This is a genomic window from Rouxiella badensis (genome assembly GCF_002093665.1).
In the GTDB taxonomy this organism is placed as follows: domain Bacteria; phylum Pseudomonadota; class Gammaproteobacteria; order Enterobacterales; family Enterobacteriaceae; genus Rouxiella; species Rouxiella badensis.
Genome location: NZ_MRWE01000021.1, coordinates 1 through 84,609 on the forward strand (window position 1 = coordinate 1; position 84,609 = coordinate 84,609).

Sequence of the window (84,609 nt, forward strand, 5' to 3'; positions counted from 1 at the left end):
TTGTTTATTAATTTAAAAATTTAGCTACAGTGTCGTAGGGTTTAGAGGATACTCAGTGAGAAATTTATCGCTGGACTACTTATAAGCAGTCTTGGCTTATAGCAACGTTTTAATTCATCTTGATATATTAGCCGCCCTAGATCCCACAATCGGCTTTGCATTGGTTAAGGGTAGTTTGCAGGTGCCAATTTAAAATGGATTATCATTACGTTGCTGGTGGATATGGAACGTTATGGTATCTAAACTGCTTGGGACGGGTGGGGATTGTTCTTTATTTTATTATAAAGTCATTAATGGCAACGGTTAGCGACTTGCCAATTATTAAACGGCTCTGTTTGTTATTCACCCATTCTTCATGGCAATTTACGAACAACATACTCCACGTGTAGACGAAAATACCTTTGTGCTCGTGCTGTCGAGTATCGCTTCTGTACTGCTGATGTGGGTCCACAAAAAATTAAAATACAGACTTTGAGGAGGGCTTGCCTCAAGCCCTCCTTGGCGGGTCAGAGTCATTGCCCAGCGCGCAAGGCGCATGCCCTTGATCCAGAAATTAAAGAATTAAAAAAGCCGCGCTGCATGGAAACGCAAATGATCTTCCACAAAACTCGCAATCGTATAATAGCTGTGGTCATAGCCGGGCTGAACGCGCAGCTGTAGTGGCCAGCCGCGCTGGCGGGCAAGCTCGGCAAGTTTGGCAGGCTGGAGTTGATCGGCAAGAAACTGATCGCTATCACCCTGATCGACCAGGATCGGGAAGGTCTCTTGCTCTGACGGTAAACTGCTCAGCAGATGACAGCTGTCGTACTGTAGCCACTGGCTTTCATCTGCGCCGAGATAGGCGGTAAAGGCTTTACGTCCCCAGGGGACCTGGCAAGGGTTCACAATCGGTGCGAAGGCTGAGGCAGAACGGAAGCGCTGCGGATTCCTCAGCGCCAGCATCAGTGCGCCGTGGCCGCCCATCGAATGGCCCATAATTGACTGACGATCGCTGATGTTAAAGTGCTCCTGCACCAGCAACGGCAGCTCGTCTATCAGGTAATCGTACATACGGAAGTGCGCCGCCCACGGTGACTGAGTCGCGTTCAGATAAAAACCGGCACCCTGTCCCAGGTCGTAGCCTTCGTCGTTGGCCACGTCATCGCCGCGCGGGCTAGTGTCGGGCATCACCAGTACGATACCCAGTTCGGCCGCAATCCGCTGTGCGCCTGCCTTGGTGGTGAAGTTTTCGTCGTTGCAGGTCAGACCCGACAGCCAGTAAACAACCGGCGGCGGACTGTCATCACGCGGCGGTGGCAGGTATATGCTGAAGGTCATGCTGCATTGCAAACTGCTGGAGAAATGACGGTAACGCTGTTGCCAACCGTCGAACATCCGGTGTTCTTCCAGAAGTTCTATCGAAATGCTCATCTGTTACTCCTTTAGTATTTTTGAAATCAATGCGTGGAAACGGGGGGACTCTGCTGCCCCAAAATCAGTTCTTTCAAGGCCCTTACGTTCGGGCCGAAAGCATCTCGACGCCAGAAAAGCCAGGTGGCCGTCTCAGCAAACTCATCCTCTATCTCATTAACCTGCACGCGCTCTGCGCCAGGCAACTGCGCCAGCAGACTTTGCGGCAGCATAGCAATGCCGGCACCGCTGGCGACACAGGCCATCATTGAGTGATATGACTGGATCTCCATCGTAGTGTTCGCCTGTAGCCCCGAGTGCTTTAACCAGTTCTCCAGCCTTTGACGATAAGAGCAGCTGGGGCGAAACGCAAATACCGTATGTCCCGGCCGGCCGGGCAGGTCGACCATCGGCGCTTCACCCAGAGGGGAAATAATCACCATGCGCTCATGGAAGGCGACGCAGCCGTGCAGGTCATCGTCGCTTATCGGACCGTCGGCCAGCCCCGCCGCCAGTCTCCCCGAACGTACACCTTCAATGGTTTCGCCCGAGGTGGCAGTGGTCAAAGAGAGAGCAACCTGCGGATAACGCTGGTGATAGGCCGCGAGCAGCCCCGGCAGGCGCGTTGCCGCCGAACTCTCCATCCCGCCAAGCGCAAATTGCCCTGCCGGTTCGCCGGTATGAGTCAGTGCCAGCGCCTCGTCGCTCAATGCCAGAATGCGCTGCGCATAGCTTAAAAAATTGTGACCGAGAGCCGACAACCGCAGACGCTGTTTCTCGCGGATAAATAAATCTGTGCCAAGCTCTTGTTCAAGCTGGCGCAGGCGGGTGGTCAGGTTCGAGGGAACGCGGTGCAGCTGTTCTGCCGCACGCGCCACCGAGCCGGTTTCTGCCACGCAGCAAAACATTCGTAGCTGGGTAAGATCCATAGGTTGTTCACTTATCGTCACGAAGTTTGTTTGTATTATTCACTATTCGTGATTCTATCTTTGCGCCATTATGATTAAAAGCTTTTATTAGAAGCATTGAATCAGGGTTCACCTGTCTATAAAAAAATCGCATGAGGTAGGTATGGCATTTCGTGTTGCGTTAACGGGTTTTCTGGCCTTTGTCGTGGCGTTGGGAATAGGGCGTTTTGCCTTTACGCCACAGGTTCCCCTGATGATTGCCGAACATCAGTTTACTCTGACCGGCGCCGGGCTGGTGGCGGCATTCAACTATCTCGGTTACCTGTTTGGTGCCTATGACGCGATGAAATCGACGCGTCACGTGGAGCGCCGCTTGTGGATTGGCGTCTGGGGGGCGGTCGTCCTGACGCTAGTTTCGGCAACGATTACCGGCGAAGTATGGCACTCGGTCGTGCGTTTCGCGATAGGCTGGACCAGCGGTTGGGCGATGGTTCTGGTTGCCGCCTGGTGTAATGAACGTCTTGCGCAGCTGGGCCGCCCGGCGATGAGCGCCGCCGTTTTTGCGGGGCCGGGCGCGGGTATCTTCCTGAGCGGGATTCTGGCCGTCGGCATTCACAGCATGGCGCTGAGTGCGGCCGAAGCCTGGGCGGTTTATGGCGCGTTGGCGCTGATTCTGACGCTGTTAGTGACCCGTAATTTTCCGCGAGCTGGGGAGCTGCACCGTCCCAATAGCACGCTTGCGCCTTTGACGCTGACGCCAGTCCTCAAACGTCTGGTCGTGAGCTACAGCCTCGCGGGCTTTGGCTACATTCTTCCGGCGACCTTTTTCTCGCAGATGGCGAATGCGCGTTTCCCCGACAGTCTGTTCGCCCAGTTTGTCTGGCCGGTGTTTGGCGGTGCCGCGATGGTAGGCATTGCCCTCGGTATCTTGACGCGTCACTGGCTCAAAACCCACCAGCGGTTGGCCGTCGTACTGTGGTTGCAGGGAATAGGCGTGCTGTGCGCCGAGATTGTTCCAGGCGTGAACGGGCTGATTATTGGCGCGGTGCTGACCGGCGGTGGCTTCCTCTGCGTGGTGCAGCTGGCGCTGCAATATAGCCGCGAACTGGCCCCGACGCACAGCCGTTATCTGGCGGGTCTGCTGACGACCGGTTATGCCATCGGACAATTGATGGGACCGCTGCTGTCGGCGGTTTCGACCTCGTTAACGCACCATCTTGACCCCGCGCTTTATGTGGCCATTGCCGGATTCCTGCTCGCTGGCGCGTTGGTTATTAAGCGAGTTTGATAACTTGCGGCTATTTCAGCCATCATGAAGGACAATCACTGGATTCTGTGGACGGAGTCAACTAAAGTAGGCCACCTCACTTTGATGTGATCCACGTCATGGTGATAATAACTGCTGGAGAAAAAGAGAATGGCGACATTGAGTAAAGAAGCTGTATTGGTTCATGAGGCATTGATTGCCCGCGGTCTTGAAACCCCCCTGCGTGAAGAGCCGTCGTTAGACGCCGAGACACGCAAAGCGCGGATCGAGGAGCACATGACCGGTATCATGCAACTGCTTAATCTTGACCTGAACGATGACAGCCTAGCCGAGACGCCGAAGCGTATTGCTAAAATGTACGTCGATGAGATCTTCTCCGGTCTGGACTACGCAAACTTCCCGAAAATCACCGTCATTACCAACAAGATGAAGGTTGACGAGATGATTTCAGTACGTGATATCACCCTGACCAGTACCTGCGAGCATCACTTTGTGACTATCGACGGTAAAGCGACGGTGGCCTATATCCCTAAGGATTCGGTGATTGGTCTGTCCAAAATCAACCGTATCGTACAGTTCTTCTCCCAGCGCCCTCAGGTGCAGGAACGCTTGACTCAGCAAATTCTGGTCGCGTTGCAGACGCTGCTGGGTACCAACAACGTCGCGGTATCGATTGACGCGGTTCACTACTGTGTGAAAGCGCGCGGCATTCGTGACGCGACCAGTGCGACGACCACCACCTCGCTGGGCGGCCTGTTTAAAACCAGCCAAAATACACGTCAGGAATTCCTGCGGACTATTCGTCACAACTAATTACTTCTGTAATTGATTGATAAATAGTTATTTAGCGTCAGCACTTGCGGCACCCTATGGGTGCCGTTAGTCTATGGATCTTTCCCGCAACAGGACGTCATCAATGCGCCCACGTATTGCCACGCTGGATTTTGCCCGTGGTATTGCCATCTTAGGCATTCTTCTGCTCAACATTAGCTCCTTCGGCCTGCCAAAAGCCGCTTATCTGAATCCAGCCTATGCGGGAGAACCTTCAGCGAGCAACGCCTGGACCTGGGCGATACTCGACGTGGTCGCGCAGGGAAAATTCCTGATGATGTTTGCCATGCTGTTTGGTGGCGGCCTTTACCTGCTGTTGCCGCGCGGTAAGGCGTGGATCCAGTCTAGGCTGTCGCTACTGCTGCTCTGCGGGCTGATACATGCGATATTTTTCTGGGATGGCGATATCCTGCTGTCTTATGGGCTGATCGGCCTGGTGTTCTGGCGACTGATTCGTGACGCAAAAAGCAATGCGTCACTTTTTCGCACCGGCGTCGTGTTGTATCTGGCGGGCGTCGGCATACTCGTGCTGCTTGGGCTGATTTCTTCACCCGATCCCGGCGGATACTGGCTGCCGGGCTACGCGGAGCTACAGTATGAACAGTTCTGGCGGCTCAAAGGGGGCATTGAGGCAATCAATAATCGCCTTGATCTCCTCTCTTCCAGCCTGATTTCGGTGGCCGTGCAGTACGGCTGGGAGCTGGGCGGGGCAATGCTAATGGGCGCAAGCCTGATGCGCAGCGGTTGGCTGAAGGGGCAATTTAGCCCCGCTCACTATTTGCAGCTCGCGGCGATACTGTTACCGTTTTCATTGGCCATCCAAATTCCTGCCGTAGTTTTTGCCTGGCATACCGGCTGGTCATACCGCTGGAGCGGTTTTTATCTACAGGCACCGCGTGAAATCGGCGCATTGATGCAGGCAGTGGGCTATCTGGCGCTCTGCTACGGTTTCTGGCCGCAGCTGGTCAAACAGCGTTGGGTCTACCGGATTTCTCAGGTCGGGCGCATGGCACTGACTCACTATCTGCTGCAAACGTTGATTTGCACCTTTTTCTTCAATACTCTCGGTTTTTATGAGCATTTCAACCGCTTACAGCTGGTAGCGTTAGTGCCTGCGGTATGGGCTATCAACCTGGCCGTGACGCGGGTGTGGCTGCGTTATTTCCGTCAGGGGCCGATGGAGTGGCTATGGCGCAAACTGACCGCTCAGGCGGCGGGCGAGTCACATCATGGAACACATTGATAGACTGAATGTGATGCTGCGATAAAAGTTGCAAAATTGTATGTAAACGTTTTCTGAGCTGTGACGTAATTCACGCTGGTTTGTCGTCAAAGCGTTTAGGATAGCGGTCGTGCAGAGCAAGCCGATCGCTACACTAAAACAGGAAAACCGTATGATCACTGTACTTTCTCTTTTGCCAGACTTCTTATCTTCTGCCCGGGGTTCATCTCTTTTTTGCTTCCGTCGGCCTCTGTTAACGACCAGCGGAGCGACCTATGGTTACCATTCGTGATGTGGCCAAATTGGCCGGCGTTTCTGTCGCCACCGTCTCCAGGGTATTGAATAATCCAGCAATTGCCAGCAAAGAGGCGCGCGAGCAGGTGCTCAAAGCGGTCAAGACGTTGGGCTATCGACCGAATGCGAACGCGCAGGCGTTGGCAACCCAAAGCAGCGATACCATCGGCGTAGTGGTCATGGACGTCTCCGATCCCTTCTTCGGCGCGCTGGTTAAGGCCGTCGATACCGTCGCCCAGCAGCACAACAAATACGTTCTGATCGGCAACAGTTATCATCAGGCGGAGAAAGAACGTCATGCCATTGAAGTGCTGATCCGCCAGCGTTGTAACGCACTGATTGTCCATGCAAAAGCGTTAGGTGACGCTGAGTTGGCTCAGTTCATGGAGCAGGTTCCAGGTATGGTGCTGGTTAACCGGGTAGTAAGCGGTTACGAACATCGCTGCGTCTCGCTCAATAATGTGGTTGGCGCAGAGATGGCGACCAAGTTGTTGATCTCTCAAGGGCATCAGCGAATCGGCTATATCGGCTCAAGCCACGGCATTGCCGATGAAGAAGAGCGCTTTCAGGGATACGTCGCCGCAATGCAGCAGGTACGTCATGGCGAAAAGGCCCCGTTTGAAACCTGGCGTGCGTCGGGTTCACCCGATTTACAGGGCGGCGAGGCGGCGATGGTTGAACTGCTTGGGCGCAATCTGCACCTCAGCGCCGTGTTTGCCTACAACGATTCGATGGCCGCCGGAGCGCTTGCCGTATTGAAAGAGAACGGAATTCGCGTTCCTCATGACTTTTCGTTGATCGGTTTCGATGATATTCCGATTGCGCGATATACCAGCCCAAAACTCACCACCGTGCGTTATCCCATTATTTCGATGGCGACGCTGGCGACCGAATTGGCGCTTCAGGGGGCGGCAAATCAGCTCACTGCGGGGGTCTCACACTGCTTTATGCCGACGCTAGTGAGGCGGCATTCTGTGGCGCCGTGGCAAAGTGTGGCACCGGTCACTCCCTGAGAATTTATTAGGATGTAACCGTTTTCAATATGTGAGAACTTTCACAGTTTATTAACATCGCACCTATTATGATTCATTCGTTTTCAAGATGATTCCGTCTGTATCATTTTGAATGAATGACGGTAGCAATGAATATTCTGCCTGTCGATTATGGCAATCAGGCGACAGGCAATGCAGTAGCAAAAAACTAAAACAGTGATGATAAGCAATTCCGGAAGATCTTCGTCAAGGAAGACAGGCATCCAGAGAATCGACTTCTCATAAGAGAGCGGTGGACGCCAAATTCTGTACCCCCTACATAAAAACCGGAGATACCAATGAATAAGAAGGTTTTCACCCTGGCTACACTGGCTGCCTGCATGATGTTTGGCTCTGTTGCCCATGCCGCAGACACCCGTATCGGCGTCACTATTTATAAATACGATGACAACTTTATGTCTGGCCTGCGCAAAGATCTCGAGAAAGATGCAAAAGCGGCTCCGGACGTTCAACTGTTGATGAATGACTCACAGAACGACCAGTCCAAGCAAAACGATCAGGTTGACGTACTGATTGCCAAAGGCGTAAAAGCGCTGGCTATCAACCTGGTTGACCCCGCTGCTGCTCCGGTTGTTATCGAAAAAGCCCGTGCTGCCGGTATTCCTGTGGTGTTCTTCAACAAAGAACCTTCTCGTAAGGCGCTGGACAGCTATGACAAGGTCTATTATGTCGGCACCGACTCCAAAGAATCTGGCGTTATCCAGGGTGAGCTGATTGCCAAACACTGGAAAGCCAACCCGTCATGGGACCTGAATAAAGACGGCGTCATTCAGTATGTGTTGTTAAAAGGCGAACCGGGCCACCCGGATGCCGAAGCGCGCACCACCTACGTTATCAAAACGCTGAACGAGAAAGAGGGCATCAAGACCCAGCAGCTTCAGCTTGATACCGCCATGTGGGACACCGCACAGGCGAAAGACAAGACCGACGCCTGGTTCTCTGGTCCTAACGCCAACAAGATTGAAGTGGTGATCGCCAACAACGATGCGATGGCGATGGGTGCGGTTGAAGCCTTGAAAGCCCACAACAAAACCAATATTCCAGTATTCGGCGTTGACGCCTTACCGGAAGCGTTGGCTCTGGTTAAATCGGGTGCGATGGCCGGTACCGTATTGAACGATGCGGAAAACCAGGCAAAAGCGACCTTTGATCTGGCTAAAAATCTGGCCGAAGGCAAACCTGCGGCAGACGGCACAAAGTGGAAAATTGTTGATAAAGTTGTGCGTGTCGCCTATGTACCGGTTGATAAAGACAATCTCTCTCAGTTTGTGAAGTAATTCGTTCTTCTTGCCGCTCTAGCGCCTTTGCTAAGGCGGCAATAGTCCAGAATTCTTTTTGTTTAGATATTGCAGCCAACACTTTTGACCTGAAGAAACAAAAATAAGTCAAACGGCTAATAAGCTAAAAGCAGTGGCATGTTTTAAGCAAGTTTTACAAAGCAGTTTGAGTAAACCTACTTTGCGTTATGTCGCTTAGGTCAGCCGGTCAGGTTATTTCTGACCGGCAATTTTATCCTTTAGCCAGATTTCATTTACTTAGGTAGCGCTATGGCCAGTCTTAATACGGAACAGCCCCGCGAGTGGCTGCTGGAAATGAGCGGAATTAATAAGTCATTTCCGGGCGTAAAGGCGTTAGACAATGTGAATTTAAAAGTTCGTCCACACTCCATTCATGCATTGATGGGTGAGAACGGCGCGGGTAAATCTACATTATTAAAATGCCTGTTTGGTATTTACAGTAAGGACTCAGGGACCATTCTTTTTCAGGGCAAGGAAGTTAATTTTAAAAGCTCGAAAGAAGCATTAGAGCAGGGCGTTTCGATGGTGCATCAGGAATTAAACCTGGTATTGCAGCGCACCGTTATGGATAACATGTGGCTGGGTCGTTATCCAACGAAAGGCATTTTCGTCGATCAGAACAAAATGTATCATGACACCAAGGCCATCTTTGATGAGCTGGATATTGATATCGATCCACGCGAGAAAGTCGGTAAGTTATCTGTTTCTCAAATGCAGATGATTGAAATAGCGAAAGCATTTTCCTACGATGCAAAAATAGTCATCATGGATGAGCCAACGTCTTCTTTAACCGAAAAAGAAGTTAATCATCTGTTCACGATTATTCGTAAGCTGAAAGATAGAGGCTGCGGCATTGTTTATATTTCTCACAAGATGGAAGAGATCTTCCAGCTGTGTGATGAAATTACCATCCTGCGCGATGGACAATGGATTATTACTCAGCCGCTCGAAGGGCTGGACATGGACAAGATAATCTCGATGATGGTTGGCCGCTCTCTAAGCCAACGCTTCCCCGACCGCCTTAACAAACCGGGTGAGGTTATTCTCGAGGTACGGAATCTGACCTCTTTGCGTCAGCCTTCAATTCGTGACATTTCTTTTGATTTGCATAAGGGTGAAATTCTCGGTATCGCCGGGCTCGTAGGCGCCAAGCGCACCGATATTGTGGAAACATTATTTGGTATTCGTGAAAAGCTAGAGGGAACCATTAAGCTTCACGGTAAAAAAATTAACAATAATAGTGCGAATGAAGCCATTAATCATGGCTTTGCTCTGGTGACGGAAGAGCGTCGTTCAACCGGTATTTATGCTTATCTGGATATTGGTTTTAACTCGCTGATTTCGAATATTCGTAACTATAAGAATAAAATCGGTCTGCTGGATAATAACCGTATGAAAAGCGATACCCAATGGGTTATTGACTCCATGCGTGTTAAAACACCTGGGCATAGAACCAATATTGGTTCGCTTTCAGGCGGTAATCAGCAGAAGGTTATTATTGGTAGGTGGTTATTGACCCAGCCAGAAATACTGATGTTGGATGAACCAACGCGCGGTATCGACGTGGGTGCAAAATTTGAAATCTATCAGTTAATAACAGAGCTGGCAAAGAAAGAGAAAGGCATTATTATTATCTCTTCCGAAATGCCAGAATTGTTGGGTATTACTGACAGAATACTGGTTATGAGCAATGGACAGGTCGCGGGTATTGTTGAAACAAAAAGTACTTCGCAGAATGAAATATTACGCCTTGCATCCTTGCACCTCTAATTTCTAAGGGTTCTTATTATGAATGCGTTAAATAAGAAAAGCATGCTCACTTATCTTAAAGAGGGCGGGATTTACGTTGTACTGTTTGTATTATTGGCCATTATTATTTTTCAGGATCCTACTTTCCTGAGCCTGATTAACCTGAGCAACATTTTGACCCAGTCTTCCGTGCGCGTCATTATCGCACTGGGCGTGGCGGGGCTGATTGTGACCCAGGGTACCGACCTTTCAGCCGGCCGTCAGGTGGGTCTGGCCGCTGTGGTAGCGGCAACTATGCTGCAGGGTATGGACAACGTCAACAAGGTGTTCCCGCATCTTGACGTGGTGCCGATTCCGCTGGTTATTCTTGCCGTCTGCCTGATTGGCGCGGTGATTGGTCTGGTCAACGGCATTATTATCGCCTACCTCAACGTGACGCCGTTTATAACCACTTTGGGTACCATGATTATTGTTTACGGCATTAACTCGCTGTATTACGACTACGTGGGCGCTTCGCCGATTGCGGGTTTTGACTCACACTTCTCGCATTTCGCACAAGGCTTTATTAGCCTCGGCGGCTTGAAGCTGTCCTACATCACCTTCTACGCGATTATTGCTATCGCCTTCGTTTGGGTCTTGTGGAATAAAACGCGCTTTGGCAAAAACATTTTTGCCATTGGCGGTAACCCTGAAGCGGCGAAGGTTTCGGGTGTTAACGTACCGCTTAACCTGATCATGATCTATGCGCTGTCCGGTGTGTTCTATGCCTTCGGCGGTATGCTCGAGGCGGGGCGTATCGGCAGTGCAACCAATAACCTCGGCTTTATGTATGAGCTGGACGCCATCGCGGCCTGCGTGGTCGGCGGCGTGTCGTTTGCGGGCGGGGTCGGTTCTGTGGCTGGCGTGGTGACCGGTGTGCTTATCTTTACCGTCATCAACTATGGCCTGACCTATATCGGCGTGAACCCTTACTGGCAGTACATTATCAAAGGCGGCATCATCATCTTCGCCGTTGCGCTCGACTCATTGAAGTATGCCAAGAAGAAGTAAGCTTTAGCTTACAGTTTTACGCACCCGAAACGGGTACGTTACAGAAGCCCTTTAACGGCAGAACACAGGATTTGTGTTCTGCTTTTTTTTGCCTGCTATTTACCGGCTGCGGCTGGAGGCGCGACGGCGGGGGGCGTTTTTTCTGCTGCTTTCTTCTCGGCCTTTTTCTCGGCGGCTAACTGATGTTGCAATGCGACAACCTGTTCTGGGGTGACGGCAGGATAGCCCTGCGCATCGTCAGGAATATGATGCACGGCTGGGATAGGAATAAGCGGGCCGAGGAAGCGAGGCTGGCGATGCAAAATATACAGATCATTCAGCGCGCCCAGACGGGCAAAGATTTCACGTACGCGCACTGTCAGAATATCTTTAGGTGAAGGCACGGCAAAACATTGCGCCTGAATTCCCATGTGCAGGGCGATAAACAGCGCCCGCTCGCAGTGGAAACGCTGGGTAATAATCAGAAAGTCGTTGGTGTCGAAGACTTTGCGGGTGCGCACAATCGAATCCAGCGTGCGGAATCCTGCGTAGTCGAGCACGATGTCGCTCGAAGGGATCCCCGCGGCCATCAGGTCGCGACGCATGGTCATCGGTTCGTTATAGCTCTGCAGTGCGTTATCGCCGCTGAGCAGCAGATATTTTACCTTGCCGCTGTTGTAAGCGTTAATCGCCCCTTGGATGCGGTAGAGATAATACTGATTGATAACGCCGGTGCGGTAATATTTGGCGGTGCCCAATACGACGCCGACCTGGCGATGCGGCAGTGCCTGCACTTCATCGTAGATATAGTCTTTGGTCTTCCAGCTAATCCATCGGTCCAGCCCAATAGCGACAACCAGCATGAATACTACGATGCTGATAAAGCCTACTATTAGCCGCTTAATCATGGAATTGCCTTTAAGTCTGTGAAGGGAGGCGAAGGGTTTAAGGCTACTTTACCTGCCCGGCCGACGCAATAAGCGAAGGCTTAGAACATGTCACATGCTCCTTTTTTAAACGGGATGCTGGGTATTTGGCGCGGTAGCCGCCTTGGCTTCAGTTAATCACCCGAATCACTGACCTGAGTAAGCTCATCGGGTTTTTTAAATTTACCGCCTTGCTACCGCACCTACGACTCAGCCGTTAATGCGGCAACGAGGTAATCTGCGGCTTAGAACGACGTGCGCTTATAGGTACGGTACTGCGGTATCCAGAAGTTGTGCTCAATGGCTTTGGACAGCGCGTCTTCAGTGGTGACCTGCGCCACGCCTTCTACCTGCGCCGCTTTGCCGACTTCCATTGCGATACATTTTGATACGCCCTGAATGTCGTTCACGTCTGGCAACAGTGAGCCTACGCCATCGGTCGCCAGCGGTGAGCAGTCTGCCAGTGCGCGGCTGGCTGCCATCAGCATGCCGTCTGTTACCTGTTTGGCCCCAGAGGCGATGACCGCAAGCCCAATACCCGGGAAGATATAGGAGTTGTTGCACTGGGCAATAGGGTAGACCTTGTCCTTATAGCTGACAGGCGCGAACGGACTGCCGGTAGCGACCAGCGCGGCCCCGTCGGTCCAGTTGATGATATCGGCCGGATGGGCCTCAACGCGTGACGTTGGATTGGTCAGCGGCATCACGATAGGACGGTCACAGTGGGCGTGCATCTCGCGAATAATTTCTTCAGTGAACAGGCCTGGCTGGCCGGAGACGCCGATGAGCACCGTCGGTTTCGCGTGGCGTACCACCTCAAGCAGGGAGATATTGTCGCTGTCGACGTCCCAGTCCTTAAGATTCTCGCTGTTCTGCACCAGCTGGCTCTGGAAGTCGAGCAGGTTGGTCAGTTTGTCGGTCAGCAGGCCAAAGCGGTCAACCATAAAGATGCGGGCGCGGGCTTCTGCTTCGCTCAGGCCTTCAGATTTCATCTGCGCCACTATCTGTTCGGCGATGCCGCAGCCCGCAGAACCTGCGCCGAGGAAGGTCACGGTCTGGTCACGTAGACGACTGCCCGCCGCGCGACTGGCGGCCAACAGGCTGCCGACGGTGACCGCAGCGGTCCCCTGGATGTCGTCATTAAAACAGCACAGCTCTTCGCGATAACGGTTGAGCAGCGGCATGGCGTTCTTCTGCGCGAAGTCTTCAAACTGCAACAGTACGTTCGGGAAGCGAACTTTCACCGCCTCAATGAACTGATCGACGAACGCATAGTATTCGTCACCGGTGATGCGAGGATGACGCCATCCCATGTACAGCGGGTCATTCAACAGCTGCTGATTGTTGGTGCCTGCGTCAAGCACCACGGGCAGCGTGTACGCCGGGCTAATGCCGCCACAGGCGGTATACAGTGACAGTTTCCCGATAGGGATCCCCATCCCACCGATGCCCTGGTCACCCAGTCCGAGAATACGCTCACCGTCGGTAACCACGATCACCTTGACGTGTTGCTTGGTGGCGTTTTGCAGCATGTCGTCGATGTGTTCACGGTTCGGATAAGAGATGAACAGGCCGCGCGCGCGACGATAAATCTCGGAGAAGTGCTCACAGGCAGCGCCCACGGTCGGAGTATAAATCACCGGCATCATCTCGCTCAGATGCTCGTCGATCAAACGGTAGAACAGGGTTTCGTTGGTGTCCTGAATGTTGCGCAGGTAGATATGCTTATCGATATCGGTTTTGAAGTCCTGAAACTGGCGATAGGCGCGAGCGGCCTGTTCTTCGATACTTTCAACCGTTTCCGGCAGCAGGCCGTGAAGGTTGAAGCTGGCGCGCTCTTCCTGGCTAAAGGCGCTACCTTTGTTTAATAACGGAAACTCAAGCAGGATTGGGCCGGCATGAGGGATATAGAGTGGGCGTTTACTTTCGTATTCAAGTTCCATTGATTTACTCTTCAGGTCTCGGAAAGGCGGGAAAGGCAAAGTTAATAAAGCGCGATGGTCACATCGATTTTTAACAGCGTTGTGTGACTCAAGGACTTTAGCAGAGGTGAAAGGGCCAACTCAATTATTTAGCCCGGAATGGGGGGAAATGTTGAAAATTCGTTAATGAATAGTTGAATCGACAGGGCCATCTGACAATGGCCCTGCATTATGGGGCGTGTTGATTTATAAAGTAAATCAGAGCTGGACGTGCTGCAGTTGATCGCAGCCCAGCGCCTTAAGCGTTGCGCGGGTTGCGTCAAACTGGCTAACGAGCGGATCTTTCTTCTCCACCAGCGCAGCGCGGCGAATCGTCAGGCAGCTCTCGCCCGACAAATTCAGTACCACCAGTGCCGCCTGTAGCGGTGGCAGGCTCGGGTTGAATGCGGCGTTCTCGGCGTAGCGGCCGGTATAAATTTTTCCGCTGGCACTCTCTAATGCCACGCCGCTGTGCGACTGGCTGTAAGGGGCGTGGCTCTGGTTGCAGGCCGACAACGCCTGTTCTACCAGTGCATCGCCTTCGGCATCGTGATAACCGTGGTCGACGCTGTCCATGAGCAGGGTGGCAATCTCAAGGTCGCGCGGGCCGAATGAGTAGGGAAGATAGTCACCCAGCGTAGCCACGGCGCGGTCTGGCAGATGGATGGCCAGTTCGGTACCGCTGTTGAGTTCATTCATAAACTGACGGCAGTGCCCGCAGGGGGTGTAGTTGACCGTAATCGAGGCCAGCTGGGCTTCACCACGCATCCAGGCGTGGGTAACGGCAGACTGCTCTGCGTGCACCGTTTGCTGCATTGATGCGCCACGAAACTCCATGTTGGCACCAAAGTACAGATTGCCGCTCACGCCACGTGCGACTGCGCCGACGTAGAAGTTTGAGATAGGGGCAATCGAGCAGGCTGCGGCCAGAGGAAGCAGGGCAAAGGCCAGCGCGGCGTCGTCCAGTCCAGTTTGTGATTTAAGTTGGTTGACCTGTGCGGCGGTAAACATCGCGGGGAAGTCGTCATGGCGGAGTATCGGCTCAAGGGCAGATTGCAGTGGAGCGGGCAGGCCAGCATAAGCATCGATGAAACGTGTGTGCATGGAGACATCCTTGGTAGCATTTTGGCAGGCTATTCTAAGACGCTTTTAGTGTTTCTTGTGTGACAAGTATCACTATATTTATGAAATTGATGCAATAACTTGGCAAATTGCGAGATGTCTCGCAGGTTTTGGTCATCAAATGGAGGGCGAGTGTCTAATGAAAATCATCGAGAGCGGTGTTCGCGACGTGGCGACGGGAAAAAATGTCACGATTGTTATGCCATCCAATATTTATGGATGCACCCTGGAGGATGATGTCTTCGTCGGCCCGTTTGTCGAAATTCAGAAAGGATGCGTCATCGGTAAAGGAAGCCGTGTGCAGTCGCATACGTTTATCTGTGAAAATGTCATCCTCGGCGAGTACTGCTTTATTGGCCACAACGTGAGCTTTGCCAATGATTTGTTTAAAGGCGGTGCACCCGATCCCGATGCCGGGAATTGGATTAGCATCCTCATTGGAAATAACGTCACTATTGGCAGTGGGGCGACGATCCTCACACCGTCCATTTGCGCGGGCGCAGTGATTGGCGCAGGCAGTGTGGTAGTGAAACCTATAACCGTGAAAGGCACCTATGCAGGAAATCCTGCGCGATTAATAAGGGCACTATAAGAGATAAAAAACCCGAAGATAAAAATATCTTCGGGTTTTTTATGATGCCAGGAAATTCATTCTGGAAGCTTGACTCAGTTTCTTCTTTCGAAAGCCAGCGCGCGGCGTTCTATCAGGCGCATCATCAGCGTCAGCAGACCGTTTACGCAGAGGTAAACCACGCCCGCCGCGCCAAACACCATCACGTCATAGGTACGACCATACATCTGCTGGCTGTGTCCCATGACGTCCATCAGAGTGATGGTGTAGGCGAGTGAGGTACTTTTGAACACCAGCACCACTTCGTTCGAGTAAGACGACAGTGCTCGTTTGAACGCAAACGGCAGCAGAATACGCAGCGACTGCGCCTTTGACATGCCCAGCGCCTGGCAAGATTCCCATTGACCGCCCGGAATTGCCCTGACCGCACCGGCAAAAAGCTGGGTGGTGTAGGCCGCGCTGTTCAGCGCCAGGGCAAACATCGCGCAAAGCCATGGCTGGGAGAGCATTTCCCACAACCACGGAATGTTGCGAATAGACGGAAACTGCCCCGGACCGTAGTAAATCAGGAAGATCTGCACCAGCAACGGCGTACCGGTGAACAGCGTGATATAGCCGCGTACCAGAGGATTCAGTACCGGTACCTTAAGCGTCAAGATAACCGTAAACAGCAACGACAGCAGCAGCGCGACAATCAATGCCGCCACGGTCAGCGTCAGGCTGGTATGCAGGCCTTTCAATACTTCAGGCAAATAGTCCCACATCAGGAAGCACTCCGTTCAAAGCGGGTGGTACGGAGTTCGATGCGTTTAATGACGAACTGACTGAACAGGGTAACGACCAGATAGATAGCCGCCGCCGTCACATACCAGGTGAAGGGCTGCTGGGTGCGCGTCGCGATGCTCTTAGTTTGCAGCATCAGATCGTTGACGCTGATGAGCGACACCAGCGCGGTATCCTTGAGCAAGACCAGCCATTGGTTGCCGAGGCCGGGCAGGGCGTGGCGCCACATCTGCGGCATAATCAGCCGGAAGAAGATAGCCGTCTTACGCATGCCGAGCGCCTGACCCGACTCCCATTGTCCCTGAGGAACCGCTTTCAGCGCGCCGCGTAGCGTCTGTGACGCATAGGCGGAATACAGCAACGACAGTGCAATCACACCGCAGACAAAGGGGCTGACCTCGAAATTATCGAGTGGCAGTTTAACCGGGATCTGGAACAGATAAAGATTGAGGTCAAAACCGTCGGACAGCGTCAGCAGCAGCTGCGAAGAGCCGAAATAAATAAAAAGTACCACCAGAATTTCCGGCAGGCCGCGCAAAATCGTCACCCAGGCGGTGCCCAGCCAGCTCAGCGGTTTCCAGGGAGAAGACTCCCAGACGGCAAACAGCATCGCCAGGAACAGGCCCAGGATCAGTGCACAAATGGCAAGGCCGACGGTCATCCCGGCGGCGCTTAGCAGAGGTTGGAGTTCAATCATCGATAGTGAGATTATTGCGTGAACCATTTGGTGTACAACGCTTTGTAAGTCCCGTCTTGTCTGACTTTCGCAAGTGCGTCGTTCATTTTACCCAGCAGCTCGGTGTTGTTCTTACGTACCGCGATACCCACACCGTTGCCGAAGTAGGTCTTGTCGGTAACAGGCTCGCCCAAGGTGCTGAGCGTTGGGTTCTTGGTGATGAATTCATGCACTACGGCAGTGTCCCCGAATACGGCATCGATACGGCCATTTTTCAGGTCGAGCACGGCATTCTGATAGCTGTCGTAAGGCACCGCGGTGATCTCAGGATGTTTGTCCTGAAGGAAACGCTGGTGCGTGGTGCCGTTTTGAATACCTACACGCTTGCCTTTCAGCGCAGCCAGGTCGGCAAATTTGCCTTTCTGTGCGAAGAAGGTCGCGGTGTTGTCATAGTAGGCGTTGGTGAAGGAAACCTGTTTCTGACGCTCGGCGGTGATGTCCATACCCGAGATAACCGCGTCGATACGGCGGAATTTCAGGCTAGGGATCAGGCTGTCGAACGACTGATTAGTAAAGGTACAGGTCGCCTGCATTTGTTTACACATGGCGTTGGCCAGATCGATATCGAAGCCTTGGATCTTGTTGTTTGAATCAACGAATTCAAACGGAGCATAACCCGCTTCGGTGCCGAAATTAATGGTCTCTGCCGCGCTAGCAGACAGGCTGACACCGGCTAAAACAGCCGCAATAATGAGCTTTTTCATTGCAAACTACTCCATATGTAATCTAAAAGGGGCAAATCAGTGTGATAAATAGCTGGCAAACTCGCGGGTCTGCGGCTGCGCGAAGCAGTTGCCATCACCCTGTTCGATGATGCGGCCATTTTCCATATACACCACGCGTGTTGCCGTTTTACGGGCGACCTCTACTTCGTGGGTCACAATAACCTGCGTAATGCCGGTATCGGCCAGCTCACGAATAATGCTGACGATTTGTGCGGTAATTTCAGGGTCAAGCGCGGCCGTCGGTTCATCAAACAGCAGGACCTGAGGTTCCATCATCAGCGCACGGGCAATCGCCACACGCTGTTGCTGCCCACCGGACAGATGTAATGGATAACGCTGGGCGAAATCTTTCAGGCGCAGGCGGGTCAAGAGCTTTTCGGCGCGCGCCATCGCGGCCTCTTTGCTTAAACCGAGTACGCGACACGGTGCCTCGAGCAGGTTATCCAGCACTGTGCGATGTGGCCACAGATTGTATTGCTGGAATACCATACCGACGTTCTGACGCAGTTCACGGATAGCCTTTTCGTCCGGCTTCTTTTGGAAGTCGAATTGATTGCCCGCAATTTGCAGGTTGCCTGAGCGCGGCATTTCCAACAGGTTCAGAACCCGCAGAAGTGAGCTTTTACCCGCGCCGCTTGGCCCCAGAAGCACCAAGGTTTCGCCCGCAGGACAGTCAAGCGTAATGTCAAAGAGTGCCTGGTGGACTCCGTAGAAGCAGTTAATACTGTTTAGTTGAATACTCATGCGCAAATACTGAATAGCCATTAATGCCGCAGAGGGTACCCTCTGTAGCATAGTTATGCAACAAAGGAGGGTTAAAATTTATTTGTGTGCAACCTGAATCATAAACTTAGCATAAGATATCGTTAACGAGGTGTTACAGCTGGTTATTTTTGTATACACCTCAGACGCATTACACTGCAAATGCAAACCAAAATATAAACCGGGAAAGGATGGAAATGAGGCGTTTTTCAATACGTTGGCGTGAGGCCATCATTCTTGGCAGCCTGATGCTGCTGGCGGGATGCCAGTCATCCTCTTCCGTAACGCCGCATCGCGACTATGTGCTGGAAAAATCACGTCAAGCGCAGGGCGCGGACCAGCGTATTCGTTTTCTGGTGATTCATTATACCGCCGAAGATTTTCATACCGCGTTGAATACGCTGACCGACGAGCACGTGAGCGCCCACTATCTTATTCCTGCGCAACCGCCGATCGTTAACGGCCAGCCCGTTGCCTGGCAGCTGGTGCCTGAGTCGATGCGTGCCTGGCACGCGGGCGAGAGCGGCTGGCGCGGCAGAACCAATATTAACGATACCTCGATAGGCATCGAGCTTGAGAATAAAGGCTTTACCCAGCGCCTGCTCGAGCGTCAGTTCTATCCTTACCCTGCGTTACAGGTGGCACTGGTCACCTCGCTGAGCCGGGACATCGTCAGACGCTATCAGATACAGCCGCAGGACGTGGTTGCTCATAGCGATATTGCGCCACAGCGCAAAGAAGATCCCGGTCCGCTGTTCCCGTGGCAGCAGCTGGCGGAGAAGGGCGTCGGTGCCTGGCCGCAGGCGTGGCGCGTGAAGGCATTTTTGCACGGACGTGACCCGCAGCAGTCGGTGCCGATGGCGGGATTACTGGATAAACTGGCGCGCTATGGGTATCCAGTGACGCAAGATATGACGCCGCGTCAGCAGCGTCGGGTGGTAGCGGCGTTTCAGATGCACTTCAGGCAGCGTGACTATCGCGGAAATCCGGATGCGGAGAGTGAAGCCATAGCGGACGCCCTGTTACAACAGTATCCGTCGGCGGCAAATTAATTCGGGTGACTGATAATACCCTGCTTCTGTTGCAGTTTTCCGTGGTCTCTGAGCCACAGCGCGGTGCGCTGGATGCCTTCGTCGAGTGAGACAATCGGGTGATAGCCTAACTCGGTCTCGGCACGTTGGGTGTCCAGAGTGACGTCGAAGTTGAGTTTGGCGACGCTGTAGTGGGTCAGCATCGGCTCGCGGTGCTGCTTGCGTCCCAGTTTCTCCATCCCGCGCGCCATCATGTCCAGCAACGGATAAGGCACGGTGCGGATGCGATATTTCACGTCTAGCCCGGCCATCAACTGCTCGATAATCGTCTTTAGCGGACGCGGCTGCATGTTGGTGATGTTGTAGGCGCGGCCTGACTCATGATTCTGACTCTCGGTCGCCAGCCACATCGCGTGCGCCACATTCTCGACGTAGGTCATGTCCACCAGCGCCTCTCCGCCGCGCGGCAGCATCAGGGTGCCATATTTAATCATTTGCAGCAGGCGCGGCAGCAGCACGTTGTCATGCGGGCCGAAAATCCCCTGCGGGCGCAGGATAGTGAAATGCGTCTGCGGATTCGACAGCGCCAGCGTGGTGATCACCTGTTCGGCAGCCGCCTTGCTGCGGGCAAACTGATTGGCAAACCGCGCAGGGCGGAAGTCTTCTTTAATATTGCGATGATGGTGAAAGTCGAAATAAATCGCCGGCGAGGAGAGATGGATAAAATTCTCTACGCCATAGGCGGCGGCCCATTCGCCGAGGCGACGCGTCGCACGGACGTTCGCCAGTTCGAAAGCCTGCTCGCTCCCCCACGGCGCGCTCAGCCCCGAGCAGTGCCATAGCGTATCGACGTCTGCCAGCAGCACTTTTGCCTCTGAGGAAACCAGATTGGTCAAATCGGCATGAATAAATTCCGCACCCAGTTTTTCCAGTAATGGACCCATTGCCGCATTGCGGCCGGTTGCCCTGACTTTAATGCCTTTTCTCCGCAGATATTCTACTGCGTTGCGGCCTGGACCACTGGTTGCACCGGTAACCAATACCTTCATAAATATCCGAATTCCGTGAAAATGTCGTTGCAGTCGGTCTCTAAACAGACCCCTGGCAAATAGGCGGCCATTCTTTCTCGAATTTCAACGCTATGCAATGAGAAACAGGATAACTTGTGACGCTGGCCGGTGCGTTTGCCTGCAAAATAGACCGGCCGCTTTTTCAGTGACCGCGCCGGTCTTTTTGCCGCGCCAGACTGGCTATTCTTTTCGCCATGCCGCGAAAAAGGAAAAGGTGCGCAGGCATCATTGCATACCAGTAGCACAGACCGCGCGCGCCGGCCGGATGCCACCAGGCGCTAATGTCGAGACTGCGTCTTTCGCCGTGGTCTTTCAGCGTAAACGTCAGCCTGCCCAGCCCCGGAGCCTTCATGCCGAACAATAGGGTCAGTGATTTTTCTGATACCTTGCTGATAACCTTCCAGCCATCCACGTTGTCCCCGACCGAAAGTGTAGCCTTCGCGGGCCGACCCGGTGGTATTTTGTTGCCTAACAGCCGATCGATTCTTTGATGGAAACGCCACAGCCCTGGAGCAAAGAAGAACCCTTCCTCACCGCCCAGCTGTTGAATAACCCACCACAGACCGTTGAGTGACGCCGAGGTCTCGAGACGGAATCCCACCTGTTTGGCATAGAAACCGTAACCCTTGCGCCAGCGGCGGTGTGCGTCCGGATCATTGCCCCACTCAGGGGTGTTCAAAACGCTTTCCTCCTCTTGCGCCAGCGCCAGATTAATCGCCTCGTCAATTGAGGTCAGCGGCTGAGGTAGAAGCTGGCGCAGGGCATCGCTGTCGGAGGGCAGGTCCTGCTTCAGGCCTTGAATCAGCGCCCGAACCAGCGGCGTTGGCACCGACGTCAACAGGCCGAGAAACGCCAGCGTCAGCAGCTGCGTGGGCAGAGGGATCGGCACCAGCCAGCGGCGTTTGCCGCTCAGCGCGATAAAACGCTCCATCAGCTGACGATAGCTCATGTATTCCGGTCCGGCGGCGTCAAAAATACGATGCGCGACGCACGGATGCTCGATAAGCCCGTTGAGGTAGTAGAGCAGGTCGTTGAGGCCTATCGGGGACGAGTGTTTTCTTACCCATCTTGGCGGAGTCAGGACCGGCAGGTTGTAAATCATGTCGCGCATCACCTCAAATGCCGCAGCGCCCGGGCCAATGACGATGCCCGCCCGCAGCTCGGTGACCGGAATAGGGCCCAGACGGAACAGGTCACCGGTCAACTTGCGTGCCTGCAAATGCGGTGAAAAGGGCTTCTCCGGCTGCATTGAACCCAGGTAGATAACGTGTTTTATCGAGGAGTCTTTGAGTGCCAGCAGGGTGTTCTGCGCCGCTTGACGCTCTTTCTCGAACAGATCCTCGTCATCACTCATGGCGTGTACCAGATAAATCAGCACGTCAGCGCCTGCGAACGCATCGCGCAGGCTGGCATTGTGGTATACGTCGGCAAAGCAGCAGCGCACGCCCGGCCATTTTTGCGCGACTAACCAGTCTCGGCGTCTTGCGGCAGCGGTAACCTTATAACCCTGCTGAGTCAAATAGGGGACAAGGTGTTGGCCGATGTAGCCGCTGGCGCCGAGAACGACGACGCGGGTCTCTGCGTTGAGTGTTGGCATCTTCCATTTTGCTCTTTCAGTGTGAAGAAAAGCGCCCGCAGACGGAGAGCGACGTCCCTGCTTCCATTCGGTCTGCGGGCAGCGTATTACGCCTGATTAGTCAGAAAACGTTGCCATAAATCGACAACCTTCTGTAAATCCTGACGGCTGATATTGATGTGAGTGATGATACGGGTCAGCGGACCTGACGAGATTATCACGCCGTGTTCGCGCATCCATGGGCCCAGCTTCGCCGCCTGTTCCGCTGACTGACGCACATAGAGAATATTGGTCTGCGCTCCGGGGACGGCGATCTCCAGCCCAATGCCGCGCAGCTGCTGCTCGAGCCATTTGGCATTATCGTGGTCTTCTTTCAGGCGCTGGACGTTATTTTCCAACGCATAGATTCCCGCCGCCGCCAGAATCCCCGACTGACGCATGCCGCCGCCGGTCATTTTTCGCCAGCGATTGGCGCGATGAATGTACTCTTTACTGCCCACCAGCAAGGAGCCTACGGGCGCACCGAGCCCTTTCGACAGGCAGAGGGTCAGGGTGTCGCAATAGCGGGTAATCTCACTCAGCGGCACGTCGAGTGCGACGGCGGCATTCATGATGCGCGCGCCATCGATATGTAACGCCAGCCCTTTTTCACGCGTGAATTCAAAGGCCTTTTTCAGATACTCCAGCGGCAATACCTTGCCACTGTGGGTGTTTTCTAGGCTTAGCAGGCGGGTACGTGCGAAGTGAATGTCGTCAATTTTGATAGCTGCTGCGACTTTGTCGAGGGGAAGGGATCCGTCGTCGGCCATGTCCAGCGGCTGTGGCTGAATGCTGCCGAGTACCGCTGCGCCTCCGGCCTCATACATATAGTTGTGTGCTTTTTGGCCAACGATGTATTCATCACCGCGCTGGCAGTGGGTCAGCAGGGCCACCAGGTTGGCCTGAGTGCCGGTGGGGAGAAACAGGGCGGCCTCTTTGCCTGTCAACTCACAGATCAGTGCCTGAAGGGCGTTGACGGTCGGGTCATCGCCATACACATCATCGCCTACCTCGGCCTGGTACATGGCCTGACGCATAGCCTCATTTGGGCGCGTAACGGTGTCACTGCGTAAATCGATCAACGTTGCTTCCTCTCACTCATGGCCTGAACTTTGGGGGGTGAAAAGGGGCGATATACGCCCCTCGGTGGAATATTCTTTCCACTATATACCTATAAATATGCGCAATGCGGAAGGGTTTTCTTCAGCGTAACCAGTTGGTTTTAGCCAATTCAACCACTTCATCGCCGCGACCATTAATAATCGCGCGCAGCATGTAGAGGCTAAAGCCCTTGGCCTGCTCCATTTTGATCTGCGGCGGCATCGCCAGCTCTTCCTTGGCGGTGATGACATCAATCAGCACTGGACCCTCGTGCGCGAAGGCCTCTTGCAGCGCGGCATTAAGCTGCGAAGCCTTTTCGACACGAATACCTTTAATACCGGAGGCCTCGGCAATAGCAGCGAAATTCGGGTTCTCCAGCTCGGTGCCGTCGGTCAGATAACCGCCGGACTTCATCTCCATTGCCACGAATCCCAGCGAGCTGTTGTTGAAAATGACCAGCTTGACCGGCAGTTTGTGCTGGGCGATGGAGAGGAAGTCTCCCATCAGCATGGCGAATCCGCCGTCGCCGCACATCGCCACCACCTGTCGATTTCTGTCGATAGCCTGCGCGCCGATAGCCTGTGGCATGGCGTTGGCCATTGATCCGTGATTGAAGGAGCCCAGCAGGCGGCGTCTGCCGTTCATTTTAAGATAGCGGCAGGCCCAGACGGTTGGCGTGCCAACGTCGCAGGTAAATATCGCGTCATCGGCGGCATACTCGCTAATCTGTTTAGCCAGGTACTGTGGGTGAATCGGCTGCTTGTCGTTGAGGGTCGCCAGGTCGTCAAGCCCTTTGCGCGCTTCTTGATAGTGTTTTAGCGCCTTATCCAGAAAACTGGCGTCGGTTTTAGCCACCAGGCCGGGCAGCAGGGCGGCGAGCGTAGATTTCACGTCTCCCACCAGGGCGACATCAACGTGGCAGTGTGAGCCGATGCTGCCCGGATTGATATCAATCTGAATGATTTTGGCATCGGTCGGGTAGAAGGCGCGATACGGGAACTGAGTGCCGAGCAGGACCAGCGTGTCGGCGTTCATCATGGCGTGATAACCGGAAGAGAAACCGATGAGACCGGTCATGCCGACGTCATAAGGGTTGTCCCATTCGACGTATTCCTTCCCGCGTAAGGCATGCACCACCGGCGCTTTCAGCGTTTCGGCAAGCTTGACTACCTCCTGATGGGCACCCGCACAGCCGCTGCCGCACATGAGCGTAATATTGGAGGAGCCGTTTAGCAGTTCGGCGAGCTTTGCAATCTCTGAACCCTGCGGTTGGACTACCGGCGGCAGCGGTTGATACCACTGCGTGCTGGCCTCTTCAGGCGCGGGCTTGAGGGCGACGTCGCCCGGCAGCACGATAACCGAGACGCCCTTGCCGAGAATCGCTTTACGCATCGCGATGGCGAGCACCTGAGGCAACTGCTCCGGGTTACTTATTAGCTCACAGTAATGGCTGCATTCGCGAAAGATATCGGTTGGGTGTGTTTCCTGAAAATATCCACTGCCTATCTCGCTGGAGGGAATATGCGCAGCGATGGCAACCACCGGCACGCGGTTGCGATGACAGTCGTAAAGCCCGTTAATCAGATGCAGATTGCCCGGTCCGCACGAACCGGCGCAGACCGCAAGCTTGCCGGTAATCTGCGCCTCGGCACCGGCGGCGAAGGCCGCGACCTCTTCGTGGCGGGTGCCAATCCACTCGATAGTGCCCATACGGTTAAGGCTGTCGCTCAGGCCGTTAAGCGAGTCGCCGGTCACGCCCCAAATTCTTTTTACGCCAGCTTCTTCGAGCGTTTTCGCGATAAATGCCGCTACGGTTTGTTTCATGAATCCCTCCGGTATTTTTAGATTTTTCAAGCCGCTGAGAAATTTTCTGCGGTATCAATAAATTTAAAACTTCTGGAGGTAAGCATAGACGATAAGATTTTATCGGCGTTTCAGGATGAAAATACCGCCATCAGGACGGGGGCGACCAGGCTGAGCACAAACCCATGCACCACGGCGGCGGGAACCATGTCCAGCCCGCCGCTGCGCTGAAGCACTGGCAGGGTGAAATCCATCGAGGTCGCACCGCACAGGCCCAAAGCCGAGGAGCGGCTGCTGCGCACCAGCGTGGGGATGAGCATAATCGCGCACAGCTCGCGCGCCAGGTCGTTAAAGAAGGCCGCGCTGCCAATCACCGGTCCGAAAGCATCGGTCAATACAATGCCGGAGAGCGAATACCAGCCGTAGCCGGAGGCCATCGCCAGCCCGGTTTTCAGCGGTAATCCCAACAGCAGTGCAGCGAGCAGTCCGCCGCCGAGCGACGTTGCGCCGACCACGGTTGCCACCATCATTCCGCGGCGATTAAGGATTATCTGACGCAGCGTCAGGCTGCTATTGCCCAGCTGGATGCCGACAATCACCAGCAGAAAGATCAGCGCCGCCTCGCTGGCTTCGCTGGCATAGGTGAGCCAGTGCCACTGCGTTAGACCCAGCAGAAAGCCGCCGACCACGACGCCACACAGGCGCAGTGAGTCGAGCGCCATGCCGAGCCGAGAGGGCAGTTTTTCCTGACGAAACTGGGTTTTCCACGGCTTACGACGTTCGAGCAGCCACAGGGCAATCAAATTGACGGCAAAAATACAGACGAAAAAAACCGCCGTGTATTTGAAAATCATCAGTAAATTGGCGCTTAGGTTATCGAGAAATGCCAGGCTGACGCCCATGATAAAAAGGATCACATACACCATGGCGCTCAGCAGCCTGTCGACCGTGTGCAGCAGGCGGCGGTTTTTAACCGGAATGAGGTAACCGAGGATTAGCGGGACTAGAATAATTAACAAGCCAGAGTACATTTTTAACAGAGTCCATTCGTTATTGTGATAATTCGAAGTATTGTAATAATGGTAAGCATTGTAACAGCGCCCTTTTTTATAGCCATGCTCAACGCGGGAACCGGACCAGAAAATAGTCGCACGGGAGGTGCCAATGTATCTTGAGCATATCGATATTGTCGGTTTTCGGGGGATTAACCGTCTCTCGCTGACCTTGACCCAGCCAGACCGGCGTGGGGTGGCGCTGGACTCGCTCCATGAAGAGCGTGGACAGGCCAATTTGGGCACTATTAACACTAACACCGTTCTGTTGGGGGAAAATGCGTGGGGTAAATCGAGCCTGCTTGATGCCCTGACGCTGTTGTTATCGCCAGAGCCGGAGCTTTACTGTTTTCAGGAACAGGATTTTCATTTCCCGGCCGGTGAACAGCAGGAAAAACAGCGTTATCTTCACGTCGTCTTCACCTTCTGTGAGAACCAGCCAGGCAATCACATGTCCCCGCGATTCAACCCACTGTCACCGCTCTGGGTGCGCTGCGAAGATCGTCTTAATCGCATCTATTATCGGCTTGAAGGTGAGATGGACAACGACGGCAGTGTGGCGACGTGGCGATCGTTTCTGGCCGCCAACGGGGAACCGCTGGCGCTCAGTACCATTGATCCTCTGGCCAAAGTGTTGATCAAACTCCATCCTGTTTTACGCCTTCGCGATGCGCGTTTTGTTCGACGGATCCGTAAGGAAGATCTTGCGCCGCAGTTGCAGCAGGATGCCGGTAAAATGGCCAAGCAACTCGACGAACTGACGCGCAGCCTGATCCATAATCCGCAGGCGTTGACCAATGCCGAACTGCGGCAAGGTCTGGCGGCGATGCAACAGCTGCTCGAGCACTACTTTGGGATGAACAGCATTACGCAGGGCGGAAATTCTGCCGTCGACGAGCGTAATCGAAGCCGTCAGTCCTGGCAGCAAAAGCGCCACGGCAGGGCGGAGAGCCGTCAGGCATGGCGATCGCTGAATAACATTAACCAGATGATTGCTGAACCTAACAGTCGCAGTATGCGCGTGATGCTGCTGGCGATGTTTTCGACGCTGCTCCAGGCCAAGGGGTCGGTTGCGCTGCATCCCGATGCGCGCCCACTGCTGCTGATTGAGGACCCGGAAACGCGCCTGCATCCGATCATGCTTTCTGTGGCGTGGGGGCTGCTCGAACAGCTTCCCCTACAGCGCATCACTACCACCAACTCGGGCGACCTGCTGTCGCTGGTACCGGTCGAGCAGATATGCAGATTGGTGAGGGAGTCGGGCAAGGTCGCGGCATACAGCATTGGGCCACAGGGCATGAGCTCTGAAGACAGTCGCCGCATCGCGTTTCATATCCGCTATAGCCGTCCTTCGTCGCTGTTTGCACGCTGCTGGCTGCTGGTGGAGGGGGAAACCGAGGTCTGGCTGTTGAACCAGTTGGCACGCCAGTGTGGCTATAATTTTGAGTCGGAAGGCATCAAGGTGATCGAGTTTGCACAAAGCGGGCTTAAGCCGCTGCTGCGTTTTGCTCGTCAGATGGGGATTGAGTGGCACGTGCTGGTGGACGGCGACGAAGCGGGCAGAAAATACGCCGCAACGGTGGCCAGTCTGGTAGAGAATCACGACGATATTCTGCGCGACCGCTTGACGGCATTGCCAGCGCTGGACATTGAAAACTATCTCTATCGCAATGGTTTTGAAGACGTCTATCGTCGCGCGGCGGGAACGCCGGAGCACGCTCCCATTTCCGCACGTCATATCATCGAAAAGGCGGTGCACCGCAGCTCGAAACCGGATTTAGCCATCGAGGTAGCGATGTCGGCGTCGGGGCGGGGTAACAGTGCGGTACCGTCGGTGTTAAAGCAGATGTTTTCGCGAGTGGCATGGCTCGCCCGTGGGCGTGCCGACTAATAGCCTTCGTCCTTGGCGCTGCCACGGCGTTGGCTGCGCGCGCTTACCCCAGTTACTGACTTGTGTCAGCTCCTGGGGATGCGCTTACTTGCCGCCTTGTTGCAGCCCCAATGACTTGGCTATGGCCTTCTTGCCTGGCGCTGCCACGGCGTTGGCTGCGCGCGCTTACCCCAGTTACTGACTTGTGTCAGCTCCTGGGGATGCGCTTACTTGCCGCCTTGTTGCAGCCCCAATGACTTGGCTATGGCCTTCTTGCCTGGCGCTGCCACGGCGTTGGCTGCGCGCGCTTACCCCAGTTACTGACTTGTGTCAGCTCCTGGGGATGCGCTTACTTGCCGCCTTGTTGCAGCACCAATGACTTGGCTATGGCCTTCTTGCCTGGCGCTGCCACGGCGTTGGCTGCGCGCTTACCCCAGTTACTGACTTGTGTCAGCTCCTGAGGATGCGCTTATTACGCGAATTTACCGCGGATTTGGGTCTCCATTTCGTCGAGCAACTGGTAGCGGCGTCGATATTCGGCGCGCTTTTTGCTAGCGATTTCGTCCAGCGATTTATGGCTCACCTGCGGTGGGAAATGGAAATAACCCTCGGGATGACGATGTGCGCCTAGCGTCTCCCAGAAGGCGTCATAATCGGCAAAGACAAACTGTTTACGTTTGTTATAGCGCGGGCTTTCGTAGATATGAGTTTGATTCCCCACGGCAAGCACCTGCGACATATTTAGTTTCTCGGCAATAAGCAGCACGGCTTCCATTAATATCCGTTTTGGAAACAGGCCATGGCAGGCTTTGGTCGCAGTTTGAATTTGCTGATGTTCGACCTGTTGGCCGGGTCCCTGCAATGCCCCGATAAATAACGTTGACTGTTTCTTATAATCAATCAGTGCAAAGGTAATATTCGCCAGCGGGATACCCATTTCATTATTAAACATAAGGGTAACTTCCCCTTCTTTGTCTAAATGATGATTAGCATTCATGCTGATAGAATAAGCATTGTCGTCTTTGCCAATTATCGTTGCCAGCGTCAGAGAATCTTTACCCAGATGCCCAATCTGCATCGTAATCGGCATGCGATCGCGCATATAGCGGTAGTGATCGCGCAAACCTTTGACGTGCTGTTCCCGCGTCATATTCACCGCCAGATAAGGGCGATGGACCTTGCAGGGCAGAGTAGGCTGTGCCATCAAGATCTCGTCTTTAAGCGGATGAGATGCGATGTCATTCATTAATTTAAGGGTCGAACGTGGATAAACCAGGCAGCGCGCCAGAAACTTTATGCGATAGAAAGGTTTGCTCCACATCTTACCCGGAATAAATTGCCCGGTAATTAATGAGGATATTAGTGCGACGCCAGACTGTGCTCTAACGCGAGAAGCCGGAAAGCTTAAGATTGACATGTTCGGTAACCAATAAATGATATTGGAACCATTTGAACAGCTAGATTTTAAACCAGATAACAACGGCACTATGGGCTAAAATATATCTTAGCGGATTGTTTATAGATGGTTTACGTTGAAACGGATTAGTCTGAATGACGAGAATATTAAACAAAAAATAAATTTTTTTGATGGCAAAGCTTGAACCTGCGAATGTTATCCCCCATAAATAAAATACCAGCCAATGAGTGACTGGTATTTTATAAAGTTTGCAGGATTGTCTTCGGTTATCACCCGGGGTTGAGTGGGGTCGTCAGGCGACCACTTCAGTTTCCAATGGAATGATAATGCTTGCATGGTTTCCTTTGGGGCCTTCATGAACGTCGAAACTGACCTGCTGTCCAGCTTTGAGTGTTCGGTAACCCTCCATTTTAATCGTGGAGTAGTGCGCGAAGATATCTTCACCTCCGCCCAAAGGACAAATGAAACCAAAGCCCTTGGCATTATTGAACCATTTAACAGTACCCGTCTCCATGCTCTCACATCCCTCTCATGACTATGGTCGAAGTAATAGTTAAAGAGATAAAGCCTGAATTTACGCGTGATGATGCTGAAAAATACGCGAAAAAGGGGATGAATAACAGCTCATCCGGCTTATAAATTTACACTCTAGTGTATTACTCTTGGACGTCAAGAGATGGCTATTTGTCTAACGCTAGCAGTTCATCAAAGTTTGAAGCAGGTAACGATATTGAGATTTTTTAGGCAAATTTTGCGTCGATCGGGCAGAAAAAATTCCTATTTTATGTCCTTCGGCAAGGATGACTAAAAAATGATAAAATGGTTGGAGTAATCTAGTGACCATGATGAGAGGCGAGGTTAACCCTTTCGGCATGTGTCGAATCAACCTTATCCAACAGATATCAAATGTAAAGGTAGTGGACAGGCGATGGGCGACAATCAAAGTTGGCAAAATTTCGAACATTTGGCGGCAGACAAACAAAAGGATGAGCTAAAACCGCCATCTATGTATAAAGTTATATTAAACAACGACGATTACACACCAATGGAATTTGTGATTGACGTACTGCAAAAGTTCTTTTCTTATGATATTGAACGTGCAACGCAACTGATGCTTACTGTGCACTATAAGGGCAAAGCCGTATGCGGCGTTTACACCGCAGAAGTGGCCGAAACCAAAGTTGCACATGTGAATAGCTACGCTAAGGAGAACGAGCATCCGTTGCTGTGTACGCTGGAAAAAGCCTGATTAAGGCAATCTATTTGGGAGGTGCCTATGCTCAATCAAGAACTTGAACTCAGTCTCAATATGGCTTTCGCAAGAGCCCGCGAGCACCGGCATGAGTTTATGACCGTCGAGCACCTGCTGTTGGCGTTGCTTAGCAACCCTGCAGCTCGTGAAGCGCTTGAGGCCTGTACGGTCGATTTAGTGGCCTTACGTCAGGAATTGGAAGCCTTCATCGAACAGACCACACCCACTTTACCCGCCAGTGAAGAAGAGCGTGATACCCAGCCTACGTTGAGTTTCCAACGTGTGCTACAGCGCGCCGTTTTCCATGTGCAGTCTTCAGGCCGAAGTGAAGTTTCCGGCGCTAACGTGCTGGTTGCCATCTTTAGTGAACAGGAATCTCAGGCTGCTTATCTGCTGCGTAAGCACGATGTCAGCCGCCTTGACGTGGTGAATTTTATCTCCCACGGTACGCGTAAAGACGAAGCGAGCCAGGCTCCGAACAATGCGGAGAACCCGGTTAACGAAGAGCAGTCGGCAGGGGAAGATCGTATGGAGAACTTCACCACAAATCTTAACCAGTTGGCGCGCGTTGGTGGAATCGACCCGCTGATTGGCCGTGATAAAGAACTGGAACGCGCTATTCAGGTGCTGTGCCGTCGCCGCAAAAACAACCCGCTGCTGGTGGGGGAATCCGGCGTAGGTAAAACGGCAATTGCCGAAGGCCTTGCATGGCGTATCGAACAGGGTGACGTGCCGGAAGTCATGGCTGACTGTACGCTCTACTCTTTGGATATCGGTTCACTGCTCGCAGGAACCAAATACCGTGGCGATTTCGAAAAACGCTTCAAATCGTTGCTGAAACAGCTTGAACAGGACAAGAACAGCATTCTGTTCATCGATGAGATCCACACGATCATCGGTGCGGGCGCTGCGTCCGGTGGGCAGGTTGATGCGGCTAACTTGATCAAACCGCTGCTTTCCAGCGGTAAGATCCGCGTAATTGGTTCAACGACTTATCAGGAGTTCAGCAGTATCTTTGAGAAGGATCGCGCGCTGGCACGCCGTTTCCAGAAAATCGATATTACCGAACCTTCACCTGAAGAGACGATTCAGATAATCAACGGTCTGAAAACCAAATACGAAGCGCATCACGACGTACGTTATACCGCTAAAGCGGTGCGTGCTGCGGTTGAGCTGTCGGTTAAATACATCAACGATCGTCATCTGCCTGACAAGGCGATTGACGTGATTGACGAAGCTGGCGCGCGTGCCCGACTGATGCCGGTGAGCAAGCGCAAGAAAACCGTCAACGTCAGCGATATTGAAAGCGTGGTTGCCCGTATTGCCCGTATTCCAGAGAAAACCGTGTCAGCTACCGACCGTGACGTGCTGAAAAACCTCGGCGATCGCCTGAAAATGCTGGTATTCGGACAGGATACTGCGGTTGAAGTGCTGACCGAAGCTATCAAGATGAGCCGTGCGGGTCTGAGCCAGGACCGCAAGCCTGTCGGGTCCTTCCTGTTCGCGGGGCCAACCGGCGTCGGGAAAACCGAGGTTACGGTGCAGCTGGCGAAAGCGCTGGATATCGAGCTGCTGCGTTTCGATATGTCGGAATACATGGAGCGTCACACCGTGAGTCGTCTGATCGGTGCACCTCCAGGATACGTTGGTTTCGATCAGGGCGGTCTGTTGACCGATGCGGTTATTAAGCATCCTCACGCCGTCGTGCTGCTCGATGAAATCGAGAAAGCGCACCCCGATGTCTTTAACCTGCTGTTGCAGGTCATGGATAACGGGACACTGACCGACAACAACGGCCGTAAAGCAGACTTCCGCAACGTGATACTGGTGATGACCACTAACGCCGGTGTGCGTGAAACAGAGCGTAAATCGATTGGTCTTATCCATCAGGACAACAGTCCTGACGCAATGGAAGAGATTAAGAAAGTGTTTACCCCTGAGTTCCGTAACCGTCTGGACAACGTGATTTGGTTTAATCACCTGTCTCCTGAGGTTATCCAGCAGGTTGTCGACAAGTTCATCGTCGAACTGCAGGCACAGCTGGATGCAAAAGGGGTGTCGCTTGAAGTTAGCGATGAAGCTCGCGACTGGTTGTCTGTTAAAGGCTATGACCGCGCGATGGGGGCTCGTCCAATGACGCGTATCGTTCAGGAAAACCTGAAGAAACCGTTGGCTAATGAACTGCTGTTTGGTTCACTGGTTGACGGGGGATCGGTCTCTGTGGCCCTTGATAAATCGGCCGACAAGCTGACCTATCACTTTATGAGTGCGCAGAAAATCAAGGAAGAGGGCGCGGTGCACTAAGCAACGTTGTCTGAAGCTGTAAAATGAAAAAAGGCGATGGAAACATCGCCTTTTTTACGCCCGGCTTTCACCGGATTGCGGAAACCACAAAACGCCCTCGCCAACATTCATTGCTGAAAGTGGGAAGAGCGAAATGGGGCAACCTCAGGTATCGCGAGATAAATCAGCGATGAGTGAGCCTATCAGCGGCTACGGAAGACAATGCGGCCTTTGCTCAGGTCGTACGGGGTCAGCTCTACAGTGACTTTGTCGCCCGTCAGGATGCGGATGTAGTTCTTGCGCATTTTACCGGAGATGTGTGCGGTGACCACGTGTCCGTTTTCTAATTCCACGCGGAACATGGTGTTTGGCAACGTATCCAATACGGTGCCCTGCATTTCAATGTTGTCTTCTTTGGCCATCGAGTCCTCTAGGTGTTACTACCATAGTTTTTAACCGGCAAGATAATGCCGAAAAACCCACATTATGTAAAGAATTGTTGGCGTTTTCCGCACTCATTCCCTATTCCTTTAGGAGGGATGGCAAATCAACGTCATGTGGGGGTAAGTCTTGTGGCAACCAGCATCCCGGCGTCAACTGTTGTTGGGAAAGCCTGGATAACTGCTGCAAAAATTGGCGGCGTGGGATCTCTCTCGCACCCAGCGACGCAGTGTGAGGGTTGAGAACCTGACAGTCAATCAGTTCTCCGCCATTACGGGTAAAATATTGGCAAAAAGTCATTATTGCGCACTTGGAAGCGTTCAAACGGCGGCTAAACATCGACTCTCCGCAAAATAATCCACCGACCGCAACGCCGTACATTCCGCCCACCAGTTCATCGCCCGACCACACCTCTATGGAGTGCGCCTGCCCCGCTTTATGCAGTTGCAGATAGCCTTCTTTGACCAGCGGCCCAATCCATGTCCCTTCGCTTCGCTCTTCGGCGCAGGCCGCAATAACCTGTTCGAACGCATGGTTCAGCGTATAACGATACTCGGTCTGGCGCAGAAAACGACGCAGGCTGCGGCTGATATGGCGCTCTTCTGGAAACAATACTGCACGCGGGTCCGGGGACCACCAGAGAATAGCCTCACCCGGCTCGAACCAGGGAAACACACCGCTAAAATAGGCCGACAGCAGGCGAGTAGGGGTTAAATCGCCGCCTATCGCCAACAGGCCGTTTGGCTGACGCAGGGCGGTTTCCGGGCTGGGAAAGCCGACGGTATTGGGTGAGAGCTGCACCAAACGCATAAAATTCCTAATCGGAGGGGAGCCGTAGCTCCCCGTAAACGCGAAAGATAATCTACTGATTATAGATGAGGTTGTGGGCTAAAGGTGTCCTTCGATGCGACCTGCGCTCATTTTACAAATGCGGTCCATCTTGTCGAGGCCTGCAAGTCGGTGCGTAATCATCAGCAGGGTTTTATTCCGACCCAGCGTCTCAAGCAGAGCAAGGATATGGCGTTCGGTTGCTGCGTCCAGCCCTTCCGTCGGTTCATCGAGGATCCACAGCGGCGCATCGTGGAGCAGCGCGCGCGCCAACCCAAGCCTGCGCTGTTCGCCGCCGGAGAGTTGGCGACCGCCTTCACCAAGCCAGGCGTTGAGCCCGTCGTTATCGAGGAGATTGCCCAATTCAACCTGGCGTAATACTTCGGCAAGACGTTCGTCGTGGCTCGCGGGCGCGGCAAGCAGCAGATTATCCCGCAGTGTGTTGTTGAAAACGTGCACCCGCTGGCTTAGAACGCTCACCATGCTGCGCAAGTTAGATTCTTGGTATTCCCTTAATGAAACGCCGTTAAGCAGTATACGGCCTTCCTGAGGGTCCCAGGCGCGGGTCAACAGCTGTGCCAGCGTGGATTTGCCGCAGCCTGTCTTACCCAGCAGCGCCACATGCTCCCCGGCGCGGATGTCCAGACTGATGTCTTCCAGCACCGGCAAGGGTTGATTGGGATAGGCAAAGCTCACTCCCTGAATCGAAATGCTGGTCTCAGGCAACACGGATGCGCCCGTGACAGGAAACACCACGGCGGGCCGCTGGCTAACAATCTGCGTCACCCTTTCGGCAGAGGCCATCACTTGTCCGAAATGCTGGAAGGCTCCGGCCACCGGCCCAAGCGCCTCGAAGGCCGCCAGCGGCGTGAAGACGAACAGGGCCAATAACGCACCCGGCTCAGGCAGCGATCCCACGCCGCCTGCGGCCAGCCACAGCAGCAGACAAAGCGTCAGGCCAGATGCGGCAATCATCAACGCCTGTGAGAGCGCGGAAAGTTTAGCCTGCTGAGCCTGACGGTTAAGCCAGCGTCGTTCGATATCATCAAGCTGTTGCCTGCGCGGCGACTCAACGCCATAAATCACCAGCTCGGACTGACTTTGCAACCATCCGCCAAGCTGGGTGCGATATTCAGCGCGAAGCTGAGTCAGGTCGCGGCCGATAGGTTGGCCCGCACGGTAGAATATAATCGGCAGCAGCACCAGCAGTGCCAGCATAATTCCGCCGAGGGTAAGCGCTAACTGCAGGTCGAGATAGCTCAGTCCGAGGGTTACCCCCACAATCACTACCAGCGCAGCAGTCAGCGGCGAGATGACGCGCAGATAGAGGTGATCAAGCGTATCGACGTCGGCCACCAGTCGATTGAGCAGTTCAGCCTTTTGAAAGCCAGCCAGTCCACCTGGAGAAAGCGGCAGCAGGCGGCTGAAAGTAAACACCCGCAAATGTGCCAGCACGCGGAAGGTGGCGTCGTGGCTTGCCAGCCTCTCGGCATAGCGCCCGGCGGTGCGAAATATTGCCGCGCCGCGAACCCCGGCCGCAGGCAACATGTAGTTAAAACTGTACAGACCAGCGAGTCCGGCAAGCGCTGAAGCGGCAAGGAACCAGCCCGACAGGCTGAGCAAACCGATGCTTGCCAGCAGGGTGATTATGGCGAGCACAACGCCCAGCGCCATGCGCACCCAGTGGCGGCGATACAGTGCAAGATAGGGCAGCAAAATTTTCATGACCGCGTCTCCTGACTCCGCTGGGCAAGCAGTCTGGCAAAAGGCCCCGCCTGAGTGCTCAGCTGCTGGTAACTGCCTTTTTCGACCAGCAGACCGTTGTCCATCACCCACACCTCGTCGTACTGCGCAGCCTCTTCAAGGCGATGAGTGACCAGCAGCGTGGTTTGCTTTTTAGCCGCCGCGTTGATTGCGCTCATCACGCGAGACTCGCTGTCTGCATCAAGGCTGGCAGCGGGCTCATCGAGCAACAGGAGCTGACAGGGGGAGAGCAGGGCACGAGCCACCGCGACGCGCTGTGCCTGTCCAACCGACAGGCGAGCCGCATCTTCGCCGACAGCGGTATCAAGGCCTTCCGGCAGGCGCGGCAGAAACTCGTCAATGTATGAGCGTGCAATGACCTCTTTAAGCAGTGCTTCGCTGGCATTCGGCTGACCCAGCAAAATGTTTTGGCGCAGCGTTTCTTCGGGCAGATGCGGATTTTGCCCCACCCAGCTTATTTGTTGCCGCCATTGCGTCGCGATGATGTCTTTCAACTCCTGCCCATTGACGTGAAGCTGCCCCTGATACGGCATAAAGCCGAGTAGGGCATTGAGCAGAGAGCTTTTGCCGGCACCGCTGAGGCCGACAATCGCGATACTGCGTCCTGCGGGTACGCTGAAGTCCAGCGGGCCGGCAATTTGCTGTCCCTGTGGAGAGAAGATTCGCAGCCCCGCGGCCTCGAGTGCGACCGGGCCGCTGCTTTGCCAATACTGGGTACCTTTCATCGGCTGTTCTGCTTCGGCGGTCAAGAACGTCAGCAGGCTTTCTGCTGCCCCAACCGCCTGTGCCTTGGCGTGGTAAAACACCCCGAGATCGCGCAGCGGCTGGAAGAATTCTGGGGCCAGGATAAGCACCAGAAATCCGGCGAACAGGGTCACTGGTGTGCCGTAATGACCAAAGTCGAGTTCGCCGAGATAGGAGAAGCCAAAGTAAACCGCCACGACGGCAATCGAGATCGAGGCGAAAAACTCCAGCACGGCGGAGGAGAGAAACGCCAGTCTCAGCACTTCCATCGTTCGCGCGCGGAAGTTCTCGGTGGACTCCTCAATTTGGCGGATTTCGGCGTCGGCGCGGTGAAACAGGCGCAGCGTATCCAGGCCGCGCAGGCTGTCAAGAAACTGCCCGCTAAGCCTGGCCAGTGCCTGAAAGTTGCGGCGGTTGGCATCGGCCGCCCCCATGCCCACCAGCGCCATGAAAAGGGGGATTAGCGGCGCCGTCGCCAGCAAAATTAGTGCAGCGGCCCAGTTGATCGGGAAAAGGCTAACCAGAATCAGCAGCGGAATAATACCCGCCAACGCTATCTGCGGCAGATACCGTGCATAGTAGTCGTGCATGTCTTCGATTTGTTCGAGGATGAGCGTCGCCCAGCTTCCTGCTGGTTTGCCTTTGATCCACGCCGGGCCGAGCACGTGCAGGCGGTCCAATACCAGCCGGCGCATCTCCTCACGGATAACGCGACCGCAGACAAAGCCGACCTGTTCGCGTAGCCAGGTCACCCCTGCACGCAGCAAAAAGGTCAATGCTAAAAACAGGAAGCTTTGCCACAGCGTCTCGCGCGGCGTGTGGGTGATGATCAAACTGTGCAGCAGCCCCGCCAGCAGCCAGGCCTGCGCTAAAACAAGCAGACCAGACAACAGGCCAAGCATCATGGAAAGGTGGATCCAGCGCTTTGCTCTCGCACTTTGTTGCTTGAGCCAGCGGATTAACTCTTGTTGCCGTGTTTTGTTCATCCCAGATTTATTCATCCCAGATAAGGCGAATGCAGAACGCATAATCTCAAAAAGCACTGTGAGAGTGCGATTGTCCTTTGTTTTCCGTGTTGGCCGGAAATCCCGCACATTCTACAGGGTCTTTATGGCGCTGAACACACCCGACTTTTACAAAAAAATGCTGCATTTACAAACAAAAAAGGCGACCCGAGGGTCGCCTTATGCTTAGCAGATCAGAACGTTTAACATTCACTGCCAGTGCGTAACATTATTCGACGTTAGCCTGTGCTAAACCGTCGAGATAACGTTCTGCGTCCAGCGCAGCCATACAGCCCGTTCCGGCAGAGGTGATTGCCTGACGATAGATATGGTCCATCACGTCGCCTGCGGCAAAGATGCCCGGAATGCTGGTCTGGGTCGCGTTGCCCTGGATACCTGACTGCACTTTGATGTAGCCGTTTTCGAGCTCAAGCTGACCGCCGAAGATGCCGGTGTTCGGGCTATGGCCGATGGCGATAAACATACCGGCAACGTCCAGACTGCTGATTTCACCGTTGTGTACGTCACGCAGGTTGGCGCCGGTTACACCCATCTCGTCGCCGACAACTTCTTCAAGCGTCTTGTTGGTGTGCAGCACGATTTTACCGCTGGCAACTTTGTCGTGCAGACGGTCAATCAGGATTTTCTCGGCGCGGAAGTTCTCGCGACGGTGAATCAGGTGCACTTCAGACGCGATATTGGCGAGATAAAGTGCTTCTTCAACGGCGGTGTTGCCGCCGCCGACCACCGCGACCTTCTGGTTGCGATAGAAGAAACCGTCGCAGGTTGCGCAGGCAGAAACGCCGCGACCTTTGAAGGACTCTTCTGAAGGCAGACCGAGGTAGCGTGCCGATGCGCCTGTCGCGATGACCAGCGCGTCACAGGTGTACTCTTCGCTGTCACCGAACAGACGGAACGGGCGAGTCTGGAAGTCGACGCGATTAATATGGTCAAAAATGATTTCCGTATTAAATTTTACCGCGTGCTCGTGCATACGTTCCATCAGGCCTGGTCCAGTTAAACCTTCAGGATCTCCCGGCCAGTTTTCCACTTCCGTGGTGGTGGTCAATTGACCGCCTTTTTCGATGCCGGTGATGAGAACCGGCTTCAGGTTGGCGCGCGCAGCATAAACTGCGGCGGTGTAACCCGCAGGGCCGGAGCCTAAAATCAATAACTTACTATGTTTTACTGTACCCATGGGAAATTCATCTCCGTGATGGCGAACTACGTGATGATAGGGATTGTAGGGAAAAGTGCGGCGTAAAAAAAGCATACTCCGATGTTGTTAGCGATTTGTCTGATAGTTTTTACCTGTAATCGCAGGTAAAAATGATTTTGGTATGAGTTTCTCTTTTTACTTTTGTTATTGTTCAATCTGAAAAGACAGCGAAAAAGGACGTTGAGGGTTTTCAATCTGGCACGTTCTTCTGATTTTGCTTCTTTTGCTTTGACAATCCGCTGTGCATTTGCGAAAACATCTAGGTAAGAAGAAATTAAACGCCAGCTTGTGTCTCAAAATTACGCAATGTGATGCCGGTTTACCCGTTGTGGGTATTGCAGTGTTCACTTTTTAGACATCGGCAGCTACGAGTTTAGGTTTTATTGCGCCTAATTAGTCACTTAGCGTTATTTCTTTTTTTGGCTTCACTAAAAAAATTCGTTTTCTTCTGACAGGGGCAAGACGTCTTAAGGTGAGTCGCAACCTATAAAAAACAGGTCTTCGCTTAGGATAAACCCTTATTACATTGAAGTTGGTTAGGGTATGGCAAGTGCATGGAAGGACATCAGAGAGATAATAATAATGGTAGATAACAAGAAACGTCCGGGAAAAGATCTCGACCGCATTGACCGTAACATTCTTAATGAGCTGCAAAAGGATGGCCGGATCTCTAACGTTGAGCTTTCCAAGCGTGTAGGTTTGTCGCCTACGCCATGTCTGGAACGCGTTCGTCGTCTGGAACGTCAGAATTTCATTCATGGGTACACTGCGTTGCTTAATCCACACTATCTGGATGCTTCGTTGCTGGTTTTCGTTGAGATTACCCTCAACCGTGGTGCACCGGATGTGTTTGAGCAATTCAATGCAGCAGTACAAAAACTAGAAGATATTCAGGAGTGTCACCTGGTTTCTGGGGACTTCGACTACTTGTTGAAAACCCGTGTACCTGACATGTCTGCTTACCGTAAACTGCTGGGCGAAACGCTGCTTCGTTTACCTGGCGTTAACGACACCCGTACCTACGTGGTAATGGAAGAAGTGAAACAGACTAACCGCCTGGTCATTAAGACTCGGTAAGTAAAAGGTACAGGTGCAAAACCTAATTAATTTAGCTACACTCCTGTGTATCCATACAGCTCTGGCGTCGGGAACTTTTCTCGGCGCTATCGCTATTTCAGTTCACAGGAACCTGGAGAGCCTTTCTTGAGCCAGGAATATACAGAAGATAAAGACGTTACCCTGAAAAAACTCAGCAGCAGCCGCCGTATTCTGGAGGCCTTGCTGGTTGTGGTAGCGGTGTTTGCTGTTTACCTTATGGCAGCACTACTCAGTTTCAATCCGTCCGACCCGAGCTGGTCTCAAACCTCTTGGCACGGTCCTATCCATAATTTGGGTGGCGGTGTCGGAGCCTGGATGGCCGATACGCTATTCTTCATTTTTGGCGTGTTGGCGTATGCCATTCCGCCAATCATGATCTGCCTTTGCTGGGCCTCTTTCCGCCAGCGAGACAGTCAGGAATATATCGACTTTTTCACTCTGTCATTACGTCTGATAGGGACGCTGGCGCTCGTTATTACGTCATGCGGTCTTGCGTCACTTAACATTGATGACCTCTATTACTTCGCTTCTGGCGGCGTGATAGGCAGTCTGCTGGGCACAGCCATGACGCCGTGGTTCAACAACGTAGGGGGCACGCTGGTGCTGCTTTGCGTGTGGGCCGCCGGTCTGACGCTGTTTACCGGCTGGTCATGGCTGACGATCGCCGAGAAAATTGGCGGCGCGGTGCTAGGGGTGACCACCTTTATGACCAACCGCTCTCGCCGTGACGACGACTACGACTACGACGATCGCCATGACCATGACGATCCGCTGCTGGACGACGAAGAACATCCTGTTCGCGCGCCGGTTTCCGCTGCGCCAGCGGTTGCTGTGTCTGCCGCCGCTCTGGCTGCCGAAGACGATGACGTCCTGTTCTCCGCGCCTTCAGTGCACGGCACGCCGGTCGCACCTCAGGCCGCTGCAGCGGTTAATGCTGCGCCGCAGTCTGAGGTTGAGCCGGTCGCCCCTGTGCATCAGGAACCTGCTGCCGTCACGCCGGCACCTGTGCAGCCACAGGCCCCGGTACAGCAGTATTCATCTGTTCAACAGGTCTCTGTGCAACCTTTACCCGTGCAACAGCAGGCACCGACGCCGGCCGTCAACGATGCGCAACAGCCTGGACATCCAGAAACGCCACCGCTTTACAGCTTCGAATTGCCGGAAGAAACGCCTGCACCGAGAAACGTTCAGCCTTCCGCGACTTCTCGTCGCTTTGATGAGCCGCAGTTGGGCGACTGGAATCAGGTCACTGAACCGCATCACGAGCGTTCACCGTTTGATTTCAATGCTGCTCCAGAAGTGGCGAGTATTGCCGCAACGGCGGCGCTGGCAACCGGTTTGGCGCAGGCAGGGAAATCTGCCGCCGCCGAGGCTGGCAATACCTTTATGCCCGCGTTCAGCGCAGTCAGTGATGAGAATCCGCAAATCAAGAAAGGCTTCGGCCCTGAGCTACCTCGTCCGAATCCTGTCAAGCTGCCAACGCGCCGTGAGCTAGCTTCCTATGGCATCAAGCTGCCGTCGCAACGTATCGCCGAGCAGCAGGAGCAGGAAGCCGCACGCCGTGCGCAGGAAGCACAGGCTCAGCAAGAGCAGGCTGCATCCCACTCGGTTGAGGACCAAGAGGCGATGCAGGAAGCCGCGCTCAGGCAGGCATTTGTCGATCAACAGAATCAGCGCTACGGCCAGACCGAAAGCCAGGCTTTCGAACAGGCAAGCGAAGAAACAGTAGACGATGAAGATGCGCTGTTACAGGCTCAACTGCGTCAGGAATTTGCCGCACGTGAGCAGGCGCGTTACCAAACTGCCGAACCTGAGCAGGCGCACGTTCAGCCTTATCAGGAGACCACTTTCCGTCAGGAAGTGCCTCAGTACGATCAGGCTGCGCGCGTGAGCCCGGTGTCGAGCCAGAATATTAGCACCCACGACGCCTTCAATTTCTCTCCGATGGCTGACTTGGTTGACGATACGCCGGTCGAGCCGCTATTTACGCTCTCTCCGCAGGTTGATGAGTCAAGGCAACCTTCTGCCTACAGTCAAAGTGCACCTTCTGCGCCGATTGAGACTTCGCAGCCCGTCGAGCCGCAGAAACCGCAGATGGACAGCCTAATTCACCCTGCGTTGATGCGTAACGAGCATCCTGTCAGCAGACCGACCACGCCATTGCCAAGCCTTGATCTCCTGACCTCGGCCCCGGCAACGGAAGAACCGGTCGACATGTTTGCGCTTGAGCAAACGGCGCAGCTCATTGAAGCCCGTCTGAATGACTATCGCATCAAGGCCGAAGTGGTCGACAAGCTGCCTGGCCCAGTCATCACCCGTTTCGAACTTGATCTGGCACCGGGCGTAAAAGCGGCACGTATTTCAAACCTGTCTCGCGACCTCGCACGTTCACTGTCTACCGTGGCCGTACGTATCGTCGAGGTTATTCCAGGCAAGCCTTACGTCGGCCTGGAGCTGCCAAACAAAAAGCGTCAGACGGTTTACCTGCGCGAAGTGCTCGATTGCCCGCAGTTTAAAAACGATCCCTCTCCGCTGACCGTGGTACTGGGTAAAGACATCGCCGGAGAACCGGTGGTGGCAGACCTCGCGAAAATGCCTCACCTGCTGGTAGCCGGTACTACGGGTTCCGGTAAATCGGTGGGCGTTAACGCCATGATCCTCAGCATGCTGTATAAGGCCACGCCGGAAGACGTGCGCTTTATCATGATCGACCCGAAAATGCTCGAGCTGTCAGTGTATGAAGGCATCCCTCATCTGTTGACCGAAGTGGTCACTGATATGAAAGATGCCGCTAATGCGCTGCGCTGGTGTGTCGGTGAGATGGAGCGACGTTATAAGCTAATGTCGGCGCTTGGCGTGCGTAACCTTGCCGGTTACAACGAGAAGATTAAAGAAGCGGAAGCGATGGGATGGCCAATCCCTGATCCATTCTGGAAGCCTAGCGACAGCATGGGTCACGAGCCGAGAAAGCTCGGGAAAGAACCGTTTATCGTCGTGCTGGTTGACGAGTTTGCCGACCTGATGATGACCGTAGGTAAAAAGGTCGAAGAACTGATTGCTCGTCTGGCGCAGAAAGCACGTGCGGCGGGTATTCACCTGGTTCTCGCGACCCAGCGTCCTTCGGTTGACGTTATCACCGGTCTAATCAAGGCAAATATCCCAACCCGTATCGCCTTTACGGTCTCGAGCAAAATCGACTCGAGGACTATACTCGATCAGGGCGGCGCGGAATCATTGCTGGGGATGGGTGACATGCTTTATATGGCCCCTAACTCATCGATTCCTATCCGCGTTCACGGCGCATTCGTTCGCGACCAGGAAGTGCACGCGGTCGTTCAAGACTGGAAAGCGCGCGGGCGTCCTCAATACATCGACAGCATTATCAAGGGCGGTGAAGAGGGCGAAGGCGGCGCGGCCGGTTTGGAGGAGGGCGAGGAGCTTGATCCGTTATTCGATCAGGCCGTGGAGTTTGTGGTTGAAAAACGTCGTGCATCGATCTCCGGCGTTCAGCGTCAGTTCCGCATCGGGTATAACCGTGCGGCGCGAATCGTTGAGCAAATGGAGGCGCAGTCTATTGTCAGTGCACCGGGACACAACGGTAACCGTGAAGTTCTTGCACCGCCTCCTCACGAATAAGTGGGGAGTTCTCAAGGGCCGCGAATGCGGCCCTTGGCTATTTCAGCAAATGCAAAGAATCGTAAAAGCTAACCTTCTCAGACGATTGAGCTATCGAAGCGTCCCTTGCTTCGCTAAAGTTTAGCTCCTGGGGTTGTTTTCCCGGGTATTCCCCCAATTGTTGGGAGAGGTCGTCTGTTCGCAATGGATTTTGAGGTAACAATAACAATGAAGAAATTATTAGCCGTAAGCTGTTTATTGACCGCATTTATTTCAGGATCTGTGCTGGCCGACGCCAGCAGCGATTTAAAGAGCCGCCTCGGTAAGCTGAATACCTTCCACGCCAGCTTTACGCAAACCGTAACCGGCGATGACGGTTCCAATATCCAGCAGGGAGAAGGCCAACTGTGGGTGAAGCGTCCGAACCTGTTTAACTGGCACATGACAACGCCGGACGAAAGCATTCTGGTTTCAGACGGTAAGACGCTGTGGTTCTACAACCCGTTCGTTGAGCAGGTAACGGCGACCTGGCTTAAAAATGCCACCGGCAATACGCCGTTCATGCTGATTACTCGTAACGACAGCAGCGACTGGGCAAAATATAACGTTTCGCAAAAGGGGGATGACTTCAATCTGACTCCGAAATCGGCGACCGGTAACCTGAAGCAATTCTCAATTACCGTCACCCCGACCGGCACCATCAAAAGCTTTACCGCGATTGAACAAGACGGGCAGCGTAGCGCCTACGCGCTGAAGGGCGAGCCAAATGCCGCCGTCGATGATGCTAAATTTAAATTTACTCCGCCTAAAGGCGTCACGCTGGACGATCAGCGTCAGTGAGGACTTGGTGAGCAATCTGTCACTCGATTTTTCCCACAATGAGTTTCAGCCACTGGCCGCAAGAATGCGGCCGGTAACGCTGGCTGAATATATTGGTCAGCAGCATCTGCTGGCTCCCGGAAAACCTTTGCCGCGCGCTATCGAGGCGGGGCAACTGCACTCCATGATCCTGTGGGGACCGCCGGGAACGGGAAAAACGACGCTGGCCGAGCTCATTGGTCGCTACGCCAATGCCGACGTTGAACGCATTTCTGCGGTGACGTCCGGCATCAAAGAGATCCGCGAGGCGATTGAGCGAGCGCGTCAGAACCGTGACGTAGGCCGCCGCACCATTCTGTTCGTTGACGAGGTCCATCGTTTCAACAAAAGTCAGCAGGATGCTTTTTTGCCGCACATTGAAGACGGCACCATCACCTTCATTGGCGCGACAACCGAGAACCCTTCGTTTGAGCTTAACTCCGCACTGCTGTCACGTGCCCGCGTTTATCTGCTGAAAGCCTTGACCCCAGACGATATCGAGAAGGTTATCGATCAGGCGATGAGCAATGCCGACCGTGGCTATGCGGGGCAAAATATTCGTATTCCGCCGCAGACGCGCCGTATGTTGGCCGAGTTGGTTAACGGTGATGCTCGCCGAGCGTTGAACAGCGTCGAAATGATGGCGGATATGGCCGAAGTCGATGCTAACGGGGTAAGAATACTGACGCCGGAGCTGCTGAAAGAGATCTCGGGCGAGCGCAGCGCACGTTTCGATAACAAGGGCGATCGCTATTACGATTTGATTTCTGCGCTGCATAAATCAGTGCGCGGTTCGGCACCCGATGCGGCGCTGTACTGGTATGCACGGATTATTACCGCCGGGGGTGACCCGCTTTACGTGGCAAGGCGTCTGTTGGCTATCGCGTCCGAAGACGTCGGCAACGCCGATCCGCGCGGTATGCAGGTGGCGATAGCTGCCTGGGACTGCTTCACCCGCGTTGGTCCGGCGGAGGGTGAAAGGGCTATCGCTCAGGCCATCGTGTATCTTGCCTGCGCGCCGAAGAGCAATGCCGTTTACACCGCCTTCAAAGCCGCGATGCGTGACGCCAAAGAGCAGGCCGATTTTGACGTGCCTGAACATCTGCGCAATGCGCCGACCAAGCTGATGAAAGAAATGGGCCTCGGGGCAGAGTACCGCTACGCGCACGACGAACCCAACGCCTATGCCGCTGGCGAGAACTATTTCCCCCCTGAGATGGCCAAAACGCAGTACTATTATCCGTCCGCACGCGGCATGGAAGGAAAAATCGGAGAAAAGCTGGCGTGGTTGGCTGAACAAGATCAAAATAGCCCGACAAAACGCTACCGATAAATTTGCTGTTGCGGTAAGGTTATCGCTGATAACTCTTTGACATGCTGCCGTTTCAGGCAGTATGTGCCATCAAAATTTTATTTAATTCAAAACTAACAGGATTAGCATGCTCGATCCCAATCTGCTGCGTAATGAGCTAGACGCAGTTGCAGAAAAACTCGCTCGCAGAGGTTTTAAACTCGATGTAGAAGCATTGCGTGCTCAAGAAGAGCGTCGCAAAGTGCTGCAAGTTGAAACGGAAAATCTTCAGGCTGAAAGGAATGCACGATCGAAATCGATCGGTGCGGCCAAGGCTCGCGGCGAAGACATCGATGCCCTGCGTCAGGAAGTTAACGAACTGGGTGACAAGCTGAGCGCGGCTAAATCCGAGCTAGAAGCACTGCTGGAAGATATGAACAAAGTCACTCAGGCGCTGCCAAACCTGCCTGATGATTGCGTTCCTGTTGGTAAAGATGACAGTGAAAACCTCGAAGTCAGCCGTTGGGGCGAGCCGCGTCAATTCGACTTTGAAGTTCGCGACCACGTTTCCCTTGGCGAACTGGCCGGTGGCCTGGATTTCGCCGCCGGTGTTAAACTGACCGGTGCTCGCTTCGTTGTGATGCAGGGGCAAATTGCCCGTATGCACCGCGCGCTGTCGCAGTTTATGCTCGATCTGCACACCGAGCAGCACGGTTATATCGAAACTGCCGTGCCGTATCTGGTGAACCACGATTCACTGTTTGGTACCGGTCAGTTGCCGAAATTTGGCGAAGACCTGTTCCATACCAAGCCACTGGGCGAAGAAGCGGGCAGCAGCAACTATGCGTTGATCCCAACTGCCGAAGTGCCGTTGACTAACCTGGCGCGCGACGAAATTCTTGAAGAAGAATCTCTGCCGCTCAAGTTGACTGCGCACACGCCGTGCTTCCGCTCTGAGGCCGGTTCTTACGGTCGCGATACCCGTGGTCTGATCCGTATGCACCAGTTCGACAAAGTCGAGATGGTACAGATAGTCCGTCCTGAAGACTCCATGCAGGCGTTGGAAGAGCTGACCGGCCATGCCGAGAAAGTACTGCAACTGCTGAACCTGCCGTATCGTAAAATGCTGCTGTGCACCGGTGATATGGGCGCAGGCTCTTGCAAGACGTACGATCTGGAAGTGTGGCTGCCTGCGCAGAACACCTATCGTGAGATCTCCTCATGCTCAAACATGTGGGATTTCCAGGCACGTCGTATGCAGGCTCGTACCCGCAGTAAAACCGAGAAGAAACCCCGTTTGGTCCATACCCTGAATGGTTCTGGTCTGGCAGTGGGCCGTACTCTGGTTGCGGTTCTCGAGAACTACCAGCAGGCAGACGGCCGCATTGCGGTACCAGAAGTTCTGCGTCCTTATATGCGTGGACTGGAATTCATCGGTTAATTTACCGGGTAAAGAATCCCCTTCCCTTGCATTCACAAAGGCCGATCGCTTACACGATTGGCCTTTGTTTTTAGGCGTAAGGGAACAGGGCAGAGCGATGATCTTCATCGGCGATATTTTTTAATCGAAACGGGAATACAACTTAAATATTTATCAAATATCTAGCGCGCCTGTTGAATAAATCCCTTACTTATCATTTTGATACCCATTTTTTATTTTTGACACTTAGCGGCAACGTTTAGTGATTGATTAGTTATTTAAATCATAGAAATACAGATTGTGCGGCGGAGTGATTTCGCCCAATTGACTTTTATCCGGCCAGTGGCATTATGCGCGCAATTTCATCGTATTTCTGGTCGCTCATTCCCTATGTCTGCTTACTCTCGCCCGGTGCTATTGCTGCTCTGTGGCCTTTTACTGTTGACCGTGTCCATTGCGGTTTTGAGCACCCTCGTCCCTTTATGGCTGACGCATGAAGCCCTGCCCACCTGGAAAGTTGGGCTGGTAAGTTCTTCATACTATGCAGGTAATTTAGTCGGCACGCTGATAGCGGGCCGCCTGATTAAACGCCTGGGCTTTAACGTCAGTTATCAGCTTTCCTGCATTCTTTTCGCCGTGGCGACCGCCGGTCTGGCACTGTCTGTGAATTTCTTGGGCTGGATAAGCTGGCGTTTTATGGCCGGTGTGGGCTGTGCGTTAATCTGGGTAGTCGTTGAGAGCGCATTGCTGCGTAGCGGCACGGTTAAAAATAGGGGGCAGCTGCTTGCCGCCTATATGATTGTCTATTATATCGGCACCGTAGCCGGGCAACTGCTGCTGGGCAAAGTCTCGACCGAACTGTTTACCGTTATCCCGTGGGTAACCGGACTGATTGTGGTCGCTATGCTGCCACTGCTGTTTGCGCACATCGCCAATCAGGACAGCGAACAGCCACACATCTCTATTTGGCCTATGTTCAAACGCCGCAGCGCCCGTCTGGGCATTAACGGCTGTGTGATTTCGGGTATTGTACTGGGTTCATTATACGGCCTGATGCCGCTGTTCCTGGCTCATCGCGGGTTAAGCGATGCGGACGTCGGTTACTGGATGGCACTGCTGGTAAGTTCCGGCATTATCGGTCAGTGGCCGGTTGGGCGTCTCGCTGACCGCTATGGTCGTTTGACGGTGCTGCGGGTTCAGGTGTTTGTGGTCATTCTGGGCAGTATCGCCATGCTCAGCGGCTATGCAATGGCGCCCGCGTTGTTCATCCTCGGCTGTGCAGGCTTTACGCTGTATCCGGTAGCGATGTCTTGGGCCTGTGAAAAGGTGAACCCCGACGAGCTGGTCGCCATGAATCAGGCGTTGCTGATGAGTTATACCATCGGAAGCCTGGCCGGTCCTTCAATGACTGCAATGCTGATGCAGAACTACTCTGACCGCGTACTGTTTGTGATGATAGCCGCGGTGGCGTTGGTCTACCTGGTGATGCTGCTGCGCAAGGCGGACCATCAGTCTACCCCTGTTGCCACTGCCTGAATTATCAATCAGTTAACAGGAAAACTCATTTTCGTCGCAACAAGGCGGCAAGAGAACTCATCCCGATGAGCTGATATAGGTCAGTGATTCGGGTGATTGAGCGCAGCCAACCCGGCTGCGGCTCCAGAGACCAGGGACTTTAGTACATCACTTTGTGGCCGTAGCCTTCTAAAATTCCCTTCACCCTATCCATAATCTCTTTCGTCGGCGGACTCACGCCATCTAGCCCATACTTCTCGCCCATCGCAGTCCATTTATGCTTGCCAAGCTCGTGATACGGCAGCAGCTCAATCTTCTCGATGTTGGTCATGTCTTTGGTAAATTCACCGAGTTTATGCGCCGACTCATCATCGTCTGACCAGCCGGGAACCACGACATAGCGGATCCAGGTGCGCTGATTGCGTTTTGCCAGATACTGCGCAAACTCCAGCGTACGGTGATTTGATACGCCGACCAGCTTCTGGTGGACTTCGTCATTCATCTGCTTGAGGTCAAGCATCACCAGGTCGGTCGCGTCGATCAGTTCATCAATGACCGGATCATAACGGCGCACAAAGCCGTTGGTGTCGAGGCAGGTGTTAATCCCCTCGGTATGGCATGCGCGGAACCAGTCGCGAACAAACTCTGCCTGCAAAATGGCCTCACCGCCCGAGGCCGTCACGCCGCCACCGGAAGCGTTCATAAAGTGGCGATAGCTCACCACCTCTTTCATCAGGTCTTCAACATTGATCTCTTTACCGCCGTGAGTGTCCCACGTATCGCGATTGTGGCAATACATGCAACGCATCAGGCAGCCCTGAAAGAAGACGATAAAACGGATACCGGGACCGTCAACGGTACCGCAAGATTCGTAGGAGTGGATGCGACCTTGAACAGACATTGCGGGTGTTCTCCAATGTGAAAAGGCTCCACGTGAGCGGAGCCTTAAAGAACGAAGCGATTAACTCATCACTCTCTTACAGCGTTTTAGTAAAGGTACGGGTAATCACGTCCTGCTGCTGTTCTTTGGTTAGTGAGTTGAAGCGTACTGCATAGCCTGAAACGCGGATAGTCAGCTGAGGGAATTTCTCAGGATTTTCCATGGCCTCCAGCAGCATCTCGCGGTTCATTACGTTAACGTTCAGATGCTGACCGCCTTCGATAGACGATTCGTGATGGAAGTAACCGTCCATCAGACCCGCCAGATTGGCTTTACGCACGTCATCATCTTTACCCAGTGCGTTTGGCACAATGGAGAAGGTGTAGGAAATTCCGTCCTTCGCGTAGGCAAACGGCAGTTTGGCTACCGAGGTCAGAGAGGCAACCGCGCCTTTCTGGTCACGGCCATGCATTGGGTTAGCGCCTGGACCAAACGGTGCACCCGCGCGACGGCCGTCTGGGGTGTTACCGGTTTTCTTACCGTACACCACGTTTGAGGTGATGGTAAGCACTGACTGGGTCGCTACGGCATCGCGGTAGGTTGGCAGTTTCTGAATTTTCTTCATAAAACGTTCAACCAGGTCGCAGGCGATATCATCAACGCGTGAATCATTGTTACCGAACTGTGGGTACTCGCCTTCGATTTTAAAGTCTACGGCAAGACCGTCTTCATCACGAATCGTGCTGACTTTGGCATACTTGATGGCCGCAAGTGAGTCGGCGGCGACTGAAAGCCCAGCAATACCACAGGCCATGGTGCGATAGACGTCGCGGTCGTGCAGCGCCATCAGCGAGGCTTCATAGCTGTATTTGTCGTGCATGTAGTGAATACAGTTCAGTGCGGTCACATACTGTTTCGCCAGCCAGTCCATAAAGTGATCCATACGTTCCATCACTTTATCGTAGTCGAGAACCTCATCCATCATCGGCGCTTCTTTAGGGCCAACCTGAATTTTCAGCTTTTCATCCACGCCGCCGTTAATGGCGTACAGCATAGTTTTCGCCAGATTAGCGCGTGCGCCAAAGAACTGCATCTGTTTGCCGACAATCATCGGACTTACGCAGCAGGCGATTGCATAATCGTCATTGTTGAAATCCGGACGCATCAAATCATCGTTTTCATACTGAATGGATGAGGTGTCGATAGACACTTTGGCGGCGTATTTCTTAAAGTTCACCGGCAGTTTTTCAGACCACAGGATGGTCATGTTTGGCTCCGGTGACGGACCCATGGTGTAGAGAGTATTCAGGAAACGATAACTGTTTTTAGTCACTAAAGTACGGCCGTCTACGCCCATCCCGGCGAGAGACTCAGTCGCCCAGATTGGGTCACCGGAGAACAGCTCGTCATATTCTGGCGTACGCAGGAAGCGCACCATGCGAAGTTTCATCACCAGATGGTCAATCAGCTCCTGCGCCTGCTCTTCGTTCAGCTTACCGGCCTTGATGTCGCGCTCGATAAAGATATCGAGGAAGGTGGACACGCGGCCAAACGACATGGCTGCACCGTTCTGCGATTTTACTGCGGCGAGGTAGCCGAAGTAGGTCCATTGAACGGCTTCTTGTGCACTGTTAGCCGGTCCTGAAATGTCGAAACCGTATTTGGCGGCCATCTCTTTTATTTGAGCCAGCGCACGATGCTGTTCGGCAATCTCTTCGCGCAGTTGCAGCGTCATTTGCAGGTCTTCGCCATTTTCGAGACGAGATTGCAGAGACTGGAACTGGGCAAGTTTGTCAGCCATCAGGAAGTCGATACCGTAAAGCGCTACGCGACGATAGTCACCGATGATGCGTCCACGACCATAGGCATCAGGCAGACCGGTCAGTACACCGGATTTGCGGCAGTTAAGGATGTCTTTGGTGTAAACGTCAAATACGCCCTGATTATGGGTTTTACGGTATTCGGTGAAGACTTTTTTCAACTGTGGGTCAAGTTCGCGGCCATAGACCTTACAGGAGCCTTCAACCATTTTGATGCCGCCAAACGGGATAATGGCACGTTTCAACGGCGCGTCGGTTTGCAGGCCGACGATGGCTTCCAGCGATTTATTGATGTATCCCGCATCGTGCGAGGTAATGGTGGAGGCGAGGTCGGTATCGAAATCCACAGGCGCTTTGGTGGCGTTCTCCTGCTTGATACCCTCCATGACGCTGTCCCAGAGGGTAGTGGTCGCTTGCGTTGCGCCAGCCAGGAAAGATTCGTCACCCTCGTAAGGGGCGTAGTTTTTCTGAATGAAGTCGCGAACGTTAACTTCGGTCTGCCATTCTCCCGGGGTAAAATCTTGCCATGCAGAGGTCAATTTTTCATTGAGATTAGACATTTTGTACCTACCTTCTAATTTTGATTTTTCAAGAAATTGCGTTATCGAGATAACTTGAAAACAAGTTTAAAAATTTTGAGACAAGCCGCGTCGGATATTAGTGAGGCTGCTCATCACGGAGATATATGACCCAGTAGGTCAGGCCGACCAGCAGACCACCGCCGATGATGTTGCCAATAGTCACTGGGATCAGATTGTCGACGATAAAGTTGGTGATATTGAGTTCGGCGAACTTCTCTGGTGCGCTGCCAACGGCTTGCCAGAAGCTGGCTGGCGCGAAACATTTGATGACGATGCCCAGTGGGATCATGAACATGTTGGCGATGCTGTGTTCGAATCCGCTGGCAACGAACATCGCGACCGGCAGAATCATGGCGAACATTTTGTCCATCAGGCTGCGGCCCGAGTAGCTCATCCACACCGCAAGACAGACCATCAGATTGGCCAAAATGCCGAGGCAAACGGCCTCGATGAAGGTGTGATGCATTTTATGGTCGGCGGTTTGCAGTGCGTTGAGTCCCCACAGACCGTTGTCGGTCATCATCATGCCGGAGAACCAGATCAACGCGACAAACAGCAACGCACCGATCAGATTACCGATATAAACATTTGCCCAGTTGCGTGCGAGCTGCCCCCAGGTAATTCGGCCACTGGCCTTGGCGATGACGATAAGCACGGTGGAGGTAAACAGGTCTGCGCCGCAGACCACCACCAGCATCAGGCCGAGTGAGAAACAGATGCCCCCAACCAGTTTTGCCAAGCCGAAAGGCACGGCGGCAGTGCCGGTGGTTGAGGTCAGGTAGAAAACAAAGGCTATCGAAATAAAGACGCCAGCGGTTATCGCCAGGAAAAAAGTTTTGATAGGTTGCTTAGTGGCTTTGTACACCCCTGCATCTTCAGCAACTTTTGCTGTGGCAGCGGGTAATAATAAATTGAAGGGGTTGTCAGCGTTCACATTAACTCTCTCTTATGAAGGGCCATGCACTGCAAGAAAGATATTAGCAACGTAGTGTAGTTGAGATATTGATTTGGATCATAAGTCGGGTCTGAACGAGGGAGTGTTGCGGGATTTTAATACGTAGTTTTATAGTTAACCTTATGATTTTTAATGTAAAAAAACTTTTTAATTCTTGCAAAAAATGTTGAAGGTAACCTGAGGTTATTGCGCTTGTTCATTGAATTATATGCAATAATCAGAAATTACCCTGCGGTACGAACCTTTGGGGCTGTCTGTTATTTTGAAATATAAAAGTGCCGCTTTGCAGCGTATTTTAATGTCAGGGAGCAATTTTGCGATATTTAACGCTTGTTTGCTCGGAGAGTCAAAGCAGTTAAACCAATTTTTTTTTTCACTGGAATCGAGGTCGTGAAAACCGGCTTATTTTTCATAACGTACTAATAAAAAACCGGCAGTTTCCCGCCGGTTTGATGGAGTCAATGATCAGGCTGAAGCCTTAGGCTTTTGACCAGTGACGACGCTTGGCGGCCTGCAATTTTTCGTAAGCGGCCAGCAGACCCTGATGCGCTGGCAGCGCTTTTAGCTCGGGGTCAACCGCAAACAGGCCATGGAAACGCTCTTCACCGCTGATAGCAGCAGAAGCACGGTCAACGGCTTCCTGACCGTACATCTTAACAAACGCCGTGTAGTACTGAGACGCTTCGCGCTCTGGCTCAAGCGCCAGCTGCAGCAGCGTTTGCAGGCAACGGTAGTAGTTGTTGCGTTCTGCGCTGTAAACGGAGGCGTTAAACTCGTGCGCCCATTCAGCCCAGGTCAGCGCTTGATCCATATCCCCGCCGGCCAGCGCCAGCATAGATTTCAGCTCGCCAATGCGCAGCGTGTACCAGCCGTTGTCTTTACCGCTGGCAATGCCTAGCAGTTCACGAACGCGGGTGAAGTCGTCCAGACCTTCGTCGTCCAGCTGGGTGATCATTTCCAGATATTCTTCTGGAGCGAAATCGCTGTCCGGAAGCGCCAGGATTTGCTCGCGCAGGTGGGCGCCCATGCTGTTATTAGCCAGCAGCAGGTCTTCGGCAGGGTAAATATCGGACATGCCTGGAACGATGATGCGGCAAGCGTAAACGTCGAGATGCTCATAGTCGGCGATGTAAACCTCGGCGTCTTCTTTGTCGAAGATAGCCATCAGCGTCGCGAACTCTTCTTCGGTGGTCCCGCTGAAGCTCCAGTCAACGAACGGATAGTCTGCGTCCTGCTTGAACAGGTCCCAACAGATAAGGCCGCTTGAGTCGATGAAGTGGGTTTCAAGGTTCGCATGCTCTGCCACTTCTTCATCATCGAAGGTCGGTGCAGTGAACACGTCGAGATCTTTCAGGCTACGGCCCTGCAGCAGTTCGGTAACGGTACGCTCAAGCGCAACGCCGAAGTCAGGGTGAGCGCCGAAGGAGGCGAAACAGGTGCCATTGGCTGGGTTAAACAGCACGACGCAGATAACCGGATATTCGCCGCCCAGGGAGGCGTCGTAAGAAAGAATAGGGAAGCCTTCTTCTTCCAGTTTGGCAATCGCTTCAACGACGCCAGGATAGCGCGCCAGCACGTCGGCAGGAATTTCCGGCAGGCTGATAGATTCAGCGATGATGCGATTCTTGACATAACGTTCGAAGACTTCTGACAGACCCTGAACGCGCGCTTCGTTAGCGGTATTACCCGCAGACATGCCGTTGGAGACATACAGGTTACCGATAATGTTCATCGGAATGTAGACGGTTTGCTGGTCTGACTGACGGGTGAACGGCAGGGCACAGATACCGCGATCGGCATTGCCGGACTGCAGGTCGATCAACTCGCTGCCGGTCAGCTCTTTCTCTGCGTCATAGAACGCATGCAGACGCTCATCGAGAATGCCCGCAGGCAGACTGTTGTCGGCCGGGATCGGGAACCATTTTTCATTTGGGTAGTGAACGAAATCGCCTTCGGCAATATCTTTTCCGAGATAGAAGTCGGCGAAAAAGTAGTTGGTAGACAGGCGTTCGAAATATTCGCCCAGCGCCGAGGCCAATGCCGCTTTTTTACTGGCTCCCTTGCCGTTGGTAAAGCACAGCGGGCAGTCGCGGTCGCGGATATGCACGGACCAGACGTGCGGGACCGGATTCAGCCACGAGGCCTCTTCAATATTGAAGCCGAGGTCGGTGAGTTTTTGCTGAAAACGGGAGATGGAGTCTTCCAGCGCCGCGTCTTTGCCAGGGATAAAAGTTTGCGTCATTGAGTTCACTTTTGTGCGTTCTAAAAACGCGCAATGATACGGGGTTTTTGACCTGAGCTCCACGTATTCATGCCACTAAGGAAAAAGAATATGACGGCCGCCGACATGAATTTTATTACTGATTATTAATCTTTGGTGAATAACAATTGCAGCCGGTGGTGACCAGTGATAAAACCGATAAACTGGTTGTTGATAAACGCAAACGATTCAATGTGGCGAACTATCAACAACTCAACTGGCTTTCAAGTAGCTATCAAAGAGAAGTGGTGAGGGGAAATGACTCAGGTTTATAATTTTAGCTCAGGTCCGGCAATGATCCCGGCTGAAGTCTTACGTCGTGCTGAACAAGAACTCTGTAACTGGCACGGTCTCGGTACCTCGGTGATGGAAATCAGTCACCGTAGCAAGGAGTTTATTCAGGTAGCCGAGGAATCCGAAAAGGATATTCGTGACCTGATGAACATCCCCTCGAACTATAAAGTGCTGTTCTGTCACGGTGGCGCGCGCGCCCAGTTCGCTGCTATTCCACTGAACCTGCTGGGCGACAAAGCCACCGCTGACTATATCGACGGCGGCTACTGGGCGCACAGCGCGGTCAAAGAAGCGCAGAAATATTGCACCCCGAACGTCATCGACATCACCACCACTCAGGGTGACAAACGTGGTCTGCTGCCAATGAGCGAGTGGAAACTCAGCAAAGACGCAGCCTATGTTCACTACTGCCCGAACGAAACCATCGACGGCCTGGCTATCACCGAAATGCCTGATTTTGGCGATAAAGTCGTCATTGCCGACTACTCATCAACCATTCTGTCCGGCCCAATCGACGTGAGCCGCTTTGGCGTTATTTACGCCGGCGCGCAGAAAAATATCGGTCCTGCGGGACTGACGCTGGTTATCGTCCGCGACGATCTGTTGGGTAAAGCCCGTAAAGAGCTGCCTTCTATCCTCGACTATACCGTGCTGGCAGAGAACGACTCCATGTTCAACACGCCGCCGACTTTCGCCTGGTACCTGTCTGGCATGGTCTTTAAATGGCTGAAAGAGCAGGGCGGTCTGGTCGAAATCGAAAAACGCAACAAGGCCAAGGCCGAGCTGCTTTACAGCACCATCGACAACAGCAGTTTCTACCGTAATCAGGTGGCTGACGCTAACCGTTCACGCATGAACGTGCCGTTCCAGCTGACAGACTCTGCTTTGGATGCCGTCTTCCTGAAAGAATCACTTGAAGCCGGTCTTCACGCATTGAAAGGTCACCGTGTGGTAGGCGGCATGCGTGCTTCCATCTATAATGCGATGCCGCTGGAAGGCGTTCAGGCGCTGACCGCGTTCATGAGCGACTTCGAAAAACGTCACGGCTAAGTCGAAGTTTCACTAACTGTTTGATTTGCATTTTATTTTTTACAAATGCTTTTGATTGAACAATAACCCCGGCCTAAATCCGGGGTTATGTTTTTTTAAACTAATACCGATGTACGGAGAAATTGTGGAAGCCCTGACCCTACAACCTGTTGCGCGAGTAAACGGCACAATCAACTTACCTGGCTCGAAAAGTGTCTCCAACCGTGCGCTTTTGTTGGCTGCTTTCGCCAAGGGAACCACTCGCCTGACTAATCTGCTGGACAGCGATGACGTTCGCCACATGCTGAACGCCCTGACCCAGTTGGGTGTGACACACCGCCTGTCCGAAGACCGCACTCACTGCGAGATTGACGGCCTCGGTGGTATTTTCCCTAAAGCCGACTCCCTCGAGCTGTTCCTCGGTAACGCGGGTACGGCGATGCGTCCTCTGGCCGCGGCTCTGTGTCTGGGTGAGCAGAACGTGGTCCTGACCGGTGAGCCACGCATGAAAGAGCGCCCGATTGGCCATCTGGTCGACGCATTACGCCTGGGCGGCGCGCAAATAGACTATCTCGAGCAAACCGATTATCCGCCACTGCGCCTGCGCGGTGGCTTCAAAGGCGGCGAAATCAGCGTTGACGGCAGCGTATCCAGCCAGTTCCTGACCGCTTTGCTGATGACTGCACCGCTGGCCGAAAATGACACCCTTATCCGCATCAAGGGTGACCTGGTCTCGAAGCCATATATCGACATTACCCTCAACCTGATGAAAACCTTCGGTGTGACCGTGGTCAACGAGGATTATCAGCAGTTCCGCGTGCAGGCCAACCAGAGCTATATTTCTCCGGGCAGCTATCTGGTCGAGGGCGATGCGTCTTCTGCGTCTTACTTCCTGGCGGCGGCGGCTATCAAGGGGGGCACCGTGCGCGTAACAGGTATCGGTAAGAACAGCATGCAGGGCGACATTCGCTTTGCCGATGTGCTGGAGAAAATGGGCGCGAAAGTCACCTGGTCTGAAGACTACATCGAATGTACTCGCGGTGAGCTGCACGGCATCGATATGGACATGAATCACATTCCTGATGCGGCCATGACTATCGCCACTGCGGCGCTGTTTGCTCAGGGCCCGACGACGCTGCGCAACATCTATAACTGGCGCGTGAAAGAGACTGACCGTTTGGCGGCTATGGCGACAGAGCTGCGCAAAGTGGGGGCAACGGTCGAAGAGGGTGAAGACTATATTCACATTGAGCCGCCTGCGACGCTGACCTTTGCCGAGATTGGCACCTATAACGATCACCGTATGGCGATGTGCTTCTCGCTGGTGGCGTTGTCAGACACGCCGGTTACTATTCTTGACCCGAAATGCACGGCTAAGACGTTCCCAGACTATTTTGACCGTCTCGCCTCCCTCAGCACTCCGGCTTAAAAAGTCTTAAGTTGCTGAAATTTTCAAAACGGACGTCCTTGGATGTCCGTTTTTTCTTTTTCGCACAGTCATCCTGCCGCCGCTATGCTTAAATAATCTCTGTTTTGCCTAATTGTTGAATAGTTTTGCCCCGTTAGTGAGCTTATTTTCCGCAACATAGTGATGCGGGGTAACAGTTCGGCTAAAGGCAGCGTATAATGCTGCACCTGAATTAGCCCCGTTGGGCTAACGATGAGGGGTTTTCCCCACCGAAAGGAGAGAGAATGACGGCTATGACTTCGTCTATAACCCCAGTGATAACCGTTGACGGGCCAAGTGGTGCTGGTAAAGGCACACTGTGTAAGGCTCTGGCTGAGGCGTTTGGATGGCACCTGCTGGACTCCGGTGCAATTTATCGTGTTCTGGCTCTTGCGGCGCTGCATCATCAGGTTGATATCGTGTCAGAAGAGGCTCTGGTGCCGCTCGCTGCCCACCTCGACGTTCGCTTTGTAGCGAATAACGGACACCTGAACGTTATTTTGGAAGGTGAGGACGTCACGCACGAGATCCGCACCGAGACCGTAGGCAATACCGCGTCACAGGCGGCTGCTTTTCCGCGCGTTCGCGAAGCGCTTCTTCGCCGCCAACGTGCGTTTAAAGAGATGCCTGGCCTGATTGCCGATGGCCGAGACATGGGAACCGTGGTGTTCCCGGAAGCGCCGGTGAAGATTTTTCTCGACGCCAGCCCTGAAGAACGTGCAAACAGAAGAATGCTACAGTTGCAGGAAAAGGGCTTTAGTGTTAACTTTGAACGTCTTTTAGCCGAGATAAAAGAGCGGGATGACCGCGATCGTAATCGGCCTATAGCGCCTTTAGTGCCTGCTCAAGATGCATTAATGCTGGATTCAACCAGTATGTCCATCGATGCAGTTATCGAAAAAGCGTTGGCTTATGCCACTGAAATTCTAGGATTGCCGCAAAAACAAACCCGGTGATTCGAGCTATTATGGGTGCTGCTCCATTCTTTTTTTGTAAAGAACAGGGTCAGTGCCTATTTTGGCTACAGTTTTTTTTAACCTCGCCGCCAGGACGGTAGTGGGGCATTTGAAACAACCCCATCCAGCATGAAGCCAGATGGACGTTAAACTTAAGAAACTAAAGATTATCAACATGACTGAATCTTTTGCTCAACTCTTTGAAGAATCCTTACAAACAATCGAAACCCGTCCGGGTTCCATCGTCCGTGGTGTTGTCGTGTCTATCGACAAAGACGTTGTACTGGTTGACGCCGGTCTGAAGTCTGAGTCTGCTATTCCGGCAGAGCAGTTCAAAAACGCACAGGGCGAACTGGAAATCCAGGTTGGCGACGAAGTTGATGTTGCGCTGGACGCGGTAGAAGACGGCTTCGGTGAAACCCTGCTGTCCCGTGAAAAAGCTAAGCGTCATGAAGCATGGCTGATGCTGGAAAAAGCTTACGAAGAAGCTGCAACTGTTACCGGTGTTATCAACGGTAAAGTTAAAGGCGGTTTCACCGTTGAGCTGAACGGTATTCGTGCGTTCCTGCCAGGTTCACTGGTAGACGTGCGTCCTGTTCGCGACACGCTGCATCTCGAAGGCAAAGATCTTGAGTTCAAAGTCATCAAGCTGGACCAGAAGCGCAACAACGTTGTTGTTTCTCGTCGTGCAGTAATTGAGTCTGAGAACAGCGCTGAGCGCGATCAACTGCTGGAAAACCTGCAGGAAGGCATGGAAGTTAAAGGTATCGTTAAGAACCTCACTGACTACGGCGCCTTCGTTGATCTGGGCGGTGTTGACGGCCTGCTGCACATCACAGATATGGCTTGGAAGCGCGTTAAGCACCCAAGCGAGATCGTGAATGTTGGCGACGAAATCACTGTTAAAGTTCTGAAATTCGACCGTGAGCGTACTCGTGTTTCCCTGGGCTTGAAACAGCTGGGCGAAGATCCATGGGTTGCTATCGCTAAACGTTACCCAGAAAGCACCAAGCTGACTGGTCGTGTAACCAACCTGACTGATTACGGCTGCTTCGTAGAAATCGAAGAAGGCGTTGAAGGTCTGGTACACGTTTCTGAAATGGACTGGACCAACAAAAACATCCACCCATCCAAAGTTGTTAACGTGGGTGATGTTGTGGAAGTTATGGTTCTGGACATCGACGAAGAACGTCGTCGTATCTCCCTGGGCCTGAAGCAGTGTAAAGCTAACCCATGGCAGCAATTCGCAGAAACCCACAACAAGAACGACCGTGTTGAAGGTAAAATCAAGTCAATCACTGACTTCGGTATCTTCATCGGTCTGGACGGCGGCATCGACGGCCTGGTTCACCTGTCTGACATCTCCTGGAACGTTGCAGGCGAAGAAGCAGTACGTGAATACAAAAAAGGCGACGAAATCGCAGCTGTGGTTCTGCAGGTTGACGCAGAGCGTGAGCGTATCTCCCTGGGCGTGAAGCAACTGGCAGAAGACCCGTTCAATAACTACCTGTCTGTAAACAAGAAAGGTACTATTGTTACTGGTAAAGTAACTGCAGTTGACGCTAAAGGTGCTACAGTTGAATTAGCAGGCGGCGTAGAAGGTTACCTGCGTGCTTCTGAAGCTTCTCGCGACCGTATTGAAGACGCAACTCTGGTTCTGAACGTTGGTGATGAAGTTGAAGCTAAATTCACCGGTGTTGACCGTAAGAACCGCGTTGTAAGCCTGTCCGTCCGTGCTAAGGACGAAGCAGACGAGAAAGATGCAATCGCTGTGGTTAACAACAAGCCAGACGAAAGCAACTTCTCTAACGCTATGGCTGAAGCGTTCAAAGCGGCAAAAGGCGAGTAATAACGGGACGCAGCTCCATGATGGAGCTGCTTCTATAACGGTAGTTTAGCTGCAAAGCTTGGAGGTTATATGACCAAGTCTGAACTCATTGAAAGACTTGCTGGCCAGCACTCTCATGTCCCGGCGAAAGCCGTTGAGGATGCCGTGAAAGAGATGCTTGAACATATGGCTGCAACCTTAGCTGATGGAGAACGCATCGAAATCCGCGGGTTTGGCAGTTTTTCTCTTCACTACCGTGCTCCGCGCGTGGGACGCAACCCTAAAACGGGTGACAAAGTTGAGTTGGACGGCAAATACGTTCCTCACTTCAAGCCAGGTAAAGAGTTGCGTGACCGTGCGAACATTTATGGTTAAGGACTCGTCCTTAGCTTAGATGTATGCCTATAGCGAATAAAACGGTGTCCTCACGGGCACCGTTTTTTTTTGCTTTCGGACGCATATTTTAAAAGCCTGTTTTTTATTTATTTATTCTGGGCAACGTTTCCCAGCCTCCGCTTTTGCCGATTGCGCCTCATAGGTCTCTCAATAACACTCGTCCTCTCAGTTCGCGGCTTGCCGCATACCCTCCCTGTGGCGGAGGCAATTAAGGATGGGCATCATTAATATCACCTATACCCAGACTGCGCTGGCATTAGTGGCAGGGATACTTCCGCTGACGGTTTTGCCGATATTGCCCGACAGCTATCAGTGCATCGCGTTATTTTGCCTTGCCTGCATCGCCGGGTATTTGCCCTATCGCAGCACAAAACTGTTTTGCATTGCGCTGCTGGGACTGCTTTGGGCGACGGCAAACGGAAATCAGATTTTGCAGCAAACGCGAGACTTTAGCGGCGGTAGGCAGCAGGTTGTGGCGCGCATTGAAAGCCCTTTTTTGCAGCGTGAGGAAAAACACAATGTCCTCATCGCCTTAAAAGAGGTCAATGGCGTCAGGGTATTTCCGCCGCTTGCGGCGAAAGTCTCCAGTGAGGGTTTTCCTCAAGGATACTGTGCCGGGCAGCGTTGGTTGCTCACCATGAGTCTGAGGCCGGTGCACAGCCAGTTAAACCTCGGCGGTTTTGACGGTCAGCGTTGGGCGGTTGCCAATCGCCAGACGCTAAGTGGGCGTATTAACTCGGCAGAGCGAATAACCGCCGGGTGTTCTTTACGCCAGCAGATCATTAGCGACGTACAGCGGCAAATCACCACGCTGGATAATATGCCGGTGCTACTTGCTCTAGCGTTTGGTGAGCGAGGGCTTATCAGCAAACCATTGAGTCAACTGTATAAGGTCACCGGCACAGCGCATCTGATGGCTATTTCTGGTCTGCATATTGGTGTGGCGGCACTCATTGGTTGGCTGTTGGCGCGTGCAACACAGTTTCTGCTGCCGCTCCGCTGGATAGACTATCGGTTCCCGCTCATTGTTAGCTGGTTGGCGATGCTGTTTTATACCTGGCTGTCGGGGGTTAATCCTCCTGCAATGCGTGCCGCGTTGGCGATTTCACTTTGGCAGTTGCTCAAGCTGTGCCGTCTGCGTTGTACCGCATGGCAAGTATGGAGCTGGGGCGTGGCGTTGCTTATGGTTAGCGACCCATTGAGCATTCTTTCAGACAGTTTTTGGTTGTCATGTTTTGCTGTCGCCGGGCTGATATTCTGGTTTCAGTGGGTGCCCTTACCGAGTCGATATGCGCGGCACTGGTACTGGGCATGGGTCCGCTGGGGGCATCTTCAGGCAGGAATGACCCTATTGCTGTTGCCGATGCAAATTGGGATTTTTCATGGGTTGAGCAGCGCATCCTTTTTCGCCAACCTCTGGGCAGTGCCGATTGTATCGCTTTTTACCGTCCCTTTGGTATTAGCGGCGCTCTTTTTAACGCCTCTCCCCTATGATATTGCCTTTCCCGTTACTCAGGCGATGTGGACGCTCGCCGATATTAGCCTTGATTGGGTTGAGGCTGGGCTCAACAAGGCGGAAAACTACTGGTTACCGTTAGGTGAGAACGTGCTTATTTTCAGCCTGACAGGATGGCTGGGCATCATAATCTGGCGTATGGGATGGATCAAAACCTATCCGATGGACGTCATTGCGCTGTGCGGCGTGATGCTGCTGTGGCGACAATCCTCGACTCGGGAAAACTGGCGCGTCGATATGTTGGACGTAGGGCATGGACTGGCAGTATTAATCGAGAAGAACGGGCGAGGCGTACTTTATGATACCGGAAACCGTTGGGAGACGGGGTCCCAGGCGCAGATGCAAATCCTGCCTTATCTTCAGTGGCGCAACATCGTGCTCGATCAGATAATCGTCAGCCATAGCCACATGGACCACAACGGAGGAACCAAACAGGTGCGCGCCGCTTTTCCTTCTGCCAGTCTGCGGACCTCTTTTAAAGGAAATTTACCCTGTGTGAAAGGACAGCGCTGGCGGTGGCAGGAACTGGATTTTGAGGTGCTCTGGCCCCCCGCGCTGAAAGACCATGCCGGCAATGATGACAGCTGCGTCGTACGCGTCAGCGATAATAAATTTAGCGTGCTGCTTACCGGCGACATTGAGCGTGCTGCCGAAACTGTACTGGTAAAGCAGAGCAGGGCGAGGTTACAGGTTAATTTACTGCAGGTTCCACATCACGGCAGTAACACCTCCTCCTTCGGGCCTTTCTTGCGAGCCTCGGGGGCAGAAGTCGCTATCGCCTCGGCGTCTCGCTACAACGTATGGCGTTTACCGGCGCAAAAAATAAAAAATCGATATCGCGAAAACGAGATGATTTGGCACGATACTTCACGTGCAGGGCAGTTGAGTGCGTTTTTTTTCAACAATTATTGGGTAATTAAAGGCCTGCGTGATCAATTAGTGCCACGTTGGTATCATCAGTGGTTTGGCGTTAGAGGAGATAATGCGTAGAATAGGCCGCTGTTTATTTCGCTGCTGGTTAATTGCATGATGAATGATAAAGATCTCTCCACCTGGCAGACATTCCGTCGCCTCTGGCCGATGATCACACCTTTTAAAGCCGGGCTTATTGCCGCCGCTATCGCGCTGGTGGTCAATGCCGCCGGTGATACCCTCATGCTGTCGCTGCTAAAACCTCTGCTGGATGACGGCTTTGGTAAAACCGATCGCTCCGTATTGCTGTGGATGCCGTTGGTCGTGATTGGATTGATGCTGGTGCGTGGGGTCAGTGGCTATGTTTCAAGTTACTGTATTTCCTGGGTCTCCGGAAAAGTTGTGATGCAAATGCGTCGCCGGCTGTTTGGCCATATGATGAGAATGCCAGTGGCCTTCTTTGATCAGCAGTCCACCGGAACGCTACTGTCACGTATCACCTATGATTCCGAGCAGGTTGCTTCCTCCTCCTCGAGCGCGCTGGTCACCGTCGTACGTGAAGGGGCGTCGATTATCGGCCTGTTCATCATGATGTTCTACTACAGCTGGCAGTTGTCGGTCATTCTGGTCATTATCGCGCCTATCGTTTCTACGGTTATTCGCGTAGTGTCCAAGCGTTTCCGTAATATCAGCAAGAATATGCAGAACACCATGGGTCAGGTAACCACCAGTGCCGAGCAGATGCTGAAAGGGCACAAAGAGGTGCTTATCTTCGGTGGTCAGACGGTTGAAACCGAGCGTTTTGATAAAGTCAGCAACCACATGCGCCGTCAGGGCATGCGTCTGGTTTCTGCATCTTCTATTTCTGATCCGATCATTCAGCTGATTGCCTCACTGGCGCTGGCCTTCGTGCTTTATGCCGCGAGCTTCCCATCCGTGATGGAAACGCTGACTGCCGGTACAATCACCGTGGTCTTCTCCTCAATGATCGCACTGATGCGTCCGTTGAAATCTTTGACCAACGTTAACGCCCAGTTCCAGCGTGGTATGGCAGCCTGTCAGACCCTGTTCAGTATCCTCGATATGGAACAAGAGAAAGACGAAGGCAAGCTGACCGTTGAGCGCGCAAAAGGCGACATCGAGTTCAAAAATGTCACCTTTAGCTATGGCAAAAGCGAAAAACCGGCCCTTAGAAACATCTCTTTTGAAATTCCTGAAGGCAGAACCGTTGCTTTGGTGGGACGTTCAGGCTCTGGAAAATCAACGATTGCCAACCTGATGACCCGTTTTTACGACATTCAGGAAGGTGAGATCCTGCTCGATGGCCACGACCTGCGCGAATACACGCTTGCGTCGCTGCGCGATCAGGTTGCGTTGGTTTCACAAAACGTGCATCTGTTTAATGACACCATTGCCAACAACATCGCTTATGCACGTACTGAAAAGTACAGCCGTGAAGACGTTATCAAGGCCGCAACTATGGCACATGCCATGGATTTCATTAGCAAAATGGATAACGGTATTGATACGGTCATCGGTGAGAACGGCGTGCTGCTGTCAGGCGGACAACGCCAACGTATCGCGATTGCGCGTGCGCTGCTGCGTGACTCACCGGTTCTGATCCTCGACGAAGCAACCTCTGCGCTGGACACAGAGTCCGAACGTGCGATTCAGTCTGCTCTCGACGAACTGCAAAAAAACCGTACCTCGCTGGTGATTGCGCACCGTCTTTCTACCATCGAAAAAGCTGACCAGATCCTGGTTGTCGAAGATGGTCGAGTGGTTGAGCGCGGAACGCATAGCGAACTGCTTGAGCTACGTGGGGCTTATGCCCAGCTTCACCGGATGCAGTTTGGTCAATGATAGCGCGCATCTGGTCGGGTCAATCGGCACTTTATCTGCTGTTACTGCCACTCAGTTGGCTGTATGGATTGATCACGCTGGTATTGCGTTTTAGCTATAAAAAAGGGTGGAAGAAAAGCTGGCGAGCACCGGTTCCCGTGGTGATCGTCGGTAATCTGACTGCCGGAGGTAATGGTAAGACTCCGGTCGTTATCTGGCTCGTCGAGCAGCTGCAGCAGCGGGGATTACGCGTTGGCGTCGTTTCACGTGGTTACGGTGGCAAGGCTGAAAGCTATCCTTTAATACTTGATGAGGGGACGTCTACGGCACAGGCCGGTGACGAGCCGGTGCTGATTTTTCAGCGCACCGGCGCACCGGTTGCCGTTTCTCCCGTGCGTTCCGACGCCGTCAAAGCCCTGCTGAAAGACTCTTCTGTCGACATTATCGTGACCGACGACGGGCTACAGCATTACGCATTACAGCGTGATTTCGAAATAGTGGTGGTTGACGGCGTGCGCCGTTTCGGCAACGGCCACTGGCTTCCTGCCGGACCGATGCGTGAAAGAGCTTCAAGGCTGAAAAGCGTCGATGCGATTATCGTCAACGGCGACGGTCAGGGGCAGGGCGATGAGATAGGCATGCGGCTTCAGGCCGGGAACGTGGTGAACGTGTTGACCGGCGAGAAGCGCCAGGCGCAAACGTTGTCTGACGTGGTGGCGATGGCGGGTATCGGACATCCTCCTCGTTTCTTTGCCACGCTCAACCAGCTCGGCGTTCATACGCAGCGTGAAGTTTCCTTTGCCGATCATCAGGCCTACCAGTCTGCGCAGCTCGCGGCATTGGCCGCTGATAATCAAACCTTGCTGATGACTGAAAAGGATGCAGTGAAGTGCCGTAGTTTTGCGCAGGCCAACTGGTGGTATTTGCCGGTTGATGCATACCTCTCAGAACCTGGTGCGACCTCGTTGCTTGAAGGCATCAGCTCGTTAGTCACGAAATCGTGATTAAAACTTGACCTGCGTAGCATTATATGAGTTAATGCCGCACGGCCTGTGATTACAGAGCTATTTATGAGGCAGTATCGTTAACAACAAAAAGTTGTTAACCCTATAGTGAATTTGTTCCTCCCAAGACGTTATCTTCCTGTTTGTTTCCACCAAAAGTTTGATTCCGCTAAAAAGACGAACCTTCCCATCACCCCCCATAAGTATTCTTTCTATAAAAATGGCCATCGTTGCCTTACGGCAAAATGAAATGGGTTACTTTCTGTGAACTCTCATCTGTTCTTGTTGTCAAATTCAACAAGCTACAGTGAAGTGGCGATTGACTCGACTAAATGCCTGCCCCAATGGTGGGTTCAAAATTTGCTCATTAGAGGTTTTTTATAAGAACAACTTTAGTATGGGCAAACGCATCCGAACAATAATAAAAAGCGTTGTCATGGATGCCCGAAATTAAGGAAATAAAAATTATGATGTTAAAAATGGGTTTAGTTAAATGGTTCAACCCGGCTAAAGGCTACGGTTTCATTTCTCCACTCGATGGTACTTCAGAGATTTATGTAAGCCGTAATTCCATTGCGAATACGCGTAATAAATCGCTTAATCCAGGCCAGAGTGTAGAATTCACCATTTACAACAGTTCGACTCATGGCCCGGCGGCAGCGGACGTTATTGCCTTCTAAGCCAAGTTCAGCGGCGGTGAATTTTACCCCCTGACAAAAATATGCTATCGATATCCGCAACCTAATCCTTTGACGGATATCGATATGCCTACTGCAAGCCTCTCCCTCTCTACTGCGCGCACGCTACATCTCGCCGCACAACAGCTGCAAAATCCCCTAAAACGTCAGGCGAAACCTGATGATCTGCTCTCTGCTATCAAAAAAATGGCGCTTCTGCAAATTGATACCATCAGCGTCGTGGCGCGTAGCCCTTATCTGGTGCTGTTTAGCCGCCTTGGAAACTACCCTTCCGAATGGCTCGAAGAGGCGCTTTTAGCGCGCAAAATATTCGAGTATTGGGCGCATGAGGCCTGCTTTATCCCCGTCGAAGATTACCGTCTGCTGCGTCATCGTATGTTGAATCCGCAAAACATGGGCTGGAAATTTAATCAGGCTTGGTTCGACAAGCACGAATCTGACATCAAGGGTCTGCTCGATCATATTGCTGAAAAAGGACCGGTACGTTCGGCGGATTTTACGCTGGATAAGCGAGGAAGCACCGGCTGGTGGGACTGGAAGCCGCACAAGCGCCATTTGGAAACATTGTTCACCTCCGGTGAATTGATGGTGGCAGAACGGCGTAATTTCCACCGCGTCTACGACCTGCGTAGCAATATATTGCCGCATTGGGACGACGCAACCCAGACGCTGAGTCAGGAACACGCCGAGTTCGACATGCTCTGCCGCTCGGCGCAGGCGCTGGGCATCTTTCGAATAGAGTGGCTGGCGGACTATTATCGTCTAAAGCGCGTCAACAGCAAAAAACTCACTGCCCAGCTTCTGGATCTCGGCCTTATTACGCCCGTCGAGGTCGCCGGTTTCAGCTCTCCGCTGTATGTTCATCAGTCTCTGCACCGCCTTTTGGCCGAGGCCGAGGCAGGCAAGATAACCTCTACCGTTACCACGCTGTTGTCACCCTTTGACCCCGTCGTTTGGGACCGTCGGCGCGCGCTTGAACTATTCAACTTTGACTATCGTATCGAGTGCTATACCCCCGAGGCCAAGCGGCAATACGGTTACTTCACCCTGCCTATCCTCAATCGTGGTGAAATCATTGGCCGTACAGATGCCAAAATGCACCGTAAGCAGGGGATTCTCGAGATAAAAAGTCTGCATCTTGAACCGGGAGTTAACATTGGGCCGCGCAGGGTGAAGGATATTACCGAGGCGATTAGCCGCTTTGCGCGCTGGCAGGGGGCGACTCAGGTGACACTGGGCAATATTCCGCAGGTGCTGAAAACGTTTTGGGAAGAGGGCTGGAGTCTGTTGCCGTAAGACATTGGCAGGAGGCGTAAATAGAAAACGGCTGCAGTCGGCAGCCGTTTACCCGTTACCAACGCGCATTAGTTGCTGAAGTTGGCGAACATAGCGATAATTTTGTGGAAAAGTTTCATTTCTTGGCTCTTGAGTAAGTGTTTTTATGTGACATTGGTCACAAAAAAATCATACGCCTGCCTAATAGAATTCGCAATATCCGCGCAAAAACTTCTTAAGCCCGAACAGTTAACGGCGGGTAGGCGCTGTGCTATCCTCTGTCACCATAATGACTTACCTGTCGTCCGTTTTTTGACGCAAGTGAGTGCTCTAACTACGCCTCACGGAGGATCTATGGATCATCGTTTACTCGAAATCGTTGCTTGTCCTGTTTGCAACGGCAAGCTGTATTTCAACAAAGAATCTCAAGAGTTGGTCTGTAAAGCAGACGGCCTGGCCTACCCGGTTCGCGACGGTATTCCCGTGCTGCTCGAAGTAGAAGCGCGTTCACTCTCTGCCGACGAGATCCATCCATGAGTTTTGTTGCCATTATTCCTGCTCGCTATGCTTCTAGCCGTTTGCCCGGCAAGCCGCTGGCCGACATTGATGGCAAACCGATGATTGTTCACGTCATGGAGCGCGCCCGCGAGTCGGGAGCTTCACGCGTTATCGTCGCGACCGATCATCCGGATGTCAAAGCCGCCGTTGAAGCCGCGGGGGGGGAAGTCTGTATGACCCGCCCTGATCACCAGTCTGGCACCGAGCGTCTGGCTGAGGTTATCGAGCTATGCGGGTTCGCCGACGATGAAATCATCGTGAACGTGCAGGGCGACGAGCCGCTGATCCCGCCGGTGATCGTTCGTCAGGTCGCCGATAACCTGGCACAGTGCGGTGCCGGAATGGCGACGCTGGCCGTGCCGATTGAAGACGCCGAAGAGGCGTTTAACCCCAACGCGGTGAAAGTGGTCATGGATGCACAGGGCTTTGCGCTCTATTTCTCGCGTGCCACTATTCCGTGGGAACGTGAGCGTTTTGCCAGCTCGAAAGAGACCATCGGCGATACTTTCCTGCGCCACATCGGCATTTACGCCTATCGCGCCGGTTTTATTCGCCGTTACGTCCAGTGGGAGCCGAGCCAGCTCGAAAAAATCGAGCTCCTCGAGCAGCTGCGCGTGCTGTGGTATGGCGAGAAGATCCACGTGGCAGTAGCGAAAGCAATTCCTTCCGTGGGTGTCGATACACCAGAAGATCTGCAGCGTGTGCGCGCCTTCTTTGCCAATAAATAACGGACTCGCGCTACTGTGAGGTGGCGCTAACCGACTGTTTGGGCACGTCGTTGCCCGTCAGCTTCTGCCACAGGCGCCCCAACGTTTCGTACCAGGCTCTTTCTGAATGAGACAGATAAAGCGACTGTGGCAGGACTTTCTCCCACAGGTTGAGCGGTGAGTCTATCGCCAGCTGATTGGCCGGTGCCGGAATTGGCGCTAAACCCTGTTGCTGGAAAAACACCATCGCACGCGGCAGATGATTGGCCGACGTGACCAGCGCGAAAGGTTGATGACCAATTTGTTGCGCCACCTGCTGGGCTTCCTGACGCGTGTCTCTTGGCTGGTCGAGGGTGATGATATCCTTCGCAGGAACGCCCAGACTTTCCGCCACTTTGGCTGCCGTTGCGGCACTGCTCACCGGATTCGTCGGCGTCGCCGCGCCGGTAAAGATGAGCTTAGCTCCCGGATTCATCAGGTAGATACGTATCCCTTCGGTCACTCGAGGCAAACTGTTGCTGATGAGATTTGAACTGGGCGCCCACGCAGGGTTGTAGGTATAGCCGCCGCCAAGCACCACGACATAGTCAATCGGCCCTTGGCCGCGATAGGTTGGAAAGGTATTTTCCAGCGGTCGCAGTAGCCTGTCGGCGACGGGTTGCAGGCTCAACAGCGCCAACAGCAACCAACTGACCAAAAAAATGACTTTTCCCGTTTTTTGCCTTCTGCTGAACCAGAGCAGGCACAGTGCTACCGCCATCATTAGCAGTAAAAGGGGTAATGGCATCATTAAGCCGCCGACAAATTTTTTCAGGGCAAAAAACATCAGATAATCGGTCCTTTTGTGTGAAAAAACGGCATCCGGGTGAGATTCTTGGTCAGGATGATTTATTCTCTGCCAGCCTGTGCCAAAATAGCACCATAATTCGTTTGTCTGCCTACTGGTAAAACAAAAAGTTGAGCAAAAAAAAACGTACAGTGACGGTAGAACCGTCTCCCCAGGGTCGCAACTTCGATGATATGGCAGAAAAATTTTCGCGCAATATCTACGGAACGACCAAAGGACGTATTCGCCAGGCGGTGCTTGGAGAGGACCTGCGTGAACTTTTAACCAAGCTTCCACAGCGTCCTTTGCGTATACTTGATGCCGGCGGTGGCGAAGGGCAAATGGCCTGCGAGTTGGCCGCTTTAGGACATCAGGTATTGTTGTGCGATCTTTCCGGTGAGATGATCAAGCGGGCGCAGGCCGCCGCCGCCGAAAAAGGTGTGAGCGACAACATGCAATTTGTACAATGCCCCGCTCAGGACGTTGCACAGTATTTGGAACAGCCGGTTGATCTGATATTGTTTCATGCTGTAATCGAATGGCTAGCAGAACCGCAGCAGGCGCTTCAGGCTTTGAACGACTGTCTGCTACCCGGTGGCGCACTTTCTCTGATGTTTTATAACGTCAAAGGTTTGCTGATGCGCCACATGGTGCTGGGTAATTTTGGCCATGTCGAAGCAGGGTTACCCAAAATAAAAAAAAGCTCGTTGCTGCCCGACTATCCACTGGAGCCAGAAAACGTCTATCGGTGGTTAGAGGAAATGGGACTTCAGATTACCGGCAAGACCGGCGTGAGAGTATTCCACGATTATCTGCGTAACAGGCAACAGCATAAACAGGATTTTGACGAGCTTCTGGCGCTGGAACAGCGTTATTGCCGACAGGAGCCTTTTGTTAGTTTGGGGCGATACATCCACGTGATGGCGCACAAACCCGACCGGAAGGACGAATTATGAGTGAATTTTCCCAGACTGTCCCCGAACTGGTGGCCTGGGCACGTAAAAATGATTTCTCAATTTCATTGCCGACGGAGCGACTGGCTTTTCTTCTGGCGATTGCCACCCTCAACGGCGAGCGTCTTGACGGAGAAATGAGCGAGGGCGAACTGATTGATGCGTTTCGCCACGTTAGCAAGGGGTTTGAGCAAACCAACGAAACCATTACCGTACGCGCCAACAACGCTATCAATGATATGGTGCGCCAACGGTTGCTTAACCGCTTTGTCAGTGAACAGGCAGACGGTAACGCGATTTATCGTTTGACGCCTCTGGGTATTGGCATCACCGATTACTACATTCGCCAGCGTGAGTTTTCCACGCTGCGCCTCTCTATGCAGTTGTCCATCGTTGCTCAAGAACTTAAACGCGCGGCGGATGCAGCCGAGGAAGGCGGTGACGAATTCCACTGGCATCGCAACGTCTTTGCCCCGCTTAAATACTCGGTCGCAGAAATCTTCGACAGTATCGACATGACTCAACGCATCATGGACGAACAGCAGCAGGGTGTGAAAGACGATATCGCTGCGCTACTGAGCAAGGACTGGCGTGCGGCCATTTCTAGCTGTGAGCTGTTGCTGTCTGAAACCTCGGGCACGCTGCGTGAACTTCAGGACACGCTTGAGGCCGCAGGCGATCTGCTTCAGGCGCATCTACTGCGCATTCAGGATGCCACGCTGAGCGGACCGGATCTCGGTTTCATCGACAAGCTGGTTTACGACCTGCAAAACAAACTGGACCGCATTACCAGCTGGGGTCAGCAGGCGATTGACCTGTGGATTGGCTATGACCGTCACGTGCACAAGTTTATCCGTACCGCTATCGATATGGATAAAAACCGCGTGTTCGCTCAGCGTCTGCGCCTTTCGGTGCAAAATTACTTCGATAATCCGTGGACCCTCACCTTTGCCAACGCCGATCGCCTGCTCGACATGCGCGACGAAGAGTTGGCATTGCGCAGCGATGAGGTCACCGGCGAACTTCCTCCAGACCTCGAATTTGAAGAGTTCAGCGAGATCCGCGAACAGCTTGCCGCCTTGATTGAAGAGGCGCTGCGGGTTTATCAGCAGGACAAAGTGCCGCTGAATCTGGGGCTGGTGATGCGCGATTATCTCGAACAATATCCTCGCGTGCGCCATTTTGACGTTGCGCGAATCATGGTCGACCAGGCAGTACGCCTTGGTGTGGCTGAAGCAGATTTTTCAGGGTTGCCGGCACAGTGGCAGGCAATCAATGATTACGGAGCCAAGGTGCAGGCCCATGTCATCGACAAATATTGAACAAATAATGCCAGCCAAGCTGGCACAGGCGTTGGCTAATTCCCTGTTTCCGGCTCTCGACAGTCAGCTTCGTTCTGGCCGTCATATCGGTATTGATGAATTAGATAACCACGCTTTCCTGATGGATTATCAGGATGAGATTGAGCTTTTCTACAGTCGTTACAGCGTAGAACTTATCCGCGCGCCTGAAGGGTTTTTCTACCTTCGTCCGCGCTCCACCACGCTAATCCCACGCTCGGTATTGTCTGAGCTGGACATGATGGTCGGTAAAATTCTTTGTTATCTATACCTGAGTCCTGAGCGTCTGGCGCATGAAGGCATTTTCACTCAGCAAGAGTTATATGATGAATTGCTGAGTTTGGCGGATGAAAGCAAACTGCTGAAATACGTTAACCAGCGTTCTACCGGTTCAGATCTCGACCGTCAAAAACTTCAGGAAAAAGTCAGGACGTCGCTCAACCGCCTGCGCAGACTTGGCATGGTTTATTTTATGGGCCCTGACAGCACCAAGTTTAGAATTACCGAAGCCGTGTTCCGCTTTGGCGCAGACGTTCGCAGCGGTGATGACGCGCGTGAAGCGCAGCTGCGTATGATCCGCGACGGCGAAGCGATGCCAATTGAAAGCAGCTTGTCGCTCAACGATGAGAGCGAAGAGGGTGAAGCGCAGGCAGACCATGGGCCAGAAGGTGCAGAGGATGAACAGGAATGATTGAACGCGGTAAATTTCGCTCACTGACGCTGGTTAACTGGAACGGCTTTTTTGCCAGGACCTTTGACCTCGACTCACTGGTGACCACGCTTTCCGGCGGTAACGGTGCGGGCAAGTCAACGACCATGGCCGCGTTTGTCACGGCGCTTATCCCCGATTTGACCCTGCTGCACTTCCGTAACACGACCGAAGCCGGGGCGACCTCGGGCTCGCGTGACAAAGGTTTACACGGGAAACTGCGTGCGGGCGTGTGTTATTCCGCGCTCGACGTCGTCAACTCTCGCCACCAGCGCGTAATTGTTGGCGTACGCCTACAGCAGGTAGCCGGTCGTGACCGCAAGGTCGACATCAAGCCCTTTACCATTCAGGGACTGCCGACCTCGGTACAACCGACTGAAATCCTGACCGAGACCGTAGGTGACCGTCAGGCGCGGGTACTCTCTCTCCAGGAGCTGAAAGACCGCGTCGAAGAGATGGAAGGGGTGCAGTTCAAGCAGTTCAACTCCATCACCGACTACCACTCGCTGATGTTCGACCTGGGCGTTATCCCGCGTCGCCTGCGCTCAGCCTCCGATCGCAGCAAGTTCTATCGCCTGATTGAGGCCTCGCTGTACGGCGGTATCTCCAGCGCCATTACTCGCTCGCTGCGTGACTACCTGCTGCCAGAAAACAGCGGCGTGCGTAAGGCGTTCCAGGACATGGAAGCTGCGCTGCGCGAAAACCGCATGACGCTCGAAGCTATTCGCGTCACCCAGTCGGACCGCGACCTGTTCAAGCATCTGATTTCTGAGGCGACTTCCTACGTTTCAGCCGACTATATGCGTCATGCCAACGATCGTCGCATCCATCTCGATGGGGCATTGGTGTTGCGTAATGAGCTGCTTTCCAGCCGTAAACAGCTGGCCAGCGAACAGTATCGCCACGTCGAAATGGCGCGCGAACTGTCCGAGCAGAGTAGCGCTCAGAGCGACCTCGAAACCGACTATCAGGCCGCCAGCGATCACCTGAATCTGGTGCAGACCGCGATGCGCCAGCAGGAAAAAATCGAACGCTATCAGTCCGATTTAGAAGAGCTGACCTACCGTCTCGAAGAGCAGAATGAGGTGGTTGCCGAAGCCAGCGAGCTTCACGCCGAGCATGAAGCCCGCGCCGAAGCCGCCGAAATTGAAGTTGATGAACTGAAAAGCCAGCTCGCTGATTACCAGCAGGCGTTGGACGTGCAGCAGACGCGCGCCATTCAGTATCAGCAGGCGTTGCAGGCCATTGAGCGTGCACGCGAGCTCTGTCAGCTGCCTGATTTGACCGTTGAAAACAGTGAAGACTGGCTGGAAACCTTCCACGGTCGCGAGCAGGAAGCGACAGAAGTTCTGCTGATGCTCGAACAAAAGATGAGCGTCGCCCAGGCTGCGCACAGTCAGTTTGAAAATGCCTACCAGCTGGTGGTGAAAATCGCCGGTGAAGTGAGCCGCAGCCAAGCCTGGCAAACCGCGCGCGAACTGCTGCGCGACTGGTCTTCCCAGCAGCATCAGGCCGAGCGCGTAGAGCCTCTGCGCATGCGCCTCGCCGAGCTGGAAGGGCGTCTGCGCGAGCAACAGGACGCCGAGCGCCAGCTGCAGGATTTCTGCAAGCGTACCGGGCAAGACGTGCAGCCGGAGGATCTCGACGAACTTCAGCGCGAGCTTGACGTACAGATTGAAGAGCTATACAGCGTAGTCTCTCAGGCCGGTGAACGCCGCATGGAGATGCGTCAGGAGCTTGAGCAGATTCAGGCACGTATTCGTGAACTGACTACCCGCGCGCCTGTCTGGCTGGCGGCGCAGGACGCACTAAGTCAGTTGAGCGAGCAGAGCAAAGAGCCGCTGGAAAGCAGTCAGCAGGTCACCGAGTTTATGCAGCAGCTGCTCGAAACCGAGCGTGATACCACCGTTGAACGCGATCAGGTTGCTGCCCGCAAGCGCAAAATTGAAGGGCAGATTACCCGTCTGAGCCAACCGAGCGGCGCAGAAGATCCGCGCATGATAGCTCTTGCCGAACGTTTCGGCGGCGTGCTGCTGTCTGAAATTTATGACGATGTGACCATCGACGACGCGCCTTACTTCTCCGCGCTTTATGGGCCGTCTCGCCACGCTATCGTGGTGCCCGACCTTTCCCGCATCCGCGATCAGCTCGACGGTCTCGACGACTGCCCGGAAGACCTGTATCTGGTCGAAGGCGACCCACAGTCCTTCGATGACAGCGTGTTTGCCGTTGAAGAAATGCAAAACGCGGTGCTGGTTAAAACCGGTGACCGTCAGTGGCGCTACTCGCACTTCCCTGAGGTGCCGCTGTTTGGCCGCGCTGCGCGTGAAAATCGTTTAGAAGTGCTGCACAAAGAGCGTGAAACTCTGTCCGAGCGTTACGCGAACCTGTCGTTCGACGTACAGAAAATTCAGCGCCTGCATCAGGCCTTCAGCCGTTTCATCGGCAGCCACCTCGCGGTCGCGTTTGATGCCGACCCTGAAGCCGATATCCGCTCACTCAGCGCCCGTCGCGGCGAGCTTGAGCGTGCGTTAAGCGCCCACGAAGGCCAGAATCAGCAGCAGCGCCAGCAGTACGAGCAGGCGAAGGAGGCGGTGGCTTTGCTTAACAAGCTGCAACCTCGCGTTGGCCTGCTGTGTGACGAAACGCTAATCGACCGCGTTGAAGAAATTCGTGAAGAATTCGAAGAAGCGCAGGATGCTGCCCGCTTTATCCAGCAGCACGGCGTGTCTCTGAGCAAGCTGGAGCCGCTGGTGTCGGTATTGCAGAGTGACCCCGAGCAGCACGAGCAGTTGAAAGAAGATTATGCCCAGTCGCAGCACGCGCAGCGTCTGGCCAAGCAGCAGGCGTTTGCCCTGACAGAAGTGGTGCAGCGTCGTGCGCACTTCAGCTATACCGACTCTGCCGGCATGCTGAACGAAAATGCCGATCTCAACGACAAACTGCGCAGCCGTCTTGAAAGCGCAGAGGCCGACCGAAGCCGCGCCCGTGAGCAGGTGCGCCAGCATCAGACGCAGCTGACTCAGTACAGCCAGGTTCTGGCGTCGCTGAAGAGTTCGTTCGAAGCCAAGCGTGACATGCTTAAAGAGTTGAGCCAGGAACTACAGGACATCGGCGTGCAGGCCGACCCTAACGCCGAAGCGCGCGCCCGTGCGCGTCGCGATGAGCTGCATCAGTCACTCAGTACCAACCGTGCCCGCTGCAATCAGCTCGAGAAACAGATTACCTTCTGTGAAGCCGAGATGGACAATCTGCAGAAGAAACTGCGCAAGCTTGAACGCGATTATCATCAGAGCCGCGAGCAGGTTGTCACCTCGAAAGCGGGATGGTGTGCGGTAATGCGTCTGGTGAAAGACAATGGCGTTGAGCGCCGTCTGCACCGTCGTGAGCTGGCTTATATGAACGGCGACGAGCTGCGTTCTATGTCGGATAAATCGCTGGGTGCGCTGCGCCTCGCCGTTTCTGACAACGAACACCTGCGCGACGTGCTGCGTTTGTCCGAAGACCCGAAACGCCCTGAGCGCAAGATTCAGTTCTATATCGCGGTGTATCAGCACCTGCGTGAGCGTATCCGTCAGGATATTATCCGCACCGACGACCCGGTCGAAGCCATCGAACAGATGGAAATTGAACTGGGCCGCCTGACCGAAGAGCTGACCGCCCGCGAACAGCAGCTGGCCATTAGCTCGAAGAGCGTGGCGAACATCATCCGCAAAACTATTCAGCGCGAACAGAACCGTATTCGCATGCTGAACCAGGGTCTGCAGGCCGTGGCCTTCGGACAGGTGAAGAGCGTACGTCTGAACGTCAACGTGCGGGAGGCGCATTCTGGCCTGCTCGACGTATTGTCTGAACAGCAGGAGCAGCATCAGGACCTGTTCACCAGCAATCGTCTGACCTTCTCCGAGGCGCTGGCGAAGCTGTATCAGCGTCTGAATCCGCAGATTGATATGGGGCAGCGTACGCCGCAGACCATCGGTGAAGAGCTGCTGGACTACCGTAACTATCTCGAGATGGAAGTGGAAGTTAACCGTGGTTCCGATGGCTGGTTGCGTGCAGAGAGCGGCGCGCTGTCGACCGGTGAGGCTATCGGTACTGGCATGTCCATTCTGGTGATGGTGGTGCAGAGCTGGGAAGACGAATCGAGCCGCCTGCGCGGTAAGGATATTTCTCCTTGTCGTCTGCTGTTCCTCGATGAAGCCGCACGTCTGGATGCTAAATCCATCGCCACGTTATTCGAGCTGTGCGACCGTTTGCAGATGCAGCTTATTATCGCAGCACCGGAAAATATCAGCCCTGAAAAAGGCACCACTTATAAACTGGTGCGTAAAGTCTTCCAGAATACCGAGCACGTTCACGTGGTCGGTCTGAGAGGTTTTGCGGCAGAACTTCCGGCTATTGAAAATAGTGAGGCGAATATAGCCGCTGAAGGCTAATTATCGTCTGTAACGCTTATTTGCAATATTGTTGCTCCCCGGTTGCAACATTTACTCGCAAAAAAAAGCAGCAAAATCATTGCTCAAATAAAAGCCTCGACCAAATAATATGGGTTGAGGCTTTTTGTTTTTATTGTCGTTTTTTTAAACATTCAACCAGGTTGAAATAATAAAGCAGGGTGTAAGGCTTTAATTCGCCCAGCCAGTAACATAGAGTCTTCTTATGACTGAGGAGGCAATTATCTTGTCGACCTGAGCAAAGTTAAGATTCTGTCTATATACTTAATCTATGGGCAGTTTGCTTGAGTATTCCGGCAGTTATTTCATCGTGGTATTTAAGTGAGGCAGGGGATGATGCTTAAGCGTAAAGAGTCTCTCAGGGTGCTGGTGGCCAGTAGTTTATTGGCAGCGAGTATTGCCCCATTAACCCAGAGCTATGCGGCTGTACCAAGAATGCCGGTCCGAACCACCACGCTATCCAGCGTGCAAAGCTTTAGTCAACTTCAGGCCGAGCTGCCAGCGGGTGTGAAGCCGCTTTACCTTTCTACGCTGGCGTCGCTCTACGCCGCCAATCATATGCAGCCCCTGTGGCAAGATCGGGAGGCGGTCCATCAGTTCCAGCAGCAGCTGGCTGAGGTGGCCCTTTCCGGCATTCAGCCGCAGTTTACCCAATGGGTAAGATGGTTGACCGACCCAAGAGTCACCGGTATGTCACGTGACGTGGTGCTCTCAGATGCCATGCTCGGTTATCTGCAGTTTACCAGCGGGGTCGAGGTTAACGGCAGCAACTGGCTATACAGCAATACGCCGTACAAGATGACCACGCCACCGTTGACCGTGATTAATCAGTGGCAGCTGGCGGTGCGTCATGGCACCACCGAGCACTTTGTGACCACGCTAGAACCGCAGCATCCGCAGTATAAAAAGATGCATGCCGCGCTGAAGCACCTGCTGGCGGATACTCAAGCCTGGCCGCAGATGACCAGCCCGGCAAGTCTGCGTCCGGGGCAGGTGAGCAATGATGTGCCTGCGCTGCGCCAGATCCTGTCTCGCAGTGCGTCGATGGTCGACGTCACCGATAACTCTACGCCTGCGCCTACTGCAGAAACTATCGCCCAAAATCCGACCAATAATAACGTTGAGGATTTCTCGGTAGACGAAACGGCCGAAAAAACCCAGAAACCGACCCCGGCGGTAAGTCCGTCAGCCACGTCGGTGCATGACGTATTACCCGCTCCGACGCCTGATGCGCCGCAGGGCAGCACGACAACGGCAACGGCCGCACCTGTGGTGATTTCCGACAACATTTATACGCCGCAGCTGGTAGAGGCCGTGAAACGTTTCCAGAAGTGGCAAGGCCTGGAGCCAGACGGTGTTATCGGGCCGAGCACGCGCCAATGGCTTAACGCCTCACCGCGGATCCGTGCGACGCTGCTGGCGCTAAATATCCAGCGTCTGCGCATTCTGCCGGGTGATGTAAACACTGGCATCATGGTGAACATTCCCAACTATTCGCTGAAATACTATTTGAACGGCAGTGAAGTACTGACGTCTCGCGTCATCGTTGGCCGTCCGAGCCGTAAAACGCCGCTGATGAGCAGCGTGCTAAGCAACGTGGTGCTGAATCCGCCATGGAATGTGCCGACCTCGCTGGTGCGGGAAGACATTGTGCCGAAGCTGATGCGTGACCCGGGATATCTGCAAAAGCACGGATTTACGCTGTTGTCCGGCTGGAGCAATGACGCCGAGGTGGTCGATCCTTCTACCATTAACTGGAGCATGATCTCACCTGACCACTTCCCGTATCGTGTGCGCCAGCAGGCGGGCTCGATGAGTGCGCTGGGTCGTTACAAGTTCAACATGCCGAGTTCAGATTCGATATATCTCCACGATACGCCGAATCATAATCTGTTCCAGCGTGATGTCCGTGCCCTGAGTTCGGGCTGCGTGCGCGTCAATAAGGCCTCTGAGCTGGCCAATATGCTGTTGCAGGACACGGGCTGGAATGATGCAAGAATTTCGTCGACAGTGAAGGGCGGAAGCACGACATTCGTGCCAATTAGGCATCATATACCGGTTAAATTGTTCTATTTAACGGCTTGGGTCTCAGAAGATGGTAAGCCGCAGTTTAGAACAGATATTTACAATTATGATTCCACCGCGCGATCTGGCGCGCAAATCTCATCACAAGCCGAAAAATTGCTGTAATAAATGCAGTAATTTTAACCTGATAACTGTCTGAAATACCGACCTGACCCTGAGACATCCGGCGAAATCAGGCTTCTCAAAGCCTGTTTTGTCCGGTTGACTCACCTAATCAAGGCGGTTATGGTTGCGAGGGGTCAGAAATTGGCCCTTTATTACAACCTTCTCTTAGATATAGCTATCGGGTAATTACGTTTACATGGACCAAATAGATAAATATCGTCGAAAATGGCTGGCACTTGGCGGTGCTGCCATGGGTATGGCGATGCTCCCAAACGATGCATTTGCCATGCTTGCCACACCAAGACCTCGTGTTTTGGTGATTAACAACCTCCACACTGGTGAAACCCTCAAAACTGAGTTTTTTGATGGTAAGCAATACAACAGGGACGAGTTGGCACGACTGAATCATTTGTTCCGCGATTATCGTGCTGGCGGTCAGGTTAAAAACATCGACCCTCAACTGTTCGATCACCTCTATCGTCTCCAGATTGCGCTTGGCACCAACAAACCCGTACAGCTCGTTTCGGGCTATCGTACGTTGGCGACCAATAATATGCTGCGCAAGCCGGGCAGTGGCGTCGCCAAACACAGCTATCACACGCTGGGCAGAGCGATGGATTTCCACATTGAGGGCGTTGAATTGGCAAATATCCGCAAAGCAGCATTAAAAATGCGGATGGGTGGTGTAGGATATTATCCACGAAGTGACTTTGTGCACATCGATACTGGACCCAATCGAAGCTGGTCCTGATCCTGTGCGTAATATCTAATCTGGCCTATTTTTAGGCCAGATTATTGTGGAGCCCTATGAAATATCACATTATTCCTGTTACGGCTTTCAGCCAGAACTGTTCGGTTATCTCCTGCCCTAAAACTAATGAGGCCGCGCTGGTCGACCCCGGCGGCGACGCCGAAAAGATCAAAGCTGAAGTTGCCGCATTGGGCGTAACGTTGACTCAGGTACTGTTAACTCACGGACACCTCGATCACGTTGGCGCTGCCGCAGAATTAGCCGCTTATTATCAGGTGCCGATTGTCGGTCCTCACAAAGAAGATCAGTTCCTGTTGGCTGGCCTGCCGGAACAAAGCCGCATGTTTGGTCTCGAGCACTGCGACGCGTTGACGCCGGACGTCTGGCTCGAAGAAGGCGACGTGGTGAAGGTGGGTGAAGAAAAACTGACCGTACTCGAATGTCCGGGACACACGCCGGGACACATCGTCTTTATTAACCAGGCGGCCAAATTTGCCGTCTCGGGAGATGTGATTTTCAAAGGTGGCGTGGGGCGCAGCGATTTCCCGCGTGGCAACCATGAAGACTTAATTAACTCGATCAAAACCAAACTGCTGCCGCTGGGGGATGATATTGTTTTCCTACCGGGGCATGGCCCAATGTCGACGCTGGGCTATGAAAGACTGAACAACCCGTTTCTTTAAAACGTCTCGACGATAATGCATAAAAAAAGCCAGCTCGGCGTTACCGGCTGGCTTTTTTAGTGTCTAAAAATCGCTTACAGCACAGCGACGATGGCTTCGCACAGCGGCGCCATATTGTCTAGCGTGATACCGGCTACGTTGATACGCCCGGAATTCACCGCATACACCCCAAATTCGGAACGCAGGCGCAGTACCTGATCTTTGGTCAGGCCGCTGAAGGAGAACATGCCGTTCTGCTCGATGATAAAGCTGAAGTCCTGCTTCGCGCCTTTTTCCTGCAAGGTCGTCACAAACAGCTGGCGCATACGATGAATACGCTGACGCATGTCGCTCAACTCTTGCTCCCACTGTGCACGCAGAGCAGGGTTACCCAATATGGTCGCAACCACGGAAGCTCCGTGCGCCGGCGGGTTGGAATAGTTGGTGCGGATAACCGATTTCACCTGGCTGAATGCGCGGTCTGCGTTTTCTGCATCGCGGGTTACCAGCGTGAAGGCGCCGACACGTTCGTTGTACAGGCCGAAGTTTTTGGAATAGGAGCTGGCAACCAGCAGCTCGTCATGCTTGGCGGCGAAAATACGCAGGCCCTGAGCATCTTCTTCCAGACCTTTAGCGAACCCCTGATACGCGAAGTCAAACAGGGGCAACCAGCCGTTAGCCACGGAAAGATCCGCCAACTGTTTCCATTGATCGACGGTAGGATCGATGCCGGTCGGGTTATGACAGCAGCCGTGGAACAGCACGATGTCGCCCGCCTTGGCTTCACTCAGGCTTTTCAGCATGCCGTCGAAGTCCAGTGCGTGTTTTTGTGCATCGTAGTAATTGTATTCAGCGACTTCGAGGCCTGCCGAAGAAAACACGCCGACGTGGTTAGGCCAGCTTGGGTTACTTATCCAGACGCGTGTCGCGGTGGTCTGCGTGGCCACGAAATCAGCCGCAATGCGCAGTGCGCCCGTACCGCCCGGCGTTTGAGCCGTGCGTGCACGTTTGTCGCGAATTATCTCGCTGTCAGCGCCAAAGAGCAGCTCTTGAGTGCAATGAGCGAAATCGGGTAGACCGTCAATGCTTAAATAGGTTTTAGTAGTCTCGTTTTCCAGCAGGAATTGTTCGGCCTTTTTAACACTGGCCAGAACCGGCGTCTTACCTGTTTCGTCTTTGTAGACACCAATCCCCAAGTTGATTTTATTCTGACGATCGTCAGCGCGGAAAAGATCGGTTAGACCCAGGATCGGATCAGCGGGCGCGGCAGTGATTTTTTCAAACATTTGGATACTTCCATGACCTGTTATCAACAGAAAGAGGCGTTCAGGTTACCGCCAGATTTATTCTTTGCCAACCGTTTGCGAGAAAAAGAAAGCAGAGTTGTGAGCAGGGCTTCAGCATTAAAGTTTCTGATGAAACTGGACAACAAAAAGGGCATAAGCGATGAGAATTTACCGCGAAGAACGGCGCATTTATAAAGGAAGAAAGCAAATACGGTGCGACATAAAAAAGGCAGAGCCGAAGCTCTGCCTGTTTCTTTAACCTGTTGCTTTGCCCGAAGGCGTTGCGTTTAGGCTAAATTAGAACTGGTATACCAGACCCAGGGCAACAACGTCGTCGGTTGCCAGACCCAGTGGGTTGTTGTCGTCCAGACGGTTGATTTTGTAGTCAACGTAGGTAGACATGTTTTTGTTGAAGTAGTAAGTTGCGCCAACTTCGTAGTATTTGTACAGGTCAGCATCGCCGATACCTTCGATGTCTTTGCCTTTAGACTGAACGTAGGCGATAGACGGACGCAGGCCGAAGTCGAACTGGTACTGAGCGATAACTTCAGTGGTCACCGCTTTGTTAGCGAAACCGTCGTTATCAGTGGTCAGGTTGTTGTTGGTGATACGAGCCGCATCGCGAGTTTCGGTGTAGAGAGCAGCGATGTAGATGTTGTTCGCATCATACTTAACCGCGGTACCCCAGCTGCGTGCTTTGTTTTTGTCTTCGCCGTAGGTCAATGCTTTCTGAGCATCGGTACGGTTAGACTCAGACCAGGAACCTACGATTCCCAGACCCATTGAAGAGGTGTAAGAGGTTGACAGCGCGTAGCCGTCACCGTTGCCGCGCAGAACGTCGTCGCCGGTACGGTCATTTTTGCCCTGGTACTGAACGGCGAAGTCCCAACCGTCAACCAGACCGAAGAAGTTGTGGTTACGGTAAGTTGCAACACCAGTAGAACGACCAGACAGGTAACCATCTGAGTAACCAGAGTCGCCGCCGTATTCTGGCATCATATCGGTCCAGCCGATGGTGTCATACATCAGACCATAGTTACGACCATAGTCGAATGAACCGTATTCGTTGAATTTCAGACCAGCGAAGCCCAGACGCGTTTTGTTGCCGTCCTGTGCGTCATTGCCTTCTGAATTGTTAGCCTGAACGTTGTATTCCCACTGGCCGTAACCGGTGATGTTGTCGTTGATTTTCGTTTCGCCTTTAAAGCCGAAACGAACGTAAGTCTCATCACCATCGTTGCTTGAATCGTCAGAGAAGTAATGCAGACCGTCGACTTTACCGTACAGATCCAGCTTGTTGCCGTCTTTGTTATAGATTTCGGCTGCGTTAGCTGCGCCAGCAGCTAACAAGGCTGGAATTACCACTGCAAGAATGTTGCGCTTCATCATTATTTTATTACCCTCATTGGAGTTATTTGGACACCTTGCCACTGCCTACAATAATTTACAGAACTATTGTTGATAGTTTGGTGTCTCCTGTGTCTGAACGCAGTGTTCCATTGAGGGTGAGCTTAATCTACATCGAAAATGCTACTAAACACCTAATTATGTTTCAGTAAGAAAA

Annotated in this window: 65 protein-coding genes; 37 read left to right on the forward strand and 28 right to left on the reverse strand. The window is 53.2% G+C overall.

Going from position 1 to position 84,609, the window contains the following annotated elements; all coding sequences use genetic code 11:
• Positions 1 to 561: 561 nt before the first annotated feature.
• The gene (gene fghA, locus BS640_RS13290; protein ID WP_084912734.1) at positions 562 to 1,410 is read right to left on the reverse strand and encodes an S-formylglutathione hydrolase; all 849 of its coding nucleotides are present in this window, start codon (positions 1,408 to 1,410) and stop codon (positions 562 to 564) included.
• A gap of 26 nt (positions 1,411 to 1,436) precedes the next feature.
• A complete protein-coding gene (gene ptrR, locus BS640_RS13295; protein ID WP_084912735.1) occupies positions 1,437 to 2,318 on the reverse strand; it encodes a putrescine utilization regulator PtrR in 882 nt (293 codons plus the stop codon).
• Positions 2,319 to 2,460: 142 nt separating this feature from the next.
• Here ptrR and BS640_RS13300 point away from each other — a divergent pair, with 142 nt between their 5' ends.
• The 7 genes from BS640_RS13300 (at position 2,461) to mglC (ending at position 11,060) form a co-directional block, all read left to right on the forward strand.
• The gene (locus tag BS640_RS13300; protein WP_017492417.1) at positions 2,461 to 3,585 is read left to right on the forward strand and encodes a YbfB/YjiJ family MFS transporter; all 1,125 of its coding nucleotides are present in this window, start codon (positions 2,461 to 2,463) and stop codon (positions 3,583 to 3,585) included.
• Positions 3,586 to 3,714: 129 nt separating this feature from the next.
• Positions 3,715 to 4,377 (forward strand): GTP cyclohydrolase I FolE, encoded by a 663-nt coding sequence (gene folE / locus BS640_RS13305; RefSeq protein ID WP_017492416.1) that lies wholly within the window; start codon positions 3,715 to 3,717, stop codon positions 4,375 to 4,377.
• A 103-nt stretch (positions 4,378 to 4,480) separates the two neighbouring features.
• The gene (yeiB, locus tag BS640_RS13310; protein WP_084912736.1) at positions 4,481 to 5,638 is read left to right on the forward strand and encodes a DUF418 domain-containing protein YeiB; all 1,158 of its coding nucleotides are present in this window, start codon (positions 4,481 to 4,483) and stop codon (positions 5,636 to 5,638) included.
• A gap of 254 nt (positions 5,639 to 5,892) precedes the next feature.
• Positions 5,893 to 6,924, forward strand: a complete 1,032-nt coding sequence (gene galS / locus BS640_RS13315; RefSeq protein ID WP_017492414.1) for an HTH-type transcriptional regulator GalS — start codon at positions 5,893 to 5,895, stop codon at positions 6,922 to 6,924.
• 317 nt (positions 6,925 to 7,241) lie between these two features.
• The gene (gene mglB, locus BS640_RS13320; protein WP_017492413.1) at positions 7,242 to 8,240 is read left to right on the forward strand and encodes a galactose/glucose ABC transporter substrate-binding protein MglB; all 999 of its coding nucleotides are present in this window, start codon (positions 7,242 to 7,244) and stop codon (positions 8,238 to 8,240) included.
• Between the two features lie 270 nt (positions 8,241 to 8,510).
• Entirely contained in the window at positions 8,511 to 10,031 is a 1,521-nt protein-coding gene (gene mglA, locus BS640_RS13325) for a galactose/methyl galactoside ABC transporter ATP-binding protein MglA (protein WP_084912737.1), read from the forward strand.
• Between the two features lie 18 nt (positions 10,032 to 10,049).
• Positions 10,050 to 11,060, forward strand: coding sequence for a galactose/methyl galactoside ABC transporter permease MglC (mglC, locus tag BS640_RS13330; RefSeq protein WP_017492411.1), 1,011 nt, complete (start codon positions 10,050 to 10,052; stop codon positions 11,058 to 11,060).
• Positions 11,061 to 11,155: 95 nt separating this feature from the next.
• Here mglC and sanA read toward each other — a convergent pair whose 3' ends face one another.
• From sanA to cdd, 3 genes are all read right to left on the reverse strand, one after another.
• Positions 11,156 to 11,947, reverse strand: a complete 792-nt coding sequence (gene sanA / locus BS640_RS13335) for an outer membrane permeability protein SanA (RefSeq protein ID WP_017492410.1) — start codon at positions 11,945 to 11,947, stop codon at positions 11,156 to 11,158.
• Between the two features lie 263 nt (positions 11,948 to 12,210).
• Positions 12,211 to 13,908, reverse strand: a complete 1,698-nt coding sequence (locus BS640_RS13340; protein ID WP_017492409.1) for an NAD-dependent malic enzyme — start codon at positions 13,906 to 13,908, stop codon at positions 12,211 to 12,213.
• 237 nt (positions 13,909 to 14,145) lie between these two features.
• Complete coding sequence (cdd, locus tag BS640_RS13345) at positions 14,146 to 15,030, reverse strand: cytidine deaminase (RefSeq protein ID WP_084912738.1); 885 nt, start codon at positions 15,028 to 15,030, stop codon at positions 14,146 to 14,148.
• 157 nt (positions 15,031 to 15,187) lie between these two features.
• Between cdd and BS640_RS13350 the strand changes: the two genes are divergently transcribed.
• Positions 15,188 to 15,640, forward strand: a complete 453-nt coding sequence (locus BS640_RS13350; RefSeq protein ID WP_017492407.1) for an acyltransferase — start codon at positions 15,188 to 15,190, stop codon at positions 15,638 to 15,640.
• Between the two features lie 74 nt (positions 15,641 to 15,714).
• Here the strand turns inward: BS640_RS13350 and artM are convergent, their stop codons facing one another.
• Genes artM through artP form a run of 4 tightly spaced genes read right to left on the reverse strand, consistent with a single transcriptional unit; the run spans position 15,715 to position 18,607 of the window.
• A complete protein-coding gene (gene artM / locus BS640_RS13355) occupies positions 15,715 to 16,383 on the reverse strand; it encodes an arginine ABC transporter permease ArtM (RefSeq protein WP_017491713.1) in 669 nt (222 codons plus the stop codon).
• Positions 16,383 to 17,099, reverse strand: a complete 717-nt coding sequence (gene artQ / locus BS640_RS13360) for an arginine ABC transporter permease ArtQ (protein WP_017491714.1) — start codon at positions 17,097 to 17,099, stop codon at positions 16,383 to 16,385. The genes artM and artQ overlap by 1 nt, the downstream gene beginning before the upstream one ends.
• Before the next feature lie 11 nt (positions 17,100 to 17,110).
• Positions 17,111 to 17,842 carry an arginine ABC transporter substrate-binding protein gene (gene artJ, locus BS640_RS13365; RefSeq protein ID WP_017491715.1) on the reverse strand — a complete coding sequence of 244 codons (732 nt, stop codon included), beginning with the start codon at positions 17,840 to 17,842 and terminating at the stop codon, positions 17,111 to 17,113.
• 36 nt (positions 17,843 to 17,878) lie between these two features.
• Positions 17,879 to 18,607, reverse strand: a complete 729-nt coding sequence (gene artP / locus BS640_RS13370) for an arginine ABC transporter ATP-binding protein ArtP (protein WP_086005814.1) — start codon at positions 18,605 to 18,607, stop codon at positions 17,879 to 17,881.
• 215 nt (positions 18,608 to 18,822) lie between these two features.
• Between artP and BS640_RS13375 the strand changes: the two genes are divergently transcribed.
• A complete protein-coding gene (locus tag BS640_RS13375; protein WP_017491717.1) occupies positions 18,823 to 19,677 on the forward strand; it encodes an N-acetylmuramoyl-L-alanine amidase in 855 nt (284 codons plus the stop codon).
• On the opposite strand, the gene BS640_RS13380 is transcribed toward BS640_RS13375, so the two are convergent.
• From BS640_RS13380 to BS640_RS13400, 5 genes are all read right to left on the reverse strand, one after another.
• Positions 19,674 to 20,705: an NAD-dependent epimerase/dehydratase family protein gene (locus tag BS640_RS13380; protein WP_084912739.1), complete on the reverse strand. Its 1,032-nt coding sequence runs from the start codon at positions 20,703 to 20,705 to the stop codon at positions 19,674 to 19,676. The two genes, BS640_RS13375 and BS640_RS13380, sit on opposite strands and share 4 nt — an antisense overlap.
• Before the next feature lie 163 nt (positions 20,706 to 20,868).
• Entirely contained in the window at positions 20,869 to 22,323 is a 1,455-nt protein-coding gene (locus tag BS640_RS13385) for a DUF2867 domain-containing protein (RefSeq protein ID WP_084912740.1), read from the reverse strand.
• A gap of 86 nt (positions 22,324 to 22,409) precedes the next feature.
• Complete coding sequence (gene ltaE, locus BS640_RS13390) at positions 22,410 to 23,423, reverse strand: low-specificity L-threonine aldolase (protein ID WP_017491720.1); 1,014 nt, start codon at positions 23,421 to 23,423, stop codon at positions 22,410 to 22,412.
• Positions 23,424 to 23,544: 121 nt separating this feature from the next.
• Positions 23,545 to 25,266: a ubiquinone-dependent pyruvate dehydrogenase gene (gene poxB, locus BS640_RS13395; protein ID WP_084912741.1), complete on the reverse strand. Its 1,722-nt coding sequence runs from the start codon at positions 25,264 to 25,266 to the stop codon at positions 23,545 to 23,547.
• Between the two features lie 110 nt (positions 25,267 to 25,376).
• Positions 25,377 to 26,276, reverse strand: a complete 900-nt coding sequence (locus BS640_RS13400; RefSeq protein ID WP_017491722.1) for a LysO family transporter — start codon at positions 26,274 to 26,276, stop codon at positions 25,377 to 25,379.
• Between the two features lie 133 nt (positions 26,277 to 26,409).
• Here BS640_RS13400 and BS640_RS13405 point away from each other — a divergent pair, with 133 nt between their 5' ends.
• A complete protein-coding gene (locus BS640_RS13405; RefSeq protein ID WP_017491723.1) occupies positions 26,410 to 28,188 on the forward strand; it encodes an ATP-dependent nuclease in 1,779 nt (592 codons plus the stop codon).
• A gap of 451 nt (positions 28,189 to 28,639) precedes the next feature.
• Here the strand turns inward: BS640_RS13405 and BS640_RS13410 are convergent, their stop codons facing one another.
• Both BS640_RS13410 and cspD read right to left on the reverse strand, forming a co-directional pair.
• Positions 28,640 to 29,584, reverse strand: a complete 945-nt coding sequence (locus BS640_RS13410; RefSeq protein WP_026110506.1) for a VirK/YbjX family protein — start codon at positions 29,582 to 29,584, stop codon at positions 28,640 to 28,642.
• A 292-nt stretch (positions 29,585 to 29,876) separates the two neighbouring features.
• Positions 29,877 to 30,098, reverse strand: a complete 222-nt coding sequence (gene cspD / locus BS640_RS13415; protein ID WP_017491725.1) for a cold shock-like protein CspD — start codon at positions 30,096 to 30,098, stop codon at positions 29,877 to 29,879.
• Between the two features lie 414 nt (positions 30,099 to 30,512).
• Here cspD and clpS point away from each other — a divergent pair, with 414 nt between their 5' ends.
• Positions 30,513 to 30,833: an ATP-dependent Clp protease adapter ClpS gene (gene clpS, locus BS640_RS13420; RefSeq protein WP_017491726.1), complete on the forward strand. Its 321-nt coding sequence runs from the start codon at positions 30,513 to 30,515 to the stop codon at positions 30,831 to 30,833.
• A gap of 27 nt (positions 30,834 to 30,860) precedes the next feature.
• A complete protein-coding gene (gene clpA / locus BS640_RS13425) occupies positions 30,861 to 33,140 on the forward strand; it encodes an ATP-dependent Clp protease ATP-binding subunit ClpA (protein WP_017491727.1) in 2,280 nt (759 codons plus the stop codon).
• Positions 33,141 to 33,322: 182 nt separating this feature from the next.
• Here the strand turns inward: clpA and infA are convergent, their stop codons facing one another.
• The 5 genes from infA to trxB form a co-directional block, all read right to left on the reverse strand.
• Positions 33,323 to 33,541 (reverse strand): translation initiation factor IF-1, encoded by a 219-nt coding sequence (gene infA / locus BS640_RS13430; RefSeq protein WP_002211347.1) that lies wholly within the window; start codon positions 33,539 to 33,541, stop codon positions 33,323 to 33,325.
• A 100-nt stretch (positions 33,542 to 33,641) separates the two neighbouring features.
• Entirely contained in the window at positions 33,642 to 34,370 is a 729-nt protein-coding gene (gene aat, locus BS640_RS13435) for a leucyl/phenylalanyl-tRNA--protein transferase (RefSeq protein WP_017491728.1), read from the reverse strand.
• A 78-nt stretch (positions 34,371 to 34,448) separates the two neighbouring features.
• On the reverse strand, positions 34,449 to 36,113 hold the full coding sequence (cydC, locus tag BS640_RS13440; protein WP_084912742.1) for a heme ABC transporter ATP-binding protein/permease CydC: 1,665 nt from the start codon (positions 36,111 to 36,113) through the stop codon (positions 34,449 to 34,451).
• Positions 36,110 to 37,882, reverse strand: coding sequence for a heme ABC transporter permease/ATP-binding protein CydD (gene cydD / locus BS640_RS13445; RefSeq protein ID WP_084912743.1), 1,773 nt, complete (start codon positions 37,880 to 37,882; stop codon positions 36,110 to 36,112). Before cydD ends, cydC begins: the two co-directional genes overlap by 4 nt.
• 247 nt (positions 37,883 to 38,129) lie before the next feature.
• Complete coding sequence (gene trxB / locus BS640_RS13450; RefSeq protein ID WP_017491731.1) at positions 38,130 to 39,098, reverse strand: thioredoxin-disulfide reductase; 969 nt, start codon at positions 39,096 to 39,098, stop codon at positions 38,130 to 38,132.
• Positions 39,099 to 39,701: 603 nt separating this feature from the next.
• Here trxB and lrp point away from each other — a divergent pair.
• The 6 genes from lrp to BS640_RS13480 all read left to right on the forward strand — a co-directional run bounded on the left by lrp (position 39,702) and on the right by BS640_RS13480 (position 48,937).
• A complete protein-coding gene (gene lrp / locus BS640_RS13455; RefSeq protein WP_009636652.1) occupies positions 39,702 to 40,196 on the forward strand; it encodes a leucine-responsive transcriptional regulator Lrp in 495 nt (164 codons plus the stop codon).
• A 126-nt stretch (positions 40,197 to 40,322) separates the two neighbouring features.
• Positions 40,323 to 43,853, forward strand: coding sequence for a DNA translocase FtsK 4TM domain-containing protein (locus tag BS640_RS13460; RefSeq protein ID WP_084912744.1), 3,531 nt, complete (start codon positions 40,323 to 40,325; stop codon positions 43,851 to 43,853).
• Between the two features lie 207 nt (positions 43,854 to 44,060).
• Entirely contained in the window at positions 44,061 to 44,672 is a 612-nt protein-coding gene (gene lolA, locus BS640_RS13465) for an outer membrane lipoprotein periplasmic chaperone LolA (protein WP_017491733.1), read from the forward strand.
• Between the two features lie 7 nt (positions 44,673 to 44,679).
• Complete coding sequence (locus BS640_RS13470) at positions 44,680 to 46,023, forward strand: replication-associated recombination protein A (RefSeq protein ID WP_017491734.1); 1,344 nt, start codon at positions 44,680 to 44,682, stop codon at positions 46,021 to 46,023.
• 106 nt (positions 46,024 to 46,129) lie between these two features.
• Positions 46,130 to 47,422 carry a serine--tRNA ligase gene (gene serS / locus BS640_RS13475; RefSeq protein WP_017491735.1) on the forward strand — a complete coding sequence of 431 codons (1,293 nt, stop codon included), beginning with the start codon at positions 46,130 to 46,132 and terminating at the stop codon, positions 47,420 to 47,422.
• A gap of 369 nt (positions 47,423 to 47,791) precedes the next feature.
• Positions 47,792 to 48,937, forward strand: coding sequence for an MFS transporter (locus tag BS640_RS13480; RefSeq protein WP_084912745.1), 1,146 nt, complete (start codon positions 47,792 to 47,794; stop codon positions 48,935 to 48,937).
• A 139-nt stretch (positions 48,938 to 49,076) separates the two neighbouring features.
• Here the strand turns inward: BS640_RS13480 and pflA are convergent, their stop codons facing one another.
• The 4 genes from pflA to ycaO all read right to left on the reverse strand — a co-directional run bounded on the left by pflA (position 49,077) and on the right by ycaO (position 55,394).
• Entirely contained in the window at positions 49,077 to 49,817 is a 741-nt protein-coding gene (gene pflA / locus BS640_RS13485) for a pyruvate formate lyase 1-activating protein (protein ID WP_017491737.1), read from the reverse strand.
• 76 nt (positions 49,818 to 49,893) lie between these two features.
• On the reverse strand, positions 49,894 to 52,176 hold the full coding sequence (gene pflB / locus BS640_RS13490; protein WP_017491738.1) for a formate C-acetyltransferase: 2,283 nt from the start codon (positions 52,174 to 52,176) through the stop codon (positions 49,894 to 49,896).
• Positions 52,177 to 52,273: 97 nt separating this feature from the next.
• Positions 52,274 to 53,131, reverse strand: coding sequence for a formate transporter FocA (gene focA, locus BS640_RS13495; RefSeq protein WP_026110508.1), 858 nt, complete (start codon positions 53,129 to 53,131; stop codon positions 52,274 to 52,276).
• A 499-nt stretch (positions 53,132 to 53,630) separates the two neighbouring features.
• The gene (gene ycaO, locus BS640_RS13500) at positions 53,631 to 55,394 is read right to left on the reverse strand and encodes a 30S ribosomal protein S12 methylthiotransferase accessory factor YcaO (protein WP_084912746.1); all 1,764 of its coding nucleotides are present in this window, start codon (positions 55,392 to 55,394) and stop codon (positions 53,631 to 53,633) included.
• Between the two features lie 276 nt (positions 55,395 to 55,670).
• On the opposite strand from ycaO, the gene serC reads away from it, so the two are divergent.
• The 12 genes from serC to kdsB all read left to right on the forward strand — a co-directional run bounded on the left by serC (position 55,671) and on the right by kdsB (position 69,895).
• Positions 55,671 to 56,756 (forward strand): 3-phosphoserine/phosphohydroxythreonine transaminase, encoded by a 1,086-nt coding sequence (gene serC, locus BS640_RS13505; protein WP_084912747.1) that lies wholly within the window; start codon positions 55,671 to 55,673, stop codon positions 56,754 to 56,756.
• 124 nt (positions 56,757 to 56,880) lie between these two features.
• Positions 56,881 to 58,164: a 3-phosphoshikimate 1-carboxyvinyltransferase gene (gene aroA, locus BS640_RS13510; RefSeq protein ID WP_084912748.1), complete on the forward strand. Its 1,284-nt coding sequence runs from the start codon at positions 56,881 to 56,883 to the stop codon at positions 58,162 to 58,164.
• A 272-nt stretch (positions 58,165 to 58,436) separates the two neighbouring features.
• Positions 58,437 to 59,138, forward strand: a complete 702-nt coding sequence (cmk, locus tag BS640_RS13515) for a (d)CMP kinase (RefSeq protein WP_026110509.1) — start codon at positions 58,437 to 58,439, stop codon at positions 59,136 to 59,138.
• Between the two features lie 175 nt (positions 59,139 to 59,313).
• Positions 59,314 to 60,987 (forward strand): 30S ribosomal protein S1, encoded by a 1,674-nt coding sequence (rpsA, locus tag BS640_RS13520; protein ID WP_026110510.1) that lies wholly within the window; start codon positions 59,314 to 59,316, stop codon positions 60,985 to 60,987.
• Positions 60,988 to 61,056: 69 nt separating this feature from the next.
• On the forward strand, positions 61,057 to 61,341 hold the full coding sequence (gene ihfB, locus BS640_RS13525; RefSeq protein WP_009636638.1) for an integration host factor subunit beta: 285 nt from the start codon (positions 61,057 to 61,059) through the stop codon (positions 61,339 to 61,341).
• Positions 61,342 to 61,576: 235 nt separating this feature from the next.
• Positions 61,577 to 63,868, forward strand: a complete 2,292-nt coding sequence (locus BS640_RS13530; RefSeq protein WP_084912749.1) for a ComEC family protein — start codon at positions 61,577 to 61,579, stop codon at positions 63,866 to 63,868.
• A gap of 36 nt (positions 63,869 to 63,904) precedes the next feature.
• Positions 63,905 to 65,653: a lipid A ABC transporter ATP-binding protein/permease MsbA gene (msbA, locus tag BS640_RS13535; RefSeq protein ID WP_017494098.1), complete on the forward strand. Its 1,749-nt coding sequence runs from the start codon at positions 63,905 to 63,907 to the stop codon at positions 65,651 to 65,653.
• Positions 65,650 to 66,636 carry a tetraacyldisaccharide 4'-kinase gene (lpxK, locus tag BS640_RS13540; RefSeq protein WP_084912750.1) on the forward strand — a complete coding sequence of 329 codons (987 nt, stop codon included), beginning with the start codon at positions 65,650 to 65,652 and terminating at the stop codon, positions 66,634 to 66,636. Before msbA ends, lpxK begins: the two co-directional genes overlap by 4 nt.
• Before the next feature lie 467 nt (positions 66,637 to 67,103).
• Positions 67,104 to 67,316 carry a cold-shock protein gene (locus BS640_RS13545; RefSeq protein ID WP_017494095.1) on the forward strand — a complete coding sequence of 71 codons (213 nt, stop codon included), beginning with the start codon at positions 67,104 to 67,106 and terminating at the stop codon, positions 67,314 to 67,316.
• A gap of 84 nt (positions 67,317 to 67,400) precedes the next feature.
• Positions 67,401 to 68,630 carry a winged helix-turn-helix domain-containing protein gene (locus BS640_RS13550; RefSeq protein WP_084912751.1) on the forward strand — a complete coding sequence of 410 codons (1,230 nt, stop codon included), beginning with the start codon at positions 67,401 to 67,403 and terminating at the stop codon, positions 68,628 to 68,630.
• 333 nt (positions 68,631 to 68,963) lie between these two features.
• Positions 68,964 to 69,146, forward strand: coding sequence for a Trm112 family protein (locus tag BS640_RS13555; protein WP_009636632.1), 183 nt, complete (start codon positions 68,964 to 68,966; stop codon positions 69,144 to 69,146).
• A complete protein-coding gene (gene kdsB / locus BS640_RS13560) occupies positions 69,143 to 69,895 on the forward strand; it encodes a 3-deoxy-manno-octulosonate cytidylyltransferase (RefSeq protein ID WP_084912752.1) in 753 nt (250 codons plus the stop codon). The genes BS640_RS13555 and kdsB overlap by 4 nt, the downstream gene beginning before the upstream one ends.
• 10 nt (positions 69,896 to 69,905) lie before the next feature.
• On the opposite strand, the gene elyC is transcribed toward kdsB, so the two are convergent.
• A complete protein-coding gene (elyC, locus tag BS640_RS13565) occupies positions 69,906 to 70,700 on the reverse strand; it encodes an envelope biogenesis factor ElyC (RefSeq protein ID WP_084912753.1) in 795 nt (264 codons plus the stop codon).
• Between the two features lie 131 nt (positions 70,701 to 70,831).
• Between elyC and cmoM the strand changes: the two genes are divergently transcribed.
• From cmoM to BS640_RS13600, 7 genes are all read left to right on the forward strand, one after another.
• Complete coding sequence (gene cmoM / locus BS640_RS13570; RefSeq protein WP_084912754.1) at positions 70,832 to 71,656, forward strand: tRNA uridine 5-oxyacetic acid(34) methyltransferase CmoM; 825 nt, start codon at positions 70,832 to 70,834, stop codon at positions 71,654 to 71,656.
• Positions 71,653 to 72,975, forward strand: a complete 1,323-nt coding sequence (gene mukF / locus BS640_RS13575) for a chromosome partition protein MukF (RefSeq protein WP_017493495.1) — start codon at positions 71,653 to 71,655, stop codon at positions 72,973 to 72,975. Before cmoM ends, mukF begins: the two co-directional genes overlap by 4 nt.
• Positions 72,956 to 73,684, forward strand: coding sequence for a chromosome partition protein MukE (gene mukE / locus BS640_RS13580; protein WP_026110749.1), 729 nt, complete (start codon positions 72,956 to 72,958; stop codon positions 73,682 to 73,684). Before mukF ends, mukE begins: the two co-directional genes overlap by 20 nt.
• Positions 73,681 to 78,138, forward strand: coding sequence for a chromosome partition protein MukB (mukB, locus tag BS640_RS13585; RefSeq protein ID WP_084912755.1), 4,458 nt, complete (start codon positions 73,681 to 73,683; stop codon positions 78,136 to 78,138). Before mukE ends, mukB begins: the two co-directional genes overlap by 4 nt.
• Positions 78,139 to 78,489: 351 nt before the next feature.
• Positions 78,490 to 80,346, forward strand: a complete 1,857-nt coding sequence (gene ldtD, locus BS640_RS13590; protein WP_139802815.1) for a L,D-transpeptidase — start codon at positions 78,490 to 78,492, stop codon at positions 80,344 to 80,346.
• Between the two features lie 196 nt (positions 80,347 to 80,542).
• A complete protein-coding gene (mepK, locus tag BS640_RS13595) occupies positions 80,543 to 81,097 on the forward strand; it encodes a peptidoglycan L,D-endopeptidase MepK (RefSeq protein WP_017493491.1) in 555 nt (184 codons plus the stop codon).
• Between the two features lie 56 nt (positions 81,098 to 81,153).
• Positions 81,154 to 81,780 (forward strand): MBL fold metallo-hydrolase, encoded by a 627-nt coding sequence (locus BS640_RS13600; RefSeq protein WP_017493490.1) that lies wholly within the window; start codon positions 81,154 to 81,156, stop codon positions 81,778 to 81,780.
• A 74-nt stretch (positions 81,781 to 81,854) separates the two neighbouring features.
• On the opposite strand, the gene BS640_RS13605 is transcribed toward BS640_RS13600, so the two are convergent.
• Together BS640_RS13605 and ompC are read right to left on the reverse strand one after the other, a co-directional pair.
• A complete protein-coding gene (locus BS640_RS13605) occupies positions 81,855 to 83,045 on the reverse strand; it encodes an amino acid aminotransferase (protein WP_017493489.1) in 1,191 nt (396 codons plus the stop codon).
• A 297-nt stretch (positions 83,046 to 83,342) separates the two neighbouring features.
• On the reverse strand, positions 83,343 to 84,434 hold the full coding sequence (ompC, locus tag BS640_RS13610; RefSeq protein ID WP_017493488.1) for a porin OmpC: 1,092 nt from the start codon (positions 84,432 to 84,434) through the stop codon (positions 83,343 to 83,345).
• Between the last annotated feature and the right edge of the window lie 175 nt (positions 84,435 to 84,609).

Coding starts and splice junctions, on each gene's coding strand:
- BS640_RS13545 (WP_017494095.1), top strand. CDS start 67,104: ATGATGTTAAAAATGGGTTTAGTTAAATGGTTCAACCCGGCTAAAGGC.
- poxB (WP_084912741.1), bottom strand. CDS start 25,266: ATGAAACAAACCGTAGCGGCATTTATCGCGAAAACGCTCGAAGAAGCT.
- artQ (WP_017491714.1), bottom strand. CDS start 17,099: ATGATTGAACTCCAACCTCTGCTAAGCGCCGCCGGGATGACCGTCGGC.
- lolA (WP_017491733.1), top strand. CDS start 44,061: ATGAAGAAATTATTAGCCGTAAGCTGTTTATTGACCGCATTTATTTCA.
- mepK (WP_017493491.1), top strand. CDS start 80,543: ATGGACCAAATAGATAAATATCGTCGAAAATGGCTGGCACTTGGCGGT.
- mglC (WP_017492411.1), top strand. CDS start 10,050: ATGAATGCGTTAAATAAGAAAAGCATGCTCACTTATCTTAAAGAGGGC.
- infA (WP_002211347.1), bottom strand. CDS start 33,541: ATGGCCAAAGAAGACAACATTGAAATGCAGGGCACCGTATTGGATACG.
- sanA (WP_017492410.1), bottom strand. CDS start 11,947: ATGATTAAGCGGCTAATAGTAGGCTTTATCAGCATCGTAGTATTCATG.
- BS640_RS13375 (WP_017491717.1), top strand. CDS start 18,823: ATGAGGCGTTTTTCAATACGTTGGCGTGAGGCCATCATTCTTGGCAGC.
- artJ (WP_017491715.1), bottom strand. CDS start 17,842: ATGAAAAAGCTCATTATTGCGGCTGTTTTAGCCGGTGTCAGCCTGTCT.
- BS640_RS13530 (WP_084912749.1), top strand. CDS start 61,577: ATGGGCATCATTAATATCACCTATACCCAGACTGCGCTGGCATTAGTG.
- ycaO (WP_084912746.1), bottom strand. CDS start 55,394: ATGACGCAAACTTTTATCCCTGGCAAAGACGCGGCGCTGGAAGACTCC.
- BS640_RS13380 (WP_084912739.1), bottom strand. CDS start 20,705: ATGAAGGTATTGGTTACCGGTGCAACCAGTGGTCCAGGCCGCAACGCA.
- ihfB (WP_009636638.1), top strand. CDS start 61,057: ATGACCAAGTCTGAACTCATTGAAAGACTTGCTGGCCAGCACTCTCAT.
- BS640_RS13350 (WP_017492407.1), top strand. CDS start 15,188: ATGAAAATCATCGAGAGCGGTGTTCGCGACGTGGCGACGGGAAAAAAT.
- mglB (WP_017492413.1), top strand. CDS start 7,242: ATGAATAAGAAGGTTTTCACCCTGGCTACACTGGCTGCCTGCATGATG.
- BS640_RS13400 (WP_017491722.1), bottom strand. CDS start 26,276: ATGTACTCTGGCTTGTTAATTATTCTAGTCCCGCTAATCCTCGGTTAC.
- cspD (WP_017491725.1), bottom strand. CDS start 30,098: ATGGAGACGGGTACTGTTAAATGGTTCAATAATGCCAAGGGCTTTGGT.
- BS640_RS13555 (WP_009636632.1), top strand. CDS start 68,964: ATGGATCATCGTTTACTCGAAATCGTTGCTTGTCCTGTTTGCAACGGC.
- artP (WP_086005814.1), bottom strand. CDS start 18,607: ATGAGTATTCAACTAAACAGTATTAACTGCTTCTACGGAGTCCACCAG.
- BS640_RS13385 (WP_084912740.1), bottom strand. CDS start 22,323: ATGCCAACACTCAACGCAGAGACCCGCGTCGTCGTTCTCGGCGCCAGC.
- folE (WP_017492416.1), top strand. CDS start 3,715: ATGGCGACATTGAGTAAAGAAGCTGTATTGGTTCATGAGGCATTGATT.
- cdd (WP_084912738.1), bottom strand. CDS start 15,030: ATGCACACACGTTTCATCGATGCTTATGCTGGCCTGCCCGCTCCACTG.
- trxB (WP_017491731.1), bottom strand. CDS start 39,098: ATGGGTACAGTAAAACATAGTAAGTTATTGATTTTAGGCTCCGGCCCT.
- kdsB (WP_084912752.1), top strand. CDS start 69,143: ATGAGTTTTGTTGCCATTATTCCTGCTCGCTATGCTTCTAGCCGTTTG.
- BS640_RS13480 (WP_084912745.1), top strand. CDS start 47,792: ATGTCTGCTTACTCTCGCCCGGTGCTATTGCTGCTCTGTGGCCTTTTA.
- serS (WP_017491735.1), top strand. CDS start 46,130: ATGCTCGATCCCAATCTGCTGCGTAATGAGCTAGACGCAGTTGCAGAA.
- rpsA (WP_026110510.1), top strand. CDS start 59,314: ATGACTGAATCTTTTGCTCAACTCTTTGAAGAATCCTTACAAACAATC.
- BS640_RS13605 (WP_017493489.1), bottom strand. CDS start 83,045: ATGTTTGAAAAAATCACTGCCGCGCCCGCTGATCCGATCCTGGGTCTA.
- fghA (WP_084912734.1), bottom strand. CDS start 1,410: ATGAGCATTTCGATAGAACTTCTGGAAGAACACCGGATGTTCGACGGT.
- elyC (WP_084912753.1), bottom strand. CDS start 70,700: ATGTTTTTTGCCCTGAAAAAATTTGTCGGCGGCTTAATGATGCCATTA.
- galS (WP_017492414.1), top strand. CDS start 5,893: ATGGTTACCATTCGTGATGTGGCCAAATTGGCCGGCGTTTCTGTCGCC.
- mglA (WP_084912737.1), top strand. CDS start 8,511: ATGGCCAGTCTTAATACGGAACAGCCCCGCGAGTGGCTGCTGGAAATG.
- BS640_RS13410 (WP_026110506.1), bottom strand. CDS start 29,584: ATGTCAATCTTAAGCTTTCCGGCTTCTCGCGTTAGAGCACAGTCTGGC.
- BS640_RS13550 (WP_084912751.1), top strand. CDS start 67,401: ATGCCTACTGCAAGCCTCTCCCTCTCTACTGCGCGCACGCTACATCTC.
- artM (WP_017491713.1), bottom strand. CDS start 16,383: ATGTGGGACTATTTGCCTGAAGTATTGAAAGGCCTGCATACCAGCCTG.
- mukF (WP_017493495.1), top strand. CDS start 71,653: ATGAGTGAATTTTCCCAGACTGTCCCCGAACTGGTGGCCTGGGCACGT.
- BS640_RS13405 (WP_017491723.1), top strand. CDS start 26,410: ATGTATCTTGAGCATATCGATATTGTCGGTTTTCGGGGGATTAACCGT.
- cydD (WP_084912743.1), bottom strand. CDS start 37,882: ATGAACAAAACACGGCAACAAGAGTTAATCCGCTGGCTCAAGCAACAA.
- aat (WP_017491728.1), bottom strand. CDS start 34,370: ATGCGTTTGGTGCAGCTCTCACCCAATACCGTCGGCTTTCCCAGCCCG.
- serC (WP_084912747.1), top strand. CDS start 55,671: ATGACTCAGGTTTATAATTTTAGCTCAGGTCCGGCAATGATCCCGGCT.
- ptrR (WP_084912735.1), bottom strand. CDS start 2,318: ATGGATCTTACCCAGCTACGAATGTTTTGCTGCGTGGCAGAAACCGGC.
- BS640_RS13600 (WP_017493490.1), top strand. CDS start 81,154: ATGAAATATCACATTATTCCTGTTACGGCTTTCAGCCAGAACTGTTCG.
- yeiB (WP_084912736.1), top strand. CDS start 4,481: ATGCGCCCACGTATTGCCACGCTGGATTTTGCCCGTGGTATTGCCATC.
- mukE (WP_026110749.1), top strand. CDS start 72,956: ATGTCATCGACAAATATTGAACAAATAATGCCAGCCAAGCTGGCACAG.
- BS640_RS13340 (WP_017492409.1), bottom strand. CDS start 13,908: ATGGAACTTGAATACGAAAGTAAACGCCCACTCTATATCCCTCATGCC.
- mukB (WP_084912755.1), top strand. CDS start 73,681: ATGATTGAACGCGGTAAATTTCGCTCACTGACGCTGGTTAACTGGAAC.
- pflA (WP_017491737.1), bottom strand. CDS start 49,817: ATGTCTGTTCAAGGTCGCATCCACTCCTACGAATCTTGCGGTACCGTT.
- ompC (WP_017493488.1), bottom strand. CDS start 84,434: ATGATGAAGCGCAACATTCTTGCAGTGGTAATTCCAGCCTTGTTAGCT.
- lrp (WP_009636652.1), top strand. CDS start 39,702: ATGGTAGATAACAAGAAACGTCCGGGAAAAGATCTCGACCGCATTGAC.
- cmk (WP_026110509.1), top strand. CDS start 58,437: ATGACTTCGTCTATAACCCCAGTGATAACCGTTGACGGGCCAAGTGGT.
- cydC (WP_084912742.1), bottom strand. CDS start 36,113: ATGAAAATTTTGCTGCCCTATCTTGCACTGTATCGCCGCCACTGGGTG.
- BS640_RS13300 (WP_017492417.1), top strand. CDS start 2,461: ATGGCATTTCGTGTTGCGTTAACGGGTTTTCTGGCCTTTGTCGTGGCG.
- ldtD (WP_139802815.1), top strand. CDS start 78,490: ATGATGCTTAAGCGTAAAGAGTCTCTCAGGGTGCTGGTGGCCAGTAGT.
- lpxK (WP_084912750.1), top strand. CDS start 65,650: ATGATAGCGCGCATCTGGTCGGGTCAATCGGCACTTTATCTGCTGTTA.
- clpS (WP_017491726.1), top strand. CDS start 30,513: ATGGGCGACAATCAAAGTTGGCAAAATTTCGAACATTTGGCGGCAGAC.
- msbA (WP_017494098.1), top strand. CDS start 63,905: ATGATGAATGATAAAGATCTCTCCACCTGGCAGACATTCCGTCGCCTC.
- clpA (WP_017491727.1), top strand. CDS start 30,861: ATGCTCAATCAAGAACTTGAACTCAGTCTCAATATGGCTTTCGCAAGA.
- pflB (WP_017491738.1), bottom strand. CDS start 52,176: ATGTCTAATCTCAATGAAAAATTGACCTCTGCATGGCAAGATTTTACC.